Origin of the sequence: Halomicrobium mukohataei DSM 12286, assembly GCF_000023965.1 — an archaeon.
In the GTDB taxonomy this organism is placed as follows: Archaea; Halobacteriota; Halobacteria; order Halobacteriales; family Haloarculaceae; genus Halomicrobium; species Halomicrobium mukohataei.
Genome location: NC_013202.1, coordinates 2,774,090 through 2,886,538 on the forward strand (window position 1 = coordinate 2,774,090; position 112,449 = coordinate 2,886,538).

The following is a 112,449-nucleotide window of genomic DNA, read 5'->3' on the forward strand; positions in this document are numbered from 1 at the left end:
CGCGGTGGCGACCCACTACGACGTAGCCCACTACCACGTCGACCCGGAGACCGGCCGGCTCGACTACGAGGCCGTCACCGAGCGCGCTCGCGAGACGGACCCGGACCTGCTCGTCTCTGGCTACTCTGCGTATCCCCGGCAGATCGACTGGGAGCGTCTGCAAGCGATCGCCGAATCGGTCGACGCCGTCCACGTCGCCGACATCGCCCACCTCACCGGCCTCGTCGCCGCCGATCTCTACCCCTCTCCAGTCGGCGTCGCCGACGTGGTGACCTGTTCGACGCACAAGACGATCCGGTCGGGCCGGGGTGGCATGATCATGGCCAGCGAGGAGTACGCAAAGGCGGTCGACCGAGCGGTGTTCCCGGGCTGTCAGGGCGGCCCGCTGATGCACAACGTCGCGGGCAAGGCCGCAGGCTTCCACGAGGCTCTCCAGCCGGCGTTCGAGTCGTACGCGGACCAGATCGTCGAGAACGCGACCACCCTCGACGAGCAACTGTCCCAGCGCGACTTCGATCTGGTCTCGGGCGGCACCGACGTACACTTCGTCCTCGTGGACTTCCAGCAGAGCCATCCCGATCTCACCGGTCAGCGCGCCGAAGCAGCCCTCGAAGACGCCGGCATCGTCTGCAACAAGTCGACGGTCCCCGGCGACCGGCGCAAATCGACGGTCACCAGCGGCGTCCGCCTCGGCACGCCCGCGATCACGACGCGGGGCTTCGACGCCGACGCGACTCGGCGGCTCGCCGAGGCCATCGCGGACGTGCTCGACGCGCCCGATGACGAGACCGTCCGAGAGAACGCGGGCGAGGTCGTCACCGACCTCTGTGATCGGTTCCCAGTCTACGAATAGCGGCCCCGAACGAGCCGACTCTACCGCCCAGTGTCGTACTTGTAGGTCGCCTCGTCCGGATGTGGACCCGAACGAGCCGAATCTACCGCCCAGTGTCGTACTTGTAGGTCGCCTCGTCCGGATGTGGACCCGAACGAGCCGACTCTACCGCCCAGTGTCGTACTTGTAGGTCGCCTCGTCCGGATGTGGACCCGAACGAGCCGAATCTACCGCCCAGTGTCGTACTTGTAGGTCGCCTCGTCCGGGTCGATCCCGAAGTCCTCCGGCCCTTCCTCCGGCTCGGCTTCTTCGTCGGCACCAGGGGCGGCATCCTTGAACGCGTCACGGAAGCGCTGTGGCAACTCGAAGCGGTCGACGGCCAGCCGGACCGGCACCGCGTCGGGCTGGATGTTCTCCTGTTTGGTCGCCAGTCGCTCGCGGAGTTTCTCCGGCAGCTGAGCCACCTCAATCGGTTCGAACCCGAACTGTGTGAGGTACTCGGCTTCGTCGGTCAGCGAGTACACCTCGTCGAAGCCCTGATCCCCGGCGTACTCAACGAGTCGTTCGATGACGTGTGCGCCGACGCCCTGACCGCGCCAGCGGTCGAGGACGCCGATACTCGTCAGCTCGCAGATCTCCGCGTCGTCGGTCCTGTGGACCCGGATGCGGCCGAAGCCGGCCTTCTCGTTGTCCGCCTCGTCGATCGCGATGACGTAGTCGCGGGACCGAAACGCACTCGCGTCGAGCCCCATCTCCTCGATGTGATCCAGCAACCAGACCTCCTCTCGGTTTTTGGCGTCCCGGACGTACATGCTCGACTCTAGGCCGGCCCGAGTGAAAAGGATACGGTCACCCGCGTCGGAACGCCCGTCGGCTCACATGAACTGGCCGAGGCCGGTCTGTTCCTGGCCGGACTTGACCTCGTCCCACGAGATACCCATCGCTTCGAGGATCCTGGCGATCGGACCCTTCAGCGTCTTGTCGAGCATCTTCTCCCAGTCGACCTCGAACTCTTCGGGAATCTGGTCGGCGAACTCGAAACAGATCACGTCCGGGTCGCGGCGGAACTCGCCGTACAGCGGATCCTCGGCGGGATCGAGTCCCTTCTCGGCCTCGATCCGCTGGAAGAAGTCGTCATGGACTCGATCCAGGTAGAGCCGTTTGGGTTTCGAGCCGCTCTGGAAGTTCGTCCCCAGCAGCATGTTGGCGTACTTCGCCCCGCGCACCTGGGCCGTGTCGGTGTCGTAGCTGTCGAGTTTCTGGCCGATGCCGCCGGGGATACCCACGTCTTCGGGGTCGACGTTGCCGGCCTGGTAGTCCTCGATCACGTCGTGGACGTACTCCTTGATCGTGTCGGCGTCCTCGCCGTGGACGATCATGTCGATGACCTCCTTCTGGACGCGCTTGGTGATCGGTGCGATGTCCGAACGCTGGTACTCGAAGCCGGTGATGTCGATGTCGTCGACGTCTTTGCCCTCCTTCCAGACGATGTGGCCGGCGTAGCGCTTCTTCTTGCCCGCCTGGAAGAAGCGCCGATAGAGCTTCTCGAACTCGATCTGGAAGCGGTGAAACTGCGCGTTGAGTTCTTCGAGGGCAAAATCGTCGTAGGCCTCGTTGATCGTCTCTTCGAGTTCGAACCCCTTCTGGATCGTCGCCGCGACGGTTTCCAGTTCGCCGTCGTCCATCTCGGGGTGTTTTGCCCGCATCTCGTCGGTGACCACAACGTCGCCTTCGACGTCGTCCGGGCCGATGTCTCCGACCTGTAGCATGACGCTGTCAGTATCCCCGTAGACGACCTCGTACCCCTCTCTGGCGACGACTTCGTCGGTGTAATCGATCACCTTGCGACCGGTCGCCGTGACGGCCGCCCCCATCTCCTTGTCGTATAGACGGAACCGATCCCATCCGAGGACACCATAGAGCGACTGACCGACGAACTGGAATTTCCCGTTCCGCCCGGCGAGCAGAGTGTGGTTGTCCTCAACCGTGACACAGTGAACACCGTTTTCAGCCGTGCTTTCACCGCCACTCCGGTGCATCCGGAGCGTGTTCTTGCTGTCTTCGGTGACGTAGATGCGGTACGTTCCACTGTCTTCATTGTAGCTGGCGGTGAGTCCGAGATGAGCACAGAGTCGTAAGACATCGTCGCGGAGCCGTTCACTTGCAGTGCTGTAGCGCCAACTGTTGGTCTGCCAGTCCCCGTCGCCAGCGATAAGCGTATCAAGGAAGGTCCGTTTCTGTGCTTGGCTTGTTTCGAACACGAACTCGGGAATCCGCTTCTCGAAGCTGTCGCTACCACAGAGCCGTTCGAAGAGATCACCAAGCAGTTTCGAAGTGAACTGGTACCCTTTCTCGTCGACGTACGCATCGAACCCCATGCCGTCGAGGAGGCTGCCTATCCGTGTGTGGTCGTCACCAGATCCTCCGTCCGGGACCGCATCCTGTGCAATGTTCACTGTTGTTGAACTACCTCGGAAATGCTCACCAAACTGCTTATCCGCAGATGTGTAGATGCTTCCTTCGGTGATGTACCACGCCAGCAGTTCGAGGAAGTCGTCACCGTCGTAAAACCGTGGAATCCACTTGCGACCGCGCTCAGAGTGGACGTAAAACCCTGAACAGCTCTCATCAATATACGCACGGTGCTCCCGGAACGATTCGGCGTCAAACACGTAGCCAGTCCCGTCTTCACCCTGCTTTTGCATCTTGTCCGGACGGTACCCAACCTCTGCGGCAAGAGTGTGTCCGTGGTCGTCGTTGTCACACCATACCTCGAACGCACCCTCAAGGATGTCGACGAGATCCACCTCGTTGAGCCGCTCACCGTCGGGACCGTCCCAGTCGTGGGGCAGTTCGTAGTTCGTCGCTCGATCGAGTTCGCCCGCTTCGACGAACCCGTACTCGTCTTCGGTGATCCCGTTTGTCTCGTTCTTCCGGACGAGCATCCGGTGGTTCGGCGTCACTCGGAAGTCGATCTTACTCGTCTCGATGTCGACGAGGTCGCCCCGATAGTCGGGGTAGTCGTGGGTCTCGACGACCGGCTTGACCTCCATGCGCATCGTTTCCGGATCGAGAGAGTACACTTCGTCGCCGACTTCGAGATCCGTGATGTCGCGAACGCCCTCGGGCGTGACGACCTCGGTGTCCGGCGTAAAGCAGTTCATGATCACCTTCACCGCCGCTTGTTGCCGGTCGTAGCGCTCGTAGGCGTCCTCTTTCGGGTCGTGATCGTTCCGAAGCGACTTTTTCTCCTCGCGTTCTGATAGGAGTTCGTCGACCATCTCCCGGATCGCGCCGTCCGGTTCCTTCCGGAAGTGGGTCCCGTTGGGCGCGCGGTAGGTGTCGCCGTCGTAGGCCTCCGGGTCGACCTTCGTCTCGGGGCTCGCGTTGGTCGTCACCATGCACATCGGATAGAGGCTCTTCAGGTCCAGCACCGTCACGTTCTCCCTGACACCGGTGATGGGGTCGAACACGGCCCCGCCCTCGTAGTCCTCGCTCTCTTGCTGGCCCTTCGAGGGGAGTGCGAACTCGCCGTGGAGTTTGTGCAGGACGTACATGTCGACGGCGTCACCGGGCGTGGTGGCGTCTTCGAGCTTACAGCCGACGAAGGTGCGGACCTCGTCCCAGAAGGCGACGATGTCCTGATCGCGGTCGAGTTCGACGCAGAGCTCCACGTCCCGGAGGTTGTACTCCAGCAGGCGCTCGGGGTCGTCTTCCCAGAGGTCGCCGATGTCGCCGGGATAGCGTTCCTTGCCGACGCCCAGTTCGACCTCGCCGACCGCGTCGAGCCGGTAGGAGTCGAGTTCGCTGAACTGGGTGCGCTGGTAGGCGTACAGCAGGTCGAAGACGACTCGCCCCTTGATGTCGGGGCCGCCCCAGCCCGAGCGCCAGACCTCGTCCACCCGCGAGAGGCGGTCGACACTGAGGTCGTAGTCGTGGTGTGGGCCCTGCAGTTCTTCCAGTCGGTCGAGGAAGTACGGCGCGTCGAAGTCGTCGAAGTTCCACCCGCTGAGGATGTCCGGGTCCGTCTCGTCGATGTAGTCGACGAAGGCCTCCAGCATCGCCTCCTCCTCGGTGAATCTTCGAATCTCGGCGTCGATCTCGCCCTCGATAGGCTCGTAGTCGGGGAGATGGTCCGGCCCTTCGATCCCGTCGGGGGCCTCGTACAGCCAGAGGACGTACTCGTCGCGGTAGGAGTCGTGACTGGTCAGGCAGACGATCGGCTCCTCGCCGTCCTCGGGGAACCCCGAGCGGTCGTCGACCTCGATGTCGAAGACGTTCACCCGCGGTGTCGCCTGCACGTTCGCGGGCGCGACCTCCGCGTGATGGACCCGGAGACTGCCGTCGTCGTCCTCTCTGAGCGGGACTTCGACACCGCTGGTGAGTCCCTTGTCGATGAGAAATCGGTTGGGAAAGAGGATGTCGGCCTCGTAGTGGTCGAACTCGTCGCGGATCTGTCCCACGTCACGGGGCGTCCGACCGAAGATCTTGACGAGTCGCTCGCCTCGGATCGACTCGTAGGGATCGCCGTCTGCGTCGGTCTCCTCCCAGCCAGTGATGCTGTCGTAGCCTCGCAGTCGCTCCTCCGTGACGTTCTCTGCGGGCGCGTAGAAGTACGGTCGAAAGTCGTAGACGCGGGCGTGGACGGCGTCCTCGGACTCAGTTCGGCCGAAAACGTGGATGACTGGATACTCGTCGTCGCCGCGCCCCTCGATGGTGTAGTCGATCTGGGTGACGGCCATCGAAACCGTCTCCTCGACGTCCTCGAAGAGCCGGTCGCTGGCGTCGACCACGTCGGCGGTCGACGCGCTCGTGCCGGCGACCGCCGCTGCCTCTTGGGCAACGTCGCGCTCGTCGTCAGTGTCGTCGCTGTCGACGAACGCGCCGAGGTCCTGCTGGCCCTGCTCGCTCATGATGTGGCGTCGTTCGGGATGCCCGATAAAAACTACGGCGGTCGGCGATCCACGGCCCAACGTGTCGCTCGAATCGCAGGACGAAAGTATGGTCGCGGCCAGAAGGTATATGGTAACTCATGACATACCTACGTCTGAGTCCCAATGTCGGACAACGCACACGCAGACGAGCGGGACAGCGCGGAGGAACGACGCTCCAAACCCGGACTGCCGGCGGCAGTAGAGACGACCGAAACCTACGAGACCGACGAGGGGACAGTGTTTTACGACGCCGAGAACCCGCTCGCGTGGCTGCAGACGGATTCGGCCGTCACGCTGACCGAGCGCGTGTAGGCCAGGGCGAACTGCTTTTGCCCGGTGGGACGAAAGCCAGGACGTGAGCAGCGACGAGCCCGACGATAGCATTGCGGACGAGGGGCCGACGCCTCCCTCGGTCGACGGCCCCGACCCCGAGCAGATCGGTCCGGGAGTGCCGACCGCCCCCGGAACGGAAACCGATCCGGAATCGATGGGGCCGGAGATTCCCGACCCGCCGGAACCGGGCGCGGCCGACGCCGACGCCGAGAGCGTCCGCCTGTTCTGGAAACTCGTCCTGGTGTTCAACGTCGCCGTCTTCGGCCTCGCCGTCGGCCCGATGTTCGCGTACTTTCTGGGGGACTGGGACCGCGGCCTCCAGATTTTCGCCGTCGGTGCGCTGGCGCTCGTGTACGGGCTCGTCAGGTACTACGGCTTCCATCGAGACCGGCGGGAAGACGCTCGGTGAGACCGTCGCCATCAGCGGTGCTCGGTGCTCGCCCACGCGATATGCCGACGCCGCGTGCGGACTGCTCGTCCGCAGACAACACAACACCTACACGCGTTCCGGCCGAACGGCGACCGATGCGAACTGTGGAAGACCGTGAGGGTGATCGGTATCTGCTGGTCAAGCAATCCAGCGAGTCGAGTCTCGTCCGCGATCCGGCGACCGGCGAGGAGCGCCACCTCCCGAACGACGCTCTCGAACCGGTGACGGAGACGAGCCCGCTCTCGACGGCGGCAACTGCGGTGTCCGAGCCGCTCCGTCGAGTCGTGACCGCCACACACGACGACCGCGCGCTGGGACTGCTGGTGACACTCGAAGCGCGCGGCCCGACCGACGTACGCGTCCTCCTCGATCGGTACGAGCTGTGCGAGAGCGATCTCCACGGCCTGCTGGCGGAGTTTCGCGCTGCCGGGCTGGTCGCGGAAGCGGACGTGCCGGGCGGCCGCGGGTACGACACTACTGCGGTCGCCAGCGAGGCCCTGGCGACGCTGCGGGGCGACTAGTCCGCGGCGTCCGCGACGACGCCCGCCTCGACTCGCTGTGCCGTCGAGCGGTTGGTCGTCGAGTTCTTTTCGACGCGGACCAGCGCGTCGGCCGCACCCACGAGTTCCTCGTCGTGGCTGACGACGACGATCTGCTCGACGCCCACGTCGTCGCGCATGAACTCGATCAGGCCGAGCAGCCGTGAGACGTGCCCGGAGTCGAGAAAGACGGTCGGCTCGTCGAGGATCAGCGGCGGCATCGGTGCGGCCCCCTCGATCCCCTCGGCCAGCAGGCGGTAGATCGCACATCGGAGACTGAGGTTGAACAGCGCGCGCTCGCCCCCCGAGAGCTGCTCGGGATCGAGCGCCTCGCCGTCTTTCTGGTACACCGTCAGCTGGTACTCTCCGTCGAGTTCGATGTGCGAGTACGAGTCGTTCTGGTAGACCAGATCGAACACGTCGTTGAGCATCCGTTCGAGCGTCTCGACGTTGCGCTGGCGCAGCTCCGCTCGGACGGTGCCGTACATCGACTCCAGCTCCTCGGCTTCCTCGTACAGCGTCGCGAGCTTCTCGACGGTCGCCGCCAGTTCGTCGCGACGGTCACGGAGCTCCTCCAGGGCCTCGATCTCGTTTTCGACGGCCCCGGCACTCGCCTGTAAGTCGTCGCGTTCGGCCCGGAGTTCGTCGAGCTTATCGTCTGCCTGCTGGATGTACTCCGTCGCCCGCTCGCGTTCCGCGCGGGCCTCCTGGACGTTTGCGTCGTCGAACTCCGCTTCGAGGGCGGACGTGCGCTCTCGCTTGTCGGCGAGTCGCTCGCGGCGCTCGTCGTTGATCTCGCCTTTCTGCTGGCGCTGCTCGCGCAGTCGTTCGAGGTCGTCCTCACAGTCCTCGACCGCCGCGAGCAGCGTCTCGATGCGTTCGAGCCGTTCCAGCTCCGTCTTGCACTCCTGGCGCTGCTGATTGCAGTCTGCGACGACGTCGCGACACTCCTGGGCCGCTTGCTCGGCCTCGGTGGCCGCCTCGCGCTTCTCGTCGGCCTCCGAGGCCAACTCCTCGGCGTCGGCCCGGAGCTGTTCGATCCGGTCTTCCTCCTCGTCGAGTCCCGACTCGCGGTCCTCGATCAAGCGCGTAACGTCGTCGCGTCTCGTCTCCAGCGTCTCGATCTCGGCCGCCGTCTCGACGAGTTGCTCGGCTCGTTCGAGTCGCTCCTCGCGGGTCGTCACCGTCTCGCGAGCCGCTTCGAGTTCACGTTCGTGTTCCTCGATGCGGTCGCGCCGTTCGTCGATCTCCGCGACGTGAGGTGAGTCTCCCACGTCCTGTCCGCACTCGGGACACTTCCCGGCTTCGAGGAGCTGCTGGGCCTCGGCGACGCGCTCGCGTTCGGTTTCGAGCGTCGTCTCCAGTTCCGTGACCCGCTGGCGCGCGTCTTCGAGCGTCGACGCGACCTCGTCGCGGTGGTCTTCGACGCCGTCTCGATCCACCGGTGCCCCCTCGAAGCGGGCCGCGAGTGTCTCGATTCGCTCGTCGATCTCGTCGAGTTGGTCGCGCCGTTCCCGTACGTCCTCGCGGGTATCGGCCAACTCGGCTTCGAGCCGCTCGGCCTCCTCGCGTTTCTCCGTGGCTCGCTCGTCGAGAGTCGCGGCGCTCTCGCGCAGCGACTCGGCCTCGCTGCCGTGTTCCGAGGCCGCGACCCGCTGCTGTTCGATCCGGTCTCGCAGCTCGTCGTCGCGGGCAGTCAGTTCGTCGATCCGGTCCGAGACGGCCTCGGAGTCGGCGCTGTCGAGGGCGCTCTCGGCGACGGCCTCCCGGAGCTCCGTCTCGCGCTCGCTCAGCGTCTCCTTTCGGTCCCGAATTCGCTCGTCGATCTCGTCTCGCTCCCGTTCGGTTTCGGCGATCGTTTCGCGGAGCTCGTCGATCTCGGCTTCGAGTTCGTCGAGTTCGGCCTGTCTCTCCTCGTGGTCGTCGATGATCGACTGGGCGTCGTCTCGGGTCTCGACTGCCCGCTCGCGCTGGCCTTCGATGCGTTCGATCTCCTCGCTGGTCTGGGCGATCTGGCTCCGGAGTTCGTTGAGACGGTCGTAGAGGTCACGCTCCTCCTTCTCGGCGATCTGCTCTTCGAGCTGGCCCAGCGCGCCCTGTTTGTCGTCGCGAACGCGGCCGATGCCGACGCGGGCGTCGCTCGCCCGCTCGCGGTACTCCTCTAGCTTCCCGAGCTGGAGGAGGTCGTCGAGCATGTCCTGGCGCTGGCTCGGCGAAGCGTTGATCAGCTTGTTGACCTCGCCCTGCCTGACGTACGCACAGTTGACGAACGCCTCGCTGTCCATCCGGAGGAGTTCGGTGACGCGGCGGCGGACGGCGCGAGCCCCGTCGAAGCTCCCCTCCGGTGTTTCGAGGACGCACTTGGCGGTCGTCGCTCGCTCGCCCGTCGCCCGGACCCGGCGCTCGATGTGGAAGTCGCCGCCGCCGTGGCTGAACCACAGCTCGACGGTCGCGTCGTCGGCCCCGATCGAGACGATCTCGTCGAGGTTCTCGTCGAGGGCCTTGGTCCCGTAGAGCGCGAAGAAACAGGCCTCCAGCAGCGAGGACTTCCCGCTGCCGTTGAGGCCGTGGATGATCGTCACGCCGCGGTCGAGCCGCAGGTCGGCCTCGCCGTAACACTTGAAGTTCTCCATCCGGACCCGAGAGATCCTCATCGGATCACCTCTCGGGAGGCCGTGTCGTCTCTCACAGGTACTCCCCCATCGTCGACTGGTCGTCCGGGTCCGCCGACCCCGTCTCGCCAGCGGCGTCAGCTGTCTCGTCCGTCGCGGAACTTCGGTCGTCGGTCGGCGCGTGGCCGCCGTCGGCTTCGGTCTCCGGGTGCGCGCTCTCGGCGTCGGCACCGTCGAAGGCAGCCAGATCGCCCGCTTCGACGAGGTCGGCGACGCGCTCTTCGACGGTGTCGGCGACGTTCGAGTCGGGGACCTTCGAGGCGCGAATCGTCTCGTCGATGTCTCGGGCTGCCTCACTCAGACCGAGTTCTCGCACGCGCTCGTGGACGGCCTCGTCTGGGTCGGCGAAGCTCACCGCCACCTCGCGTTCGTCGGCGAACTCCCGGTGGTCGGTGACGCGCGCGACCAGCGCCCCCTGATCGAGTGCGAACTCCTCGATGCCGGCCGGCGTGATCGGCTCGCCCTCGCCGTCGACGTGAACGATCACGACCGCGTCGCTCAGATCGTACTCGCCGACGCGCTCGCGAACGTGTTCGAGCCCTTCGTCGCCGGCCAGTTCGACCTCGACGAAGACGAACTCGCGGGTGTCGAGTCCCCGGCGCGTGATGGTCACGTCGTCGTCGAACGTGACGATGTTGTACCCCCGGTCGTCGCGCTCGTCCGCACTGGCGCGCTCGGTCGATCCACAGTAGGTGAGCCACGCCTCGTCGACCTGCTTCGTGCCGGGCGCGTGCTCGTCGCCCAGCAAGAGCGCGTCGAAGTCGACGGTGGCCTCGTCGACGATCGCCGTGGCGTCCCAGGTGCCGTAGTCGAAGGGCTGGAACTGGCCGTGACTGACCAGCGCGGCGTGGTCGGCCCCGTGGGACGCGAACTCGTAGTCGAGCGCGTCGCGCTGTGAGCGCGGGACGTAGTCGAGGCCGTAGAAGGCCGTGTCACCGATCACGCGCGGTTCGTCGTCGAGACGAGTCGCCAGCCCCAGCGACTCGTAGAGGTCGAGCCACTGGGCGTCGCGCTTTGCCTCGTGGTTACCGACGACGGCCAGAAACGGGATGTCGGCGTCGTCGAGTCGCTCCAGTACGTCCAGCGTTCCGAGCACGTCCGTGAGCGTCGGTCGCCGGTCGTGAAACAGGTCGCCAGCGTGGACGACGGCGTCGGCCCCCGAACCGATCGCGTCGTCGACGACCTGTCGGAACGCATTCAGGAAGTCGTCCCGGCGCTCGGGCACGTGGTACTGCTGGTACCCGATGTGGGTGTCGCCGGTGTGTATGACCCGCGTCATCTGCTCTCGACTTTGGCACCGTCGCCTAAAGAGGTTCCGCGACCGGGGTGAAACTGATCGCCCGACGCAGCGGCCCGATACCGCCGATATGCGGTCAGCGTCTCGCGTCCGCGCTGGCTGGCGGCGCTGACAGACTCCTCGGCCGCCTCGACGGCTCGTTCGAGGTCCGTCAGTCCGCCCTCGTCGACGAAGGCCGCGGCCGCCGCCAGATCGTCGAGTGCGTCGGTCGCCCGTTCGATCGTCTCCCTGTGCTCGGCCTGGAGGGCGGTCGGCGTCGCGTCCGAGCGGTCGGTCTCGTCGGTGTCCGCGAGCGCACGCAGCCGCGCCTTGACTGTCGCTTCGTCGGTCACGAGGCGGGCTGTGGCGCGTTCACACAAAAGGCTGTGGCCCGTTACTGCTCGACGGTCAGGGTGTAGATGCGCTTTCGCGCGTCCGCGAAGGAGAACCGTGAATCGACGGCCCCCGCCTCTTCGAGGCGGTTGAGCGCGTAGCGGACGGTCCGTGCGGGCAACAGCGTCTCCTCGGAGAGCTGGCTCTGCGTGAGCGTTCCGTTGTACTCCAGGACCTTCGCGACGAGTTTGGCACTCGGTGGGAGTTCGCGGACCGCGTCCCACTCGACGGTCGTCGGCTCCGATGCACCACCGGGTCGATCGAGTTCTGACGTGCTCATGCTACTCCACCGTTGGAAATACAGAGTGATAATATTTCCTGTTCTATTTTATAATCTATAGTAATCAGGCGGTGGCGAAGGGGGAAACACCTGAGACGCCAGATATTCGGCGCGAGACGGTCCAGAAACGGTGGGGTCAGAACCTGACCCGACCCGAAGCCTCATAATGGCTGACCCGCTAGCGAGTGGTAATGACCGACACCGTCGACGAGGTCGATCTACCGTACGACGACGACGCGTCCCAGCAGGAGAAAATCGAGGCGTTACAGGAGCGTCTGGAAGTACTGGAGGATCAAAACGAGGAGATGCGCGACAAGCTGCTGGACGCCAACGCCGAGAACAACAAGTACCAGCAGAAGCTCGAACGGCTCACTCACGAGAACAAGAAGCTCAAGCAGTCGCCGCTGTTCGTCGCCACCGTCCAGGAGCTGACCGACGAGGGCGTCGTCATCAAGCAACACGGCAACAACCAGGAGGCCCTGACCGAGGTCACCGACGAGATGCGCGACGGTCTCGAACCGGACTCCCGTGTCGCCGTCAACAACTCCCTGTCGATCGTCAAGCGCCTCGACGACGAGACCGACGTGCGGGCTCGCGTGATGCAGGTCGACCAGAGCCCCGAGGTGACCTACGCAGACATCGGCGGGATCGAAGAGCAGATGGAGGAAGTCCGCGAGACGGTCGAACTTCCGCTCAAGTCCCCCGAGATGTTCGAGGACGTGGGGATCGATCCGCCCTCCGGCGTGCTCCTGCACGGCCCGCCCGGCACCGGGAAGACGATGCTGGCGAAGGCCGTCGCCAACCAGACCGACGCCACGTTCATCAAGATGGCCGGCTCCGAACTGGTCCACAAGTTCATCGGCGAGGGGTCGAAGCTGGTGCGGGACCTGTTCGAACTGGCCCGCAACGAGGAGCCCGCCGTCGTCTTCATCGACGAGATCGACGCCATCGCTGCCAAGCGGACGGACTCGAAGACCTCCGGCGACGCCGAGGTCCAGCGGACGATGATGCAGCTGCTCAGCGAGATGGACGGCTTCGACGAGCGCGGCGAGATCCGCCTCATCGCCGCGACCAACCGCTTCGACATGCTCGATCGGGCGATCCTCCGGCCCGGCCGCTTCGATCGGCTCATCGAAGTCCCCAAGCCCGACTACGAGGGTCGCAAACAGATCTTCCAGATCCACACCCGCGGCATGAACGTCGCCGACGACGTGGACTTCGAGCGACTCGCCGGTGACATCGACGAGGCGTCGGGTGCCGACGTGAAGGCGATCTGTACGGAAGCGGGGATGTTCGCCATCCGTGACGATCGCACCGAAGTCCGGATGCAGGACTTCACCGACGCCTGGGAGAAAATCGAGTCCGAAGAGAGCGACGCCCAGGACGTGTCGCCGACGTACGCCTGATACAGCCGGCCGTATGAGTTCCGGCAGAAGATCTTTTTTCTCCGACGACGAACCCCGACCATGGATTCACTCGACCGCTTCGAGGAGCCGCCATGGCTGGCGGCCGTCGCGACGACGATCAGCTACGGCCTCGTCTTGCTCGTGCTCTTTGTCTTGCTGTTCGTCGTTCCGTTCCTGCTGGTCTCCTAGCGCGACTCGGCCTCGTAGGTGATCGTCACGGACACCTCGACGCTGACCGGACCGCCGTCGATCGTCGTCTCGGAGCGGCTGTCGGCCGACTCGAAACTCGCTGTGGAACCGAAAAAGGGCTCGCCGGCCGAGACGGAGTCGACACCCGTGATCGTCAGTGACTCGGCCCCAGCGAGGGTCTGGGCCTGGGTCCGTGCACTCTCTGCCGCCCTCCCGAGCGCCGTCTGGCGGAGTTCGCTCCGGTTCTCGCTCGTGAGGCGGAACTCGACGCCCCGGACGGACGTGGCACCGTTCTGGACGGCGATGTCGACCAGTTCACCGGCGCGGTTCGTGTCGTTCGCCCGGATCTCGAAGCCCTGGCTGGCCCTGTAGGTTACGTCCTCGGCCCCTGGGTCTGGTGATCCCTGCGTGGGCGTTTCGAACCCCGGACGGACCGCCTCCAGAGAGTAGTCCGTGGTGGTGCGGTCGTCCGCCGCGACACCGGCCTCGGAGAGAGCCGACCGCAGCTGTGACGTGTTGGCTGCCAGCTGCTCCGTGGCCGCCGCGGGGCTGTCGGCGGTCACGACGGATGCGACGCGTACGACGACGACATCTGGTTGGGCACTGGCCTGACCCGTCGCCGAGACCGTGATGGTCGTCGGCTCCGACGCCGAATCCGTCGGTGTCTCGGTCGCTGTCGGTGTCTCGGTCGCTGTCGGGTCGTTACCTGCCTGTGCACCCACTGCACCGGGCAAAACACCCGCGACGGCGACGACGGTGAGAGTCGCCAGACCGACGGCGAGCACCGCGCGCTGTGTACTCATGTCGGGTGACTGGCGCTCCCCGGTCTTTGTTATAGGGCGCTCTGTTCGGGTTTTCTGGCATTATTCTACCATCAGTGCCGGTAACAGTGCCTTATCGGCCCCCGATCACATCCCCATGTCGGCGGCTGCATCCGGCACCGGGAGATCGTGGGGACCGACGCCGAGGAGTTCGGCAGCGTGGTCCAGCGCCATGTCGAAGCCGTAGTAGCGTTCGAGTTCGTCGCCGTCGGCGGTCGGTCTGACCTTGAGCATGGCGTACCCATCAGTGTTCTGAGCGATCGCGGCCGTCCGCCCGTCGCGATCGTATTCGAGGACGCGCTCGGTGTCGGTCTCGCGATACCGTGCCGTGATCCCGTCGGCTTCGGCCACGTCGTCTGTCATCGTCGGCTCTAGGGACGAGGGGTAGTCGAAACTGTCGGTCGGTGCGTGCCAGAACGGAACGCTTGTCAGCCAGAGCGCCGAGCCACTGCCTGTGAGCGTTCGCCTCGTCGCTCGTGCCGGCAGCGACGCCAGACAGTGGTTCGAGCGGCGATTTCGCGTCGACACGCGCGCGCTGGCAGCGCTGCGGGTCGCCCTGGGAACGATACTGCTCCTCGACGTGCTCCTGCGAGCGCGCCACCTCGCGGCCTTCTACACCGACGCCGGTGTCCTCCCCACGTCGACCCTGCGGAACGTCGTCGGGACGCCCGCTCTGCTGACGATCCACGCTCTCTCGGGGAGTGTCTGGCTACAGGTCTGTCTCTTCTTCGCGGCCGGTCTCGCGGCGCTGGCGCTGCTGATCGGGTACCGAACGCGACTCGCGACGCTGCTCTCGCTCGTCCTGTTGCTCTCGCTTCAGATCCGGAACCCGTTCGTGCTCAACGGCGGCGACACGCTCCTGCGGCGGCTGCTGTTCTGGGGCCTGTTCGTGCCGCTGGGTGAGCGGCTGTCTGTCGACGCGACCGAGGCGACCGATTCGACGCCGCAGACGGCGGTGAGCGGGCTCGCGACCGTCGGACTGCTCGGGCAGGTCGTCGCGGTCTATGCCGTCAACGCTGTCGTGAAACTCCGGGGCGACGCGTGGCTCTCCGGACGGGCGCTGGCGCTCGTCTTCGATCTCGATCACTACACCGTCCTCGCGGGCGATCTCCTGGCACCCGTCCCGCTGCTCCCGGCGCTGCTGGGCTGGAGTTGGCTGGCCCTCCTGGTGGCGTCGCCGCTGCTCGTCGGCCTCACCGGCAGAGCCCGCGGGGCGCTCGCCGGGCTGTTCGTCGCGGGCCACGCGGGCATGCTGGTGACGGTCTGGGTCGGCCTCTTTCCGCTGGTCTCGATCGCCGCGCTGCTCCCCTTCTTCCCGGCGTTCGTCTGGGACCGCGTGTGGGCTGTCGTCCCCGACGGATGGGATCGCTGGAGCGCGTCGCGTCTCGACGGTCACGCCGTCGGGACGATCCCGGCGTCAGTTCGGCGCGCACTCGGTGGGCTCCGACGGCCGCTACTGATCCTCGTGCTGGCGGCGATGCTCGTCTCGAACGCCGCCACGCTGGGGGTGGCTCCGGTCGCCGACGCCGACGTGCCCGAGCAGTCCTGGGACATGTTCGCTCCCGCGCCACCGGGCGTCGACGGGTGGTTCGTCGCACCGGGAACGACGACGGCCGGGCGAGAGGTCGACGCGCTCGCGACGGCACCGCTGAGCTGGGAGCGGCCGTCGAAGCTCGAACGCGCGTACCCGAGTACGCGCTGGCGAAAGTACCTGCTCCGACTCCGGAGCGGAGACACCGAACCGCGCCGGGCAGCGCTCGCGGGCTTCCTCTGTCAGCGCTGGAATCGCACTCACGAGCGGGGGCTCGAACGGGTCGGCCTCGTGTTCGTCGCCGAGCCGACGCGACCGAACGGGACGGACCCACAGCGCCGAGAGGCGCTGGGGACGTACTCGTGTCGGTCCGCGACCGAGAAAGGCAACAGTCGAGTGTCGCCCGTGCCTCGGTGAGCCCATGACGAAGTGGCTCCAGAGCGGTCGCCGCCGGGACATCTGTATCATCCTCGCTGGCGAAGACGGACTGAACGGCCAGACGCTCAAGACGCGACTCGAACGACACTACGACGAGCGGATCGACCCAAAGAGCTTCTACGGCGCACTGTCGGCGATGGTCGACAGTGGATTTCTGGAGAAAGAGACCGAAGGGATCGCCGACGAGTACTCGCTGACCGAGGCGGGTGCTGCTCGTCTCGACGAACAGTACGCGTGGATGCGCGAGCAACTGGACAGGACCGAGGGCGGGGACGGCTGAGCCGTTCGATTTGGAGGGCGACCGAGTCGGTGCGAGAGTGACCCTTAAGTGCGGTGCAGCGTATTCCCACAGTATGTTTCCGCCCCGTTCCGCCCTCTACGCGAGTCTCGACGCGCTCCCGTTTGCCGCCCTCGGGACGCTCGCAGTGTTCGTGTTCGGTACCGCTGGCGGTCTGTCGTCCGAAGCAGTCGGCGCGACCGCCGCGCTCGTCGGCGCTGCGCTCCTCCTCGGTCTGGGGACGATCAGCGCCAACCGACACCAGACAGAGGGGAAGCCGTTCTACTTCACGCGGGCCGTCGTCGTCGAGGGACTGCTCTCGTTCCCTTAGTCGAGCAACTGGTCCGCGATCGTGTTGCGCAGCACCTCGCTGGTGCCCTCGTAGATCTCGTTGAGCTTCGCGTCGCGGTAGAACCGCTCGACGGGGAAGTCCTTGGTGTAGCCGTAGCCGCCGTGGATCTGGATGCCCTCGTTGGCGACCTCGCGCGAGACCTCCGACGCGTACAGCTTCGCCTGTGCGGCCTCCTTGACGAAGTTCTCGCCGCGGATCTTCTTGTCCGCGGCCTTGTGCATCAGCATCCGGGCGGCCTCGGTCTTCGTGTCCATGTCCGCGAGCTTGTGCTGGATCGCCTGGAAGTCGCCGATGGGCTGGTCGAACTGCTCGCGCTCACCGGCATAGTCGAGCGCCTCGTCCAGTGCCGCCTGGGCGATCCCGACGCCGCGGGCGGCGATCGTGATCCGGCCGCCGTTGAGCGTCTTCAGCGCGTGGACGAACCCGCGTCCCGCCTCGCCCAGGCGGCGGTCTGCGGGCAGGTGCATGTCGTCGAACCGCAGTTCCGCCGTCGGACAGCCCTTGTCGCCGAGCTTGTGTTCGGTGCCCTCGACGTGGAACCCGTCGTCTTCTTCGGGCCGGACGACGAACGACGAGATTCCCTTGTTGCCCGCTTCCGGGTCGGTCTTGGCGAAGAGGACGACCGTATCTGCGACGGAACCGTTCGAGATCCACAGCTTGCCGCCGTCGACGACGTACTCGTCGGGTTCCTCGCCCTCGTGTGGATCGCCGCCGACCGGCTTCGCCGTCGTCTCCATGGCCGGCACGTCGCTGCCGGCACCGGCCTCCGACAGCGCGAACGCGCCGATCTCCTCGCCTTCCGCGAGCGGCGTGAGGTACGCCTCTTTCTGGGCCTCGTCGCCGAACTCGTAGATCATGTTGCAGGCCAGCGAGATGTGGGCCGCGACGACGGTTCCCAGCCCGCCACTGCCCCGAGCGATCTCTTCGAGGGCCATCGCGTAGGCGTGGTAGTCGAGGCCAGCGCCGCCGTACTCCTCGGGAATCGGCATCCCCATCAGACCGAGATCCGCCATCTGGTCGACGAGATCCTGCGGGAACTCGTCGGTCTCGTCGATCTCGGCGGCCCGCGGGACGACCTCCTCGTCGACGAACTCGGCGACCATCTCCTGGATCTGGCGCTGCTCCTGGGTGGGGGCGAAGTCCATACACCGATGTTGCGAGCCTCGGTGCTTCATACTACCGGCTGTAAATCTGTGAACGATTTCGCGACCTCGTGGTCGCGAATATCTTGAAACAGTGACAGTCGGCAGTCTCACTCGTACTCGTAGAACCCGTTCCCGCTCTTTTTGCCCAGATGACCGGCCTCGACTTTCCGGCGGAGGAGATAGGCTGGCTGGTAGCGGTCGCCGAGCTGCTCGTGTAGCGTCTCGGTGGCGTCCAGCACCACGTCCAGCCCGATGTGGTCGGCCAACTCCAGCGGGCCCATGGGCACGTTCGTCCCGAGTTTCATCCCCCGGTCGATGTCGTCCTTGGTGGCGACGCCCTCGTCGTACGCCCGGATGCCCTCGTTGAGCCACGGCATCAGGATCCGGTTGGTGACGAAGCCGGGTTTGTCGTCGGACTCCCAGGTCTCCTTGTCCAGCGAGGCGGCGAACTCGTGAGCGGCTTCGACCGTCGCCTCCGCGGTGCGCTCGCCGACGACGAGCTCGACCCCCTTCATCAGTGGCACGGGGTTCATGAAGTGGAGACCGACGACGTGCTCGGGGCGCGTCGTCGCGCTCGCGATGGTCGTGATCGAGATCGTGCTGGTGTTGGTCGCGAGCACGACCCCGGAGCGACACACCTCGTCGAGGTCCGAGAAGACCGACCGTTTTACCTCTACGTCTTCGACGACCGCCTCGACGACGAGGTCGGCGTCGGCGAGGTCGTCGAGGTCGGTCGTGCCGGTAATCCGCTCGCGAGCGGCGGTGCTCTCGGACTCGGTGAGCGTGTCGTTCGCGACGAGTCGCGAGAGGCTGTCGTCGATCGCCTCGAACCCCTCGGTGACCAGGTCCTCGGCGACGTCGCGCATCACCACGTCGTAGCCGTGGGTCGCAGCCACCTGTGCGATGCCGCTTCCCATCGTGCCAGCCCCGACAACGGCGACCGTCTGGATCTCTCCGATATCGGACATGCGCGACGGTTCGACCGCTATCGTGGTAAATATGGTGCCCCGTGACACGCCACACGTCCCCCTACGAAGCGGATAGTAGAGCCGCTTCTTGAGAATATTAACTCAGATCGTAGTAAATGTCAAGAACAATGTATATATGCCCTGCTCGTGAATCGACTGGTGATGCGTCCCATCGACGCGACTCCGCTTACGCGCGACGGCAACGTACTGATCCTGGCATACGATCACGGGCTCGAACACGGCCCAGTCGACTTTGCCGGCCGCCCCGAGAGTGCCGATCCCGAGTCGGTGTTTCGGGCCGCAACGCACGACGCCGTCACGTCGCTGGCAGTGCAGAAGGGAGTCGGCGAGGCGTACTACCCGTCCTACGAGGACGACGTGACGCTGCTCGCGAAGCTCAACGGCACCTCGAACATGTGGATAGGCGAACCCGACTCGTCGGTCAACTGCTCGGTCGAGTACGCCGCGACCCAGCTGGAGGCCGACGCCGTCGGATTCACGATCTATCCCGGCTCGAACAACGAGGTCGAGATGGTCGAGGAGTTCCGCGAGATCCAGGAGGAAGCTCGCGAGTACGACATGCCCGTCGTCCTGTGGTCCTACCCGCGCGGACAGGGACTCAAAAACGACACGAAGGAAGACATCATCGCATACGCCGCCCGGCTCGGACTGGAACTGGGCGCGGACGTGACGAAGGTGAAGTACCCCGGTAGCAAGGAGGGGATGGCCCACGCCGTCGAGATGGCCGGCAAGAGCAAGGTCGTGATGAGCGGCGGTTCGAAACGCTCCGACGAGGCGTTCCTCCAGAGCGTCCGCGCGGTCATGGACGCCGGCGGCGCGGGGCTCGCCGTCGGACGCAACGTCTGGCAACGAGAACAGCCCGAGCAGATCCTCGACGCGCTCGAACGCGTCATCCACGACGGGCAATCCGTCGACGCAGCACTTCAATGAGTAAATCAACCGACCTCACCCCGGGTATGACCGACACGACGACCGGGCGCATCGTCGGCGAGTTCGCCGACGCCGCGACCGAAATCCGCGAGGCGATCGCGACGGAGCGCCAGTTCGCCGACGAGGAGAACCCGAGCGGCGAGAGCCAGCTCGCTGCCGACCTGGTCGCCGACGAACTGCTCGAAGAGCGCCTCCTGGCACTCGACGGCGTCGGGAGCTACGCCAGCGAGGAACGCGAGTCAGTCACCGTCGACGAGGGCCACCGCCACGTCGCCGTCGACCCGCTCGACGGCTCCTCGAACCTCGAACCAAACAGCGGCATGGGGACGATCTTCGGCGTCTACGACACGCAGCCGCCGACGATCGGCCGGAACCTCGTGGCCGCCGGCTTCGTCATCTACGGCCCGACGACCTCGATGGTCGTGGCGCGCAACGACCGCGTCCGCGAGTACATCATCCACGACGGGGACGCTCGCGTCGTCGACGACGACGTGTCGGTCCCGACGGACCCGACAGTTTATGGCTTCGGGGGCGGTCGGGAGAACTGGAACGACGCGTTCGCCGACTACGCGACGGAGCTCCAGGAACGGCTCAAGCTCCGCTACGGCGGCGCGATGATCGCCGACGTGAGCCAGGTCCTCACCTACGGAGGGCTCTTCTCCTACCCCGCACTGGAGTACCGGCCGACGGGGAAACTGCGCCTCCAGTTCGAAGGGCAGCCGATGGGCTACATCGTGGAGGCCGCTGGCGGCAAGTCATCGGACGGACACCAGTCGCTCCTGGATCGGGAGATCGACGACATCCACGACCGAACGCCGCTGCACCTCGGCAACACGTCGCTGATCGAGCGCCTCGAAGAGCGATACGAACGCCACGAGTAGTCTGCGGAAATCGACGCTGGTTTTGCGGATCTCGGAACGGTCCAGAGGCGTCACTTGCCACGCCGACGGGGTCGGACTCGCCGGCAGTCTTGTAACAGTGCGGTGTGATGCGACAGACATGAAGGTGCGCATCGCCGCCGGTGCAACCCACGAAGAGGCGTCAGCAATTGCCGCTGCCATCGCCGAACACGTCGGCGAGGCCGTCCGCGTCTTCGTCGGTGACGACGAAGAGCCACGCGTGGTCCATCGGGTCGACGAGTCGGGCGACGACAGCGGGGACGACGAGACGGCCGACGACGACCTCGGCCCGACCGACCGCGAGCGTCGCCTGCGCGAGGAGATCGCCGACATCGAGGCCGGCGGTCCGGAGCGATACCGCGAGCGCCTCTCCGACCAGGGGAAGCTGTTCGTTCGGGACCGACTGGAGCTGTGGTTCGGCGATCTGACCTTCGAAGACGGCAAGTTCGCGAACTTCGACAGCTGGTCGCCGGATTCTCCCACCGTCGACGAGGCAGATCCCGACCGGCGACTGCCGGCCGACGGGCTGTTGACCGGAGCGGCGGAGTTCGAGGACCGCTCGGTTCACTTCATGGCCAACGACTTCACCGTCAAGGCCGGGTCGATGGCAGAGCGCGGGGTCGAGAAGTTCCTCCGGATGCAACAGCGTGCGCTGACGACCGGACGGCCGGTGTTGTACCTGATGGACTCGTCCGGGGGTCGAATCGACCAACAGCGGGGCTTTTTCGCCAACCGCGAGGGGATCGGGAAGTACTACTACAACCACTCGATGCTCTCCGGTCGCGTCCCACAGATCTGCGTGCTGTACGGCCCCTGTATCGCTGGCGCGGCCTACACGCCCGTGTTCGCCGACTTCACGGTCATGGTCGAAGGGATGAGTGCGATGGCCATCGCCAGCCCCCGAATGGTGGAGATGGTGACCGGCGAGGAGATCGATCTCGACGAACTCGGCGGCCCGGACGTCCACGCACGCCACTCCGGGAGCGCCGATCTCGTCGCCGAAGACGAAGAACACGCTCGGGACCTCGTCGCACAGCTGATCGGCTACCTGCCGGACAACGCCGACGAAGACCCGCCACGGACCGACGGCCACGAGCCCGCCAAGTCCCCAGCGGGGATCGACGGCGTCATTCCGCAGGCACCCAACCGGGGCTACGACGTGCGCCGCCTCGTCGAGCGGGTGATCGACGCCGACTCGTTGCTGGAGTTGCGCCCTCGCTACGGCCAGGAGATGCTCACGGCGTTCGCCCGGATCGACGGCCGCCCCGTCGGGATCGTCGCCAACGACCCGAGCCAGCGGGCCGGCGCGATCTTCCCCGACGCCGCCCGGAAGGCCGCCGAGTTCGTCTGGACCTGTGACGCGTACAACGTCCCGCTGCTGTACCTCTGTGACACGCCGGGGTTCATGGCCGGCTCGCAGGTCGAGAAAGAGGGGATCCTCGAAGCGGGCAAGAAGCTCATCTACGCGACCTCCTCGGCGACGGTGCCCAAACAGTGTGTCATCACCCGGAAGGCCTACGGTGCTGGCATCTACGCGATGTCCGGGCCGGCCTACGACCCGGAAGCGACCCTCGCCTTGCCGTCGGGCGAGATCGCGATCATGGGACCGGAGGCCGCGATCAACGCCGTCTACGCCAACGAACTGGCCGACATCGAGGACGAGGAGGAACGCGCCAGACGGGAGGCGGAGCTTCGCGAGCAGTTCCGCGAGGACATCGACGTCCACCGGATGGCCAGCGAGGTCGTCATCGACGAGATCGTCCCGCCGAGCGATCTGCGGACGGAGCTTGCCGCCCGCTTCGCGTTCTACGAGGACGTGGAGAAGGACCTCCCCTCGAAGAAACACGGGACCGTGCTGTGACGGTGCGTCGACCGCGAGTCGGGGCTCACCGTCGGGCGCGGCGCTCGCGATCGGTCTGCCAACACCGAACTATTTGAACCAGTAGCGCCACTGTCGACCTAGCTGCGAGGCGGTTCGCAGAGAGAACCCTGGGTGGGTGGACGAATGGATCAGTACATCGTACCGTCGACACGTGCGTGGCTGGAGCATCGCTATCTGGAACTGTCGACCGTCGAGCTCGAACTGTGGCTCGTCGCGCTGTCGACCCTGACCCTCGACGTGGTTCTGACGTACGTCGGACTGCAGTCGGGGTTCAGCGAGGGGAACCCGATCATGGGGTACGCGTTCGAACACGTCGGGTTCGCCGTTCTCGGTCTCGTGAAAGTGCTGGTACTCGGGACCGCGGGACTGGCACGCGAGTACCGCCCGGAGTACGGGCCGGTCATCCCGCTGGGACTCGCGCTCCCCTGGCTCGCGGCCTCCCTGGTCAACTACACGCTGCTCTTCTAGGGGCGCTGGTCGGGTCGCTTCTCGGCGAGGACCGTCCGTTCGAACGAGCAAACGAGCGTGTCGTCTTGCGTGAACACGTCGACGGACATCGTCACGACACCGCGGTCGCCGTCGCTGGTCTCGCGCTTGTCGGTCACGGTCGTTTCCGCTCGGATCGTGTCGCCGTGAAACACCGGCGCGGGGTGTTCGACCTCGTCGTAACCGAGGTTGGCGACGATGGTTCCGTCGGTCGTCTCCGGGATCGTCAGTCCGACCGCCAGCGAGAGCGTGTAGAGCCCGTTGACGACCCGTTCGCCGAAGTCGGTGTCGGCGGCGAACTCGGCGTCGAGGTGGAGGGGCTGCTGGTTCATCGTCATGTCGCAAAAGCGCTGGTTGTCGCTCTCCGAGACGGTTCGGCTGCGGGGGTGTGTGATCGTCTCGCCGACGGTGAACTCCTCGTAGTAGTTGCCAGCCATAGCGACTCGTCGTCGGCGTCGGTGAAAGTACTCGGGGGTGGGAGGAAGCGACTGATAATAGTTTACACAGTAAGGGGTAAGTATTTGGGACCCTCGAAACAAGTAGGTACCATTACATGAGTGGTTCGGCAGCCCGTGTCGACAGGTCGACGCTGACCGGCCTCCTGTCCGCGAAGACTCCCGACGACGTGTACGACCGAGTGGTCGACGCCTGTCTCGACCGGCTCGATGCAGATCGCTGTGTAATCTCGCTGGACACCGGTGACGGCCTGGAGCCGGTCGCAGTCAGCGACGACGGGGCCACTGTCGAGGATCTCCGAGGCCAGCCCGGCTGGGACTACCAGTCACTCGCCGTCCGAGACGAGGACTCCTATCTCGTCGGCGACCTCGCCGACGACGGGTCGACCACGAGAAGATCGATCGGGGGCGACGGGGAGAGCCCCAGAGACGCCACGCGATCAGTGCTCAGCGTCCCGATCGACGGCGTCGGCGTCGTCTTCGCGACCGCCACCGATCCGATGGCGTTCACCGAGTCGGATCGGGAGTGGCTCGAAGCGGTCGCCCTGTACGTCGGGTCTTCGCTGACGCGGTTTCACTCCCCGGAGCCGGTCTACTCGGTCGTCACGAGTAGTGGATCTACGACTCGCTGTGAGCAGACCGAAACGGACGGCGAAGCACCCGTCGCCCTGGAGGATCTCGACGAGCGTCTCTCGTTCGTGCTGGACGCGACCGATTCGGTGCTCTGGACGGTGAACGTCTCCGCTCGGACGCTCCGGCTGTTCGGACCGGTCGAACGGATCGTCGGTCTCGATCGAGACACCGAATATCCACTCTCGGAGTTCGTCGACGGGTTCGTCCATCCCGACGACAGAGAGCGCCTCGTCGAGCAGTTACAGGACGTCGCAGTCGGGCAACGAGACAGCGTCGAACTCGAGTACCGCCTGGAGCCGGCCGACAGCGACGAGAGCAGGTGGTTCAGAAACCGCTCCGGGCTGCTGGAAGACGAGAGAACGACGCTCATCGGTCTGTCGACGGACGTGAGCGAGCACGTCTCGCGAGAGCGACGGATCAAACGGCTTCAACAGCGGACGACGCGGTTGATCGGTGCACAGTCCCAGTCCCAGATCGCAAACGTCGCAGTGAACGCGGCCGAGGAAGCGCTCACGCTGCCACTCGCCGGCATTCACCTCCGGGACGGCGACGTGCTCGAACCGACGGCGGTCAACGAGCGCGTGTGGGAGGTGATCGGCGAAGTGCCGAGCTATCGGGCACACGACGACGATCCCATCGATACGTTCGTCTGGGAGACGTACGGCCGCGGCCGGCCGGCCGTCGTCGAGGACACGGCCGAGCACGATCAGTTGAGCGAGGCGACGAACGTCCGAAGCGTGATCATCTATCCGCTGGACGACTACGGCGTCTTCGTCGCGTCCGCACGCGAGCCGGATGCCTTCGACTCCGTCGACGTCGCACTGGGGGAGGTGCTCTCGATGGGGATCGTCGCGGCACTGGAGCGGACCGAACAGGAAGACCGCCTCAGAGAACAGGCCCGAGAGCTCGAACGGAAGAACGAGCGCCTCGAAGAGTTCACCAGCATCGTGAGCCACGACCTCCGCAACCCGCTCAACGTCGCGCTCGGACGCGTCGAGTACGTCCGGAACGACCGGGACGACGATCACCTCGCGACGGCCCAGCAGGCCCTCGAACGGATGGCCTCGATCATCGAGGAGACGCTGGCACTCGCCCGGCAGGGCCACTCGGTGAGCGACCGCGAACCGGTCTCGGTACCGGAGATCGCTCGCCGGTGCTGGCAGACGGTACAGACGGCGTCGGCGACGCTGGAGACGGCGTTCGAGGGAGCGTTCACCGTGCTGGCCGACAGAGAACGGCTCGCACACGTCCTGGAGAACCTGATCACGAACGCCGTCGAACACGGGGGCGAGAACGTCACCGTTCGGATCGGGCCACTCACGGACGAACCCGGATTCTACGTCGAAGACGACGGTCCGGGGATCCCCGAGACCGAACGGTCCGACGTGTTCGAGACGGGGTACACGACCGCACAGGACGGGACGGGATTCGGGCTCTCGCTGGTACGAGACATCGTCACGGCACACGGGTGGACGATCACCGCGACGACCGGGTCGAACGGCGGCGCACGGTTCGAGATCACCGACGTCGAACGGTCGTGAAAGTGTCGTAAGGGCTATGCCACCGAGTGTGCAAGGGCACATCGATGGCCGAGCAACGTCGACGCGAACTGGCGGCGTCCGCCCGACTCGCCGTCGAGACGGAGCGGTGGTTCTTCCTCGATTGCCTGCTCGCCGCGATCGGCTTCGTCGGGTGGGTCGCCGGCACGGCCGCGGCGGCCGCTCTAGGTGCCAGAGAAGCGGGCCTCACGCTCGCGCTCGGGACGGCCTCGACCCAGACGCTGGCGCTCCTCGCCGGGGCCGTCGTCGCCTGGATCGTGTTGCCCGCACTCGCGGCGACGCTGCGGCTCCGGAGTCGGGTCACGAACGTCTCCGGAAACGTCGAGAGTCACTACCGCTTCGACGCGCCGGGAACCCTGCTGTGGCCCCCGGTGGTCGTCCTGGCCGTTTCGCTGGCCGCCGCGATCGCCTCGCCGATCGCCTGGCCGGCGTACGCGGTCGCCTTCGTCGCTGGCGCACACCTGCTCGCACGCACTGGGGCGTTTAGCTACCGGGTCTTCTCGTTTTCCCGTCCCGGCCTGGTCCACGCCGCGTCGTTCCTGACGTTCTCGGTGTACGCTACGGCGGGCGTCGTCCAGCTCGGTGCCGTCGCCGGTGCCGGCGCGATGGTCCGGGACGCGATGGCCGTCCTCGGCGTGCCCACGGCGCTCTTCGGTGTCGTCGATCTCGGTCCCGTCAGCGTTCCGGCGCTCCTGGCGGCCGGAGCAGTGACGCCGGCCGTGCTCGTCGGCGCGTACCTCGTCTGTCAGTCGCTGGCGGCGGCGTACGTCAGGTGGTCCGAGCCGACCGTCGACCGCGGCTCGCTGCGTGCCGGCCAGCGCAACCCCTTCGGTCAGGTGGCCGCCAGCACCGCGGGAGGACGGGCGACCGCGACCAGCCAGACGCGATCCAGCACGACCGACAGCGGCGAGGAACGGAGCGTCCCCGTCCACATCCAGACGACGCGGGTCTACGATCCCGACGACGAGGTCTCGGACCCCGCCGGTATCGACACCGCACACGAGAGTCCCGTCGGTCAGCGGTGTCGCACCTGCAACGCGACGTTCTCGCCGGGGACGGAGATCAGATTCTGCCCGAACTGCGGGCAGCGCCTCGACGACGGATAACACGTCGTCCGGTCGAGGCGGTGTCCCGAGAACGACCGAGAATCACGGGACACTCCGTGTGAGAACGTTCCGCAACCGAGAAAAATATTTTTTGGATCTCGAAAGACAGTTCAGAGGATTGCGAAAGCATTATGAGCGTGACGACCATCTTTTCGGTTGACCTAAGTACATACTATGGCAGTACTCGAAATCAACAATCTCCACGCGAAAGTGGCAGAGGACGGCGGTGAACGGATCCTTCGCGGCGTCGACCTCGAAGTCGAGTCGGGCGAGATCCACGCGCTGATGGGCCCCAACGGGTCGGGCAAGTCGACGACGGCGAAGATCATCGCGGGCCACCCCGCATACGAGGTGACCGACGGTGAGGTGCTCATCCACCTCGAAGACGGCGACGTCGCCGAGGACATCGAGCTTACCGACGACAACCGCACCTGGGATCTGCTGGAGCTAGAGCCCAACGAGCGCGCGGCGCTCGGCATCTTCCTCGGCTTCCAGTACCCGGCCGAGATCGAGGGCGTCACGATGGTGAACTTCCTCCGGACGGCGCTCAACGCCAAGCTCGAAGAGCAAGAAGAGCTGTTCGAGGAGGAAGACGAGGAGAGCGAGGCCGACGAGGAAGCGACCAACGAGGACGCAGCGGGCTACGACAGCTCTCCGATGGAAGGCCCCGCCGACGAGGGCGAGGTCAGCGTCGCCGAGTTCCAGCAGCTCCTCAAGGAGAAGATGGAACAGCTCGACATGGACGAGAAGTTCGCCAACCGCTATCTCAACGCCGGCTTCTCCGGCGGCGAGAAGAAGCAAAACGAGGTCCTCCAGGCCGCGATCCTCGAACCGTCGATCGCCGTGCTGGACGAGATCGACTCTGGACTGGACATCGACCGCCTGCAGGACGTCTCCAACGGCATCAACGCGCTGCGCGACGAGCAGGGCACCGGTGTCCTCCAGATCACCCACTACCAGCGCATCCTCGACTACGTCGAGCCAGATCACGTCCACGTGATGATCGACGGCGAGATCGCCAAATCCGGCGGCGCGGAACTGGCCGAGAAGCTCGAAGACAAGGGGTACGACTGGGTCCGCGAGGAAGTCTACGAGGCCGCCTGAGACAGAACGACGACGTTCCGTCCACGGCACAACCCACATAACCCGCAAACCCTAAGCACGACTACAAAACATGAGTTCAGATCAAGACCACCTCAAAGAAACAGATACGGAGAAGCGCTTCGAGTTCAAGAAGGAGGAGAAGTCCGCCTTCGAAGCCGAGAAGGGCCTCACCGAGGAGACGATCCGCGTCATCTCGGAAGACAAAGACGAGCCCGAGTGGATGCTGGAGCGTCGGCTCCGGGCACTCGAACAGTGGCACGAACTTCCGATGCCGGACGACTGGCCGGGCGCGCCGGACATCTCGGAAGTCGACGTCGACGAGATCATTCCCTACATCCGCCCGGACATCGAGACCCGCGGCGGCGTCGACGACTGGAACGATCTCCCCGAAGAGATCCAGGACACCTTCGACAAGCTCGGCATCCCGGAAGCAGAGAAGAACGCGCTCTCGGGCGTCGGCGCGCAGTACGAGTCCGAGATCGTCTACCAGAACATGCAGGAGCAGTGGGAAGAGAAGGGCGTCGTCTTCTGTGACATGGACAAGGCCGTCCAAGAGCACGAAGAGATCGTCCGCGAGCACTTCATGACGAAGGCCGTTCCCCCGAGCGACAACAAGTTCGCTGCACTCCACGGCGCGATCTGGTCGGGCGGTTCGTTCGTCTACGTCCCGGAAGACACGTCGGTCGACATGCCGATTCAGGCGTACTTCCGGATGAACAGCGACGGGATGGGCCAGTTCGAGCACACGCTCATCATCGCCGAAGAGAGTTCCGAGGTCCACTACATCGAGGGCTGTTCGGCCCCGAAGTACTCGGAGTTCAACCTCCACAGCGGCGGCGTGGAGGTCTTCGTCGGCGAGAACGCTCACGTCCAGTACTCGACGGTCCAGAACTGGTCGAAAAACACCTACAACCTCAACACCAAACGCGCCATCTGCGAGGCCGACGGGACGATGGAGTGGGTGTCCGGTTCGATGGGGTCGAAGGCGACGATGCTGTACCCCTCGACCGTACTCAAGGGTCCCGGTGCGACGGACAACCACATCACGATCGCCATGGCTGGCGAGGGCCAGAACATCGACACCGGCGCGAAGGTATATCATAACGCACCCGACACGAAGTCGACCATCGAGTCGAAGTCTATCAGCAAGGACGGCGGCCGAACGAACTACCGCGGCCTCGTCCACATCGCGGACGGCGCGGAGGACGCGTCGACGAGCGTCGAGTGTGACGCGCTGATGTTCGACAACGAGTCCACGTCGGACACGATGCCGTACATGGAGATTCAGGAGTCGAAAGTCGACGTGGCCCACGAGGCGACGGTCGGCAAGATCGGCGACGAGGACGTGTTCTACCTCCAGAGCCGCGGTCTGGACGACGACGACGCCAAACAGATGATCGTCGCCGGCTTCATCGAACCGCTCACGGAGGAACTGCCCATCGAATACGCGGTCGAGATGAACCGCCTCATCGAACTCGAGATGGAGGGAAGCCTCGGGTAACTCCCGGATTCACAATGAGTACGCAGGTACACGCAAATCTCACGGCAGAACAGGTAACGCAGATCTCCGAGGAGCTCGACGAGCCCGAGTGGCTGCTCGAAACACGTCTCGACGCGTACGAGGCCCTCGACTCGCTGGACATGCCGGACGTGATCCGGACGCCGGGTCGAGACTGGACGAACCTCGACGCGCTCGACTACGAGACGCTCGTCGATCCCTTGGAGTGGGAACAGGAGAAAGACCGCGTCGACGCCGAGAGTGTCGACGTGCTCTCGTGGGCCGACGCGCTCGAACAGCACGGAGAGCTGATCGAAGCGCAGTTCGGCTCGATCGTCGACCCACAGCGGGACTACCTCACGGCACTCTCGACGGCGCTGTTTAGCGCCGGGACGGTCGTCTACGTCCCCGAGGGCGTCGACGCCGAAGACGTGAAGATCCGGACGACGATGAACAGCCGATCGCTGTTCAACTACACGCTGGTCGTCGCCGAGGAGTCCTCGTCCGTGACGATCCTCGAACGCCAGACCACCGGCACCAACGTCGACGGCGAGCAGTACTACTCCGGCGTCGTCGAAGTCGCCGCCGAGGAAAACAGCAGCGTCCAGTACGGCACGCTCCAGAACCTCGACGACGACAGCTACAACTTCCAGGTCAAGCGTGGCCACGCCGACACCTACGCCACGGTCGACTGGATCGAGGGCAACATCGGCTCTCGACTGACCAAGTCCAACGTCGAGACGCGCCTGCTTGGCGACGCCTCGGAGTCCCAGATCGTCGGGGCCTTCTTCGGCCACGAGGACCAGCACTTCGACATCGCGTCCCGAGTCTGGCACGAGGCCGAACACACCACGGCCGACCTCGTCACCCGCGGCGTCCTCGACGACGCCGCCCGCTCGGTGTACGAGGGCGTCCAGGACGTTGGCCGCGAGGCGTGGGACACCAACTCCTACCAGCGGGAGAACACCCTGATGCTCTCAGACGAGAGCGAGGCCGACGCGTCGCCGAAGCTGATCATCAACAACCACGACACAGAAGCCAGCCACTCGGCGACCGTCGGACAGGTCGACGAGGAGGACATGTTCTACATGACCTCTCGGAGTGTCGATCCCGAGAGCGCGGAGAACATGCTGGTGGAAGGCTTCTTCGTGCCCGTCTTCGAGGAGATCGCGGTCGACGAACTTCGCGACGATCTCGACGACCTCGTCGTCGAACGCCTCCGCGAGTAGTTCGTTCACCCACGAACGGCCCGGACAAGGAGTGCTGGCGACGACTTCGGTTCTGACGCTCTTTCGAGATTTCCACGGTTAGCCGTGTGCTGTGGCCGGCTTCGCCAGTCCGGGCGGCGAATCGCTGTACGAAGCCGACAGCGCACGGTGATCGTCGTCCCCGTCTCTGATACGGAAAGTTGTAGGTCTTTACCAGATCGACCGCACGCCGTCGTGCGGTCGACTGGATAAACGCCTACAACCGTCCGTATGAGGACTCCAACGGCGTCGTCGGAATCTGTGAGCGAGTGAGCCGCTATAGTAACAATTGAAACGATTTACACACCGATCGCACTGCCGTCGTGCGATCGAGTGTGCATTGATCTTCAATGGCTACTATATTACGAAACAGTGTGATCGTAGTTTGAACGACGTGACGATATTTCGCCAACGTAGACCCGAGTTTTCGTAACGATTTTGTGTGTGAAACGTGTGTGGTTGTGTGGCATCATTACACAGGGATGTGCCGAGAAACGCACTCGGCGCTCCGGGGGGTGCCACGAGTGGCGATACGGATCGGCGTATCGGCGACCGATCTGGCACGACGGCTGGGGGCGCGAAGCTGGGACGGCCACCAGACGCCGTGTCGGTCGGTCGTGGTAGCACGACGCGGCGCTGGTCGGCTCTGGCCCGCGTTCGAACCGACGACACGATCACACAACACATGAAAGAGACACGACGAAACTTCCTGCGAAACGCATCAGCACTCTCCGCGCTGGCGATCGGAGCCAGTGCGAGCGCATCGGCAGCAAACTGTAGCGGCGTCGCCGAGTGGGACGCGAGCGCCACCTACACCGGCGGCGACCAGGTCACCTTCGACGGCTCGCTGTGGACCGCCGAGTGGTGGACACAGGGGACCGAACCCGCCGAGAGCGAGGCCGTCTGGACCCTGGAAGGGGCCTGTGGCGACGACGGCGACAGCGGCGACAGCGGCGGCGTCGACTGTAGCGGCGTCCAGTCGTGGGCGTCGGACGTTGCCTACTCAGGTGGCGACCAGGTCACCTTCGACGGCTCGCTGTGGACCGCCGAGTGGTGGACCAAGGGCACCGAACCCGCCGAGAGCGAGGCCGTCTGGACCCTGGAAGGGACCTGCGGTAGCGACGACGGCGACGAGAACACCGCGCCGACGGCGTCGTTCTCGGCCGACGTGAGCACGCCCGAACCCGGTGATTCGATCTCCTTCGACGCGAGCGAGTCGAGCGATCCCGACGGCTCGATCGCCAGCTACGAGTGGGAGCTCGGTGACGGAACGACGGCGACCGGAGAGACGGTGAGTCACAGCTACGAGTCGGCCGGCGACTACACCGTGACCCTGACGGTCACCGACGACGCCGGTGGGACGGCGACGGACTCGACGACGATCTCGGTTTCGAGCGGCAACGCCGCGCCGGACGCCTCTTTCACCGTCTCCCCATCGAATCCGGCTCCCGACGAGTCGGTCACCTTCGACACGGCCGATTCGAGCGATTCCGACGGCACGATCGAGAGCTACGAGTGGGACCTGGGCGATGGGACGACGGCGACCGGAGAAACGGTCACCCACAGCTACGAGTCGGCCGGCGACTACACCGTATCGCTGACCGTCACCGACGACGCGGGCGCGAGCGACACCAACGAGACGGTCGTCTCGGTCGGCGACAGCTCCGGTGGCACCGAAGGAACGACCGAGTTCGCGCCGTACAACTACGTATTCACCGATCCCGAGACGACGCTGGTCGATCACGCAGAGCAGGCGGGCAACGACAGCGTCACCACCGCGTTCGTCCTCTCGGACGGAAACGGCAACGCCGCGTGGGGCGGTGAGGCCGACCAGCTCGTCGGCGAGGCCGGTCTCCAGTCGGAGTTCCAGGCATATCAGGACCAGGGCGGCACGATCATCATCTCCTTTGGCGGTGCAGTCGGGACGATGATCGCCCAGGACACGACTGACATCGACAAGATCAAATCGGAGTACCAGTCCGTGATCGACACGTACGGCGTCACGCACCTGGACTTCGACATCGAGTCCGTAGACGAGGCCGCCGTCGACCGACGCAATCAGGCACTGGCCGAACTCCAGTCCGAGAACCCGGACCTGAAAGTGTCGTACACGCTACGCTGTCGGACGACCGGTCTGACCGAGCACGGCACGTACGTCGTCGAGAACGCTCGCGACAACGGCGTCGACGTGCAGTACGTCAACGTGATGACGATGAACTACGGCTGGGTCCGTCCGAGTGCGAGCACCGTCAAAGACACCGCGAACGGCACCCACGAGGATCTGCTGTCGATCTTCTCGGACCTCTCCTCGGACGAGGCCTGGAGTATGGTCGGCATCACGCCGATGATCGGAGAGAACAACGTCGGCGGCCAGCACCGGCCCGAGGACGCCGAGGAAGTCGTCTCCTTCGTCGAGGACAAGGGGATCGGTCTCGTCTCGTTCTGGTCGCTGGATCGAGACAACGGCGACTGTCCCGACGGGACCGTCTCGGGCAAGTGCAGTGGCATCGAACAGAGCGCCTACGAGTTCGCAGGCATCTACAACCAGGTTCAGTGACGGCGACGAGGGTCGACCGCGAGGCCGTCACGAGACCACGACGCCGTTTTTTCGCCGCCGATCCGTGCCACGACGGCGACAGTGGCAACCAGGGCACATATCGTTGGCCGTAACTTCGTGCAGAGATACGCCGCCCGGGGCGGCGAAACCGATTACGTATTTACGGCCGACAGTACCGCTCCGTATCTGACCGCACGACGACGGTGCGAACGGGTGTGAATCGGTTCGGTCGGTACGGTGGTCGTACGAACGAGCTGTCGCGAGCGACGAAGTCGGTCGGTTCACGCCACGAAACAGCGTTTAGGCTCCGGTAGAGTGCTTGAAAGGACCCTCTCCGAACCATGGTATAGAAAGACACACAACCGGCCCCACCAGTGCGTTTTTCCTGGGCGAACAATCGTGTAAGACTTCGGCAACGACTCGGCACCGGCGTGGAGAGTAGATTGTACGCACGGGCCCTGATAGACCGACGAACGCGACGAGAAGAGTGTTGACAACTGCAGTAGTGGGTGAAAGTGTCACACACCACGTGTTAGTCGGAGGAGAGATCATTTATCATTATAAAATGACGCAGCTATTCGAATGATTGTGGACCACTGTTCCATGTATGGAAATATTAATTTTCGGAATTTTTTAGTGTATGGAGGTGCGTGGTACCCACAGCGGCTGGGTGAGAGAACGTTGGGTGCGGATTGGGGACTAGAACGTCGTCCCGGCAGTGGGGCGGACAGATCCAACGGTGGCACGCCAACGGTCGACACCGCCGCGACAATAACCATGCAACGTCGCAACTATCTACAATCGCTTTCGGCGCTGGCCGGTCTGGCCGGCGTCTCCGCGGTAACAGCACAGGAAGAGTATCCGGCGTACGATTCGAGCGCGACCTACAACGGTGGCGATCGAGTCGTCTACGAGGGATACATCTGGGAAGCACAGTGGTGGACCAAAGGAACGGCACCGAGCGCAGACAAGGCTGTCTGGGAGAAAGTCGGACCCGCTGACGGAGGCGGCGGGGACGACGGCGGCTCCGACGACGGCGGCAGCAGCGACATTCCTGCCTACGATTCGAGCGCCACCTACACCGGTGGCGACCAGGTCACCTACGACGGGTTCGTCTGGGAGGCCGAGTGGTGGACCAAGGGTACCGAACCCTCCGAGAGCGCGAACGTCTGGACGAAGGTCCGCGCCGTCGACGACGGCGACAACGGCGGCGACGACGGTGGATCCTCCGACCTCAACGCCGTCATCGACGCCAGCGCGACGCGCGTCGACGTCGGTGAGGACGTCACGCTGGACGCCAGCGGCTCCGAGGGCGACATCGAGTCCTACGAGTGGATGGTCGGCGACCAGGGTCCGATCTCCGGCGTCGAGAACACGGTCACGCTCGACGAGGAAGGCACCTACGAGGTCACGCTGACCGTCACCGACGCAGACGGCAACGAGGCGACCGCGACCCGATCCGTGTTCGTCGGCACCGCGGGCGGCACGCAGCCCGGCGACAAGCGAGTCGTCGCCTACTACCGACAGTGGGCACAGTACGACCGCGAGTACACCCCGTCCGACATGCCCCTGGACAACATCACGCACGTCCAGTACGCGTTCGCGCGCCCGGAGGAGGACGGCTCCGTCAACCTCGTCGGCGACAGTCACGGCCAGCAGGCGTTCTGGGACCAGAACACCGACTGGCGTGACGCACCCGGCGGAAAGAGCATCGCCGAGCTCGCAGAAGAGAACGAAGACACCAAGTTCACGCTCTCGATCGGTGGCTGGGGCGACTCCGAGTACTTCTCGTACGCCGCAGAAACCGAGGAGAACCGCCAGCGCTTCGCCGACCAGTGTGCCGAGTGGGTCGACCGAGGCAACCTCGACGGCATCGACATCGACTGGGAGTTCCCCCACGGCGGGGGCTGTCAGGGCGACGGCGGCGAGGCGTGTAACAAGGAGAACGTCGAACGTCCCGAAATCGACATTCCGAACTTCACGAAGCTGTGTCAGGCGGTCCGCGATCGCCTCGACGAGAAGGCGGCAGAGGAAGGTCGCGAAGAGCCCTACGAGGTCACCGCTGCGGTCAACGCGGACCCCGAGGCGATGGCCGACTACGAGCACGAGGCCCTGTCGGACATCCTCGACTTCATCCTCGTGATGACCTTCGACTACGCGGGTATCTGGAGCGAGTACACCCGCCATCACGCCCCGCTCAAGGAGAACCCGGACAACCCGTTCGAGAAGTCCGACAGCTGGAACGCCTCCTACGCTCTCAGCTGGTTCGAACAGCAGGGCTGGTCGCCGGACCAGCTCAACATGGCCGTCCCGTTCTACGGGCGTAGCTGGAGCAACGTCAACGACCCCGACGGCGAGGGCAACGGCGAGGACGACGGTCTCTTCCAGAAGTTCGACGGAGAGGACGGCAACGCCAGCGGCGACGGTAGCTTCGGTACTATCGGTGGTATCTACGAGTACTACGACCTCGCCGGTGGCTCCCGTGGCGGCTCCAGTATCATCGACGGCGACGACTACGAGACCTACATCGACGAGGACGCCATGACGGCCTACAGCTACAACCCCGACAAGGGCGGTGGCTACAACAAGGCCAGCGGCGAGATGATCTCCCACGACACCGTCGAGACCATGGAGATGAAAGCCCAGTGGCTCCGCGACTCGCCGTACGGCGGGACGATGCTGTGGGCCATCGGTGGCGACACGAAGGACGGCGAACTGATCAGCACGCTCTGGAACACGCTCAACGAATAGCGTCCGTTCCAGCAGCGCCTCATACGGAAAGTTGTAGGCGTTTACCCAGTCGACCGCACGACGGCGTGCGGTCGATCTGGTAAAGACATACAACTTTCCGTATCACGGCCTGTGCGGTGGCGTGCAATTACGGGGGTAACTGACGTTCACCCGCGGGCCGCTTTGCGAACCGACGGCGAAGGGGGCGACAGCGTGACTCGATAGCCCCGCCGCCGTCACACGGACCGATCAAACACAGACGACGCAGCGAAATCACGACACTATCTATGAGAGAAACACGACGCGACATGCTACAGAAGGCAACGGCCCTGTCGGCACTGGCAGTCGGAGCCAGTGCGACAGCAACAGCAGCAGACTGCAGTGGCGTCTCCGAGTGGGACGCGAGCGCCACCTACAACGGCGGCGATCAGGTCACCTACGACGGTGCGCTCTGGACCGCCGAGTGGTGGACCAGCGGCACTCAGCCGGCCGAGGACGCTTCGGTCTGGACCAAGGAGGGTGCCTGTGGTGACACTCCACCGGGCGACGGCGACGAAGGGACGGACTGCAGCGAAGTCTCCGCGTGGGAGTCCGACGTTGCCTACACCGGCGGCGACCAGGTCACCTACGACGACTCGCTGTGGACCGCCGAGTGGTGGACCAAGGGCACCGAACCCGCAGAGAGCGAGAACGTCTGGACCCTGGAGGGTCCCTGCGGTGACGGCGGCGGCGGTGGTGGCGGCGGTGGCGACGAGAACCAGTCGCCCGACGCCTCCTTTACCGTCTCGCCGTCTTCGCCCGAGCCGGATGAGGAAGTGACCCTCGACGCCAGCGGGTCCTCCGATCCCGACGGCGATTCCCTGAGCTACGAGTGGGAGATCGAGACCGTCGGCACCGTCGAGGGTGCGGAGAACTCGCTGACCTTCGACGAGGCCGGTGACTACGAGGTCACGCTGACCGTCACGGACGCCGAAGGCGCGTCCAGTTCGGTCACCGAGACCCTCAGCGTCGCCGAAGCACCCGATCCGCCGAGCGACGAGTTCAAAGTCATCGGTTACTACCCCGGCTGGAAGGCCACGCCGGAGTACGACTACTACCCCGAGGACATCCCCTTCGACAAGGTCACGCACGTCCAGTACGCGTTCCTCGGCGTCGACGCGGACGAGGCAGTGCCGACGATCATGAGCGACCAGGACCGCGAGAACCTCGAACGGTTCAAGGAGCTCAAGGACGGAGCGGCCTCCGACACCAAGATCACGCTCTCGATCGGTGGCTGGGCGGACTCGACCGGCTTCTCCGAGATCGCCGCGACCGAGAGCAATCGACAGTCCTTCGCCGACCGGTGTGTCGAGATCCTCCGGAAGTACAACCTCGACGGCATCGACATCGACTGGGAACACCCAGGTAGCTCCCAGGGCAAGTGCCAGTGTGGGAGCAACGAGGACTACGAGACTCACGTCGACCTCCTGCAGGCGCTTCGAGACACGCTCGACGCGGCCGCCGAGGAAGACGGCAAGTACTACGAGCTGTCCGTCGCGAACGGTGGCTCGGACTGGAACGCCGGTGGCCTCCGCCACGGCGACATCGGCGAGATCTGTGACTTCGCCTCCATCATGGCCTACGACTTCACGGGCTCGTGGATGGACGTAGTCGGTCAGAACGCGCCGCTGTACGGCGACTCTCACCCCACGGAGAACAGCCAGTACGGCGAGACCTACACCGCCCAGTACTTCGTCGAGTACTCGGTCGACAAGCTCTACGCTGGCGACCACGGCGAGACGGGCTACTGGCCCGGCCAGTGGGAGTACCCGCCGGCCGAGCCCGCAGAGTACGACGAACTGGTCCTCGGCCTGCCGTTCTACGGCCGCGGCTTCAACGGCACCGAGATGTACGGCAACTACAGCGGCCTCCCGGAGGGCACGTGGCACGACCAGCTCGAAGACGGAGCCGACCCGACCGGCGCGTTCGACTTCGGTGACCTCGAAGAGAACATCGAGGGCGCGGACGGCTGGACGAAGAAGCGCCACGACCCCGGTGCGGTCCCCTACATCGTCAACGAAGACGAAGAGACGATCATCAGCTACGACGACGAACAGGCCATCGAGGAGAAGGTCGAGTTCGCGAAGGAACGAGGCATGCAGGGCGTCATGTTCTGGGAACTCTCCCAGGACTGGAACCAGACGCTGCTCGACGCGATCAACCGGACCGCGTAGCGACAGTCGCCTCGCCTTTTTTCGACGCGTTGCATCGATCGCAGACGACCGACTCAGATTATCACACCAATGAAACAGACACGACGGAACATTCTACGCAAAGCATCGGCACTGACAGCACTCGGCATCGGAGCCAGCGGCATCGCGGCTGGCGCAGACTGCAGTAGCGTCCCGGAGTGGGACGCCGACGCCACCTACACCGGCGGCGACCAGGTCACCTACGACGGTGCGCTCTGGACCGCCGAGTGGTGGACGCAGGACGAGCCGTCCGAGAGCGCCAACGTCTGGACGCGGGAGGGCGCTTGTGGCGGGAACGGCGGCGACGACGGCGACGACGGCGACGACAGTGACAGCGCGAACTGCGACGACTACCCCGAGTACGATTCGGGGGCGACCTACACCGGCGGCGACCGAGTGATCTACGACGGTCGGCTCTGGGAAGCCGAGTGGTGGACCAAGGGCACCGAACCCGCCGAGAGCCAGAACGTCTGGACGCTGGTCGGCACGTGTGGGAACTTCGCACCCACTGCGGTCGCCTCGGCCTCGCCCTACTCGCCGGAGGTCGGCGAGACGGTCACCTTCGACGGCTCCGACTCTTCCGATCAGGACGGTTCGGTCACGAGCTACGAGTGGAGCTTCGACGACGGTACCACCGAGACGGGCGAGACCGTCACCAGAAGCTACGACGCGAACGGCGAGTACACGGCGACGCTGACCGTCACCGACGACGCTGGCGCGACCGCCAGCGACTCCGTGAGCGTCGCGGTCGGCGACACCAGTGGCGGCTCCGAGAAGGAAGACGACGTGTTCGCGCCCTACCAGGGCACGTGGGGAAGTCTCGTCGACGGGACGCTGAACGTCGACACCGATCGGGTCGTCGTTTCGTTCGTCGGCGACGCGACCGACGACGGCGAGATCAATCCCGGCTGGCTCACCTCCGGCGGCCAGCGTCCGCTCACCGACTACACCGACGAGATTCAGACGCTCCAGGACAACGGTATCGAGGTCTGGGTCGCCATCGGTGGCTGGGACGGCCGCACCGTCGCGCGGGACGCGACCGACGCGACGGAGCTCAAGAACGTCTACGCCGACATCCTCGATACGCTCGGGGTCACCCACCTCGACATCGACGACGAGAACGCCAACGAGGCGGGCCGTGACGGCAGCGTCTACGAGATCCGCAACGAAGCGCTCGCGATGCTGCAAGACGAGCGCCCCGAGGTGAAGATCTCCTACACCGTCCCGGCAGGACAGGGCGGCATCGAGAACCGCGACTATTCGCCCGCCAAGGACATGGTCAGCGATGCCGTCCAGCAGGGAATCGATCTGTCCTACGTCAACATCATGACTATGGGCTTCTCGGGCGATTACACCTCGATCATCCCCTCGGCCGGCCAGGGCACTGTCGACTGGCTGGCCAACGTCTACCCGGACAAATCCGAGCAGGAACGCTGGGAGATGCTGGGTGTGACGCCGAACGTCGGCGAGGACAACTTCACGACCGACGACGCCAGTGCCATCGTCGACTGGGCGGAAAACGAGGATCTCGGACTGCTGAGCTTCTGGGCGCTGTACAAGTCCAGTGCTGCCGAACAGGCGGAGATCTTCGCCACGTTCGAGTCCGACGAGGACTGATACGGACGGTTGTAGCCGTTTACCTAGTCGACCGCACGCCGTCGTGCGGTCGATCTGGTAAAGACCGACAACTTTCCGTATGATGCGGACGTAGCCGCGCAAAGAGGATCGCAACCCAGCGGGGATCGCGAGATGGTGTCCAGACGAACAGGCAGTGCGAAGGGGTCGGCCCGGCGCAGCCGTTTTTAGCTGCTCGGGGCAACGGAGCGTGATCCGCGAGGGAACCGCTTAAGTCGTCGCCTCCCCGAGAAACGAGCATGACTGTACAGACGCGTGACCGACGGGGGCAGGTACCGTGAGCCTCCAGCGGCCAGTCGGCTCCGATCACCAGCTCGCACGGCTGCTCCAGATCGGCGTCGTCCTCGAAGAGGTCGTCGAGGCCCGCGCCGACAAGCACGCCAGCGTCTCGGCGGATCTCGATCCCGCGGTCGAGGCACTGCTTGACCACGCTGCCAGCGAGTCCGAAGACCATCGGCGAGCACTCGAAGAGCTGATCGGCGAACTGGAGGCAGAGACGGTGCCGTTCGACGAGATCCAGACGCTCGTCGAGGCCCAGTACGAGAGCGACGACGAGTTCGACGGCATCCTCTACGATCAGCTGTGCAACGAGGAGACGGCGTACAAGTTCTACGACGACCTCATCGGAGCGATCGAGGCCTCCGAGACCGAGTTCAGTATCGACCGAAATCGGCTCCTCTCGACGCTCGAACGCATCCGCGACGAGGAAGCAGACGGCGTCGAGGAAGTGACCGAACTCATGGAGGAACGCGAATGAGCGCCGCCGCGACACAACGGAGGGATCCACGTGAACACCGCTAACCAGTATCTGAAAGCCATCTACCTCGTCCAGGAACAGGAGGACGGCCCAGCATCGACCGGTGACGTGGCCGACATGCTCGAAGTCAGCCCGGCCAGTGCCAACGAGATGATCGGCAAGCTCGAAGACCAGGGCCTCCTCGAACACGAGAAGTACAAGGGCGTCGACCTCACGGACGAGGGGATCCACCGCGCACGCGAGGCGCTCCAGAACTACTGCATCATCGAGCGGTTTCTCCTCGAAGTGCTCGAAGTCGAGGAGTTCCGCGGCGAGGCAAAGCAACTGGAGGGCGTCATCGACGAGACCGTCGCCGAGCGACTGGACACGATCATCGATCGGGAACCGCAGTGTCCGGACTGTTTCGACGCCGAAGACGACGTGTGCGGGCTGATCGAGCTGGAAGCCGAGGCGTCCGACTAGCGCCGTCGATCTGGACCGGAGAGGCGATCCGGCCCGGCTGCCCCGTCGCCAGTCTTGCGGTGGAGCGGACGGCGACTGCAAAGACAATTCTATTAAACACCGCCGAGCAATACCTGGATGAAGTCCCGTGGTGTAGTGGCCAATCATATGGGCCTTTGGAGCCCATGACGGCGGTTCGAATCCGCCCGGGACTATTCTGCGACGAACGGACGTGAGGAGCGAATAGTCCTGCGGATTCGGGCCCAGAGGACGAGAGGATTCGAGTCCTCGTGGTTCGAATCCGCCCGGGACTGTGCGAGAATCTCACATAGTTCGGACAGGCGAGAGAATTCGAGCCTTCGCGGTTCGAATCCGCCCGAGGCTACGTTCCGGAGTTGCGTCCCGGACCGCAAGGTAGATTCCCGCGCCCTGGTGAGTGAGACCATGACCGAGACGATCACGGGCGAGGTGATTCACGTCGTCGGCCCGGCGGAACTCGACGAGGCCGAACTGGTCGCAGAGCTGGCGGCGCTGGCGGAGTCGCGGTACGTCCTCGTCTGTCGCGAGGGCGGCAAGCCGGGCTGGCTCGAACGGCTCTGGTCGTTTCTCAGGCGCGACCCGATCGAGCCGGTGACGATCGTCGCCGACGACGCCGTCGAAGAGGGCGCGGAACTGACGGCGACGATCCGGAAGACCGACGTACCCGGGGTCTACGAGGCCGTCGACGTGCGGTGAGGGCGTCGGTCTAATAACACTCGCTCTCGACGCGTTCGTCGTAGAGCCGCTGGAGCAGTTTCGTCATCGGACCGGTTCCCACGTCGATACCGTCGACGGTGGCGACGGGCCGGATCTCCCACGTCGAGTTGGTCAGGAACGCCTCGTCTGCCTCGCGAACGTCGTCGACGGTGTACGTCCCGGTCTCGACGGGGAAGTCCTCGGACTCGGCGAGGTCCATCACGACCGAGCGGGTGACGCCCGGTAGCAGGTCCAGGTCGCTGGCGGGCGTTCGTAGACCGGCCTCGGTGACGAAAAAGAGGTTGCTGGTGGCACCCTCGACGACGCGGCCCTCGGTGTCGCGCAACAGCGCCTCGTCGGCCCGGAAGCGGTCGGTCGCGGCGCGGCGCAGTTCCAGCCGAGCGAGGATTCCGTTGAGGTAGTTGTGGGTCTTGGCGTCGGCCGGAAGCGCCGCGTCGGGCACCCGACGGGTCTTGACGGTCTGTACGTCCGCCGGGCCGTCCCAGACTGAGCGGCCCTCGGTCCCGCCGCGTGGAAGTTCGTCGACGACGACGACGACGGACGGATCGACGGTCTCGTCGGGCGTCAGCGTCCCGGGCTGGACGCCGCGGGTGACAGAGAGCTTGACGTAGGCGTCGTCGAGGTCGTTGGCGGCGAGAGTCTCGTCGACCCTGTCCCGGAGGCCGTCGGGCACTGCGTGGCCGAAGCCGAGCGTCTCGGCGGTCCGCTGGAGACGCTCGCGGTGGGCCGTCCACTCGAAGGGAACGCCGCCGTAGGCCCTGATCGTCTCGAAGGCCGCGTCACCGTACTGGAAGCCTCGGTCTCTGACGGAGACGGTCGCTTCACTCGCCGGGACGAGATCGCCGTTTACGTGGTATTGCATTGGAGGCAGAAGTTCTCGATCATCGTCTTGCCGCCGTCGGTGAGGATGCTCTCGGGGTGGAACTGGACGCCGACGTGGGGTCGCTCGCGGTGGCGCACGCCCATGACGATGCGGCGGTCGCCCGCAGCGTCGTCTCTGACATCCCCGTCGGTCCCAGACACCGTGGCCGCGGTCTCTTCGAGCACGTCGGGCAGTGCAGTTCGCTCGACGGCCAGGGAGTGGTAGCGACCGACCTCGAAGGGGTCGGGCAGGTCCGCGAACACGCCCGTCCCGTCGTGGGTGACCGTCGAGGACTTGCCGTGGACGACCGACTCCGCGTGCTCCACCTCGGCACCGTTGGCGCTACACAGCGCCTGGTGGCCCAGACAGACCCCGAGCGTCGGATACCGGAGTCGCGAGAAGATCGGCATCGAGACGCCGGCCGCCTCGGGGGTTCCGGGGCCGGGCGAGACCACGATCCCGTCCGGATCGAGGCGTTCGATCCCCGCGATCGAGACCGCGTCGTTGCGCCGGACGAGCACGTCTTCGGGACCGCCGCCGAGGCGCTCGACGACCTCGCCGACGTACTGGACGAGGTTGTAGGCGAAGGAGTCGTAGTTGTCGATCACCAGGATCGTCGGCGCGACGGTCATCGCTCGGCCTCCACAGTCATCTCGGCGTCGGCGTCGAGCGCCCCGTCGACGGCGTTGATCAGTGCCCGGCCCTTGGCGAGCGTCTCGTCGTACTCCCGGCGGGGAACGGAGTCGTGGACGATCCCCGCCCCGACTCGGAGGTAGTACCGGGATTCGTAGCGTACCAGCGTCCGGATGAGGATGTTCAGCGTCGCGCGGTCGTCGAACCCGAAGATGCCGACCGAGCCGGTGTAGGGGCCGCGTCGGGTCGCCTCCAGTTCGTCGATGAGCTCCATCGTCCGGGGCTTGGGGGCACCAGTGATCGTCCCGCCGGGGAAGACCGCGGCGACGGCGTCGGCGAGGTCCATGCCGTCGCGCAGACGACCCTCGACCTTCGAGACGAGGTGCATCACTTCGGAGTAGCGGTCGACCCGCCGGTAGTCGGTCACCTCGACGCTGCCGAACCGGCTGACCTTCCCGAGGTCGTTTCGTTCGAGATCGACCAACATCGCGTGTTCGGCCCGCTCTTTCTCGTCGTCGAGTAGCTCCGCTTCGAGGGCGTCGTCGTCTTCGGGCGTGTCACCTCGCGGGCGTGTGCCGGCAATCGGCTCCGTCTCGATCGCGTCTCCGTCACGGCGGAGCAACAGCTCGGGGCTGGCACTCACGAGATCGACGCCGGGGAACTCCACCAGCGCCGAGTAGGGGGCCGGATTGACCGTCCGGAGGGCGTCGAACGCCGCGACGGGGTGGACGGCCGCCGGAGCGACGAGGCGCTGTGAGACGTTTGCCTGAAACGTGTCGCCGTCGCGGACGGCGTCCTGGACGGCCCGCACGCGGTCGGCGTACCCCTCGGGCGTGCAGTCGCTCTCGAACCGTGCGTCGTCGGCCGCCGAGGGCGGGTCGCCGACCGACGGATCGCCGTCGACGGCCGCCTTGGCGAGTTCCAGGGCGTGCTGGCGGCCGAACTCGTAGGCCAGGGCCGGCCGTTCGAACTCGTCGAGGCGCGGACAGGCGGTCACGCGGAGCGTGACCTCGTCGCCGCGGGGCTCCTCCCAGGCGGCGATCCGGTCGTAGGTCGCGAGCTGGAGGCGCGGGAGCGCACGATCACGGAGCGCGTCGTCGGGAAGCGACTCCAGTTCGCGGGCCACGTCGTAGGAGAGCCAGCCGATCACCCCACACGGATACGGAACGTCGCAGTCGCCGCGAGCGAGGTCGTCGGCGTCGACGGCGTCGGCCAGAGCGGTCAGCGAGTCGGCCTCGCCGGGTCCGACCTCGCGGAAATCCGCGGGCATCGTCGCGAAGTAGCCCCAGCCGGACTGGCCCCCGGTCGTCCCGAGATAGACGCCACCGGCCCCGTCGCCGTCGCGTGCGCGTCGGTAGGCGACGAACGGGTCCGTGACCGTGACGCGAGCCTCGACGGGAACGCGGGCCGTGGGAGCGGCGTCGGCAGCGACCGACAGGAACGAGTCCCTGTCAGTGACGACAGTTGGCATTACCGAACAGAAGGTGAGCAGCGGATAATTCCCTTGCGGTCGACGATCAGAAGGCGTTCGCCTGTTCGATCCAGCCGGAGATCCTGTTGGGAGAGAGGTCGGTCACCTCCCCCAGTTCGTCGGCGTCGGCCGCCGCGAGTTCCGAGACGGTCGAGATCCCGGCGTTTTCGAGTCGCTCGGCGTAGGCCGGTCCGACACCCTTGATCTCGGTGACCGGTGCGTCGTTGTCGACCGAGGGCTCGTCGGTCGGTTCCGGGGTGGCCGCCGCTACCGTCGTCTCGGACTCGTCGTCTGTGTCCGCGTCGGCCTGCTCGCTCGCGGACTCGGATTCGGTCGCCGTGTCGGCATCGTACGTTGCTCCTGACGTGTCAGTCTCGGTCCCCTTGACGGCGTCCTCCGACTCCGTCGACGGCTCGCGCTCGACGGTCACGTCGACGTCCTGTGGAGTGTTTCCACCGGCGGACGGCGACCCCGAAGCGTCGAGCCCGAGTGCCGATTTCAGTTTCTGCAACAGACCCATGTGAGGTGCTACTGGTCGCCGACACTTAACACCTTCCGGCTTACTGGCAACGTTTTCACAGGCGATCGCGGAGCGCGTCGTTCATGTGATCGACCGGTGCATCCAGGCCGGTCCAGCGCTCGAAGGCTTCGACGCCCTGGAACAGGAGCATCCACGCGCCGTCGACGGTCGTCCCACCGGCGGCGGCGGCGTCCCGGAGCAGTCGCGTCTCGATCGGCGAGTAGACGGCGTCGAGGACGGACAGATCGCCGTGGAGGGCGTCGGCCGGCACCGGGGTCGCGTCCTCGTCCATCCCGACGCTGGTGCAGTTGACCAGCACGTCCGCGTCGGCGACGGTGTCGTGCAGTTCGTCGAGTCCGTGGCCGGTCGCCCCCGGCACGTCCGCGGCGAGGTCGTGAGCGCGCTCGACGGTCCGGTTGGCGATCCGGACGGACATCCCCTCGTCGGCCAGCCCGAACGCGACCGCCCGGCCGGCACCGCCCGCGCCGACCACGACTGCGGTGCCGTCGAGGGCCACGTCGTGACGGCGGAGCGCGCGCACGGCACCGACGGCGTCCGTGTTGTATCCCCGCGGCTCGTCGCCGGTCAGGTCGACCGTGTTGACCGCACCGATCCGCCGGGCCAGCGGATCCGGGTCGACGGCCTCGAAGGCCGCCTGCTTGAACGGGATCGTAACGTTCAGACCCGTGATTCCCAGCGTCCGGGCGCTCTCGATGGCGGCGGCGGCCGCGTCTTCGTCCGGTTCGAAGGTGACGTAGCGAGCGTCCATGTCGAGCTGTTCGTAGGCCGCTTCGTGCATCGGCGGCGACAGCGAGTGACCGACCGGGTTCCCGATCAGACCGAACACGTCCATATCTCCTGGGCACGCGCGGTGAATATCAAAGATACGGTCGCGACGACCGGCGACCACCCGCCGGCCGTTTCGCAAGCTTTTCGGACGGACCTGTCCAGGGATGTGGTAGTGAGCCGCCTTCGTCATCCACTGGTGCAGATCGGAGTCGCAGCCGGGCTGACAGCCCCCTGGATGGTGCTGTTCGTCTACAACACGCTGGTCGGGGTCGGTCTGCTCGCCGGCAGCGTCGTCCACTTCGGAACGCTTCCGGAGGTCGCCCTGACGGGGATCGCCGTCCTCGGTGCGTCCTTCCTGCTGGCGTGGGGTGCCGAGACGGCGGAGAAGGACGTGCCGCGTGCCTTCGCGATCGCCGTCCTCGCGGTGCTCGCCGTCGCACCGGAGTACGCCGTCGACGCGCTGTACGCCTGGAACGCCGGTGCCGGTGGCGCGACGACCGAAGCCTGTAACGCGCTCTCGCCGGCCGCTATCGAGGCCGGCGAGACGGCGCTTGCCGGGGCCTGCCACGACGCCAACCTCGCCGTGGCCAACATGACCGGCGCGAACCGCATCCTCATCGGGATCGGCTGGGCCGGTATCGCCGTGTTCACCGTCTGGCGGGCCTTCGAGACGAAAGATCCAGCCGTCCAGGACCGCGAGGGATGGCTCGGCGACTCGGTCCAGCTCGACACGGACATCGCGACCGAGATCACCTTCCTCTTTGCGGCGACGGCGTGGGCCTTCCTGGTGCCACTGGGCGGGGGCATCGACATCCTCGATACGGTCGTCCTCGTGGGGATCTACGTCGCCTACATCGCGTTGATCCTCAAATCCGACATCGAACAGGGCGAGGAACACGTCGGCGTCCCCAGATACCTCCAGCAGTGGCCGCTGCCGTGGCGACCCCTGTCCGTGATCGTGCTGTTCGTCTACTCCGGCGTCGTGATCTTCACGGCCGTCGAGCCGTTCGCCCACGGACTCGAACAGATCGGGATCGACAACGGGATCCCGCAGTTCTTCATGATCCAGTGGGTCGCGCCACTGGCCAGCGAGTCGCCGGAGCTGATCGTCGTCGCGGTGCTGGTCAACAAGGCCCGCTCGACGGCCGGTTTCAACGCTCTGATCTCCTCGAAGCTCAACCAGTGGACGCTGCTGATCGGGACCCTCTCGGTCGTGTTCTCGATTTCGTACGGTGCCTACGGCGTCCTGCCATTCGACGCCAAGCAGGCCGCCGAAATCTGGATCACCGCCGCCCAGTCGTACTTCGCGCTGGCGATCCTCAGTAACTTCGAGATCAGCATCCGAGAGGCGCTCGTCCTCTTTGGCCTGTTCATCTCGCAGGTGATCCTGGAGTTCGTCCTGATCCGCGAGTGGCTGGCCCTGCCTATCGACAGCTACGAACTCCTGTTGGCCTACACCGCGGTCTACCTGGTCGCCGGGACGGCGCTGCTGGTCAAGCGCCGCCAGTCGGTGCAGTTACTGTTCGGGTTGACCGCCGACGCGGTCCGTGACGCGACAGACCGTGAGACCGTCCACGAGGAGTTCGCGGACTGATGCTCGCCGTCGTCGTCTCGCGGTCGGACTCGGCCTCCGAACACGTGGGAGAACGACTGCTCGATCTTGTCGAGTGGACGGAGACCGTCGACGAGGAGCGGCCGGACGGCGACGGTGGCGGCACCGTCTACCGTCGGGACGAGATCGAACTCCGAACGTTCGACTCGATCCACCTCGACCTCGAATCGGTCGCGACGGCCTTCGACGACCCCGACCTGCTCGTCTTCGCGTCGCGCCACGCCGGTGAGACGGGGCCGCTCCTGACCGCACATCACACGGGAAACTTCGGGCCGGCGGAGTTCGGCGGCGCGGACGGCGTCCTCGCCCGTGCCTGTCCGAACGCACACCGCAGAGTCGTCGAGGCTCTCGAATCGTTCGCGCCCGAGGGCTACGAGGTTGGGATGGAGGCGACCCACCACGGCCCCAGCGTCGTCGGCGCTCCCTCGATGTTCGTCGAAGTCGGGAGCGACGAGCCCCAGTGGGACGACGCCGACGCCGCGCGGGCAGTCGCGCGAGCGATCCTCGCGCTCGAAGACACCGAGCCCGACGCGTCACGTGAGAACGGAACGCGTCGCCACCTCGTGGGCTTTGGCGGCGGCCACTACGCGCCCAGGTTCGAGCGCGTCCGCCGCGAGACCGACTGGGCGATCGGCCACGTCGGTGCCGACTGGGCGCTGGACGCGATGGGCGATCCCCGGGACAACCCGGACGTGATCGAGCGGGCCTTCGAGCAGAGCCGTGCCGACTACGCACTGCTAGAGGCCGAGCGGCCGGCACTGCGCGAGACGATCGAAGGACTGGGTTACCGCGTCGTCGACGAGACGTGGGTTCGCGAGACCAGCGGCGTCTCGCTGGGACTGGTCGATCAACTGGAAGCCGCGATCGGACCGATCGACGACGGCCTCCGGTGTGGCGAGCCCGCGAGAAACCACGACGGCGAGTTCGTCGTCTGGGACCCGTCTGGGGAGTTGCTGGCCAGGGCGAGCGGGATCGACCGGGAACGGACCCGAGCGGTCGTCGCTCGGACGGCGCTGGCGTTCGACACCGAACAGAACGGGACCGAAGTCGTCGGCCCCGTGGCGCTGCCAGCGCCCGACGACCGCGACCCCATCGTCGAGGGACTCACCGCGGTCCTGGCACCGTCGTACGACGAGGTCGTTCGGGACGGCGACTGTCTCCGGGCGCGCGAAACGGCCTTCGATCCGTCGCTGGCCCGCGAGCACGGCGTTCCGGAAGGCCCGAAGTTCGGACAGCTATCGGCCGGCCGCTCGGTCGAGGTCGACGGCGAGACCGTCGATCCCGCGGACGTCGTTCGAGAGCGCGTCGACGAGTTCGAACTCGCAGAAGTACGGTCTCCGTAACTGTTCGGCCCGGAATCGGCCGTCGCCGTCGAGATACGTCAGCCAGTCGTCAGACAGCAGGGGAACACTAATAAGCGCTCGTTTGTTATCGGCGTTCAAATTATGGACTCCATAATCGACGACGCAATCGACGAGGCCGAGGAGGAGCGGGAGGGAGGCGATCCCGCTTCCGAGGGGCCCGACCAGGACCAGAGTTCGACCACACCAGACGCCACGAACACGTCTGGGACGATGACGGACGAAGAGCTGGCCGACGTGGTCAAGGACCTCGAAACCAAGATCACCGTCGTCGGGTGTGGGGGCGCGGGCGGCAACACGGTCACCCGAATGATGGAGGAGGGGATCCACGGTGCGAAGCTCGTGGCCGCCAACACGGACGCCCAGCACCTCGCCGACGAGGTCAAGGCCGACACGAAGATCCTCATCGGCAAGAAGCGCACCGGCGGCCGCGGTGCCGGCTCGGTCCCGAAGATCGGCGAGGAGGCCGCCCAGGAGAACATCGAAGACATCCAGCAGTCCATCGACGGCTCCGACATGGTGTTCGTCACCGCTGGACTGGGTGGCGGGACCGGGACCGGTGCCGCCCCCGTCGTCGCACAGGCCGCACAGGAGTCCGACGCGCTGACGATCTCGATCGTCACCATCCCGTTCACCGCAGAGGGCGAGCGACGCCGCGCCAACGCCGACGCCGGCCTCGAACGCCTCCGTGCCGTCTCCGACACCGTCATCGTCGTCCCCAACGACCGCCTGCTCGACTACGCGCCCTCCATGCCGCTGCAGGACGCGTTCAAGATCTGTGACCGCGTGCTGATGCGTTCGGTCAAGGGGATGACCGAACTGATCACCAAGCCCGGCCTCGTCAACGTCGACTTCGCCGACGTTCGCACCATCATGGAGAACGGCGGCGTCGCGATGATCGGCCTCGGGGAGTCCGACAGCGAGAACAAGGCCCAGGACTCGATCCGCTCGGCCCTGCGCTCGCCGCTGCTCGACGTGGAGTTCGACGGTGCCAACAGCGCGCTGGTCAACGTCGTCGGTGGCCCCGACATGTCCATCGAGGAGGCAGAAGGCGTCGTCGAGGAGATCTACGACCGGATCGACCCCGACGCTCGCATCATCTGGGGCGCGAGCGTCAACCAGGAGTTCGAGGGGAAGATGGAGACCATGATCGTCGTCACCGGCGTCGAGAGCCCGCAGATCTACGGCCAGAGCGAGGCCGAACGCGAGAAGGCCGCCCAGCAACTCGGCGAAGATATCGACTACGTCGAGTAGTCGCCGACGAACGACTCGCCCGCTGTCGGTCGTTTCGCTTCCAGATCGGCGAAAAGTACTACTTCGACCGCTCGTAAAGACGACAGTATGGTGTCTGCACCGACGACACGGAGCGGCTGGGTGGCCTTCGCCGGTTCGATGATGGTGCTGTACGCGGCGATTCTCCTGCCGAGTTCGACGATAAATCTGGTCGACAGTCTCGTACTGGGCGCGTTCTACGGGCTATCTATGGCCGTATCTGTCGCGCTGCTGGTCGTCCTCTGGCGTGGGCTCCCAGATCTGCTCTACCGCCAGAGCGTCGCATAGACAAACGGGAACGACGGCGGACCGGAGGCGTCGTCCGTCACGCGGGCGACGCCGCGGCAAGATGCCGACCACAATATAGAAAAGCCCCCGGTGGCTACCGGTCGGCATGGACGTACCCTACGATCTCACCTCGTACGTGCGGGTGCTCAAACTCGCCAGCACGCCCTCCTGGGAGGAGTTCTCCAGGGTCGCCCTCATCGCGGGGGCTGGCATCGTACTCGTCGGACTCATCGGATTCGTCATCTTCGTGTTGATGTCGGTCGTCCCCGGCTCTACGCCAGCGTGATACTATGGGAATCTACGCAGTCAAAACCACGGCCAGTCAGGAGCGCACCGTCGCAGACATGATCATCAGCCGCGAGGAGGAGTCGATCCACGCCGCCCTCGCGCCGGACTCGCTGACCAGCTACGTCATGGTCGAGGCCGACGACGCCAGCGTCTTCGAGCGGATCTTAGACGAGATCCCCCACGCCAACGGCGTCGTCCCCGGCGAGTCCTCGATGTCGGAGGTCGAGCACTTCCTCTCGCCGAAACCCGACGTGGAAGGGATCGCCGAGGGCGACATCGTCGAACTCATCGCCGGCCCGTTCAAAGGCGAGAAGGCACAGGTCCAGCGCATCGACGAGGGCAAAGACCAGGTCACCGTCGAGCTGTACGAGGCGACGGTGCCGATCCCGGTCACCGTCCGTGGCGACCAGATTCGCGTGCTGGACAGCGAAGAGCGGTAACGTAGTCCACAGAGTGCGAGGCGCGCCGGAGGCGGGCCTCGAAATCCTTTTTCGCCCACGTTTTTGCCACGAGTGGTCAGCTGTGCTGACCCGAGTGGAAAAAAGGTGGAGGCCCGACGGTGCCGATCCCGGTCACCGTCCGTGGCGACCAGATTCGCGTGCTGGACAGCGAAGAGCGGTAACGTAGTCCACAGAGTGCGAGGCGCGCCGGAGGCGGGCCTCGAAATCCTTTTTCTCCCACGTTTTTGCCACGAGTGGTCAGCTGTGCTGACCCGAGTGGAAAAAAGGTGGAGGCCCGACGGTGCCGATCCCGGTCACCGTCCGTGGCGACCAGATTCGCGTGCTGGACAGCGAAGAGCGGTAACGTAGTCCACAGAGTGCGAGGCGCGCCGGAGGCGGGCCTCGAAATCCTTTTTCTCCCACGTTTTTGCCACGAGTGGTCAGCTGTGCTGACCCGAGTGGGAAAAAGGTGGAGGCCCGAAGGTCCCGATCAGGAGTGTTACGGTAGCAGCGACCGCTTCGAGAGGTCGACGGTCACGTCGAGATGGTACTGAGTCCATCCGTCGGCGTCGGGCTCGCGGTAAGAGAGGGGCACGGCGTCGAAATGGCCACGGAGCGTGTAGGTTCCGGTGTCGACGACTCGCTGGCCGTGGATCTCGTACTGTGCGCCGACCGACTCGCCGCCCTCCAGCGTGTTCGTGAGCGGGGTGTTGTCGAGGTGGGCGCTGTTGGTCGTGACTTCGACCCGATCGGTCTCCTCGTACTGGTCCGACAGCAGGAGGATCGCGTCGGGTCCGCGTTCGCCGGGTGGGGACAAGCCGAGCATGCCGAACGGCCAGACGCCCGTCGTCCGGATCTCGATTGGCTTCTCGCCGGTGTTCCGGAGCGTGAGCGCGAGCGTGCCGGGGCTGTCGACCGTCACGTTCCGGTCGACGGGAGTTACATCGAGTGCGAGTGGGGCAGCGATGTCGTCGACAGCGACGGCGCTCACGGTATACTCCGTGTCGGCCAGACAGCCCGCGAGCCCGCTCATAGCCGCGGTGGCGAGGCCCAGATAGCGGCGTCGGTTCATCGGTCCACCTCCTCCGTACGAACGGAGTCGCCGGTGAGTTGCATAAACACCGCTTCGATGGTCGCGTCGGCCGACAGATCACATCGGTCCCGGAGTTCGGCCAGCGAGCCCTCGGCGACGAGTCGGCCCCGGTGGAGAATGCCGACGCGATCACAGACCAGTTCGACCTGTCCGAGCACGTGACTGGAGAAAAACACCGTCGCACCGCGTTCGGATTCGACTTCGACGACCGCTCGAACGAGGGACGCCCCGTGGGGATCGAGCCCGGTAAAGGGTTCGTCGAGTACGAGGAGGTCGGGGTCACCGACGAGACTCATCGCGAGGGCCAGCCGCTGTTCCATCCCCTGTGAGAACTCACCGGCGGGCTTGTCGATCGCGTCGACCAGCCCGACGCGTTCGAGCAGCGATCGCGGCGTGTCGTCGGCGCGCTTCGTGTCGATGACGAGTTCGAGGTGGCGTCGCGCCGAGAGATCGTCGTAAGTGTCGAACCGGTCAGGGCAGATGCCGACCCGCTGGTGACAGGCGACCACGTCGTTCCACGGATCGTGGCCGAGGACTCGCGCCGTGCCGGCGGTGGGCTTGATGTAGTTCAACAGGAGGTTGATCGTCGTCGACTTGCCGGCACCGTTGGGCCCGAGGAAGCCGTACACCTCGCCTCGCTCGACGGTCAGGTCCAGCTCTGAGAGCGCCGTCGAGTCGCCGTACTGCTTCGTGAGGCCGTCCGTTTCGATGGCGGACGGCGTCACGCGAGATCACCCCGTTCGAAGCGATAGCGAGCCAGTGCCAACGGCAGGATACACCAGGCCACCAGCACGACGAGCCCGAGCGCTTCGTGGAGGTAAGCCGGTGCCGTGGTCTGGCCGAACGCCGCGTCGACGACGAACGCGTTCACGTTCGTTCCCGGCTGGAGCTTGGTCAGGACCACGCTGTAGCCCGCCCCGGAGTTTCCGACACCGAGGAGCCAGTTCGTCACGACGCCGTAGGCGCGTTCCGGAGTGAGACGGAGCAAGACGAACAGGAGTCCGTCGGCCGGCGCGGCGTACGGATCGGCGGCGCTGCCGGTGAGTGCCCCGTAGACGGGGCCACTCGCGAGGCGCTGCCAGAAGACCGTGAGCAGGAGATAGAAGCCGCCGAAGACCAGCGCTGTCGCGCGGACCGTGCTGGTCGTCACCGCCGACACCGCCGTGGCGACGGAGACGAGTGTGAGGACGTACAGCAGCGTGACGAGCGTGACTCCGAGAAAGAGCAGCGGCGAAAAGAGCCCGAAGCGAACGGCTCCGAGCAGCCCCAGGACGATCGCGGCCACGGTGACCGGGACCGCGAGGCCGACGCTCCGGCCGACAACCTTCCCGACGAGGATGTCGGTGCGGGTCACCGGGAGCCCCAACAGGAACTTCAGGCTGCCGGTGTCTCGTTCCTCGACGATCGCGCGGTAGCTCAGCAGCAACACGCCGAGTGGGAGGAGAACGCTCCCAGCCGACTGGAGGAAGGCGACCGTCATGTTCTGTCCGAGTTCGTCCCAGGCGAGGTACTGCGGGCGGTACGCCCAGCCGACGAGGAGGAGGGCCAATAACCAGGGACCTTTGGCGGTGAGAAGCGCGGACGCCTCGTTGCGAGCGATCGGAAACCATCGCGGGAGGGCCATACGATGGGGTCTGTCTCGCCATCTGATAATACTACCTATCATACGGAAAGTTGTAGGTCTTTACAAGATCGACCGCACGCCGTCGTGCGGTCGACTGGGTAAACGCCTACAACCGTCCGTATCAGTCACGAACTGCGAGAGCAGCGAGACGCAGCTACGGCGCACTCTCGTCGCCTTCGAGGCGGTCGATGACTTCTCTGATGTCGGCGCTCTCCTCGATGCTCTCCTTGACGTTCTCACGGCGGCGGACCTCGGAGGCGTCGGCGTCGTAGGCTCGGACGTACTCGGCGCGGCTGTGTTCGTCGAACGCGTGACGGATCGCGAAGTAGCCGTCGGGAAGCACCGCCCCACAGACCTTGCACGCGATCCGCTCGTGTTCGATAGACTGGTGGACGATGAGGTCCTCCACGCGTTCGAAAACTTCGCCGTCGGCGTCGATCGCACACTCCCAGCGTGGCATTATCCGAGGGGATGCGAGCCGAGCATAAAAACGTTCGTCACGGACGGCGTCGAGCGGGGCTCCAGACGGATCTGCCTCGCCGATCACGGCCCGTGTTCGAGCCGGTGTTCCCGGTAGAGGACGGCGGTAAAGAGGGCGAACGGGAGCAATCCGACGAGTGTCAGACCGAGACCTGCTGCGAGCAGCGGCGGCGGTGTCAGCGATTGGACGACCCAGAGTGTGACGACAGCGCCGGAGGCGATGAAAGACAGGACGCTGAGGATGACCAGCCCGAAACTCCACTTGCGGAGTTGCCAAGGGAGGTTCTGGGACTTGCGGAGCATCTGGATCAGGACGGCGATCGGCGGGATCACGAGTGCGACGAGCTGGAACAGCGCCAGTGCGACATCGAGGTCGGTCATCGCTCACCCTCCGCTCGGCGCTCAACGATGGTACCACCGTCGCCGACGGCCACGTCGGTCGGGCCGAGCGCGACCGAGCGAAGCACCCGCTCGGTCTCGGTGGCTTCGAGCGTCCATCGCTGGTCGCTGGTACAGCGCGTGATCCCACCGCCGTCGCCGACGGCGACGATCCGGTCCGTCTCGGCGTCGATGCCGCGGAGCGTCTGTGGCGCTGCTCTGACCGGCGTCCAGTTGCGACACGGGACATCGTACCGGTAGACGAGACCGCCGTCGCCGCTGACGAATAGTCCCGTCTGGGCGGCCGTGAGGTCTGTGAAGTTGACCTGTGCGTTCCTGATCCCGATACGCGTCCACTCGTCGTCGCGCAGAGCGTAGACGTTGCCGCTTGTGTCGGTGCCGTAGACGATGCTGTCGGCGGCGTCGAGTGCCGACAGCGTCGATCCCGAGCCGGGTTTGACGACGCCACCGAACGTCGGGCACTGATCGGCGTCGAGGTCCGCCCGAACCACTTCACCCGAGCTGTTGGCGACGACGAGTCGCTCCTCACCGGGCTCGCCGGAGATCGTAATAGCACACCAGGAACTCGTCTTCTCGTCGGGCGCGGAGAAGTCAGACTTGCGTTCGGAAGCGGTGTCCCACAGACCGAGGACACCGCTAGAGCCAGCGAACCAGCTCCGTTCGCCGTCGTCGGAGACGGTCGCGGCGTTCAGCGTCGCCGACCGTGCGTTGGGGCCACTGTCGATGACGACCCGCCAGTCGCCGTCCGGCGGTCGTCCGACGACAGTCCCTGCCTCTCCGACGGCGAGGGGACCGGCTGCCGTCCAGACGGCACTCGTCAGCGTCTTGCTCGTCGGGGAGCTGACGGTACGCCAGCGTGGCTGGGTCGACGACTCCGTCGTCACGGCTCGACACCTCGTGTGTGTCCCGCTCGAGGTCGACAGACGGCAGCAAGGCCGTTCAGACGGCCGCAAACAGGAGTGTCGAGAGCGCCCACGTCCCGAACCCGACGGCCAGACTCGCGGGCCAGGTGGTGTGGCAGAACCGTCGGACGACTGCACTCCAGACCAGCGGGGAGAGGACGACCCCGAGGACCGGAATCCAGCCGAGCAGGAAGTCGACCGTACCGGCGAGCAGGAGGCCGACGAGTGCCGTCGCCGTCGCTTCGGGGTAGGTGACCGCTTCCGCTTCGGGGATCACCTCGAGGCCGGCGTAGATCGCCGGGCCGAACAGGAAAAATCCCGCGAACAGTCCGACGACCGCATGGACGAGACTCATTCATCTGGCACCTCGCTCCGGCCGAGCGCTGTCGTTGCGGTCGGCTGGTTCCGTAGCGACGTGTTCGAGGGGCTGTCCGGGCTGCCGTTCGAACACGTAGACGACGGGTCGGTCTGGATCCGCAATCTGATAGCGCTCGCTGCGAGGGGTCGGTCCAGCGAGCGAGCGAAGTAGTTCGGTCAGTTCGGTCAGGTCGAGCTGTGCGTCCGTGTCGGTGTCATGTTTTTCGTGGATCATGTACTGTGTCGGTAGCGTCTGTGTCCGGCCGGCCACCTCGGACGGCCCGGACACGGTCGGTCGAAGAAACGTTGCGTGGTCGGCCTCGTGTGTCCGTAGAAGCGACGACGGTGCCAGGGAGGACCCGACATCCACAGCACCGCAGTGTCGCGTCGCCCGCCACTGGCTGTCAGGTGCCGCTGGCAGTGGCGTCGGCGTGGTCGTTCGACAGACACGACAGCATCCAGCGGCGGTAGGCGAGCATCGCGTTCTCGCCGTGGTCGGTCAGACTGTACCCCTTGGTTCGTCCGTCGATCGGGTAGGTCGTGACGAACCCCTGCTCCTGGAGCTTGTCCAGGTTCTGGTAGACACGGCTCCTGTTGATCTCCGTGTGCCAGATTCGCTCGAAAGAGCGCGTGATCGCCGCGCCACTTGGCCAGGTCTCGTCGCTGTCGACGATGACAAGCAACACGTCGCGCTGGAACCCGGTCAAGTCGAGGACTGATTCGAGACGGTGAGTCACGTCGCTCTCAGTCGCCGTTTGTCCGTGGCGTTCAGATTTATCTCTGGTCATCTTCGATACTGGCGGGACTGTCCCGCCACGATCGCGGCCGGGAGTCGAACCCGACACCTGGCCTGAGTACCGGGCGCGATCAACGGACGCAGCCACGACGTCGAGGGATCGACCGATCAGTCCCGAGACGTGTCGTCTCGTGTCCGCCACTCGTGGTCGATCGACCGAGGAACAGGACAGTTCTCGACCAGCTCGCCGTTCCGAACGGCCGTGACGACGTTCAACAGCCAGAGGAGCTGGCCGGTCGCGATTATGTACGCCCCGACAGTCGCTATTGTATGCCATACAGCAAAGTCGGCCGGATAGGTAGCCATCCGACGGGGTAGTCCGAGCGCGCCGGCCACGAGGAGCGGACAGAACGCGAGGACGGTTCCGACCGCAGTGAGCCAGAAGTGTGCTCGTGCGAGGCCGGGATCGTACCACCGACCGACGATCAGCGGGAACCAGTAGTAGCTCGCGGCGAACAGTGCCGTCGTGATTGTGCCGACCAGCAGGAGGTGGAAGTGGCCGACGACGAAGGCGGTGCCGTGCAAGACGAGGTCGACGGGGATCGAGGCGAGGAACACACCAGTGACACCACCGAGGACGAACAACGAGACCGCGGCGAGGCAAAACAGCATCGGCGCAGTCAGGCGGACCCTGCCGTTCCAGAGGGTCGTGATCCAGTTGAACGTCTTGACGGCGCTCGGGACGGCAATCGCCAGCGAGACAGCCATAAAACTCGCCTGCAACCGTGGATCGATGCCCGTCGTGAACATGTGGTGGGCCCAGACGCCAAACGAGAGCACGCCGATGGCCAGTGTCGAGTAGACCACGTACCGGAACCCGAACAGCCGGCGACCGGCGAACCGGGGGAGAATGTGACTGATGAGTCCCATCGCTGGGAGGATGAGGATGTACACCTCGGGGTGGCCGAAGAACCAGAACAGGTGCTGAAAGAGGATCGGTCCACCGCCGTCCGTCGCGAAGAACACCGTGCCGACGTGGCGATCGAGGAGCAACATCAACAGCGTGCTCCCGAGTACCGGGAACGCGAACAGCACCAGGCCGGCGGTCGTCAGCATCGACCAGCTGTAGATGTCGAGAGTCGCCCAGGTCACCGACTCCCGTTCCATCACGATGGTGACGATCAGGTTAACCGCGCTGAGGATCGTGCTGACGCCGGCCAGATGGAGACCGAGCAAGAGGAAGTCGAAGCCGAGTCCTGGACCCTCGACCGACAGCGGTGGGTACATGGTCCAGCCGGTCGCCGGTGGGGCGAGCCAGCCGACCCCCAGCAAGTGCCCGACCGTCCCCGCCCGAGCCAGTACGAGAGCCGGCGGCAAGAGCCAGAACGCCGTCGCGTTGACTCGCGGGAAGGCCATGTCGTCGGCACCGATCAACAGCGGGACGAGGTAGTTGGCGAAACCGAACGCGACCGGCGTCGCGAAGAAGAACAGCATCGTCACACCGTGTGTCGTGAAGAAGGCGTCGTATGTCCCGGGCGGCCAGAGGTCGACGGCCGGCGAGAGCAACTCCGTCCGCACTGCGAGCGCGTCCGTCCCACCCCAGACGCCAGAGAGGGCACCGAACAGCAGATAGTACCGCCCGATGTCGCGGTGATCGAGCGTCGTCAGCCACGGAGAGAGGACACCGGGCCGTCGGTCGGTCATCGGTCTCGCCACCCGGCTCCCGTGACGTGTGTCCGCGCGAGTTCCCAGACACCGACGGCACCGATCGCAGTCGCGGACCCGAACGCGAGGACGGGGTCGACGGCGAAGAGGACGCCACCAAGTAGCGGTCCAGCGGCGACGACGACGGTTCGACGACGGTCGCTGGCCGGTCGGCAAATGGCACCACCGGCACGACGGGCGACGCCCGCGAGGGAGCGAGTGCCGTAGATCGCGAAGAGACCGCCCACGGCCAGCGGGGTCGGTGGCACACTCACGAGGACGAGGGGGAACGCCGCGACGACGAGGCTCCCGTAGACGAGGAGTGGTCTCGACCCGATGGAACCGACGAGTCGGGGGCCAGCGGTGCGGGCCAGTGCTCCGGCGACGATCTCGACGAGCAAGAGGAGCCCGAAGGTCGCCGCCGATCCCAACTGGATGCCGAGAACGGCCAGCTCGACGTCGAGAACCCTCGTGACGACCAAGACGACGAACACGGAGACCACGCCCATCGCCACCTCCAGCAGGGAATCCCCGAGGTGGGGGACAGTGCGGACACGCCGTGACGAGGGCTGCGATCCGGTGTCGTCGAGCGACAGCCAGAGCGCGCCCGCCGTCCCACCCAGCGCGACAGTCAGTGCGAGGACGATGCGAAAGCCCGCGGAAAACGACGCCGAGAGCACTAACACGATGATCGAGAGCACGAGTGGGCCGAGCACCCAGACGGGTCCGCCGGGTCGACGAGTCGATCTCGACGCAGGTGGCCAGGCGTCCGCGAGCGGGACTCCGATCGCGGTGCGAGACCAGTACCAGGCCGCCGGACCGAGCCCACCGGCTGTGACGGCCACCCAGAGAGCTAGCGTACTGTCCGTGACCGTCGGAGCGACCAGCCAGGCCAGCACTCCGGCGGTCGCACCAGCCACGAGCACTGGAAGCCTACCGGTGTCTCGGCGATCCAACGCAGTGATCGCGAGCCAGAACGTGCCGAACGCACCGATCGCGACCGGACCGACGCCACGCACGCTGAGGTACTCCGGGAGAAATCGAACAACGACGTACAGTGCTCCGTCGAAGGTCGCCACCGATGCGACGGCCGCGAAGAGATCCGTCAGCGTGCGGTCGACGCGCACACCGTCGACGATCTCGAACTGCTGGTCGGTCTCGGGACGGTGTCGCTCCGACTCGGCGACTGGCGGGTCGTCCATCTTCAGGACCTCCGTTCGAGGGCGTTCCGGAATCGGTGTGTGAGCCACCGCCACCAGCGACCGAGACGTGCGGCGGCGGAGACGACGAGCAGCCACAGCCGGCGGGCGACCACCGTGAGTGGGACGATCGCACGCCGGAGGAGTGCCCAGCCTCGTTCGAGGTAGGCGGACAGTCGCGTCCAGCGGTCGTCGTCGTGGAGTGGGGTCGGAAGCGTCTCGAGGCCGGCGGTGTCTGCAGTGTCGGTGTGTGTCCGGACTCGTGTCCTCGCGGCCGAGAGCCACCCGCCGATCGCGAACAGTCCGAAGACGAAGGCGAGGTATGCCACGGAAAGTGCGACCGTGGCGAACTGGACGACAGATCGGATCGCGCTGACGCCGTCAGAGAGACGATCGGCGACAGTCTCTCGCCCGTAGGCACCGACGACTTCGGCCAGAAAGATCGGCGTGAACACGAGGTTCAGTATCGTCGTATACTCGCCCGAGAGGGTCCCGCCGACGGTCCCTTGCCGTGGGACGATTCCGAGACCGTTCAGCACGTAGTGACTAACGACTCCAGCGACGATCGCGGCGGTCGCCAGTGTCACGAACAGTGTCGCAGCCATACGCCAGCCGTAGTATCGCCGGTAGAGACTGAGCAGCGGCGGGATCAGGAGGTCGGCGTAGATGAACGACAAGACACCGCCGAAGGGGAGGCCGTTGCGCCACAGGACCAGTGCGAACGGGACGTTGCCGACCGAACACATGAACGTCAGGATACCGATCAGGACCGCGACGACGGTGTTAGTGAGGACACCGACGAACGTCGACTGACTGCCAAACAGCGCCGTCCACCACGCCTGGGGCACCGCCGCACCGACGACGCCGGCGATCACGAACCCCAAAACGAGATCGCGGCCAATCATCTCCCAATCTTTGATCGTAGCTCGCGCGACGCTGCGCAGACTCTGTACGGTCAGGACCGCCCCGCCCTCGTCGTCGCTCTGTGCCCGAGCGACTTGGAGGCAGCCGCCACAGCAGTAGGTCCCGAGATCGCCACCGACACGCTCTCTCGTTGCGTTTTCGGGATCGGTGATCGTCGCATCACAGGTCGGACAGGTCTCCTCGTCGTTGCGCCGAACGTGGGCTCGTGCGCGCTCGATCCACGCCTCCGGGACGACGTGCGTAAACGCCAGCACCATCACGACCACGGCAACGACGCCGCCGAGGTACTCGCCGACGACGAACTGCCAGCCCAGCAGGACCCACATGGCGAGGCCGAGTTCGATCACCAGATCCGTGCTGGCGAACATGAACGCGCCGAGCGAGGCCGGTGCCGAAGCGCCCTTCTTGAACAGGGTCTTTGTGGTCCCGACCGCCGAATACGAGCAACTCGACGACGCCGCTCCGAACAGTGCCCCCAGCGACACCTCGCGAACGCCGTCACCGCCGAGGACTGCCGTCATCGTCTGTCTGTCGACGAACACCTCGACAGCGCCCGACAGCGTCAATCCGAGGACGAGAGCCCACCAGGAGTCCCAGGCCATCTCGGCCGTGAGTGCAACCGCCGTCCGTAGTGTGTCGATGTACATCTTTGTCAAGCGAGAGTTGCGATCGGACCGAGCCAAACCGACCGCACTGCGGTCGTGCGGTCGGGGCACATCGGTCCCCGATAGCGCCGATACTACGATGGCCGAAAAAGGACCGTGTCAGTCCTCGACAGTGTAGCCGAGTGACTCGATCGTCTCGACGACCGATTCGATGGCACTGACCGGCCCCGCGACGGCCACCTCGTCGGCCGGTGCGTCGGCCGCGACCGTCTCGATACAGCACTGGTTAGCGATCTCTTCCTCGACCATTTCCTCACAGTTCCGACAGACCATTCCGTCGACGTCGATGATGAACTTCGACATCGACTGTCCATTCGATCCGTGGCACCCTAAAAATGTAACTTTGATTATATTTATTGGCTGTTCAGCCGAACCGTTCGAGGATCGTCCCGTCGCTTCCGACGGCCACGTCGGAGTAAGTGTCACGACCCAGCGCACAACCCTGTAAGGTCTTGGGAGTGTCCGTGGGCTCTTTGGTCCAGTTGTTCTCTTCGAGCGCGAAGATGTCGCCGCTGTTGCCCACGGCGAGGCCGCGACCGCCCATCCGATCGACGGCGTGGAGTGTCTTCTCGCTCGCGTGTAACTGGAGCCAGTTGTAGCCGTTGTAGACGAAGATGGAACCGTCGTCCGCAGTCGCGTCGGCGTGGTTCCCGTCGATGGCGGCAATATCAGTCAATCCACCTTCCGCACCACGAATGCCGATCGGTGTCCAGCGACTGCCGCTGTTGCGGACGACCGTGCCACCGGTGTCGACGACGTAGACGGTCCCGTCAGCTACGTCTACCGCCGACGCACTCTCGCCACCGGTCGGCTTCGTGACCGTCTCGCGCCAGCGGACCCGTCCGTTCGACCAGTGGCCGGTGAGCAGCTCGCCCGAACTGTTTATGAGATAGACGGTCTCGCCGTTGGCGCGACCGCTGACGGCTACGTCCGTCCAGCTACTGGTCTTTTGTCTCGGCGCACTGAGGTCGGTCACACTGCCGCCACGAACGTCGTACCGGCCGACCACGCCGCTGGAACCACAGAGCCAGAGATACCGACCGTCGTCGGTCGCGTCGACGGCAGCGAGTGGGTTTTCGCCGCCAGTCGGCCCGTCTGAGACGACCGCCTCCCACGCGTCGCCGTTCCGCGTCAGGACGAGTCCGCTCTCACCGACGGCGAAAGGACCGTCGACGCTCATCACAGCGTCCGTGAGCCCCATCCGCGTCGGTGTGTCGACGTCGATCCACCCGTGTGGTGTCTGTTGGGTCGTCTGACACCCAGCCAGTGTCGTGCCGGCAGCTCCGAGGCCGACCAGAAACTGTCGTCGGCCGACGTTGTGCTCGTCGATCATGGGAAGGGGAGTCCGATCGGCAACAACACGAGGACGCCAGCAACCGCCGAGAGCGTGCCGATCGCCGCGATCAGTTCCTCGTTCCACGGGGGCAACCGTTCGACCACGACGAATCCCGTCACCGTGACCATCCAGAACGGGTCCATCGTCCCGACCAGCACCAGGAGCAGGAAAAACGGCCAGGTCGTCGTGGCACAGTCGCGTCCGGCCACGAATCCGTCACGAATCGCCTGTTGTGGCTCTTTTGAACCCATCTGGGCCGGAGCACAGCAGTTCCCGAGAGCGCGCCGCTTGGCGTCGGTAAACTGGTACCCACCGATCAACAGCAGGGTACCCCCCACGACGAGGTTCGGAGCTCCAGTGACGACGGTGGCGATCCCGACCAGCGCCTCGAACAGCAGCGGAACAGTCCCGATGACCGTCCACACCACGCTGTAGCTCAAGAGGAAGCCCGAGAGTGCAATCGTCGGCCGCTCGGTCAGTTGACGGTCGTAGTGCCTGATCGCCGGCACCATCGCGGGATACATCATCGCCGCCATCATCACGCCCCACGAGAGCAGGTACGTGGCGACACCGATCGCCCCGTCGGCCAGCGCACCCGCTTCGAGTGCGCCCGGGTCGGTCATGCCACGGGTCGAGGGCGGTGTCGGCATCGGCACCCACCCGGCGAACAGGGCGACCCACAGGGCGACTGCGGCCGCGAGCGCGCCGGTCGTGGCGTGGCGTTGATCGTCGTCGATACGTGACAGGAACTCGGTGATTGTTCTGGTCATAGGTTGCAGTGTTGTCGAGGCGGGTGGTACGGAGCGAGGCCGACATCTGTGGAGCGGTGAATCCTCGGCGGCGGCCGATCACACTGGCGGGGTGGTTCGGGAGCGTCTGGGTCAGTCACGGCTATGTCGAGCGTAGCTCGGTGTCTCTCGAACGGGTGTGAACGGACCTGGAGCGGCCGTCCGCTCGCCTATCGTTGCGATCCGGACGACGAACGAGAGCAACACCGTGAACGGGAAGACTACGGCGGCGACCGCGAGACCGACGAGCAATTCGAGGACGAACGGGTGTGCCACCAGCGGTCGTCCGTTCGCGAAGACCAGAATCGTCAGGCCAGCGATCAGGAACGCCCCCAGCCCGGTGTAGCCGACGATCCGGGAGAGCCGCGAGAGCGCCTGCTTGATGTACAGCGCCTTGTAGTACTGTCTGAGCAGGTCGAGCGCAATCGAGAGCTGTTTCAGCTCTTCGATCAGAGTCCGGGCCGGCGGCGAGAGGTCGTCACCGTGGTCTTCGAGGAGCTTCCGGGCCGTCTGGACGTTGTACGGGTAGTTGTCGCCCATCATCGGGACGAGCAGTTCCTCGATCGGCTGGCGCTGGCCGGTGACCCGAGACTGGATGTGAGCGACCTGCGAGCGGAGGACGGCGACGAACGTCGCCCCGGTGTCGTGGGCTGGCCCCGTCGTCGCGTCGAGTTCGTCGGCCAGTCGTTCGACTCGTTCGTCGACCACCGCGACGAGGGCGGCCAGAAACGGTCCCGGATCGTTCGAGCTGACACCGGCGGCCGGGTCGACCGCTTCGATCTCGGCGCGGAACTGACGGACACTGTTCATCTGTTCTCGGATCTCGTCGAGCGATCCCACGACGCGGGCCACCGTCAACTGGTTCACGGAGACGACGATCGGCACGAACGAGAATAGCCCGGAGATGATCGCGGTGAACAGCCCGGTGACGAACCCGGCGTTGCTCATCCCTACGACATCGAGTCCGATCAAGGCGACGAGCGTCGCGTAGACGACACCGGTCAGCAACACCGCGATCGACCACCGGTTCCCGTCCAGCAGGAACCACCGCCGGACCGACCCCCAGCTGTGATCGTCTAGCAGGGACACGACCACGAGTACGCCCGTGACGACGACTAGGCGAGCGACGACGTAGAGGTAGTGTGCCCCCAGAGAAGTCGCCCGTACACTCAGCGTCCCGGCGACGGTAATCGCGCGGCGCACCCACTCACGCCGTGACTCGTCGCTCATATCACCGGCACCCCCTGAACGTTGCCCATCTCCACCTGCGCCAACACCAGTGCGAGCGCCACGACCGCGGCACAGAGTACTGCCAGTCGACGGAGCATCATACTCCGTGCACGGCGCATGTCGGCCATGCTCTCGGGGTGGTAGCCGAGGTACCAGAGGCTGATAATAGAAGCCAGGGTCATCGAGAGGATGTTGACCAGCACGACGGCCACTTCGCCGACGATCGCTGCGGGGCGAGCCCAGGCCACGCCGACACCGATCACGCCGATCGGTGGCATCACGGCCGCAGCGATCATCACGCCGACGAGGTCCATCGTCCCGCTCGTCGAGAGACTCAGCGCGCCCGCGAAACCGGCTCCCAGGGCCACGACGATCAAGAGGAAGTTGGGGGCCGTGTGGCTACTCACTTCCAGCAGCGTCCGGACCTCCGGGAAGTCGGAGACGATCGACGAGTACCGGACCAAGAAGGCAAAGCCAACGGCACTGATGAGCGCGACGACGGCACCGGTCAGCTGGTACCTGACACTCTTCGTGTAGAGTCGGGGTGCATCGAGGACCGTCGCAACACTCGTCGCCATCACCGGGCCGATCAGCGGGGCGATGACCATCGCGCCGACGAGCACCGGCAGGGAGTTCAGCAACACACCGGCCGTCGCGACGATGGCGCTGATCGCAGTCATCAACAGGTAGATTACCTGATCCGGGACCATGTTCGAGGCCTTCGAGACGAGTTCCCCCCGCGCGACTCCCTGATAGCCGAGCCCCTTGACCTCGTGGTACGGGTTCTCGCCCCGCCCGAGTCGGTCTGAGACCACTGCCTCGGGCTCGATCACGACGGTGTACAGCTCGTCGTCGATGTCGAGTTCCCTGAGCTTGGTCTGGATGTGTTCGACCGTCTGTGTCGGGAGTGGGAACTCGATGGCTGCGGTCTCCGTTCCGGCGTCGACCTCCTCGGTCAGCACGTAGTCGAGTTCGTTCTCTTCCAGTACCTCGGTGACGCGGTGGCGGGCGTTGTCCGTCAGGGTGAGAACCCGGACGACTCGCAAATCCTCTCGGGCCATCACTGGTCACCTGGCCGGGCGTCGCTCCACGCTCGTCGGTCTGTTCGTGTTTGTTGTCTCATGATAATCGGTAGCTGTGAGCTGGGACACTGCTGTGTGACCACTCGTACCGTCGACTGTGCCAGCCGTTCGCGCCGGTCGATACGGACGATTGACCGTGTCAGATCTGCAGGAACTGCTCTGGCGAAGGTGTTTCTTCGTCGAACGCAGCTGCATACAGCGACGCGAGCAACGACCTGATCGCCTCGAGGCGATCACCGCCCAGTCCGTCGCAATTCGTCCCACAGCGCCCAAGAACCGGGCCGTCTCGAATCGCCACGAACGCGAGGCGACCGTGACAGTCCGGACATCGGATCGTCACGTGGTCGTACATCCACGCGACCTCGTGGTCGTACTCGCGGAGGCGATGTGCGAGTGCCAGCCAGACGTGGCGATCTGCGGTCTGTCTCCCATCCGCGGCCCGTTTCAGGCGACGGAGCGCCAGTGCCCCACGCCGGTACAACACGTCGTCGTCCTCGTGGTGTCGTTGGTGACACCGCCTGAAGTGGGCGAGCAAACCCTCGTAGGAGGACTCGACTCGGCCGTTCGTCAGGAGACCGCCACGGTTGCCGGCCAACGAACCGTCCGTTACGGCCCGGTACCGGCGCCCGCGCTCGTCGTAGTGCTCTGAGTCAGTTAGCGGTGCTCCGGTGTCTGGACAAAATGCGTCGTTACCGATCATGGGTCGAGAGAACTGAAGACGGGACTGTTCGAGTCAGAGTGTCATCCACGCGGACCGTGTCCCTCTGACCGAGTGCGACCACACGTTCGGCCGTGATCGATAAATAGTGGTAACAATACCCAATTATCTATTGAGTGTCAGAGCGGGCAAGGGAGGCGTCCGGTCGGGCGGTCGGATCTGTTAGCTCACGCAGTAGGAGTCAGAGCGTCCGGGTGAGACCGTCCAGAAAGGAAATCACTATCAAGCGCGTTCGACTACCATCGCTCGTGAGCGGTTCCAGGGTGGACATGCACGTGAAAGTGCTCGACGAACGCGTCGTCGAGCGGGCGAAAGCGCGCGGACTGGACGTACTCGTCTACGCACCGCACTTCACACGACTCCCCGAGATCGAATCCCGAGCGGCGCAGTACTCCGACGACGAGCTGACGGTCGTCCCGGCAAGAGAGCTATTCACCGGCAACTGGCAACAGCGCCGCCACGTCCTCGCCGTCGGGCTCTCCGATCCGGTGCCCGACTTTCTCACGCTAGAGGGGACGATGGAGGAACTGAAGCGTCAGGATGCCGCCGCGCTCGTTCCCCATCCCGGCTTTCTCAACGTCAGTCTCACGCGCGAGGAGATCAGGGCACACCGCGACCGGATCGACGCCGTCGAGGTGTACAACCCGAAACACTGGCCCCACCACAACCGCCGGGCGAAGGCCCTGGCGAGTGACTTCGGTATCGAGCCGTTCACGTCGTCGTACGCCCACGTCAGGGGCACCGTCGGCGAGGCCTGGGTCGAATTCGACCGCGATATCGACGACGGCGCGGCGCTCGTCCGCGCGCTCAGAGCGGAGGCTCCCAGACGGGTGTTCCATCGAGACGGGCTCGCGCATCGGCTCCGCTGTGGCGTGGAGTTTTGCCACCTCGGCTACGAGAACAGCTGGTCGAAAGTCGATCGCCTCCTGTTGCAGGGGACGGAGCCGACTCACCCGAACCACGTCGCCTACGGCGGTCGGTTCGACGACGTGAAGGTGTACTAAGCGGCCGCCAGGCCGACGATCTGCATCGCCTCGGTCGGTACGTACTGCGGGAGGACGTGGACGAGGACGATCGCGACGACGACCTCGAAGGCGGTCACCACGACGGTGACGATCTCGGCGCGGTCGCTGGAGGTGGTGACGCCGGTGGGCGATCCGTACTCCTGGTCCGACAGCGGATAGAACAGCGCGATCCCCCGCCGAGAGCCGAAGTAGTCCAGCGCGTAGTGGGTGACGACGCCGAGCCAGACCCACTGGAGGTTCGAGAAGTAGATCGGGTACGCGAGGAAGACCGCGAGCACCGGGAGGTTGTGCAGCGTCTTGCGGTGGCGGCCGAAGGCGGTGTCCACGTCGGGAAAGAGCGCGCCGAGGACGATCGGCACGGACACCTCGGCGATCGTCACGAACGTCTCTACGTCGCCGGAGGGTTCGAGGACGTAGCCCAGACCGATACTCAACAGGGCCGCGTTCAACACGTGCCCGCGTTTGTTCATGCAGTGGTGGCTAGCTGGCGACCGGTATAATGGTCGGCGATTTCCACCGGCGTCCCGCGTCGGTGCCGGTCGGCGTGGACGAGACCGTCAGGCTCGTCTCTGGACCGCGTCCCTGAGGTCCGAGAGGGCCTGTCTGGCGATCTCGCGTTTGACCGTCGTCCGATCGCCGTCGAACTCGTAGCGCTCGACCGCTGTCGACGAGTCCCCCGTCCCCCACGGTGCGGCGTAGGCGACGCCGACGTAGGCGGTGCCGACCGGGGTCTCCTCGGTCCCGCCCGATGGACCGGCGACGCCGGTGGTCGCGACGCCCCACGTCGTGTCGGCGGTGTCTCTGACGCCGCGAGCCATCTGGCGGGCGACCGGCTCGCTGACCGCGCCGGCCGCGTCGAGGACCTCGCGGTCGACCGCCAGCAGGTCCCGCTTGGCGTCGTAGGAGTACGTGACGACCGAGCGATCGAAGTAGTCACTCGACCCCGGCACGTCGGTCAGCAGCGAGCCGATCAGGCCGCCGGTGCAGGACTCCGCGACGGCGACGGTCGCGTCGGTCTCGCGCAGTGTCTCGCCGACGCGGGCCTCGATCCCGCCGTCAGTGTCGTCTGGCATATCTGATCGTTGGGCGCACTCCGGTATAACGGTTCCAGCCAGATCGCACGGTCGGCAGACCGGTGGATAGTGGGTTTAAATATACGATGCGAACTAATTGAAATATACTCTGCGATTGGTACGGACCGCAGTGCTACTCAACAGTGACTACAGCACCAGCCCAAATGCTACCAATTGGCTGCTGCGCGTCGTTTGGGAACCCAGCCTGAATCTGAACGTCTCCAAAGCCGTCGCCCTCAAACGTCGCGTCCAGCTCTACGTTGACGTCTTCGTCTTCAGGTTGCAAGAACTGCTTGACAGCCTTAAATTTATACGCGTCATAGTCAACTGGCAGGCTTGATGAGTGGGTGTACTCGAAGTTCTTTTTAATATCGCTGGCAGTGAAGTCAGATGCTCTCAGTGTCGGCTGTTCTGCATTCTCCGCTTCTACTAAAACAACGAAACTATGCTTGGCAGCGAAAAGAGGGGTTGACACTTCCCAGCTGGCACTGATCGTGGTATCTTCACCATAATAAATAGTGTAGTCATCAGCTGAGAGGTCAACATTATTTGCCACCTGAGGACTCACCTGACCGCCTTGGGTAGAATCCTCTTTGCTACCAGTTTGATTGCGAGTCCCTTCTCTACGAGATCCCAAGGCAGACTGCGATACCGTTGACGCCAAACTGACACCAGCAATGGCAGTACCACTCTGTTTCAGGAACTCTCGTTTGGAAATGTTGGAGTTCATTTTTGAACACACTCACAAAATTATTTCTTATTATAATAGATCTAATTAAAAAAGAAGTAATTACCTAAGTCATAAAGTATAAATTACACTATTGTGTCTGTTGATGCTTGCTCTTTAATCACCATTAGTTTTGGAATATAACACCCTGATTATGATTTGCAGAAAGAATTTATTGGTCGGACGCCTGGATTTTCATATGATATCGGCACCGAACTCAAAAGAAGGATGGATCACATTCGGACTACTTGTCTCGTTCATGTATTCAGCCATTATAACTCTCAATACGAATACAGGGATACTAGACTCGGCTGTATTGGGACTATTTTATGGAGGGATGATGGCTTTCTGTGTTGTAATACTGGTTTTTATTTGGAGAGTGGGCCAATCATTTCTCATCGGCAGAGAAGAAGACTCTGTATAGGATTTCCGCCACGGAGCTGATGTATATCTCACATAAACCAGCCAACTACAAATTTTAATTGTGTAGAGTAGTTAGTCAGTCATAATTTCATTATGTCCTACAGAACGACGATCGGCTGGTCACTTCTCACTTCCGGACTCGTCACGCTCGTCCTCGGCTTTCTCCCCGGCAGCGACCTCTTCTGGGGGATCGCCCTGCTCGTGGTCGGCGTCGCCGCCCTCCTGGTCCGCCAGATGTGACGACCGCAGACAGAAAGAGAAAGGGGAGTCGACGTACACTGTCGATCATGGACTATCAAACGCCCCGGTTCTTCCGGGTGGTCCAGTACGCGCGGCGCGCCGATCGAGACGTGATCGACATGGTGTCCGGAAGCCCGGACTGGGACCCGCCCGCAGGTATTCGCGACGGCCTTCGGGAGTACGCCGACTTCCCGGCCGACGACTTCCAGTACCTGCCGAGCGACGGGCTCCCGGAGCTACGCGAGCACGTCGCCGCCCGGCGCGGAGTCGACCGCGACCGCGTCATCGTCACCAACGGAGCCGGCGAAGCCAACCACCTCGCGATGTTCGGCGGTCTCGAACGGTTCGGCGGCAACGAGATACTGCTGACCGATCCGGTCTTTCCCTACTACGCCGGGCGAGCGCACTTCCTCGACGCCGATGTCGGGTTCGTACCGGTCGAGGATCGAGGCCACCTCGATCCCGAGCGCGTCCGAGAACGGGCCAGCGAGGAGACGGCGGTGATCGTCGTCAACACGCCCAACAACCCGACGGGTGCGGTGTACGACGCCGACGTGATGGAACGGCTCGTCGAGATCGCCGAAGTGAACGACGCCCTGCTGGTCTCGGACGAGGTGTACGACCACTTCGACTACACCGGCCGGTTCAGTTCGGCCGTCGAAATCGACTCGCCCAACGTCGTCGCCACCAACTCCTTCTCGAAGGCGATGGCGATTACCGGCCTGCGGGTCGGGTACGCCATCTTCCCGCCAGAGGACGGGCCGACCGGCGACCTGCTCGAACGAGCGCGAACGCGACACATGCTCACGAACGTCACCGGCTCGCGCCCGGCACAGTACGCCGTCCTGCGGGCGCTCAAGACGACTGGGCCCGAGTACTACGCCGACATCCGAGATCGGCTCCGCGAGCGGATCGACACGTTCTGTGAGACACTGGAAGCTGCCGGAGCGGAGTACGACCGCCCCGAGGGCGGGTTCTACGTGATGGCCCGCTTCGAGGACTACGACGGAAGCTTCGACCACGCCTACGAACTGATCGACGAGGCCGGCGTCGCGGGAATGCCCGGCCAGGCCTTCGGCGACTCGCGCAGCGAGTGGTTCCGCTTCGCGCTGATGACACCCCGCGTCGACGAGGCGGCCGACCGACTCGCGGCGTTTTTCTCCCGATAGCTGACCGACAGTCAGCGTCTGATACACCGACCGTGAGCGTCGAGTAGCGACGGCACTGTCACCGGACGCGGCGTCGTCGCCCTCCTCGTCGGACTGTCCCGACGAGCGTCTTCCCCGTGGTGCGCAACGACGACGGTCCGTCTCATACTGCCGGCTGTAACTGTTGCAAGAGAGTCGCGATACGGAGTCGCGAAATTCGTCACAGACGTACAGCCGGTAGTATCACTCCCTGACGACGTTCGATTCGAGGTCCCGCGGGTAGTAGGTGAGTCGCTCGATCCCGTCTGCCGTGATCGCGACGGTGTCCGAGTGGCGGTAGCCGGCCTCGTCGGTGTAGAGGCCCGGCTCGATCGTGTAGACGTGGCCCGGCCGCATCTCGGCGTCGTTGCCCCGATCGATGTAGGGCGGTTCGTGGCCGTCCATCCCGATGTTGTGACCCACGTGGTGGCGCGCGAGGTCGGCGACGCCCTGCTCCTCGAAGTAGTCCCACACCGCCTGGTCGACGTGGCTGACCGAGACGCCGGGGCCCATCGCCTCGAAGGCCACGTCCTGGGCTTCGACCATCAGTTCGAAGTAGTGGGTCTGCTCGTCGCCGACTTCGCCGACGAACATCGTCCGTTCGAGTTCGGCGTAGTAGCCGTCGACGTTGGCCGTCGCGCCCGTGACGAGCACGTCTCCGGTCGCGAGCCGCTCGTTGGGCGTGTGGCCGTGCGGGAGCGCCGTCTCCGAGCCGCTGATGTAGCCGGCGTGGACCGGACCGTCGGCCCTGGTTCGGACGGCGTACTCGGAGCCGAGCGTGTCCAGCATGGCCCGTGACGCCTGAAGCGACGCCCGCTGGCTGACCGTCGCCGGATGCGCCCCCGGCTCGGTGAGGTCTGCGAGGTGGCGGTGCCCGAGGTTCGCCCACCGCGCGGACTCCTCGATGAGGGCGACTTCGGCGTCGCTCTTTGCCTCGCGCATCCCGGCCACCCAGCCGTCGTGTTCGGTCACGTCGAGGAACTCGCTCAGCGCCGGCCCCTCGTAGCCCATCACGCCCGGCGCGCCGTCGCTGTCTGTAAGGACCGTCTCGACGCCGAGTTCCGCGATCGCCTCGGCGACCGTCGCGATCGGCTCGCCGCCGGGGTAGTCGAAGTAGCTGTGGACGGCGTCGATCCGGGGGTTGGGCTCGACGCGCTCGACTTCGAGTCGGGGCACGGTGATCTCGACGCGCCCGTCGGTGACGACCAGCGCGACCGGGCGCTCGGTCTGGATGTGATGAAAGCCGGTCAGATACTCGATGCTCGTCGCGTCGAACCAGACGGCACCGTCGGCGTCGGCCGCCGCCAGCCGGTCGCGGACGTTCGCGAGGCGATCGCGGAACTCGCTCGCCGGAAGTGTTGTCGGCATACTCGCTCCAAGAGCCCGGCCAGAAAAAAGCCACCGCCGCCGGCACTCTCAGAGGCGGTCCCGCGCGGCTTCGAACGCCTCGCGCGTGTTGAGGTTCTCGAAGGTCGCCATCGTCGCGTGGCGTTCGATCTCGTCGCGGTCGATCACTGCGACGTCGAGCGCGTCCAGTGTGACGGCCACGCGACGCTGGCCGTCGTCGAGCGCCCGCCGGCAGGCGTCGGCCATCGCGTCGGCGTGATAGACCGCCTGTGTCGTCTGGAGCCACTCGTCGGGCTGTGGGACGGCACCGTCGTGGCCCGCCGCCCGTTCGAAGAGGTGTGCGACCAGAGCGGGCTCGACGAACGGCATATCGCAGGCGACGACGGCGGCGTACTCTCCCGCGACCGCGTCGAGTCCCGTCTCGATCCCGGCCAGCGGGCCGCGATCCGGGACGGGATCCAGCGCGAACGAGACCGGCACGTCGAGGCCGTCGAGGGCCGCCGCCACGTCCCGACGCTGGTCCGCGCGGCAGTTGACCACCAGCTCGTCGACGACCCGCGCGAGACGGTCGGCGACCCGTCGAACCATCGGTGTCCCCGCGAGGTCGGCCAGCGCCTTGTCTCCGTCGCCAAAGCGCGTCGAGCGCCCGCCAGCGACGACGACGCCACTCTGCATAGCTGGCCGTTCGCGGCGAGTCCTAAAGAGCGTTGGCCGCACGGTCGCGTCCAGTCACACAAGCACAACCCCTTTGCACCGGCCAGCCCAAGCAATCGCCAATGTCGAAGTGCGACGCGTGTGGTAAGACCGAGAACATGCCGTACCGGTGTCACCACTGCGGGGGGACCTACTGCTCGGAGCACCGGCTGCCGGAGGCACACGACTGTCCGGGGCTGGACGACTGGGGTGACCCCGACGGCGTGTTCGACAGCGGATTCGACGACAGTGTCGACGACGGCGGAGGCCGCGGACTCGGCGACCGGCTCTCGGTCGACACCGGGCCGGGCAGCATCCTCGGGTACTTCCGCGGGAACGCGACCTACACCATGCTGGGCCTGATGTGGGTCACGTTCCTCTTGCAGCATCTGGTGGTCCTCGTGGGCATCCCGATCGGCGGGCCGACCTGGAGCGCGATCTTCACACTCCAGCCCCAGCACCCAGAGTACGTCTGGACCTGGTTCACCTCCGTGTTCTCTCACGCGCCGCTGAGCCTCGGCCACATCGCGCTGAACAGCATCGTGATCTTCTTCTTCGGCCGGATCGTCGAGGACTACGTCGGATCGAAGAAGTTCACGATCCTGTTTCTCGTCTCCGGTGCGCTGGCCGGCCTCGGTCAGATCGGGCTCTCGCACCTGCTCGTCTTCCTCGGTTACCAGCCCGGCCTCGGTGCCGGCGTTCTGGGGGCCAGCGGTGCCGGACTGGCGATCATGGGCGTCCTGACGGTCCTCAACCCCGGCCTCCGGGTCTACCTCTACTTCCTGATTCCGGTGCCGATCTGGGCGATCACCGGCTTCTACGTGATCGTCAGCGTCGCCGGCATTCTCGGCGTCGGCGGCCCCTTCACCGGCGGCAACGTCGCCGACATGGCCCACCTCGTCGGCCTCGTGATCGGGCTGTGGTACGGCAGTCAGGTCAAAGGCCAGCGGCGAACGCCCGATCAGTTGCAGTTCGGCGGCGGCGGTCGCGGACCCGGCGGTCCCGGCGGACCGGGCGGTCCCGGCCGCGGTCGGTTCTGATGGAGCCCGCTCGACCCGAGTTCGTCCCCGATCCGGCGCTCTCGCGCGGCGAGATGGAGTCGCTCCAGCGAGAGATCGCCGCCGAGGCGACGTTCGCGGACGACCTCGGCTTCGATCCGGCGGCGCTCCGGTCCGACCCCGAGCAGCACAGACTGGGCGAGGATGTCGGGGACGGCTCTGACAGCGCGCCAGCGCAGCCGCTGGTCGCGGGCGTCGACCAGGCCTTCGTCGACGACGTGGCGGTCTCGGCGGTCGTCGTCAGCCGCGGCGACGAGGTCGTCGAACGCGTCCACGCCGCCGTCGAGACGGAAATCCCCTACATTCCGGGGCTGCTCTCCTTTCGCGAGGGCGGGGCGATCCTCGCGGCGCTCGGGGAACTACGACGGACGCCGGACCTGCTGGTCGTCGACGGCAGCGGCCGCATCCACTTTCGGGAAGCCGGGCTGGCGACCCACGTCGGCGTCCTGTTCGACGTGCCCGCGATCGGCGTCGCCAAGAGCCTCCTCTGTGGCCGGCCCCGAGAGTCGCTCGACGGGAAACTCTCGGTCGGAACGACCGTCGGAATCGAGGCCGACGACAGCGTCGAGACGGCCACGCCGGGGGCGCTGATCGGCCACGCCGTCCAGACCCGACAGTACGACTCGCCCAAGCGCCACGTCAATCCGCTGTACGTCAGCCCCGGCCACCGCGTCGGGGCCGAGACTGTCCCCGAGCTCGTGCTCGCGACCACGGCCGGCTACAAGCTCCCGGAGCCGACGCGGCTGGCCGACAGCGACGCCGACGAGGCGAAGGCCGCAGTGCGAGACGATCGGGCCTGACAGTCTTCACCGAATCCACGTGACTAATGTACCGGTCTGGTGAAGGGCCGGGCGTGTCCCTCCAACCAGTGTTTCTCGCCGCCGACGGCGGCCTCGACTACGATCGGATCGTCACCGAAGTGGTCCCCATCGCCAACCTGATCCTCCTGTTCGCTGCAGTCTCGCTGCCTGCATTCGTGCTCGGACTGTTGGTGGGTCCGGAACTTAGCGTACTGTTCTTTCTCGTCGGTCAGTTCGTCCTCGCAGTCGGGGTCGCCGTCGTCCTCATGTACGTGATCGTCCGGGCGCTCCAGCTCCACGAGGAACGCGAGTCGGCGGCGACCGACGGATCGGCCGACCGGTGACGGGAAGGTTAACTATCAGGGGGGCGAGGCTGCCGACATGACGAAGACGGCGCTGATAACGGGTGCCTCCTCTGGCATCGGGCGGGCGACGGCCGAGGCGTTTCTCGCGGACGACTGGCAGGTGTGGGCGACGGCCCGGAACGAGGCCGACGTGGCCGGTCTCGCCGACTCGGGTGCGAAGACGGCCGAACTCGACGTGACCAACGCTCGCGAGTGCGAGCGGGTCGTCGAGACGGTCGTCGGGGCCGAGGGACGCATCGACTGTCTGGTCAACAACGCGGGCTACGGCCAGTACGGCCCCCTCGAAGACGTGACGACGGCACAGCTCCACGAGCAGTTCGACGTGAACGTCTACGGCCCCCACCGACTCACGCGGGCGGTCCTGCCTCACATGCGGGACCGCGAGGACGGCACGATCGTCAACGTCTCCAGCGTCAACGGCCGGATCGCGACGCCGGGGGCCGGAGCCTACGCCGGCTCGAAGTTCGCCCTCGAAGCGATGAGCGACTCGCTGCGAGCCGAGGTCGCCGACTTCGGCGTCGACGTGGTCCTGGTCGAGCCCGGTCCCGTGGAGACGAACTTCGTCGACCGGGCGGGCGAGGCGATGGCCGACACGGACGCCTCCGGCGCGTACGGGTGGCTCTACGAGCTCTACGAGGACACCGCGCTGGTCAGCGAGAACGCGGTGTCGGTCTCGCCAGAAGCGGTCGCACACGCGATCCGTGACGCCGCCGTGACCACCGATCCACGGCCGCGATACCCCGTCGGCCAGTTCGCTCGCGTCGCCACCCTCGCCAGCCACCTCCCGGGTCGCTGGCGGGACCTGGCGGTCGCCGTCCTGCGGAAGCTCGTCTGACCGGCCCGGCGTTTTTGCGACTCGGGCACGTCGTGTCGGTATGCCCGACGCTGCCGTACTCCTGTTCGACGGGGTCGAATCGCTCGACGCCGTCGGCCCGTACGACGTGCTGGCGAGAGCGATAGAGAGCGACGGAGCCCTCGCCGACGTGGCGCTCGTGACCGCGACGCCGACCGAGAGCGTGACCGCGAGCAAGGGAACCGAGATCGTGCCACACGGTACGCTCGACGCCGAGGACCCGCCCGACTACCTGCTCGTGCCGGGCGGGCGCTGGGCCAGCGGGACCGACGGGGGCGTCAGAGCGGCCGTCGAACGCGGCGTCGTCCCGGACCTCGTCGCGGACTGTCACGCCGCCGGCTCGACGGTCGCCGCAGTCTGTACCGGTGCGATGGTACTCGCCCGCGCCGGACTCCTCGACGGCCGCCCGGCAGTGACCCACGCCAGCGCGCTGTCGGACCTCGCCGCCACGGACGCGACGGTCGTCGACGCGCGCGTCGTCGACGACGGCGACGTGCTCACTGCCGGCGGCGTCACCGCCGGCATCGATCTCGCGCTGTGGCTCGTCGAACGCGAGTGGGGCACGGGCGTCGCCGAACGCGTGCGAACGACGCTCGAATACGACCGTTCGGACGACATCTACCGGAGCGAGAGCGTCTAGTCCAGGCAGGCCGCGACGACTTCCAGCAGCTCCTCGCCCTGGACCTCCTCGGCCAGCAGCGGCACGCGCCGGACCTCGTGCCCCCGGAAGAGGTCCTGAGAGCGGGCCAGCGCGTCCTGCTGGACGGACCACCGACGGGCACAGAACTCGCAGTCGTCGTGGTTCGGACCGACGTAGTCGCCCGGTAGTTCCGCGTCGACGACGCTGTCGAGGTCCTGTAACACGCGGTTGACGACGAGGGTTCCGGCCGGGATACCGAAGGCCTCTAGCCGGTCCAGCAGCCGCTCGGACTCCATCACCGAGAGCTCTTCGGGCACCATCACGACCCGGAAGTCGGTCTTCTCGGGGTCGCGCAGGACCGCCCGGAGCTGTTCGATCTGCTCGCGCATCGCCTGGAGGTCGCGCTCCATCTCCTCTTGGTCCGCGTCGTCGCCGAACATCCCGCCGAGCCCCTCAAGCATGCCCGACATGCGATCTTTGAGCGTCAGCAGCTTTCCGAGCATCGAGTCCATCGCCTCGGGCAGTTCCAGCAGTCGGAGCGTGTGGCCGGTCGGCGCTGTGTCGACGACCACGCGCTCGAAGCGGTCGTCGTCCATGTACTGCAAGAGCAGTCGCATGGCCGCGGCCTCGTCCGATCCCGGCATCGATCCCGCGAGCGGGTTCGCGTCCTCGCCGCCGAGCAGCTGTTCGAGACCGCCGAGGTCGCCGTCCATCCCCAGCGGTCCCTCCCCGACGGCGGCCTCCGGGTCGATCTCGGCGGCGTACAGCGGGAGGTCCTCGCGGATCCGCGCGGGCTCGGCGGGGATCTCGGTCCCGAGCGTGTCTGACAGGGAGTGTGCCGGGTCGGTCGAGACGACCAGCGTCGCCGTGCCGTCGCGGGCGCTCGCAAGCGCCGTTGCCGCGGCACAGGTGGTCTTGCCGACGCCGCCCTTGCCGCCGTAGAGGACGTAGTCCGGCGCGTCGACACCGGTCGGCGCGTCGATCTCTTCGACCGTCTCGACGTCGAGTTCGCTCATACGTGGAGGTACGCCGTTCCGTCCTTGAGACTGTCGACTGGGTAGTGACTCGAACGACGGCTGTGACTCGCGGGGACCTGGAAAAACGGACCGGGCTACTGCCGAGAGGAGCGTGCTTCGCGCACGTCTGCGCCGTCACGAAGCTTGTCCTCGCAGTAGGGGCAGACCCGTGGCCCGTCGTGTCCTTCGGGCGTGAAGACCCGAACGTACTGCTCTGTTACGAACTCTCCGCAGTTCTGGCACTCGGGCATCTATTATTTCACTCACACGATTGCATATATGTTTTCCGCATCGCCACACTGTTGCCGGCAGTCGCCAGGCCGTGTGCGCGCCGAGCGGACGTCCGGCCAAGAGATATAGGCCACGGCTCCGACGCCCGTCCATGGACGATCTGACGCGACGGCGGCTACTCGGTGGGACCGCCGGGCTGGTGGCCGGGACGGCGGGCTGTGTCGGCGGTGACGCCAACACTGACGCCGACGCCACTCCGACCGACCGGGAGCTGATGACCAGCGGGAGCAGCGACGTGGACTTCGATCACCCGTCGGCGACGGGGATCAACGACCAGCCGACGCTCGGTGACCGGGGCCGGCAGGGCGTCATCGTCGCCTTCGAGGACCCCTCCTGTCCGACCTGCCGGCGGTTCCACCGGAACACGTTTCCACAGATCGAGTCCGAACTGCTCGCGCCTGGCGACGTGGCCTACGTCTTCCGGGGGTATCCCGTCGTCTACGAGTGGGGCGGCCCGGCGACGCGGGCGCTGGAGGCGACGTTCGCTCGCGACCCGGCGGCCGTCTGGGATCTAAAGGCTCACTACTTCGACCAGCAGGGGCAGTTCTCGACGGACAACGTCCTCGATCGCACCCGTTCGTACCTCGACGACGCGACCAACGTGGACGGATCGGCGGTCGTCACAGCGGTGAGCGAAGACGCCGCCGCCCAGGCGGTCCAGACCGACTACGACGCCGGACAGGCCGCTGGCGCGTCGGGGACGCCGACGTTCTACCTGTTCCGAGACGGCGAGTACCAGACGACGGTCAGCGGAGCCCAGGACTTCACGGTCTTCGAGAACGTCCTTCTGGGATGATGGTCTCGCTACCGACGCGCCGGGCCGACTGGCGACTGATGGGACGCACTGCCCGGCTCGTCGTGACGATCCCCGCCTACGCCGCGATCGCTGCCGTGGCCGCCGTGGCGGGACTCACTGCCTTCTCGCTGTCGCTGAACGTCTCGCTCGTCGTCGACACGCTCTCGCTGCCCATCTCTACGGTGTCGAAAGTCGAGCTTCTCGCGAGCCTCTATCCCTTCGTCGGCACCGCCTTCACGCCGCTGCAGGGCGGCCTGCTCGTGGTCGTCGCGGCCACGCTGGGCGTCAACGTCGCGATGGTGGCCTACCACTTCCGAGAACACGGCCTCTCGCTCCAGCAGGGCGGAACGAGCGTCCTCGGGGCGGTGTTGGGCGCGCTCGGGGCGGGCTGTGCGGCCTGTGGCTCGGCGATCCTGCTGGGACTGCTGTCGCTGGTCGGCGTCTCGACATCGCTGCTCTGGCTCCCGCTCGACGGCCTCGAATTCGCCGTGCTGGCCCTCGCCGTCGTCGTCCTGTCGACGTACTGGCTGGCCGACGGGATGCGCGGCGGGCAGATCAACGGCTGTCCGATCGACATCTGAGGTAGTTTGGGGATCGCCGCGTCAGCTCCGCCGGGCTCGCGCGTCGTAACGCGCTACCAGCACGCGCAGCCACCAGAGCTTCAGCGCGACACCGACCGCGGTTCCGATCGCGGCTCCCCGCGCGCGGCGTCGCCACGCGGCGTACAGCGCGTACCCGAACGCCGAGGCACCGACGGCGTTGCAGACGTTCGGGTAGTCCAGCCCGATCGTCGAGCGCTGCTCGTCGTCGATCCACCACCGTTCGGCGAGGACCGCACGGGTCATCCAGGCGTCGTCGGTCTCGGGCGGCGAGAACAGGATCGGGTTGACGGCCGTCCAGACCAGCGCCGCCGCGAGCAGCCGCCAGTCGCGCCGATAGATCGCGTAGACGATCACGGGGCCAGTGGGAACGCGCGACCAGCCGCTCCTGGGGTTCGCGTGGCGACGCCAGAACGCGGCCTCCAGCCGGTCCGCACACGAATCGCTCATGGCGACACTCTCTCGCCGACAGCACAAAGCCGTTCGCCCGCGGCTACGCCTGCTCCCAGAACCGATCGAGCTGGTCGGCCAGGAACTCCGGGGTCAACTGCGTGAACTCCGCGCGTTCGTTCTCCGGCAGGAACTCGTAGACGGAGTGGCGTGCCTCGGGACAGTAGCGCCGGCCGACGAACGCCCGAACGCCGACCTCCTCGGCCCCGCGGATCACCCGCCCGATGGCCTGGCGGGCGCGCCGGACTGCGGGCACGGTCAGGGCGTACTCGAAGGCCACGTCGTCGCCGAAGGCGTCGCCGTAGGCCCGCTTGACCCCCCGAACCCGCGGCGAGCCGATGTTGACCAGCGGGATGCCGACGACCGCGCAGGTCGAGAGCTTCTCGCCGTCGTAGTCGACGCCCTCGGTGAGCGTGCCCCGTGCGCTGGTGACGAGCACCTTGCCCGGCCCGTCGTAGAAGCGTTGCTTGAGGCGGTTCGTCGCGTCGTTGCTGGACGACTCGTCGACGAGGACCGGCTTGTCGACGGCGTCGTCGAGGTACGCGCCGGCCCACGCGGCCTCCCGGTAGTTCGGCATCGCCACGAGGACGTTGCCGGGCGAGCGCGCCAGCGATCGGAGGGCGTGGGCGTACTCGTCGCGGGTCGGGTTCCAGGCCTCGCCCAGCGGTCGCATCGTCTCGGGATCGCCGCGGTTGCGGGCCGTGAAGGGGCGACAGTCCACGAGATACGACGCGCGATTGTCCGCGGGAAAGGTCAGTCCGTAGGTCGCGGCCGTGACGAAGCGAGGGTCCCGGTCCGGGCCGCCGTCGCGGAGAAATGAGAGTCCGGAGACGTGCTGGAACACGTCCAGCGGTTCGAGCGTCGCACTCATCAGGACGCCCCCGCCCAGGTCGTCGAAGACGTTGCGAAGCGCCGTCGATGGCATACAGTTGTAACACAGGAGCCCGGCGGTGTACGCGACCTCGTAGTCGGCGTCGACGTGGCGCTCGTCGGCGGGTGCGTGTTCCAGTTCGATCTCTCTGAGGAAGCCGGCGTGGTCGCGTTCCCACCACTGGCCCGCGATCGTCCCGACGGCGGCACAGACCGGGGTCCGCGAGAGGCCGAGCGTGTCGATGGCCTCCTCGACCGCCGCGCCGATCTTCGGGAGCGAGCGCCACAGGCCGCCGTCGTACCCCTCGCGTTCGGCCCACTCGGTCAGGGCGTCCGGTTCGACGGTCTCCGGGTCTCGCAGCGGAATCTCGTGGTCGCGCTGGGGGAGCTGGTCGGGGTCGGTGCGCCACCCCTCGAACTCGCCGTCGAGGTAGGTCCGAACCCGGTCGTCGAGCCAGTCGAGTACGTCGTCGTAGAGCTGCTGGGCCTGCTCGACGGCCGCCAGCGGGACCTCGCGTGCGGCGAGCACCTCCTCGACCTGCTGTCGGTGGTCGTCGGTCTGACGAGCCCGCTGGAGCAGGAAGTTGAGGTCGTTTCTGGCCTGTGTGAGCGTCTGTCTCCCGACGCGATCCGAGAGGAGGTCGCGGACGCGCTCTTCGAGCCGGTGGGCCTCGTCGACGACCACGAACGTGTCCTCGTCGAGGATCGAGGCGAGGAGCGGACGGGTCTGTGGGTCGAACAGGTGGTTGTAGTTGCCGATCACCACGTCGGCAGCCTCCAGCAGGACGCTCATCGCGCGATGTGGACAGGTGCCGTACTCCACCGACGCGGGGAGGTACTCCTCGGCCGTGACGACGTTGTGTTCCCCGACGCCGAAGTCGATCGGCGAGCCGGTGTTGCGAGCGTACCAGTCGGCCTCGAACGGACAGTACAGCGGCGGATCGTCGCCGTCGGCGATCGATTCCGGGGCAGCGGGCTGGCTCGGTCGATACGGGGAGTCGGCACCGGCGGTCCCCAGCGTCCCCTCGCCCAAGCGCTGCTGGTCGCGGGCGTCCGGTCGGGCCGCCGCCGCGAGGTCGCTGGCGATCTGTGGGTCCCACCACTGCTCGTCGTCGCCGAGTTCCGCCTCGACGGCGGCGCTGGCCGGCGCGTGGTCGGTGCCGTCGCCCTCGGCCTCGACGAGCCGTGCCGTGTTCTCTCGCAGGTCTTCACAGCGGTCGTGGACGGAGCTGTCGTCGGGAAAGATATCTTCGCGCCCGTACGGACAGAGGTCGCGCTTGCCGACCAGTGAGATGCCGTTCAGTGGCTCGTCCAGTCCGGCGTTCATCGCGCGGAGGTCCGTGACGAACTGCTGGAGTTGCTGCTTGACCGGCGTCACGACGACGATCCGCTCGTAGTGGCCGGCGTCGAGCAGCTGTGCGCCGGCCGTCAGGGCCGCCATCGTCTTGCCAGTGCCACAGGGGCCCTCCATCGCGAGGTATCCCCGCGCCTCGCCGGCCTCGATCGCGCGCTCGATGGCGTCGCCCTGGTTCGCGTACGGCTCGTCGAACGCGAAGTACTCCTCCCAGCCACGTCCGTCGACCGCCGAGTCACCCATCACGTCGGCCTTCGTCGCCCCTCCGTTTGAACGTCCGGATCTTCCCGCGCCGAGGAGGACCCGCCGGTTTCGTTCGTGTGACAGATTTCCAGTAGTACACGAATCTTTATACTGTTGCAAGGACGCTACGGTAGTACTTAGGGATGCGAGGGTGACAGAAAGAATGGGGCACGAGCGGTCGACGCGAAGCGAGGGTGGGGAAACGCTCGACGGACGGATCGACGTGCTGTGTATCGGAGACAGATCGTCGTCCGGGGCGATCAGCGAAGCGGCCAAGGACGTCGACGCCCCGATCTCGGTCGCGTGGACGACCGACCACCGACGGATCCGGACGGTGGCCGAAGCCAGGACCATCGACTGCGTCGTGATCGACGGCTCGCTGAGCGAGCACACCCACGAACAGGTGCGCCAGATCGAGGCGTTACCCGTCGTCCTCTACACCGAGACGGACCCGGCGAACGTGTCCGACGAACTGCTCGCCGTCGTCGACACGCTGGTCGACAGAGGCGATCCGGACGACACCGCCCCGTTCCTGATCGAGAAGGTCGTCGGCCTCGTCAGCGAGCGAGAAGAGAAGAGCGAGTACGCCCTGGCACAGGCGCTCGCGCGGGTCGACGACGACGCCGCCTGCGAGGGACACCAGTTCCTCGTCGAGCCCGACGGGACGATCTGCTGGGCCAGCGATCCGTTCGAGACGGTCTTCCCCGTCGACGCCGCGGCGGACTCGGGTGGCTTCTACGAGCGACTCGTGGCGCTGCTGGGCGACAGACCGAGCGCCATACGGACCGTGACCAGAGCCCAGCGAGGGGTCGACGCGACGAGCGAGACCGTCGTGGAAGTGCCGGCAGACGACGAGACACGCCACTTCAGCCACTCTGCACACGAGCTGCCAGACAGCGTCGGCTCGTTGCGCCTCGAAGTGTTTCGCGACGTGACTCCACAGGTACAGCGCGAGGCGCGACTGGAGCTGCTGGACCTGCTGGTCGAGCAGGCACAGGACGGGCTCTACACGCTGGACGAGAACGGCGTGATCGACTTCTGCAACGAGTCGTTCGCCGAGATGCTGGGCTACGAGCGGACCGAGATCATCGGCCGGCACGCCTCGAAGACGCTGGCGGAGGGCGAGCTAGAGAAGGGCCAGCAGACGCTGCGCCACCTCGAACGCACCGACGAGGAGAGCGCCACCGTCGACATGACTTTCCTCGACCGGGAAGGCAACCGTCTGGAGGTGTCGATCCACTACACGCTGTTGCCGTCCGAAGACGGGAGTTACGCCGGGCTGATGGGTGTCGTCCGGGACATCACGGAACGCAAGGAGCGCGAGCGGGCACTGGAACAGTACCAGACGCTCGTCGAGAGCGCCGGTGATCCGATGTACGTCCTCGACGACGAGGGCCGGATCGAACTGCTCAACGAACCGATGGCGTCGTTCTTCGGCCGAGAGAAGGACGCCGTCGTCGGCGAGCGGATCAACGAACTGCTCCCGGAGGCCGGCGGCGAGCGCGGCGACAGGGCGCTCAAGTCGATTCTCGGGGACGAGAGCCGGACCTTCGAGAGCTTCGAGAGCTGGCTGGCCGACGCCAACGGGACCCAGCGTCTCTACGAGGTGACCGTCGGCGTGATCGAAGACGACGGGGAGTTCGTCGGCTCGGTCGGCACGCTCCGAGACATCACCGAACGCGAGCGTCGCCGCGAGGAGCTGGATCTCCTGCGACAGGTCTTCGCTCGCGTGTTGCGACACAACCTCCGCTCGGAGCTGTCGATCATCATGGGCAACACCGAGGTCGTGATGGAGGAACTGGACGGACCGAGCCGGGAGCTGGCCGGCACAGTGCTGGAACGCGGCAGGCGACTCGAAGAAACCGCGAGGAAGGCCAGAGCGATCGAGTCGGTGCTCGACAGCGAGGCGGTCCGGACGACCCAGTGCGTCGAGCAGGTCGTCGACCGCGCCGTCACGGCCGTCCGAGACGAGCACCCCGACGCAGTTATCGAGACCGACGGGTCGTCGTCACTGTCGGTGCGTGCCCACCCGAACCTGGTCGTCGCCGTCGAGAACCTCGTGGACAACGCCGTCGAGCACGGCGAGGCGCTGGCGACGTGTGATGCCCGCGTCGAGGTCGAACGCGACCGGGACGGCGTCTCGCTGTCGGTGGTCGACGGCGGACCGGGTCTGCCGGAGTGTGAGCGCAAGGCACTGAATCAGGAATCCGAGACGCCACTGGAACACGGGAGCGGACTGGGCCTGTGGCTGGTCAACTGGATCGTCGAGCGCTCCGGTGGGGCGCTGGGCTTCGACCACACCGACGGCCGGACGACCGTGAGGATCGAGCTAGACGGCGACGCCGAGAGCGGCCCCGACTGATACGGACGGTTGTCAGATTGATTCAGCAACACTAAGTACAACCGGTATTCTCCATTGTACTAATACGAATGCCGTTCCGCCACCAGGCGACCGTCGGCGCGTACGAGACGAACGGGGACCGGGCAGACGACTCGCCGCAGCTGACCACGCCGGTCGGCGTGTGCCAGGACCCGCGCGGGAACGTGTGGGTCGCGGACACCGCGAACAGTCGGCTCGTCGTCCTCGACAGCGCCCTGGAACAGCATCTGACGGCCGTCGGCGAACCGGGATCGGAACCGGGATCGTTCGAACTGCCCTTCCGGCTCGCCCACCACCCGAGCGATCGGGCGCTGTTCGTGACGGATCTGGCCAACGGCCGGGTCCAGCGGTTGTCCTACGAGTACGACGGTCGACGGCCGGCGGTCGTCGCCGTCGACACCTTCCGGCCGGACGACGGGGAGCGCTTTCACCCCAACGGCATCGCAGTCTACGAGTACGACGACGGGCTCCGGGTGTTCGTCGCCGACGAGTTCTACCACGACGGCGACGACCTCCGTTCGCGGATCGCGGTCTTCGACGACGAGGGGGCGCTCGTCGACACGATCCGGTCGGTCGACTCCGAGTTCGCCGGTGCGCTCCCGCTGTACTGGCCACAGGGGTTGGCCGTCGACACCGCGGGGAACCTCCTGATCGCGAACACGGGAGAGGGCGTGTTGCGCCGGACCGGCGCGTTCCCCTCGTACTTCGCGACGGTCCTTCGCTGTGACCGGGCCGGCGTTGGCGTCCCCTTCGAGGAGACGGGGCTGCCGATCGTTCCGCAGTCGTACGTCACGCCGCGGGGCGTCTCCGTGCTTGGCAGCGGGGACGACGAGCGCGTCGCCGTGCCGGACGTAGGCGGTGGCTTCGTCCACATGTACGACACCGCGCGGGGGCACACGAGCGAAGTCCCCTCGACGATCGCGCCGAGCTTAGACGACCGGCGGTTCGGGTCGCCGATGCAGGTCGCCCCCTACGACTCGCCGGACGGCACCGCGACCGACGACACGACCGAGCGGGTCCTGATCACCGAGGCGATGGACCACACCGTCGCCGCCTACGAGCTGGGGACCATCTCCGAGTCGAAGCGACGGCTGGCCGGCGTCGGCGGCGACCACACCGCGCCCGAGCGGCTGTCCTTCGCCAGCGCGGCCGTCGGCGTCCCCACGGTGGGCGGCGAGCGACTGCTCGTCGTCGACGCCGACAACGCTCGGCTCCAGGTGACCGACGCCGACGGCGGCGGACCACTGGTCCAGCGACCGCTCTCGCACAACCGTTTCCCGGTCGGAACGGCGTTCTGGTCGGTCGAGCCCGGCCGGGGATATCTCTTCGCGGCCGACTACTCGCTGACCTACGACACGGACAACGACGAGCCACAGATCGCCGTCTACCGGCTCGACTGCCGGGAAGGAGTTCGGATCGAACACGTCACGTCGGCCGCCACCTGGGGCATCTGGGGGAACAACTGCAAGCTGCCCCGAGGGCTGGCGACCGACGAGATCGACGGCGACCGGACCCGCCTGCTCGCGGTCGACTCCTTCAACGGCCGGCTGCTCCGGTGGACCTTCGACCGGACGACCGGTGAACTCGACTACGAGGCCGACGACGGTCGCTTCGGGCACGACCCCGGCGAGTTCTGGAACCCCAGCGACGTGGCCGTCGGCGAGCGCGCGACCTACGTCACCGACCGGAACAACAACCGACTCCAGTACCGCGACGACGACGGGTGGCACGTCTACGGCGGGGCCGGCTACGGCACCGACGGCGATCGATTCCTGTTACCCCAGAGCGTCGCCGCCGCCGACGGATACGTCTTCGTCGTCGATCTGGTCGATCGCGCGATCAAGGCCTACAGCGAGACCGACGCAGACGAGGACGAAGCGCTGGCGTTCGTGGACGCGATGCAGGCCTTCGGCGGTGACCGCGGCCGGGGCGACCTCTGGATGCCGTCCCTGCTGTCGGCGAGCGGGCGCGAGGACGGCGTCGAACTGGTCGTTCCCGATTCCGTGCTCGGCGTCGCCTACCGGTACCACTGGACGCCCCCGGCGTGACCTCGCAGGCAACTCGTCGTCGGGTAACCGACCGCTTCGGACAGGTAACTGACACGTAACTATCCGGGATCGGCGTCTCTCTGCCGTCGAGATGGACACCGCGACCGGCAGTCCCCCCCTCGACGTACTCGAACCGCCCGCCGGCCTGTGGCTGCTGGCACTGGTCTTCTTCGGAGTCGGCGACCTCCTCACGACCGGGGTCGGCCTGACGCTTGGCACCTCGACCGAGGCCAATCCCGTCGTCGCACCGCTCGTCGAACGGTACGGCGTCGCCGTCTTGCTCCCGATCAAAGCGGCGTTCTTCGTCGGGACCTACCTCGTGTGGCGAGCGTTGCCCCACCCGTACTCGACGACCGTCCCCGCGACGCTCGCGCTGGTGGGCGTCGTCGTCACCGCCTGGAACACCGGAATGTTGCTCACCGGAGCGTTCTCGTGACGCTGGCGGTCGGCGAGGACGTGACGCCGGTCAATCGTCGCTCCCGGCTCGCCGACCGTCTTCTGACTCGCTGCCGGCGGTTTCGAGTATCTCGTCGCGGTGTTCGTCGAGCAGTGGCGCGCGGCCACGCGGTCGCGGATCGGTCTCGGTCATCTTGATCGGGCTGCCGGCGATCGTCACCCGCTCGTCGGTGCCGGGCTGGTCGACCGTCGCCAGCATCTCGCGGGCCGCGACGTGTGGGTCTTCGAAGACGTCTGCAGTGTTCTGGACCGGCGCGGCGGGGACGCGGCCGTCGAGGGCGTCGACGACGGCGCTCGTCTCGCGGTCGCGCGTCCAGTCGGCGATAGCGGCCCGAAGCGCGTCCCGTGCGTCGCGTCGGCTGGCGGCGTCGGGATAGTCGGCCGCCAGATCCGGGCGGTCCATCGTCTCACAGAGCGTCCGCCAGTGCCCGTCCGAGAAGGCGGCGATCACGACGTGGCCGTCGGCCGCTTCGAAGGCGTCGTAGGGGAACAGCGTGGGGTGTGAGTTGCCCCGTCGAGTGGGCGCGTGGCCGTCGTAGGAGTACTGGTAGATCGTCCGCTCACACAGCGAGAGCATGGCGTCGTACATCGCCGTGTCGACGTACTGTCCCTCGCCGGTTCGCTCGCGGTGGTGGACGGCCGCGAGGATGCCGACGGCGTTGAGCGCCGCGGTAAAGAGGTCGCCGACGCCGGGGCCGACCTTCGTCGGCGGTCCGTCTTCGGGGCCGGTGATCTCCATGACCCCGCCCAGCGCCTGGGCGATGAGGTCGAACGATGGCTGGCCCTGGCGGTGCGTCTCGCCGGTCCGCGGGTCGCCGAAGCCACGAATCGAAGAGTAGACCAGCGACGGATTGCGCTCGCGGAGCCGCTCGTAGCCCAGATCGAACCGTTCCATCGTTCCGGCCTTGAAGTTCTCGACGACGACGTCCGCGCGCTCGACCAGCGAGAGAAACGCCTCGCGGTCGGCCTCGTCGCCGAAGTCCAGTTCCAGCGATCGCTTGCCGCGGTTGACGCTCTGGAAGTAGCCGCCGTAGGGCTCGTCCTCGCTTTCGAGGTACGGGGGGTTCGACCGGATCAGGTCCCCGCCGGGGCGCTCGATCTTTACCACGTCCGCGCCCATGTCCGCGAGCAACATCGTGCAGTACGGGCCGGCCAACACCTGTGTCAGGTCCAGGACCCGAAGGTCCGAGAGGGCACCCATGCGTCGTGGCTCGGTCGGCACGGCCATGAATCTTTGTGATTAATCATTATGTATTCCTTAAGGACGTATTATCATGAAAGATCATTACATTTATTGTGGGGAGCCTCGTCTGCACTATCACATGCCCCGGACGGTCATCCTCGGCGTCATCGGCTCCGACGCTCACGTCGTCGGTATCACGATTCTCGAACAGGCGCTGTCGGCCGCAGGCTTCGACGTCGTCAATCTCGGCGTCAAGACCTCGCAGGCGGACTTCGTCGACGCGGCACAGTCCCACGACGCCGAGGCGGTACTGGTCTCGTCCCTGTACGGCCACGCCCGGCAGGACTGTGAGGGCTTTCACGACCGGATCGCAGACGCCGGCCTCGACGTGTGCACCTACGTCGGCGGCAACCTCGCGGTCGGTCAAGACGAGTTCGAGCAGACCCGCGAGCGCTTCCGCGAGATGGGTTTCGACCGCGTCTTCGACGCGGAGACCGACCCACAGGAGGCGATCGCGGCGCTGCGCCAGGACCTCCAGCTGACGGCCCGCGAGGCCGAGCGAGCGAGGGTCGACAGCTGACCATGCCCCGCGACCAGCGGCTCGCTGGCGAGGAGCTACAGCGACTCGCCAACGGACTCCGCGACGAGTGGCACACCGGCCGCGAGGTCGACTTCGAGGAGGCGATCGCCTTCCACGAGTCGCTCCCGCCCGGCAAACAGTTCGCCCCGGTTCTGGAGTCGGCCGATCGACCCCTGCTCCAGCCACGCGCGGGCGTCCCCTGCCTCGAAGCGCAGATCGATCTGCTCCGGTATCTCGAACAGCAGGGCGGGGCGGACCTGCTCCCGACGACGATCGACTCCTACACCCGCGACAACGAGTACGAGAAGGCAGAGGAAGGGCTGGCGGCCTCGCGCAACAGCGACGAGGACGCGCTGAACGGGTTCCCAGCGGTCAACCACGGCGTCGAGGACTGCCGCCGACTCGTGCGGGCGCTGGACACGCCCATCGAGGTGCGCCACGGCACGCCCGACGCGCGCCTGCTGGCGATGGTGACGCTGGCGGGTGGCTTTCAGAGCTTCGAGGGCGGCCCCATCTCGTACAACATCCCCTACACGAAAGGCCACAGCCTAGAGGAGACGATCACACACTGGCAGTTCGTCGACCGGCTCTGTGGGGCCTACGCGGAGCGAGGCGTCGTCGTCAACCGCGAGCCGTTCGGCCCGCTGACCGGGACGCTGGTCCCGCCGGCCATCGCCATCGCCGTGATGCTGGTCGAGGGGCTGCTCGCGGCCACGCAGGGCGTGCGCTCGCTGACGCTTGGCTACGGCCAGGTCGGCAACGTCGTCCAGGACGTGGCCGCGCTGCGCGCGCTGGGCGCGCTGGGCGAGGAGTACCTGCCCGACGACGTGACGGTCACCACCGTCTTCCACGAGTGGATGGGCGGGTTCCCACCCGACGAGGCCCGTGCCAGCGGCGTCATCGGCCTCGGCGGCGTCACGGCGGCGGTCGCCAGGCCCGACAAGGTCATCACCAAGTCCCCACAGGAGTTCCAGGGCGTCCCGACCAAGGAGGCCAACGCCGCCGGCCTGCGGACGACGAGACAGCTCATAGATATGACCATCGAACAGGACATCGACCTCGCCGGTATCGACGAGGAACAGCGACTGATCGAACAGACGACACGCGCGCTGATGGACGCGATCGACCGCCACGGCGACGGCGACGTGGCCCAGGGGGTGATCCGTGCCTTCGAGTCGGGCGCGATGGACGTTCCCTTCGCCCCCAGCGACGCCGCGGCGGGCGCGGTGTTGCCGGCCCGCGACGACGACGGCCGCGTCCGGATGTTCGAGTTCGGCGATCTCGCAGTGCCCGACGAGATCCGCGAGATTCACGAGAACAAGCTCGGCAAGCGCGCCGAGCGAGAGGGCCGAGCCCAGTCGTTCCAGATGGTCGCCGACGACGTGGACGCCATCAGCGACGGCAAGCTCATCGGCCGCCGGGGTGAGACGGATGCGGATTGAGGCCGTCCGGGCGACCCCCGGCGTCGCGGGCTTTTTCTTCGACGACCAGCGGGCGATCAAGCAGGGGGCCAGCCGCGACGGGTTCACCTACGAGGGCGAGCCGGTGACCGACGGCTTCGACCGGATCCGAGAGGCCGGCGAGAGCCTGCTGGTCGAACTCCGGCTCGGCGACGGCCGGTGGGTGCGGGGAGACTGTGCCGCCGTCCAGTACTCCGGGGCCGGCGGTCGCGACCCCCGGTTTCGGGCCGACGAGTTCGTGTCGGTCCTCGAGGGGCAGGTCGCCGACGTGCTGCGCGGACGGGACGCGACCCACTTCGACGAGAACGTCACGGCCATCGAAGCGCTGCCCTCGCGCGAGGGGGGACGACTCCACACGGCCGTCCGCTACGGCGTCTCGCAGGCGCTGCTGAACGCCGCCGCCCACGCGACTCGGGGCACGCCCACCGACGTGCTCGCGACGGCGCTGGGAACGGAACCGGCCACGGAGCCCGTCCCGGTGTTCGGCCAGTCCGGCGACGAGCGATACACCAACGCCGAGAAGATGCTCGTCAAGGGCGTCCCAGTCCTGCCCCACGGACTGTTCAACTCCGCGGACGCGATGGGCGCGGACGGCGACGGCCTGCTCGACTACCTCGACTGGCTGTCGACACGCACCGACGACCTCGGACGCCCGGAGTACGAGCCCCGGTTTCACGTCGACGTGTACGGCATGGTCGGCGAACTCTTCGGGCCGCCCTACGACCGCCCCGAAGTCACCGACTACTTCGCGGCGCTCGAACGGGCGGCGGCCCCCTACCCGCTGCAGGTCGAGGGACCGATGGACGCCGCTGGGCGGGCCGACCAGATCCACGCGATGGCCGAACTCCGCGAGGCGCTCGCCGACGCGGGCGTCGCCGTGGACGTCGTCGCCGACGAGTGGTGCAACACGTTCGACGACGTTCGCCGCTTCGTCGACCACGAGGCCGCTGACGTGGTCCAGATCAAGACGCCGGACCTGGGCGGCGTCCAGCGGTCGGCCCGCGCGGTCCGCTACTGCGAGGGCACCGACACCCGGGCGTACCTCGGTGGCACCTGCAACGAGACGGCGACCTCCGCGCGGGCCTGTGCCCACGTCGCGCTGGCGACCGACGCCGCGCAGGTGCTGGCAAAGCCCGGCATGGGCTTCGACGAGGGGTACATGATCGTCACCAACGAGATGCGCCGGACGGTGGCACGGATGGACGGGCGAGCGACCGGGGCCGACGCCGCCGAGCGACGGGACGCCGTGCGTCGCGATCCAGACCCCGGCCGGGCGGGCGGTGGTCGGCGATGAGCGACTGGACCGACCCGGACGCCTTCGCCTCGGCGCTCGATCGCGCGGAGACCCGAGAGAAGGGCCACTACTTCGAGCGCTTCGCGGTCGGCGAGACCATCGAGCACGAGCCCGGCCTGGCGCTCGATCGGCCCGGCAACGAGCGGTGGATGGGCCAGACGCTGAACCACGATCCCGCCTACTGGCGGACCGACACCGCCCGCGAGCGGGACTTCCCCGAGCCACCGATCCACCCGGACTACCTGCTCGCCTGCGTCATGGGCGCGACCGTCGAGGACCTCTCGGAGAAGGGCGGGTACTTCCTCGGCCGGACCGACCTCCGGTTCCACGAGCCCGTCCTGCCGGGGACCGAGATCAGAGCCCGGTCGACCGTCGAGTCGACGGCCACCTCGAACTCCCGGCCCGACTACGGGATCGTCACCTGGCAGACGGCGGGCTACGACGCCGAGACGGACTCGGTGCTGGTCAGCTACGAGCGGACGAACATGGTCCCGCGGCGGACCGCGACAGCGGCCGACGGTGGGCAGGTGACCGACGACGAACAGACGGCCGAGGAGGGAGCGTCCACCCGCACCCTGCCGGACACGCTGATCGCCCCCGACGGCCCCCACTTCGAGGACTTTCGGGCGGCGCTCGATCGCGTCGGGGACGATCCGGACGCGGCCGTCGCCTACCGCCACGAGCGCGGTCGGACGATGGACGACCAGCTCGTGGCCGGGCTCCCCCTGGCGACGCTGAACACGGCGCGCCAGCACCACAACCGCGACGCGATGGCCGACTCGCCGTCCGGAGACATCGTGGCCTACGGCGACGTGACCCGCTCGGTCGCGCTGGCCCACGCCCGATCGGACGAGGCGACGTACCGGGAACGCGCCTATCACGACGAATCGTTCCACGACTTCGTGACGCTGGGCGACACGATCTACGGCTTCACGCGCGTCCTCGAAGCCGATCCCGACCCCGGCCCGCCGCGAGCCGGCGAAGTGACCTTCGAACACGTCGCGTTCGACCAGGACCGCCGTCCGGTCTACTCCGGCCGGCGAACCGCACTCGTCGACAGCCGACACCCCGACCAATGACACGACTCTGTCGCACCTTCCAGACCGCACCGGCCGCCGTCCCGCGCGAGAACTCGGCGAAGTACCTCGACTCCGGGCTCACCGCCGAGGGGTTCGAGGCACCGGACTGGCTCGCGCCCGACATCGAGGACGGCACCGCGCCGTCGATGAAAGCCGAGGCGCTCGAAAACACGATCGACCGGCTCCCCGAATACGGCCCCGACTTCGGCGGGGAGATCTGGCCCCGCGTCGAGTGGAGTTACGCCGACCCGAGCTTCCGGGAGCGAGGCGTCGACCAGATCGACCGCCTCGTCGGCGAGGCCGGCGACCACCTCGACGGCGTCGTCGTCCCGAAGGTCGGCCGGCGAACAGATGTCGAGCGGGCCCGCTCGGCCGTCGCGGAGGCCGAACGCGAGCACGGGTACGACGACGGCTCGATCGGTCTCTCCGTGATCGTCGAGACGGCGCGGGCGTTCTCGGACCTGCGAGAGATCGCGCGGCTGGGCGAGGACTCGCGTCTGACCGGCCTGATCTTCGGACCGGTGGACTACACCGCAGAGCTGGGCGGGCGCGCGATGGACGGCGAGCGCCCCCAGTGGGCCGCGATGCTCGAACGGCTCTCGAACGAGGCCAGCGCCGCCGGTCTCCTCGCCGTCGGCGGCCCCTTCGACCAGCTCTTTCACGAGCGGGCAGGGGTGACCTACTACAACGCACCGGGCTACGCCGACCAGGTGACCCGCGAGGCGACCATCGGCATCGACGGCTCGTGGTCGCTCCATCCCAAACAGACCGTCCAGGCCAACCGCATTCACATGCCGACCGCCGAGGAACTGGAGCGCGACGTGGGCAAGATCGAGCGCTTCGTCGAAGCCAAGGCAGAGGGGTCGGGCGCGGTCGTGCTGGACGGCCAGATGGTCGACGAGGCCACGTACAAGAACTTCGCCAACACGGTCGCGACGGTCCGTGCCATCGACGAGGCCCACCCCGAGCAGACGGCCGACCGCTACGACGGCGACCTCGTCGAGCGTGCGCGCGCCGTCGAACTGGGGTTCGAGGGCTCGACGTAAGCGGTCAGATATCCACGCCGAACTCGACTGTAGCCGGAAGCTGCCACAAAAATTTGTCCACAGTATGCTACAGTATGCCTCAAGTCGTTTGATTTATCCTCTATGCCGGTGAGCTGAGCCCGCTGCTCCCGGAGGCCGTCGATTCCGCCGCCGGTGCCCGAGCCCGGCACGAGGGCGGTCCGCGTAGCGGCGGGCGAAGCGAGTAAGACCCTCCCGACCGAAGACGATCACGTGAAAGACTTCGAGCGCGAGCAGTTGCTCGAACGCATCGGCCGGGAGAGCGCGACGATCGGCGTGGACATCCCCGAGGAGATCGAGGTGCAAGGCGAGACGATCGAACTCCAGTCGTTCGTCTTCGAGATCAAGCGCCGGGACACGATCCCCTCCGGCGAACGCGACCGCGTCGAGAACGCCAAGCGCAACCTCCGACGCGAACGCCGCCAGCGCAAGCAGCGCATCGAGGACGACGACATCACGTTCGCGCAGGGAGAGCGCCTCGCGAACTCGATCATCGGGATCGACCGGGCGCTGAACGCCCTCGAACAGCTCGGCCCGGCCGACATCGAGCAGGAGGCCCAGGCCAAGGAAGCCGCCGACAAGAAACGCTGGATGACGTTCCTCAAGAAGGCGCTGGGCCACGAGGACGCCGACTCCGGTACCGGGAGGGCGAGTCGCGGACGATGAGTCGTAACGACGAGATCGCCCGGCAGTTCGAGGCCTTCGCCGACCTGCTGGACGCGAAGGGCGTCGACTACAAGCCACGCGCGTACCGCCGCGCCGCGGAGAACATCCGCGAGTACCCACAGGCAGTGGAGGGCCTCGCCCAAGAGGGCGAGGACGCCGTCGGCGAGATCGACGGCGTCGGCGACGCCATCGCGAGCAAGGTCGTCGAGTACGTCGACACCGGCCACATCGAGGAACTGGAGGCGCTGCGCGAGGAGTACCCCCTCGACATGGCGGCGATCACCAGCGTCGAGGGCGTCGGCCCCAAGACCGCCGGGACGCTGTACGAGGAACTGGGGATCGAGACGCTCGACGACCTCGAATCGGCCGCCGAGGCCGGCGACATCCAGACGGTGAAGGGGTTCGGAGCCAAGACCGAGCAGAACATCCTCGACGGGATCGACTTCGCCCGCGAGGCCCACGAACGGCAGTTGCTCGGGGACGCCCGCCCCAACGGCGAGCGCGTCGTCGAGTACCTCGACACCGTCGACGCAATCGCGTCGGTCGAGCTCGCGGGCTCGCTGCGACGCTGGCGGGCGACGATCGGCGACGTGGACGTGCTGGTCGGCAGCGACGACGCCGAGCGGGTCGTCGCGGCGTTCGCCGACTGGCCCGAGGCCGACAGCGTCATCGAGGCCGGCGACACGAAGGCCAGCCTGCGGGCCGACGGCGTCCGGATCGATCTGCGCGTCGTCGTCCCCGAGGAGTTCGGGGCCGCCCTCCAGTATTTCACCGGGAGCAAGGCCCACAACGTCGCCGTCCGGAACCGCGCGATCGAACGGGACCTGAAGGTCAACGAGTACGGCATCTTCGACGTGGCCGGCGTCGAAGACGACGACCAGCGGGCCGGCGAGCGGATCGGCGGCGAGACCGAGGCGTCGGTGTACGAGCCGCTGGAGATGGACTGGGTTCCCCCGGAACTGCGAGAGAACCGCGGCGAGATCGAGGCCGCCGTCGAAGGGGACCTGCCGGACCTCGTCGAGACGAGCGATATTCGCGGGGACCTCCACACGCACACGTCCTGGTCGGACGGCCGCGCCACCATCGTGGAGATGATCGAGGGGGCGGCCGCCTTCGGCCACGACTACCTCGCGATCACGGACCACGCCACCGGGCCGGGGATGGTCGGCGGCGTCGGCCTCGACGACGAGCAACTGCGCGACCAGCTCGCCGAGATCCGGGCGGCGGCCGACGAGGCGGGGATCGACGTGTTCGCGGGCGTCGAGGCCAACGTCGCGGCCGACGGCCAGGTGTCGGTCGCCGACGACCTGCTGTCCGACCTCGACCTCGTGGTTGCCTCGCCCCACGCCGCGCTCGACGGCGACGGCACCGAGCGGTTGATCGCGGCGGCAAAACACCCAGCCGTCGACATCGTCGGCCACCCGACCGGTCGCTACCTCAACCGCCGTCCGGGCCTCGACGTGGACGTATCCCGGCTGGCGACGGTCGCCGCCGACCACGGCACGGCACTGGAGATCAACGCCGACCCGGCGCGACTGGACCTCGCTGGCAGCGCCGTCAAGACGGCGATCGAAGTCGGCGCGACCATCGCTATCGACACCGACGCACACTCGCCGGCCGGCTTCGACAGCCTCAGGTACGGCGTCCACACCGGCCGGCGGGGCTGGGCCGAGCCCGTTGACGTACTCAACGCCTGGAACGTCGACGACGTGCGGTCGTTCCTCCACTGACCGATGACCGACCTCCTGCTCGACGTGATGTGCGGGACGCTCGCGACGTACCTGCGCATGTGTGGCTACGACGCCGCCTACGCGCTCGACCGGGACATCGCCCCGGACGCGCCGGACGAGGCGCTCCTCGTCCTGGCCCGACGCGAAGGGCGACGGATCGTCACCAGGGATCGCGACCTCGCGAGCCGGAGTCCCGACGCGATCTTGCTCGACGGCCGGGCGATCGAGACACAGCTCTCGGAGCTGTCGGACGCGGGCTTCGAACTCGCCGTCGACGACGAACCCGCGTACTGTGGCGACTGCAACGGCCGACTGGACGCCGTCGACGCCGACCGCTCGACGCCCGACTACGCACCGAAGCCCGACGAGACGGACGTGTGGCGCTGTCGAGCCTGCGGACAGCACTTCTGGCGAGGGAGCCACTGGGACGACGTGGCCGAGACGATCGCCGAGATCGAGGACTAACTGCCGTCACTGATTGACGGGCGTCGCCGCCAAGCGTGTCGACCACACGACTGGCGGACGGCTGGCAGCGTGCCCACACCGGCCACTCGCCACGGGCCGGTATGTGGGTGTTACCCACCCGTACCAACCGCCCCACTTAGAGCGGAGTGAGCACGGACCGGCCGACCGAGCCGACGCAAAAACCGCAGGACGGCAGCGGTTTAACCGACCGTACCAAACCCCCTAAGAGTATCTGATCCGAACGGTGGTGTATGAGCACGACAGCGACGACGGCCGACACGCGCCTCTCGGAGAAACAGCGCCGCATCCTCGAGTTCCTGCGAGACAACGCCGACACACAGACGTACTTCAAGTCCCGGCTCATCGGCAACGAACTCGGTCTCTCCGCGAAAGAAGTCGGGACGAACATGACGGCCATCGAAGACGGCGAGTTCGACATCGACATCGAGAAGTGGGGCTACTCCTCGGCGACGACGTGGAAGGTCACCTGCTGACCGCTCGTCGAACTCTCTCGTCGCTTCTCGTAGTACCGGCAGCAGTGCCCGAAGCGACGGCCGACCGTCGGTCACGCCCCCCAGCAGCGACCTGTGCTCGACCGGAAAAGCGACGACAGTCCTCCGTCACTCCGGATCGTACGAGACGAGATCCGCCGCCTCGGTGGCGAGCGTGGCCGCGTGCTCACCGAAGGAGTCCGCGTAGCGAACGAGCAGCGTCAGGACGGTCTCTGGCTCTTCGACCGCGTAGCCGTCGTCTCGCGAGAGCAGTCCCACACTCTCCAGTTCGCTCGCGTACTTGCTGACGGTCGGCCGAGACACGTCCAGCGTCGCCGCCAGGTCCCCGCCCGTGGCCGACGGATCTCTCAGCAGCGCGACGAGCATCCCACGCGGCGTCTCGCGGCGGAGATAGCTCAACACGACCATCTCCCGCTCGGAGAACTGTCCGGCCGCGAAAAACCGCCGGTAGTCGCCGTCGCGGTAGCTGTCGATCCGTCCGTCCTCGGCCAGTTGCCGGAGGTGATGCTGGCTCTCGCCGGTCCCGAGCTGGAGGTCGTCTCTGATCTTCGAGAAGTGCGCGCCGGGCGTCGTCGAAACGTAGCCCGCGATCGCTTCACGGGCGTCGCTCTCGGAGTCCCCGTCGCTGTCAGAGAAGCGCGCCAGCGGACCCGCCGCACCGAGCGCGGCGAACCGGCGCAGCGTCGCACGCTTCGATTCGTCGACCGGACCATCCCCACCCATGTCTGGTTCAGCTACGCACACCAGTAATAAAACGGCTTCGACTGTAGTGACTATAGTAACAATTGAAACGATTTACACACCGATCGCGCTTCCGTCGTGCGATCGGGTGTGCATTGATTTTCAATGGCTACTATACCTGGCCTACAGGTCGTCTTCGTCGGTGCTACCGTCGCCAGGGGCGTTGCCACCGTCACCGAACTCCTGGTCCATCTCCTCGATAGCCTCGTTGGCGTCGACGATACCCGAGTCTTCGCCGTGTTTGATCTTCTGGGCCTGCTGTTCCATCTCCTCGACGTCGACGTCGGCCTCCGCGTCGATCTGACCGAGGATCTTCTCGATGTCGTCGAGGCCGAGCATCTCGCGGGCCTCCTCGTCGAACTCCAGACCCTCCAGCACGTGGCCGTTCTCCTTCACGTCCGAGCCGGTGAGGTGCTTGCCGTACCGGCCCACCAGTGACGTGAGCTCCTGGGGCAGGATGAAGGTCGTCGACTCGCTGCCGCCGATCCCTTCCAGCGTCTCCATGCCCTTGTCGATAATCGCGCGTTCGCCCATCGACTCGGCGGATTTCGCGCGTAGCACCGTCGAAATCGCGTCACCCTGCGCCTCGAGGATCTGGCTCTGCTTCTCACCCTGTGCGCGGATGATGTTGGACTGCTTGTCACCTTCCGCCGTCTCGACGGCGGAGCGCCGTTCACCCTGGGCTTCCAGGATCATGGCACGGCGTTTCCGCTCCGCGGAGGTCTGTTGCTCCATGGCCCGCTGGACGTCCTTCGAGGGGTTGACCTCGCGGACCTCGACAGACTCGACGCGGATCCCCCACTCGTCGGTGGGTTCGTCCAGTTCCTGGCGGATGCGGGAGTTGATCTCGCCGCGCTTGTTCAGCGTGTCGTCCAGTTCCATGTCACCCAGTACGGCCCGCAGCGTCGTCTGGGCGAGGTTCGACGTGGCTCGCTCGTAGTTCTCGACCTCGAGGAACGCCTTCTTCGGGTCCATCACCTTGATGTAGACGACGGCGTCGGCGGTCACCGGGGAGTTGTCCCGGGTGATCGCTTCCTGCCGGGGCACGTCGAGTGTCTGGGTTCGCATGTCGAACCGCGTCACGTCCGACACGAACGGGTAGATGAAGTGGATCCCCTGATCGAGGAGGCCACGATACGAACCGAGGACCGTGTACGCACCCTGCTGGTACGGGCGGATGATGACGATGCTCGAATACACCAGTGCGACGGCGAGCAGGAGGAAGACCACTGCGACGAACAGGAGTCCCCCTCCTTGGAGGACGACACTTGGAAGCATATCGTCCCAACCTCGGGGTGGCTAAAAGAAAAGCCTTCGGTCGTCGTGACAGGTAGTTTCCGCTTACAGATCGCACACGGTGACCGTTCAGGCGGCGTCGGACTCGGCGTCTGGGTCGAACTCGCGTTCCGGTTCGGCGTCGGTCACTGACTGTTCGCGGTCGGTTTCGAGCTGTCGGTCGATCGCGTCACCGCCCGAGACGGCCTCGACGGTGACGACGTTGCCGCCGCCGGGATCGACGACCATCACTTCCGCGCCCTCTTCGATCTCACCGTCGACGCTGCGAGCCTGGTAGTAGGGGTTGAAGCCGGCGTCCTGAAGCTTCACTTCCCCGTCGGTCTGGGTGACTCGCTCGGTGACGCGGCCGAACTTGCCCCGCAGCGAGTTCGAGTCGAGCGTCTGTGCAGAGCCTTCGCCGTCGTAGATGTCGAGGCGACGGTACCCCCACAGGGTCAGACCGGTGGCCACGAGGACGGCGGCGGCGAGCACGAGAATCCCGAGCGCCCCCCCGACCGGCGAGAAGAGCCCGACGACGCCCGCCGTCAGGAGCGCGACGCCCAGAACGAAGAAGTGTGCGCCCGGAGCGACCGCTTCGGCGACGAGCAACAGGGCCCCTCCGACGAAGAGGAGCGTCGAGAGCGATTCGCTGAGCAGAGACATACGCGACCTACGGCCTCCGGCGGATTAAGTCTCCGGGGTCAGGAGTCCGAAGAAGCCGAAAGACAGCAGAGCGACGGCGAGGAGTCCGCCGCCGAGTACGAGCACGTTCTGGAGCGACGAGACGAAGCCGGGTGAGAGCATGGCCGCGAACCCGAACACCGCGAGGTAGACGCCGAGAACGACGAAGAGAGCGTTCTCGCGGCTCGCCGCCTCGGGTTCGATCGGCCCGGCCGACAGCAGACTCCCGGCGACGTTGCCGCCAGCGTCGGACTCGCTCTCGTCGACCAGCGGTTCCGGTACGTCCTCACTCGACAGCTCGACCGCCTCGTCGTGGCCGTTCGTCGCGGTCTCCGCGTCGGGGCCGACCTCGTCGACCGAGAACTTCCAGTCGTCGGAGTCGGCGTCGTTTGCCATACGCCGTCATTACAGGTGGTGGTACAAAAGCTCCCTGCGTCCGATCAGTGGATACGGGTGCCCAGTGGCGAGTCCTCGTGAGTCGTCAGCAGGTCGGCGTCGTCGCCGGCCGCGAGGATCATCCCGTTGGATTCGCGCCCGAACAGCTCCGCTTTCTCCATGTTGGCGAGGAGGACGACCCGCGTTCCGGGGAGCTCGTCCACGTCGTGGAGCCCCTTCAGGCCGGCCACGACCTGGCGGGTCTCGATCCCGATGTCGACCTCGAGTTCGAGGAGGTTGTCGGAGTCGGCGATGTCCTCGGCGGCGACGATCTGGCCGACGCGCATGTCGACGCCCTCGAACGCCTCGAAGCCGATGCGCTCGTCTTCGAGCGGTTCGAGTTCGACCGTCTCGTCGCCCTCGTCGTCCTCGTCGCCCTCGTCGTCACTGGCCGCCTCGACGCGGCGCTGGAGCTGATCGTTCAGCCCCTCGATGTGGTCGTCCTCGACCTGACTGAACAGCTCCGTCGGCTCGTCGAAGTCGGCGGGCGGCGTCGCCAGTGCGGCGTCGAGCGGGACATCAGCCACGGAGCCCTGTTCGCCGAGCTGTCCCCAGATGCGTTCGGCCTTCTCCGGCAGCACCGGCTGGAGCAGAACTGCGACGGCCTTCGAGAGCTGGACGCAGTCCCGGATCACCTGCTGGGCCCGCTCCGGATCGTCGTCGACGAGGTTCCAGGGCTCGTTGCGCTGGATGTACTCGTTGCCGAAGTCGGCGAGTTCGACGCCCACGTCGGCGAGGGCTCGCAGTTCGTAGTCGTCGACCGCGTCCTCGAAGGTCTCGATGGCGTCCTCGATGCGCTCGCGCACGTCGTCGCTGATCTCGGTGTCGGGCGTGCCGCCGTAGTTGCGCTTCGCGAACAGCAGCGACCGGTAGAGGAAGTTCCCGACGTTGCCGACGAGTTCGCCGTTGACTCGCTCGGCGAAGCGGTCCCACGAGAAGTCCACGTCGGTCTCGATGCCCGACCCGGAGACGATGTAGTAGCGGAACAGGTCGGGGTGAAAGCCCGCGTCGAGGTACTCGTCGGCCCACACCGCGCGGTTCCGGGAGGTCGAGAGGGAGTTGCCGTCGATGTTGACGAACCCGGTCGCGAGGATCGCGCGGGGTTCGTTGTAGCCCGCACCCCGGAGCATGGCCGGCCAGAAGACGGCATGGTGCTGGATGATGTCCCGGCCGATCACGTGGACGATCTCGCCGGCCTCGTCGGTCCAGTCGTCGTCCCAGTCGGTGCCGTGACGTTCCTCGCCGCCGAGCTTCCAGACGGACTCCCAGTCGTAGGTGTCCTCGCCGACCCGCTCGGTGTACTGCTTCGTGGAGGCGACGTACTCGATCGGGGCGTCGACCCAGACGTACAGCACGAGGTCCTCCTCGGTCTCCTCGTCGTCTGCGTCTGTCGGATAGTCGACCCCCCAGTCGATGTCCCGCGTGATACAGAGGTCCTGCAGGTCGCCCTCGACCCACTCGCGGGGCTGGTTCTGTGCGTTGTCGGTGCCGTCGAGGCGGTCGAGAAAGCCCTGGAGGTACTCCTGGAAGTCGTTCAGGCGCAGGAACTTGTGTTCGCGGGTGCGGTACTCGGCGGGGTTGCCCGTCCGCGTCGAGACGGGGTCCTCGATCTCGCCGGGTTCGAGGTGGCGCTGACACCCCTCGTCGCACTCGTCGCCACGCGCCCGTTCGCCGCAGTACGGGCAGGTGCCCTCGACGAGGCGGTCCGGGAGCCACTGGTCGGCTTCGGGGTCGTAGCCCACCTGGATCTCCTTCTCGTAGACGTGGTCCTGCTCGACCCACGAGCGGACGAACTCCTGTGTGAGTTCCTGGTTCGTGTCGTCGTGGGTGTGACCGTAGTTGTCGAACTCGACGTTGAACTGCGGGAAGGTCTCGGCGTAGGTCTCGTGGTACTCCAGCGCGTACGCCTCGGGATCGACGCCCTCCTCGCCCGCGTTGACGACGATCGGCGTGCCGTGCATGTCCGAGCCACAGACGAACGCGGTCTGTTGGCCGACGCGCCGGAGCGCGCGAGCGTACACGTCGCCGTTGACGTAGCCACGCAGGTGGCCGACGTGCAGGTCGCCGTTCGCGTAGGGCAACCCGACCGTCACCACTGCGGGATTGTCGGTGGGGAACTGCTGGTCGCTCATATCGGTTCGATACCGCCGTGGCTGTGGAAAGTGTGCCGATTTGCAGCCGCGCGTTCGCCGCCGTCGGTGCCAGCGGAAAACGCCCCGCGGCCGGCGGTGTCAGAAGATCGTGAAAAAGCCCGCGGCGAGCCCGATCGTCACGACCAGCCGACCGGCGCTACCGAAGAAGGTGGCAGTCGCGAACTTGAGGTAGTCGTCTTCGAGGATCGAGAACGCGTAGATCGAGATCGTGTCGGGGAAGAAAGGCACACACAGCGCCAGCGCGAGGCCGGCGTAGCCGTACTTCTTGGCGATCGAGACCGTCTTGCGTTCGGACCAGCCCAGAATGTCGAACCGGGACCGCTCCAGCAGAGAGAGCAGTGGCCCGTACTCTTTGGTCTCTTGGCCGATGTGGAAAGCAAAGATACTACCCAGCGCCTTGCCCGCCCCGCTGACGACGATGATGACGGCGATCGTCGCCGGTTCCGAGAGGCCGAGGCGCAGCGTCCCGCTGGGAGCCAGGACGACCTCGCTCGGGAACGGCAACAGGAACGCGATCAGGAACGAGTAGACGGCGATGATCAGCAGTCCGAACGGCCCGGTCGCCGTACAGACCGCCTCTTCGAGTCCCGTCGGATCTGTCGCTGTTCCGCATTCAGACAGAAACAGTACGAACCCATCGAACACCACTGACAGGGCCTAACGTGAGGGGCGTAGTAAGTGTTGATATGTCGCGTCGGTATCGCTCTATACTCTCGGTCGCCGTCGTACGCTGTAACGTCGTGGCGAGATCCGCAACTCGGGTGGCGAAATCGGTCACAGATGTCCGTCGACGGTGTCAGTACCAGTCCAGATCGGCGACGAAAGAGCGCAGCATCGAGCGGGTGACATGGGGCATACAGACGACGCGCATCTCGCCGCTGCCGGTCTTGGAGACCCGCCAGCCGCGGTCGCGTAGCTCCGTCGTCATCGGGATCGAGAGGTCCGCCGCGACGAGTGGCAGTTCGGGACCGATCACGTCGTGGCCCCGCACGTCGAGTTGTTCGGCGAGCCACTCGGCGTTGCCCATCGCCCGCTCGTAGGTCTCGCGGTAGCCATCCCGCCAGAGGGCGTCCATGGCGGCGACGGCGCTGGCGACGCCGGCCCCGGAGCGCGTCCCGGTCAGCGTGACCTGACTCCGCGATTCAAGATACGGCGTATCGATCGCCAGCTCGTCGAGGAGATCGGGCGAGCGCGCGAGCAGTCCGCCCGCCGGCACTGCGGCCTGCCCCACCTTGTGTGGGTCGATCGTCAGCGTGTCGACGTCGGCGTGTCCGAAGTGCCAGTCGTGGTCGGTAAAGGGGAGGTAGAAGCCGCCCCACGCCGCGTCGACGTGACAGAGCGCGCCGACCGCGTCTGCGAGGTCGGCGACCGCCGGGATCGGATCGACGTAGCCGTACTCGGTGGTGCCGGCCACGCCGACGACGGCGACAGTGTCGTCGTCCGCGAGGTGGGTCATGGCGTCCATGTCCGCCCGGTAGTCGGTCGCGGGCGCGGTCCGAAGCTCGACGCCGAGCAGCTCCGCGGCCTTGGTAAACGAGAAGTGAGCGTGTTCCGGCGCGACGACGTTGGGGTCGTCGGTGTCGCCGCGGTTGCGCGCGATCCGGATCGCCTGCACGTTCGCCTCGGTGCCGCCGCTGGTGACGTAGCCCGCGGGATCGCCGAGGCCGGCGATCGTTCCCAGTCGCTCGACGGCCTCGCGTTCGAGGTCGGCGACCGTCTCGTAGGTGCCCGGATCGCCGGGATTCGTCGCGAGGAACCGCTCGGCCGCCTTCCGAGCCGTCGGATGAGGTTCGGTACACATCGACGAGAGGACACGTTCGAACGACTGGGGCTCGGCCCGCTGCATCAGTTACGGACACGGACTTGACGACTTTAGGCGTTGTGTTCCTACCAGTTCGACGGGCCGATCTTCTTGGTCGCCTTCGCCCGGAGGCCGGCCGGACCGACCGAACTCTCGAAGACCGTCTGGCGTTCGGTGTCCAGCGCGCCGCCGAAAGAGCCGACGCGCATGGTCCGATACGTGTCGTGACCCTGGTCGTTCGAGTAGAAGAAGACCGAGCCGTGGAGCAGTCCGTGGATGTCGGGATCGCTCCGCACGTCGGCGGCCCGGCGTTCGTAGACCACGTAGGCGATCCCGTCCCAGCCGACGACCGCTTCGCGCAACCCCAGCAGGAAGCCGAGCACGGCGCTGCGATCGAGCCCGAAGTTCGTCGCCAGGAGGAGGTCCGAGAGCCCGTCGATCACGAGGATCGCGTCGTCGCCGCTGTCGGCGACGTACTCGCTGATCTCGTCGAGCAAGGCGGACACGTCGTCGGCGTCGTCGGTCTCCGTCGAGCGCTCGTCCGGCAGCGTCACGTCGTCGAGCAGCCCGGCGACCCCGCTGTCGTCGTCTTCGGTCGGCGCGGGCACGTCCTCGCGGCGCTGGTCGTACAGCGACGCGGGCACGTCGACGGCCGAGAGGAACTGCTGGGAGAAGTCGGCGACGGTGAGGTGGTCGGTCAGGATCTCGAACTGCTCGGAGTCGAGGACGGCGTCGAGTTCGCTGTAGATGTGTTCCCGGTCGTGAGTCAACGAGACGTAGCTGACGCGCTCGGGGATCGCCTCGCGCGCGTCGCCGAGCCGTCGGGGGTACAGCGCCGGCTCGTGTTTCGCGAGCGCGAGCGAGGCGAGGCTCGTGTACAGGAAGGCGTGGCTGCCGGCGTCGGGTGCGCCCGCGAGCAGCACTGCGCTACCGGTCGGGATACCTCTGACGGCACCGTCCAGTCCCGGGATGCCGAACGGGACGTACTCGACTCCCGCACTGACGCTCTTGGCCTCGGGTGGCGAGAGGTCGTCCATACGACCACTCCACCGCGCCGGCTGAAAACAGTATCCCCGAAACGCGGTCGGAAAGCCGACTCGGGTCGCTACGACTCGCGGACCGACTCGAGCAGGAGGCGCTGTTCGACCCGCTTGACCTCCTGTTGCACGTCGCGGACGGCGTCGACGTTGGCGCTGATCGAGGTGACGCCCTCGTTGACGAGGTAGCGGACCATCTCGGGCTTGGAGCCGGCCTGCCCGCAGATGCTCGTCGCCACGTCGTGCTCGCGGCAGGTCTCGATCGTGCGGCCGATCAGTTCGAGCACCGCCGGGTGAAGCTCGTCGAAGCGTCCCGCGACGGCCTCGTTGTTCCGGTCGACCGCGAGCGTGTACTGGGTGAGATCGTTCGTCCCGAACGAGGCGAAGTCGATCCCCGTCTCGCACAGTTGCTCGATGCCCAGCGCGCTGGCCGGCGTCTCGACCATCACCCCCCACGTTCGCTTGTCGGGGTCGATACCCGCCGCTTCGAGCAGCTGGCGGGCCTGCAACACGTCCTCGGCGTCGTTGACCAGCGGGAGCATGACCTCGACGTTGTCGTAGCCCAGATCGTACAGGCGAGCGATCGCGTCCAGCTCCAGCCGGAACGTCTCCGGCCGGTCGAGGCTCCGGCGGATCCCCCGATAGCCGAGCATCGGATTGTGCTCGGCGGGCTCGTTCTCGCCGCCGTCGAGCTGCCGGAACTCGTCGGTCGGGGCGTCCAGCGTGCGGACCCGGACCGGACGCGGGTAGAACGCCTCGGCGACGGTCCGAACGCCGTCGACGATCTCGTCGACGTAGGCCCGTTCGCCGTGGTCTTCGACGTAGCGTTCGGGCGTCTTGCTCGTCGAGAGGATCATGTGCTCGATCCGCAACAGGCCGACGCCGTCGGCACCGGTCGCGGCGGCCCGCTCTGCGGCCGCGGGGATCGAGACGTTGACCTTGATCTCGGTGCCCGTCATCGGCTTGGCAGCGAGGCCGGCGTCGGTGCCGTCGCCGACCGACGACGGCTCGGGCTCGTCGGCGGCAGCGGTCGCGCCGGGCTCGACGATCCCCTTGTCGCCGTCGATCGTCACGTCCTGGCCGTCCTGTAGCCGGTCGGTCCCGGCGTCGGTACCGACCACCGCGGGGACGCCAAGCTCGCGCGAGACGATCGCCGCGTGGCTGGTCATCCCGCCCTGGTCCGTGACGATCCCGGCGGCCCGCTCCATCGCCGGCACCATGTCCGGCGTCGTCATCTCCGTGACGATGATGTCGCCCGGTTCGACCTTGTCCAGCTGGTCGAGCTTGGAGACCAGCCGGACCGATCCGGCGACCTGGCCCGGACTCGCCCCCAGCCCGGAGACGAGGACGCCGTCCTGCTGGCCGGTCATCGCGCCGCCGTCGGCGACCCCGGCGTCGGTCCCGTCGGCAGCCCCGCCCTCGTCGATCGTCGTGATCGGCCGGGACTGGAGGAGATACAGCGTGTCGTCGGCGATCGCCCACTCGACGTCCTGGGGCGTCCCGTAGTGGTCTTCGACCCGCTCGCCCATCTCGACGAGCTGATCGAGCGTCTCGGTCCCCAGGACGCGCTGCTCGCGCTTGTCGTCCGGGACCGCTCGCTCGACGGTGTCGTCGCCGTCCCGGACGTGCATCACCTTCTTCTCGGCGACGGTGACTTCCTCGACCCGACCGCTCTCGCGGTCGACGACGTAGTTGTCCGGCGAGACCGCACCGGAGACGACCGCCTCGCCGAGTCCCCACGCGGCCTCGACGATGGCTCGCTCGGCTCCCGTCGAGGGGTGGCTCGTGAACAGCACGCCGCTCTCGTCGGCGTCGACCATCGCCTGGACGACGACCGCGATGTCGACCGCGTCGTGAGAGAAGCCCTGTTCCTGGCGGTAGTAGATCGCTCGCTGGGTGAACAGCGACGCCCAGCACTCCCGGACACGGTCGAGCAGGTCCGCCCGGCCGACGTTGAGAAACGTCTCCTGCTGGCCGGCGAAGGAGGCGTCCGGGAGGTCCTCCGCCGTCGCCGAGGAGCGGACCGCGACGACATCGTGGCCGAGGTCGTCGAACGCCACCAGCAGCTCGTCCCGGACCGAGTCTGGGACGGGGGTCTCCAGAATCAGCTCCTGTGCGTGCTCCGCTGCGGCCGCCAGTGCCTGAGAGTCGTCCGTGTCCACGTCGACAGTCTCGGACAGCGCCGCCTCGATACCGGTGTCCTGTACGAACGAGCGATACGTGTCGGCCGTAACGACGAACGCGGGCGGAACCGGGAGGCCAGCGCCCGCGAGTTCACCGAGAGATGCCGCCTTGCCGCCGACGCTGTCTACGTCGTCGGCCGTGATGTCGTCGAGCCAGCGTAGTGCCATGTGCGCGTTCGTACCATCATGAACGACCATTATGGTATTGCCGGTTCCGGCACGTTTCAGCGGGAGTCACTCGGATCCGAAGGAAGGTTTCGAGCCCGTCGAGAATGGGTCTCTGGACGCCCAAGCGGCGATCAGACCTCGATGATGTCGTCGTCCTCGCTGTCGGGAACGGTCAGCTCCCCGTCGAGCGTCGTCACCGCCCGCCCGCCGACACGCACGTCGTGGCCGTCGGTCACGACGCGGACGCGGCCGGGCCGATCGAGGAAGTGACCCTGTTCGACGACGATCTCCTCGCGCTCGCCGTCCAGCGCGTTGTGCCGGCGCAGATAGGCACACGCGGCCCCGGCGGCGGTCCCCGTGACGGGGTCCTCGGGGACGCCGGCCAGCGGGACGAACGCCCGCGCGTGGATCGTCGCGTCGCCGTCCAGCGTGTCGAAGGTAAAAGCGTAGAGCCCCTCGGCACCGACGGATTCACAGAGCGACTCGATCGCCGCCATGTCCGGCTGAGCGTCCCGCAGGTGCTCGAAGTAGTTCACCGGAGCGACGAGGAAGGGGAGGCCGCTCGAAGCGACCGAGAGCGGGAAGTCCGCGCCAACGTCCCGCAGCGTCGCCACGTCGATCCCCAGCGCGTCGGCCACGTCCTCGTCGGCCACGTCGGCGGGTCTCACCGTGGCGGTCGCCTGTTCCATCCAGACGGTGCCGTCGTCGTCGATCTCGATCTCGAACGTGCCCGCGGCCGTCGCCAGCGTGTGGGTCCCGGCGTCGAGCCGGTCGTGCTCGTAGAGGAGCGCGTGGGCGGCGACGGTCGCGTGTCCACAGAGGTCGACCTCACGTTCGGGCGTGAAGTACCGCAGCCGCCGGTCCGCCTCGTCGTCCGGCAGCACGAAGGCCGTCTCGCTGGCACCCAGCTCCGAAGCGATCTTGCCGAACTGCTCGTCGTCCAGTCCGTCCGCGTCCGGCACGACGCCCGCCGGATTGCCCGCCATCGGCTCGTCGGTGAAGGCGTCGACGAGCAGCGCCTGTCGCGTGTCCATGCCCGCTCAGACTCGCCGCCGGCAGTAAGGCTTGGTGGTCGACGGCCCGCCAGTCGCCGACGCCGATCGTGGGGCGGCAGTCGAACCGACGTTCGACGACGAGACCGACAGCGTTGTGTCCCTGCTGGACAGACTCCCGACCGTGTCGCTGCTCTCGATTTTCGCGACGGCGATCCTGCCGGTCGTCGCCGTCGCCGGTGCTGGCTATCTGCTGGGTCGGTTTCGGGACGTGGATCCCGGCGCGCTCAACACGGTCACCGTCTACGTGCTCGCGCCGGCACTCGTCGTCTACAGCTTCGCGACGACTCCGTTCCCCGCTGCGACGCTCGCACGCGTCGTCGTCGCAGTCACCGCCTTCTCGGCGGCGATGATCGCCGTCGCCGAGTCCGTCGGCCGACTCCAGGGCCAGACCGAGCCGCTGTTGGGTGCGTTCGTCCTCGTCGTCGCCTTCCCCAACGTCGGCAACTTCGGCATCCCGCTCTCGGAGTTCGCCTTCGGCGCGACCGGTCGCAGCACTGCGATTCTCGTCACGGCACTGCAGGGCGTCCTGCTGTACACCGTCGGCGTCTACATCGCCGCTCGTGGCGACGACGGGAGCCCGCTGAGCAGCATGAAGCGCGTCTTCTCGATCCCGCTGGTCTACGCCGTCGTCGGGACGCTCGCGGCCCGGTGGATCGGGGTCGTCCCGCCCGAGTCAAGCGCCGCGATGCAGACCATCGAGATGCTGGGCAACGCCTCGATCCCGGTCATGCTGCTCATCCTCGGAATCCGCCTGTCGAACGTCCGCGTCGACGAGACCGTGCGGCGGGTCGGCGTCGCCAGCGTGGCGAAACTCGCCCTCGCGCCGCTCGTCGGCGTCGGGATCGCACTCGCAGTCGGCTTTCGCGATCCCGTCGTCGCGCGGACGTTCGTCCTGCTCGCTGCCGCGCCGACGGCGGTGACCCCCGTCATCCTCGTCGGAGCGTTCAGCGGCGAGAGCGACGGCCTGTCGGCCGGTCAGTTCGTCAGCACGTCCGTGCTCGTGACGACGCTGGGCAGCGTCGTGACTGTCACGCTGCTGGTGGCCCTCCTCCAGTCCGGGGCGATCGTCTGACCGAGACTGGGGCTGACCGACCGCGCGGTCGTGTGCCGTCGACGGAGAAACGTCTGCAGTCGTCACGTGTGGACAGAGTGGCCACTGGAGCGGGCGTCGACGGCCCGCCGCAGGATCAGTGCCGGCCGTCGTCGCGGACGTAGGTGAGCGCGTCGAGGAACTGCTCGGTGTCGATGCGATCCTCGCGCTCTCGGAGGCGTTCGCGGAGCTTCGTCGGCGTCATGCGTGTTAACACCATACACAATACAGCTATTTAACACTTCCCGCGCCGCCGACTTCTCGATCGGGGCCCAGTCACGAGCGCGCAGCTATAGTAGCCATTGAAAATCAATGCACACCCGATCGCACGACGGCAGTGCGGTCGGTGTGTAAATCGTTTCAATTGTTACTATAGCGAGGTGGACTCGTCGAACGAGATCGACGCCGCGACGCGGGCGAGAAGCGCTAGTCGGCCAGTGCCTCTTCGGAGCCGGTCACGGCGCTCGGGTCCTGTATCCAGAGGTCCCCGAACAGTTCGTCTTGCTGGAGGCGGACCTGCCCGCGATGAGAGAGAAAGAGCAGTCCCAGGAACGTCTCGACCCGGGAGCCGCCGATCTGGTGAACCTCCCGAAACAGGACCTCCTCGCGGCCGGCGTCGTACTGCTCGCGCACCGCCTCGTACACCTCGTCGACGATCGCGTCGATGTCCTCGCCGTGGGTGTTGGCCGTCACCTCGTCGGCGGTCGGCTCGTCGTCCATCCGCACGTCTTCGGCCCCGCGGTAGTCCAGTTCCTGGGTCCCGCGCTGGAACCCCGACGGCGAGTCGCTCGTGTCGTAGCTGCGTGATTCTTTCCACCAGGAATCGCGCTCGGCCTCCCGGAGGTCTCGCACCAGTTCGTCCAGCGTCTGGGGCATCCCCCGTGCCCGACGGCGCTCCAGTCGGCGGTCCATCTCCTGCTCCAGCGAGGCGAAGGGGTCCGGCTCGTCGATGGGATCGTCGCCGGCCATCGCCGCCTCCCAGGGCTCGGCCGGCGGTTCTTCCTCGTCCTCGTCGGACAGCATCGCGTCGCTCTTCATGCGAATCAGCACCGACGCGTAGAACAGCGCCCGCCCGGAGGTCCGCAAGTCCGCCTCGTCGATCACTTCGAGGAACTTGTCGGTCACCCGCACCACGTCGATGTCCCACGGGTCGATTTCCCCCGCGTCAGCGAGCTGGACCAGCACCTCGACGGGCTCGACTTCCTCCTCGTCGTCTTCGTCGTCGGCCTCGCCGGCTTCGGCCGCCCCCGACTCGCCGTCCGAGTCGTCGCCTCCCGTGTCGAAGGGGTCTTCGGAGGTCCCAGACGGAGCCTCCCGATCTTCGTGTCCGGCGATGTTCAGGGGAATGTCGTCGTCACCGCCACTCCGCTCACGGGTCGCGTCGCTCCCCGTTCGCGTATCCGAGGACCGCTCCTCACTTCGTTCGTCGCGCCCCTCGCTGTCTCGCGGGTCGCGTCGTTCCCCGCTCAACGTTTTCGAGTCCCCCTCGTCCCGTCGGTCCTCGGGCGACTCGCTAGTCATCCGCCGGCACCTCCCCGATCTCCCCGGTGAGATCGATTCCGGTCACCGCGCTCACGTTGTCGTCTTGCATCGTCACGCCGATGGCCCGCTCGGAGCGGTCGAGCAGCGCCGAGCGGTGGGAGACGACGACGAACTGGGCGTCACCGGCGAGTTCGTCGACCATCTCGCCGACCAGTTCGGCGTTGGCGGCGTCGAGGAAGGCGTCGACCTCGTCCAGCGCGTAGAACGGCGCGGGGTTGTGCCGCTGGATCGCGAAGATAAAGGCCAGCGCCGTCAGGGACTTCTCGCCCCCGGACATGGCGTTGAGCCGCTGGATCGGCTTGTCGCCCGGCTGGGCCTTCATCGTCAGGCCGCCCTCGAAGGGGTCGGCCTCGTCTTCGAGGTGGAGGTGGCCCGTCCCGTTCGAGAGCCGTTCGAAAATGTCCTCGAACTGCTCGTTGATCTCGTCGAAGGCGTCCATGAACGTCGCCTTCTTGCGCTGCTCGTAGGTCTCGATCCGGTCGCGGATGCCGTCGGCCTCCTCGACGAGCGTCTCTTTCTTGTCTTCCAGCTCGTCTAAGTCCGCCTCGACGGCGTCGTACTCGTCGATCGCGCGCATGTTGACCGGCTCCAGTTCCTCCATCCGGGATTCGAGCCGACCGATCTGGGATTCGACGACGTGGTGATCCGGGATCTCGTCCGGATCGTAGTCGCCGACCTCGGCTTCGAGCTCGTCGATCTCCCAGTCGAGGCGCTCGCGCTCCTCGGTGGCGTCGTCGAGATCGCGTTCGAGTTCGCTGACCTTCGACTGCTGTTCGTCGCGTCGCTCTTTGGCGTCCTGTAGCTC

110 protein-coding genes, 1 tRNA gene and 1 pseudogene (2 of these 112 only partly in view) are annotated in these 112,449 nt (G+C 66.3%); 56 read left to right on the plus strand and 56 right to left on the minus strand.

Annotated features, from left to right (window positions below; genetic code table 11):
• Positions 1–853: the 3' portion of a serine hydroxymethyltransferase gene (glyA, locus tag HMUK_RS14015; protein ID WP_015763839.1), read on the plus strand. 392 nt of this gene lie to the left of the window's left edge; 853 of the gene's 1,245 nt are visible here — the last part of the coding sequence; the start codon falls outside the window, past its left edge; the stop codon is at positions 851–853.
• Between the two features lie 206 nt (positions 854–1,059).
• Here the strand turns inward: glyA and HMUK_RS14020 are convergent, their stop codons facing one another.
• Together HMUK_RS14020 and HMUK_RS14025 are read right to left on the minus strand one after the other, a co-directional pair.
• The gene (locus HMUK_RS14020; RefSeq protein ID WP_015763840.1) at positions 1,060–1,644 is read right to left on the minus strand and encodes a GNAT family N-acetyltransferase; all 585 of its coding nucleotides are present in this window, start codon (positions 1,642–1,644) and stop codon (positions 1,060–1,062) included.
• Between the two features lie 63 nt (positions 1,645–1,707).
• Positions 1,708–5,745 (minus strand): DNA polymerase domain-containing protein, encoded by a 4,038-nt coding sequence (locus HMUK_RS14025; RefSeq protein ID WP_015763841.1) that lies wholly within the window; start codon positions 5,743–5,745, stop codon positions 1,708–1,710.
• 144 nt (positions 5,746–5,889) lie between these two features.
• Here HMUK_RS14025 and HMUK_RS14030 point away from each other — a divergent pair, with 144 nt between their 5' ends.
• From HMUK_RS14030 to HMUK_RS14040, 3 genes are all read left to right on the plus strand, one after another.
• A complete protein-coding gene (locus HMUK_RS14030; RefSeq protein ID WP_015763842.1) occupies positions 5,890–6,078 on the plus strand; it encodes a DUF7331 family protein in 189 nt (62 codons plus the stop codon).
• A gap of 43 nt (positions 6,079–6,121) precedes the next feature.
• Entirely contained in the window at positions 6,122–6,508 is a 387-nt protein-coding gene (locus HMUK_RS14035) for a DUF7322 domain-containing protein (protein ID WP_015763843.1), read from the plus strand.
• Between the two features lie 116 nt (positions 6,509–6,624).
• Positions 6,625–7,050, plus strand: coding sequence for a DUF7346 family protein (locus HMUK_RS14040; RefSeq protein ID WP_015763844.1), 426 nt, complete (start codon positions 6,625–6,627; stop codon positions 7,048–7,050).
• Here the strand turns inward: HMUK_RS14040 and rad50 are convergent.
• The 4 genes from rad50 to HMUK_RS14060 are packed head-to-tail and all read right to left on the minus strand — an operon-like array spanning position 7,047 to position 11,689.
• Positions 7,047–9,722, minus strand: coding sequence for a DNA double-strand break repair ATPase Rad50 (gene rad50 / locus HMUK_RS14045; RefSeq protein ID WP_015763845.1), 2,676 nt, complete (start codon positions 9,720–9,722; stop codon positions 7,047–7,049). The genes HMUK_RS14040 and rad50 overlap by 4 nt on opposite strands.
• Positions 9,723–9,753: 31 nt before the next feature.
• On the minus strand, positions 9,754–11,019 hold the full coding sequence (gene mre11 / locus HMUK_RS14050; RefSeq protein WP_015763846.1) for a DNA double-strand break repair protein Mre11: 1,266 nt from the start codon (positions 11,017–11,019) through the stop codon (positions 9,754–9,756).
• The gene (locus tag HMUK_RS14055; protein WP_015763847.1) at positions 11,016–11,369 is read right to left on the minus strand and encodes a hypothetical protein; all 354 of its coding nucleotides are present in this window, start codon (positions 11,367–11,369) and stop codon (positions 11,016–11,018) included. Before HMUK_RS14055 ends, mre11 begins: the two co-directional genes overlap by 4 nt.
• A 41-nt stretch (positions 11,370–11,410) precedes the next feature.
• Positions 11,411–11,689, minus strand: a complete 279-nt coding sequence (locus HMUK_RS14060) for a MarR family transcriptional regulator (RefSeq protein WP_015763848.1) — start codon at positions 11,687–11,689, stop codon at positions 11,411–11,413.
• Positions 11,690–11,880: 191 nt separating this feature from the next.
• Between HMUK_RS14060 and pan1 the strand changes: the two genes are divergently transcribed.
• Positions 11,881–13,095, plus strand: coding sequence for a proteasome-activating nucleotidase Pan1 (gene pan1, locus HMUK_RS14065; RefSeq protein ID WP_015763849.1), 1,215 nt, complete (start codon positions 11,881–11,883; stop codon positions 13,093–13,095).
• A 60-nt stretch (positions 13,096–13,155) separates the two neighbouring features.
• Entirely contained in the window at positions 13,156–13,284 is a 129-nt protein-coding gene (locus HMUK_RS18060; RefSeq protein WP_015763850.1) for a hypothetical protein, read from the plus strand.
• Here HMUK_RS18060 and HMUK_RS14070 read toward each other — a convergent pair.
• Together HMUK_RS14070 and HMUK_RS14075 are read right to left on the minus strand one after the other, a co-directional pair.
• A complete protein-coding gene (locus tag HMUK_RS14070) occupies positions 13,281–14,087 on the minus strand; it encodes an SIMPL domain-containing protein (protein WP_015763851.1) in 807 nt (268 codons plus the stop codon). The genes HMUK_RS18060 and HMUK_RS14070 overlap by 4 nt on opposite strands.
• 105 nt (positions 14,088–14,192) lie before the next feature.
• Positions 14,193–14,468 carry a DUF7111 family protein gene (locus HMUK_RS14075; RefSeq protein ID WP_015763852.1) on the minus strand — a complete coding sequence of 92 codons (276 nt, stop codon included), beginning with the start codon at positions 14,466–14,468 and terminating at the stop codon, positions 14,193–14,195.
• A 91-nt stretch (positions 14,469–14,559) separates the two neighbouring features.
• Between HMUK_RS14075 and HMUK_RS14080 the strand changes: the two genes are divergently transcribed.
• The 3 genes from HMUK_RS14080 to HMUK_RS14090 all read left to right on the plus strand — a co-directional run bounded on the left by HMUK_RS14080 (position 14,560) and on the right by HMUK_RS14090 (position 16,682).
• The gene (locus tag HMUK_RS14080; protein WP_015763853.1) at positions 14,560–16,053 is read left to right on the plus strand and encodes an HTTM domain-containing protein; all 1,494 of its coding nucleotides are present in this window, start codon (positions 14,560–14,562) and stop codon (positions 16,051–16,053) included.
• 4 nt (positions 16,054–16,057) lie between these two features.
• Positions 16,058–16,354, plus strand: coding sequence for a PadR family transcriptional regulator (locus HMUK_RS14085; protein WP_015763854.1), 297 nt, complete (start codon positions 16,058–16,060; stop codon positions 16,352–16,354).
• Positions 16,355–16,427: 73 nt separating this feature from the next.
• Positions 16,428–16,682 (plus strand): hypothetical protein, encoded by a 255-nt coding sequence (locus HMUK_RS14090; RefSeq protein ID WP_015763855.1) that lies wholly within the window; start codon positions 16,428–16,430, stop codon positions 16,680–16,682.
• On the opposite strand, the gene HMUK_RS14095 is transcribed toward HMUK_RS14090, so the two are convergent.
• Positions 16,679–17,848 carry an acyl-CoA dehydrogenase gene (locus HMUK_RS14095; RefSeq protein ID WP_015763856.1) on the minus strand — a complete coding sequence of 390 codons (1,170 nt, stop codon included), beginning with the start codon at positions 17,846–17,848 and terminating at the stop codon, positions 16,679–16,681. The two genes, HMUK_RS14090 and HMUK_RS14095, sit on opposite strands and share 4 nt — an antisense overlap.
• A gap of 107 nt (positions 17,849–17,955) precedes the next feature.
• Positions 17,956–18,816, minus strand: a complete 861-nt coding sequence (locus HMUK_RS14100) for a 3-hydroxyacyl-CoA dehydrogenase family protein (RefSeq protein ID WP_015763857.1) — start codon at positions 18,814–18,816, stop codon at positions 17,956–17,958.
• Positions 18,817–18,978: 162 nt separating this feature from the next.
• Here HMUK_RS14100 and HMUK_RS14105 point away from each other — a divergent pair, with 162 nt between their 5' ends.
• The 4 genes from HMUK_RS14105 (at position 18,979) to HMUK_RS14120 (ending at position 23,016) form a co-directional block, all read left to right on the plus strand.
• Positions 18,979–19,767: a class I fructose-bisphosphate aldolase gene (locus HMUK_RS14105; RefSeq protein ID WP_015763858.1), complete on the plus strand. Its 789-nt coding sequence runs from the start codon at positions 18,979–18,981 to the stop codon at positions 19,765–19,767.
• Entirely contained in the window at positions 19,764–20,648 is an 885-nt protein-coding gene (locus HMUK_RS14110; protein WP_015763859.1) for a class 1 fructose-bisphosphatase, read from the plus strand. Before HMUK_RS14105 ends, HMUK_RS14110 begins: the two co-directional genes overlap by 4 nt.
• A 118-nt stretch (positions 20,649–20,766) precedes the next feature.
• The gene (locus tag HMUK_RS14115; RefSeq protein ID WP_015763860.1) at positions 20,767–22,527 is read left to right on the plus strand and encodes an acyl-CoA carboxylase subunit beta; all 1,761 of its coding nucleotides are present in this window, start codon (positions 20,767–20,769) and stop codon (positions 22,525–22,527) included.
• 144 nt (positions 22,528–22,671) lie between these two features.
• Positions 22,672–23,016: a DUF5658 family protein gene (locus tag HMUK_RS14120; RefSeq protein WP_015763861.1), complete on the plus strand. Its 345-nt coding sequence runs from the start codon at positions 22,672–22,674 to the stop codon at positions 23,014–23,016.
• Here HMUK_RS14120 and HMUK_RS14125 read toward each other — a convergent pair.
• Positions 23,013–23,471 (minus strand): MaoC family dehydratase, encoded by a 459-nt coding sequence (locus HMUK_RS14125; protein WP_015763862.1) that lies wholly within the window; start codon positions 23,469–23,471, stop codon positions 23,013–23,015. The genes HMUK_RS14120 and HMUK_RS14125 overlap by 4 nt on opposite strands.
• Before the next feature lie 116 nt (positions 23,472–23,587).
• Between HMUK_RS14125 and HMUK_RS14130 the strand changes: the two genes are divergently transcribed.
• From HMUK_RS14130 to HMUK_RS14190, 13 genes are all read left to right on the plus strand, one after another.
• Positions 23,588–25,663: a GAF domain-containing sensor histidine kinase gene (locus tag HMUK_RS14130; RefSeq protein ID WP_015763863.1), complete on the plus strand. Its 2,076-nt coding sequence runs from the start codon at positions 23,588–23,590 to the stop codon at positions 25,661–25,663.
• 44 nt (positions 25,664–25,707) lie between these two features.
• Positions 25,708–26,787 carry a hypothetical protein gene (locus HMUK_RS14135; protein WP_015763864.1) on the plus strand — a complete coding sequence of 360 codons (1,080 nt, stop codon included), beginning with the start codon at positions 25,708–25,710 and terminating at the stop codon, positions 26,785–26,787.
• Positions 26,788–26,961: 174 nt separating this feature from the next.
• Positions 26,962–27,891 (plus strand): ABC transporter ATP-binding protein, encoded by a 930-nt coding sequence (locus HMUK_RS14140; protein ID WP_015763865.1) that lies wholly within the window; start codon positions 26,962–26,964, stop codon positions 27,889–27,891.
• Positions 27,892–27,961: 70 nt separating this feature from the next.
• A complete protein-coding gene (sufB, locus tag HMUK_RS14145; protein ID WP_015763866.1) occupies positions 27,962–29,392 on the plus strand; it encodes a Fe-S cluster assembly protein SufB in 1,431 nt (476 codons plus the stop codon).
• Between the two features lie 14 nt (positions 29,393–29,406).
• Positions 29,407–30,618, plus strand: coding sequence for a Fe-S cluster assembly protein SufD (gene sufD, locus HMUK_RS14150; protein ID WP_015763867.1), 1,212 nt, complete (start codon positions 29,407–29,409; stop codon positions 30,616–30,618).
• 703 nt (positions 30,619–31,321) lie between these two features.
• On the plus strand, positions 31,322–33,193 hold the full coding sequence (locus tag HMUK_RS14155) for a PKD domain-containing protein (protein WP_015763868.1): 1,872 nt from the start codon (positions 31,322–31,324) through the stop codon (positions 33,191–33,193).
• Positions 33,194–33,970: 777 nt separating this feature from the next.
• The gene (locus HMUK_RS14160) at positions 33,971–35,944 is read left to right on the plus strand and encodes a glycosyl hydrolase family 18 protein (protein WP_015763869.1); all 1,974 of its coding nucleotides are present in this window, start codon (positions 33,971–33,973) and stop codon (positions 35,942–35,944) included.
• A gap of 266 nt (positions 35,945–36,210) precedes the next feature.
• Positions 36,211–38,136 (plus strand): glycosyl hydrolase family 18 protein, encoded by a 1,926-nt coding sequence (locus HMUK_RS14165; RefSeq protein WP_164731971.1) that lies wholly within the window; start codon positions 36,211–36,213, stop codon positions 38,134–38,136.
• A 69-nt stretch (positions 38,137–38,205) separates the two neighbouring features.
• Positions 38,206–39,771, plus strand: a complete 1,566-nt coding sequence (locus HMUK_RS14170; protein WP_015763871.1) for a PKD domain-containing protein — start codon at positions 38,206–38,208, stop codon at positions 39,769–39,771.
• A gap of 295 nt (positions 39,772–40,066) precedes the next feature.
• Positions 40,067–40,546, plus strand: a complete 480-nt coding sequence (locus HMUK_RS14175; protein ID WP_015763872.1) for a hypothetical protein — start codon at positions 40,067–40,069, stop codon at positions 40,544–40,546.
• 30 nt (positions 40,547–40,576) lie between these two features.
• Entirely contained in the window at positions 40,577–41,008 is a 432-nt protein-coding gene (locus HMUK_RS14180) for a metal-dependent transcriptional regulator (protein WP_015763873.1), read from the plus strand.
• A gap of 121 nt (positions 41,009–41,129) precedes the next feature.
• Positions 41,130–41,202: transfer RNA gene (locus HMUK_RS14185), tRNA-Gln, on the plus strand.
• Positions 41,203–41,431: 229 nt separating this feature from the next.
• Positions 41,432–41,722 carry a DUF7526 family protein gene (locus HMUK_RS14190; RefSeq protein WP_015763874.1) on the plus strand — a complete coding sequence of 97 codons (291 nt, stop codon included), beginning with the start codon at positions 41,432–41,434 and terminating at the stop codon, positions 41,720–41,722.
• Between the two features lie 10 nt (positions 41,723–41,732).
• Here the strand turns inward: HMUK_RS14190 and HMUK_RS14195 are convergent, their stop codons facing one another.
• The 5 genes from HMUK_RS14195 to HMUK_RS14215 are packed head-to-tail and all read right to left on the minus strand — an operon-like array spanning position 41,733 to position 46,082.
• The gene (locus tag HMUK_RS14195; protein ID WP_015763875.1) at positions 41,733–42,605 is read right to left on the minus strand and encodes an aminotransferase class IV; all 873 of its coding nucleotides are present in this window, start codon (positions 42,603–42,605) and stop codon (positions 41,733–41,735) included.
• Entirely contained in the window at positions 42,590–43,237 is a 648-nt protein-coding gene (locus HMUK_RS14200; RefSeq protein WP_015763876.1) for an anthranilate synthase component II, read from the minus strand. The genes HMUK_RS14195 and HMUK_RS14200 overlap by 16 nt, the downstream gene beginning before the upstream one ends.
• Complete coding sequence (pabB, locus tag HMUK_RS14205; RefSeq protein ID WP_015763877.1) at positions 43,234–44,709, minus strand: aminodeoxychorismate synthase, component I; 1,476 nt, start codon at positions 44,707–44,709, stop codon at positions 43,234–43,236. Before pabB ends, HMUK_RS14200 begins: the two co-directional genes overlap by 4 nt.
• Positions 44,710–44,755: 46 nt before the next feature.
• Entirely contained in the window at positions 44,756–45,229 is a 474-nt protein-coding gene (locus tag HMUK_RS14210) for a helix-hairpin-helix domain-containing protein (RefSeq protein WP_015763878.1), read from the minus strand.
• Between the two features lie 55 nt (positions 45,230–45,284).
• Complete coding sequence (locus HMUK_RS14215; RefSeq protein WP_015763879.1) at positions 45,285–46,082, minus strand: shikimate dehydrogenase; 798 nt, start codon at positions 46,080–46,082, stop codon at positions 45,285–45,287.
• A gap of 171 nt (positions 46,083–46,253) precedes the next feature.
• On the opposite strand from HMUK_RS14215, the gene HMUK_RS14220 reads away from it, so the two are divergent.
• From HMUK_RS14220 to HMUK_RS17285, 7 genes and pseudogenes are all read left to right on the plus strand, one after another.
• Positions 46,254–47,612 carry a sodium:calcium antiporter gene (locus HMUK_RS14220; protein WP_015763880.1) on the plus strand — a complete coding sequence of 453 codons (1,359 nt, stop codon included), beginning with the start codon at positions 46,254–46,256 and terminating at the stop codon, positions 47,610–47,612.
• Positions 47,612–48,973, plus strand: coding sequence for a D-aminoacyl-tRNA deacylase (locus HMUK_RS14225; protein WP_015763881.1), 1,362 nt, complete (start codon positions 47,612–47,614; stop codon positions 48,971–48,973). Before HMUK_RS14220 ends, HMUK_RS14225 begins: the two co-directional genes overlap by 1 nt.
• Positions 48,974–49,075: 102 nt before the next feature.
• Positions 49,076–50,245, plus strand: a complete 1,170-nt coding sequence (gene ftsZ, locus HMUK_RS14230) for a cell division protein FtsZ (protein WP_015763882.1) — start codon at positions 49,076–49,078, stop codon at positions 50,243–50,245.
• A gap of 87 nt (positions 50,246–50,332) precedes the next feature.
• Positions 50,333–50,551: a hypothetical protein gene (locus HMUK_RS14235; RefSeq protein ID WP_015763883.1), complete on the plus strand. Its 219-nt coding sequence runs from the start codon at positions 50,333–50,335 to the stop codon at positions 50,549–50,551.
• Positions 50,552–50,657: 106 nt separating this feature from the next.
• Entirely contained in the window at positions 50,658–50,837 is a 180-nt protein-coding gene (locus HMUK_RS14240) for a protein translocase SEC61 complex subunit gamma (RefSeq protein ID WP_015763884.1), read from the plus strand.
• A gap of 4 nt (positions 50,838–50,841) precedes the next feature.
• Positions 50,842–51,279: a transcription elongation factor Spt5 gene (locus HMUK_RS14245; RefSeq protein WP_015763885.1), complete on the plus strand. Its 438-nt coding sequence runs from the start codon at positions 50,842–50,844 to the stop codon at positions 51,277–51,279.
• 116 nt (positions 51,280–51,395) lie between these two features.
• Positions 51,396–51,461: pseudogene (locus HMUK_RS17285) on the plus strand (transcription elongation factor Spt5); the annotation flags it as partial.
• Positions 51,462–51,778: 317 nt separating this feature from the next.
• On the opposite strand, the gene HMUK_RS14250 reads toward HMUK_RS17285, so the two are convergent.
• From HMUK_RS14250 to HMUK_RS14335, 18 genes are all read right to left on the minus strand, one after another.
• Entirely contained in the window at positions 51,779–52,351 is a 573-nt protein-coding gene (locus HMUK_RS14250) for a hypothetical protein (protein ID WP_015763886.1), read from the minus strand.
• Positions 52,348–53,097 (minus strand): ABC transporter ATP-binding protein, encoded by a 750-nt coding sequence (locus HMUK_RS14255; protein ID WP_015763887.1) that lies wholly within the window; start codon positions 53,095–53,097, stop codon positions 52,348–52,350. Before HMUK_RS14255 ends, HMUK_RS14250 begins: the two co-directional genes overlap by 4 nt.
• Positions 53,094–53,996 carry an ABC transporter permease subunit gene (locus HMUK_RS14260; protein WP_015763888.1) on the minus strand — a complete coding sequence of 301 codons (903 nt, stop codon included), beginning with the start codon at positions 53,994–53,996 and terminating at the stop codon, positions 53,094–53,096. The genes HMUK_RS14255 and HMUK_RS14260 overlap by 4 nt, the downstream gene beginning before the upstream one ends.
• Before the next feature lie 154 nt (positions 53,997–54,150).
• On the minus strand, positions 54,151–54,456 hold the full coding sequence (locus HMUK_RS14265; protein WP_015763889.1) for a DUF7565 family protein: 306 nt from the start codon (positions 54,454–54,456) through the stop codon (positions 54,151–54,153).
• Between the two features lie 83 nt (positions 54,457–54,539).
• The gene (locus HMUK_RS14270; protein WP_015763890.1) at positions 54,540–54,857 is read right to left on the minus strand and encodes a hypothetical protein; all 318 of its coding nucleotides are present in this window, start codon (positions 54,855–54,857) and stop codon (positions 54,540–54,542) included.
• Positions 54,854–55,759, minus strand: a complete 906-nt coding sequence (locus tag HMUK_RS14275) for a hypothetical protein (protein ID WP_015763891.1) — start codon at positions 55,757–55,759, stop codon at positions 54,854–54,856. Before HMUK_RS14275 ends, HMUK_RS14270 begins: the two co-directional genes overlap by 4 nt.
• Before the next feature lie 55 nt (positions 55,760–55,814).
• Entirely contained in the window at positions 55,815–56,132 is a 318-nt protein-coding gene (locus HMUK_RS14280) for a hypothetical protein (protein ID WP_015763892.1), read from the minus strand.
• Complete coding sequence (locus tag HMUK_RS14285; protein WP_049940847.1) at positions 56,133–56,405, minus strand: hypothetical protein; 273 nt, start codon at positions 56,403–56,405, stop codon at positions 56,133–56,135.
• A 133-nt stretch (positions 56,406–56,538) separates the two neighbouring features.
• Positions 56,539–56,922, minus strand: a complete 384-nt coding sequence (locus HMUK_RS14290) for a PadR family transcriptional regulator (protein WP_015763894.1) — start codon at positions 56,920–56,922, stop codon at positions 56,539–56,541.
• Between the two features lie 116 nt (positions 56,923–57,038).
• Positions 57,039–58,574: a cbb3-type cytochrome c oxidase subunit I gene (locus HMUK_RS14295; protein WP_015763895.1), complete on the minus strand. Its 1,536-nt coding sequence runs from the start codon at positions 58,572–58,574 to the stop codon at positions 57,039–57,041.
• Entirely contained in the window at positions 58,571–59,776 is a 1,206-nt protein-coding gene (locus HMUK_RS14300) for a hypothetical protein (protein WP_015763896.1), read from the minus strand. The genes HMUK_RS14295 and HMUK_RS14300 overlap by 4 nt, the downstream gene beginning before the upstream one ends.
• Positions 59,777–59,778: 2 nt before the next feature.
• Complete coding sequence (locus HMUK_RS14305; protein ID WP_015763897.1) at positions 59,779–61,344, minus strand: permease; 1,566 nt, start codon at positions 61,342–61,344, stop codon at positions 59,779–59,781.
• 117 nt (positions 61,345–61,461) lie between these two features.
• Complete coding sequence (locus tag HMUK_RS14310) at positions 61,462–61,665, minus strand: heavy-metal-associated domain-containing protein (protein ID WP_015763898.1); 204 nt, start codon at positions 61,663–61,665, stop codon at positions 61,462–61,464.
• A 61-nt stretch (positions 61,666–61,726) separates the two neighbouring features.
• Complete coding sequence (locus HMUK_RS14315) at positions 61,727–62,695, minus strand: beta propeller repeat protein (RefSeq protein WP_015763899.1); 969 nt, start codon at positions 62,693–62,695, stop codon at positions 61,727–61,729.
• Complete coding sequence (locus HMUK_RS14320; protein ID WP_015763900.1) at positions 62,692–63,468, minus strand: DUF2182 domain-containing protein; 777 nt, start codon at positions 63,466–63,468, stop codon at positions 62,692–62,694. The genes HMUK_RS14315 and HMUK_RS14320 overlap by 4 nt, the downstream gene beginning before the upstream one ends.
• A gap of 111 nt (positions 63,469–63,579) precedes the next feature.
• A complete protein-coding gene (locus tag HMUK_RS14325; RefSeq protein ID WP_015763901.1) occupies positions 63,580–64,716 on the minus strand; it encodes a hypothetical protein in 1,137 nt (378 codons plus the stop codon).
• On the minus strand, positions 64,713–65,777 hold the full coding sequence (locus tag HMUK_RS14330; protein ID WP_015763902.1) for a TIGR00341 family protein: 1,065 nt from the start codon (positions 65,775–65,777) through the stop codon (positions 64,713–64,715). The genes HMUK_RS14325 and HMUK_RS14330 overlap by 4 nt, the downstream gene beginning before the upstream one ends.
• Positions 65,778–65,937: 160 nt before the next feature.
• On the minus strand, positions 65,938–66,393 hold the full coding sequence (locus HMUK_RS14335) for a hypothetical protein (RefSeq protein WP_223270958.1): 456 nt from the start codon (positions 66,391–66,393) through the stop codon (positions 65,938–65,940).
• Between the two features lie 392 nt (positions 66,394–66,785).
• Here HMUK_RS14335 and HMUK_RS14340 point away from each other — a divergent pair, with 392 nt between their 5' ends.
• On the plus strand, positions 66,786–67,520 hold the full coding sequence (locus HMUK_RS14340; protein WP_015763904.1) for a PHP-associated domain-containing protein: 735 nt from the start codon (positions 66,786–66,788) through the stop codon (positions 67,518–67,520).
• On the opposite strand, the gene HMUK_RS14345 is transcribed toward HMUK_RS14340, so the two are convergent.
• The 3 genes from HMUK_RS14345 to HMUK_RS14355 all read right to left on the minus strand — a co-directional run bounded on the left by HMUK_RS14345 (position 67,517) and on the right by HMUK_RS14355 (position 69,344).
• The gene (locus HMUK_RS14345; RefSeq protein ID WP_015763905.1) at positions 67,517–68,011 is read right to left on the minus strand and encodes a metal-dependent hydrolase; all 495 of its coding nucleotides are present in this window, start codon (positions 68,009–68,011) and stop codon (positions 67,517–67,519) included. The two genes, HMUK_RS14340 and HMUK_RS14345, sit on opposite strands and share 4 nt — an antisense overlap.
• A gap of 87 nt (positions 68,012–68,098) precedes the next feature.
• Entirely contained in the window at positions 68,099–68,614 is a 516-nt protein-coding gene (locus HMUK_RS14350; protein ID WP_015763906.1) for a CinA family protein, read from the minus strand.
• A gap of 133 nt (positions 68,615–68,747) precedes the next feature.
• Complete coding sequence (locus HMUK_RS14355; protein ID WP_126967065.1) at positions 68,748–69,344, minus strand: hypothetical protein; 597 nt, start codon at positions 69,342–69,344, stop codon at positions 68,748–68,750.
• 513 nt (positions 69,345–69,857) lie between these two features.
• Between HMUK_RS14355 and HMUK_RS17675 the strand changes: the two genes are divergently transcribed.
• Together HMUK_RS17675 and HMUK_RS14360 are read left to right on the plus strand one after the other, a co-directional pair.
• A complete protein-coding gene (locus tag HMUK_RS17675) occupies positions 69,858–70,004 on the plus strand; it encodes a hypothetical protein (protein WP_015763908.1) in 147 nt (48 codons plus the stop codon).
• A gap of 47 nt (positions 70,005–70,051) precedes the next feature.
• Positions 70,052–71,173 carry a pyridoxal phosphate-dependent aminotransferase gene (locus HMUK_RS14360; RefSeq protein WP_015763909.1) on the plus strand — a complete coding sequence of 374 codons (1,122 nt, stop codon included), beginning with the start codon at positions 70,052–70,054 and terminating at the stop codon, positions 71,171–71,173.
• A 222-nt stretch (positions 71,174–71,395) separates the two neighbouring features.
• On the opposite strand, the gene HMUK_RS14365 is transcribed toward HMUK_RS14360, so the two are convergent.
• Positions 71,396–72,559, minus strand: a complete 1,164-nt coding sequence (locus HMUK_RS14365; RefSeq protein WP_015763910.1) for a M24 family metallopeptidase — start codon at positions 72,557–72,559, stop codon at positions 71,396–71,398.
• Positions 72,560–72,607: 48 nt separating this feature from the next.
• Positions 72,608–73,213, minus strand: coding sequence for a molybdenum cofactor guanylyltransferase (mobA, locus tag HMUK_RS14370; protein WP_015763911.1), 606 nt, complete (start codon positions 73,211–73,213; stop codon positions 72,608–72,610).
• A gap of 101 nt (positions 73,214–73,314) precedes the next feature.
• On the opposite strand from mobA, the gene HMUK_RS14375 reads away from it, so the two are divergent.
• Genes HMUK_RS14375 through HMUK_RS14395 form a run of 5 tightly spaced genes read left to right on the plus strand, consistent with a single transcriptional unit; the run spans position 73,315 to position 76,947 of the window.
• On the plus strand, positions 73,315–74,271 hold the full coding sequence (locus HMUK_RS14375; RefSeq protein ID WP_015763912.1) for a rhomboid family intramembrane serine protease: 957 nt from the start codon (positions 73,315–73,317) through the stop codon (positions 74,269–74,271).
• A complete protein-coding gene (locus HMUK_RS14380; RefSeq protein WP_015763913.1) occupies positions 74,271–75,089 on the plus strand; it encodes an endonuclease V in 819 nt (272 codons plus the stop codon). Before HMUK_RS14375 ends, HMUK_RS14380 begins: the two co-directional genes overlap by 1 nt.
• 53 nt (positions 75,090–75,142) lie before the next feature.
• On the plus strand, positions 75,143–75,433 hold the full coding sequence (locus HMUK_RS14385; protein ID WP_126967064.1) for a hypothetical protein: 291 nt from the start codon (positions 75,143–75,145) through the stop codon (positions 75,431–75,433).
• A 37-nt stretch (positions 75,434–75,470) separates the two neighbouring features.
• Positions 75,471–76,289 carry an SDR family oxidoreductase gene (locus HMUK_RS14390; RefSeq protein ID WP_015763915.1) on the plus strand — a complete coding sequence of 273 codons (819 nt, stop codon included), beginning with the start codon at positions 75,471–75,473 and terminating at the stop codon, positions 76,287–76,289.
• 40 nt (positions 76,290–76,329) lie between these two features.
• Entirely contained in the window at positions 76,330–76,947 is a 618-nt protein-coding gene (locus HMUK_RS14395; RefSeq protein ID WP_015763916.1) for a DJ-1/PfpI family protein, read from the plus strand.
• Here HMUK_RS14395 and HMUK_RS14400 read toward each other — a convergent pair.
• Together HMUK_RS14400 and HMUK_RS17680 are read right to left on the minus strand one after the other, a co-directional pair.
• Positions 76,944–77,963: an ArsA family ATPase gene (locus HMUK_RS14400; protein ID WP_015763917.1), complete on the minus strand. Its 1,020-nt coding sequence runs from the start codon at positions 77,961–77,963 to the stop codon at positions 76,944–76,946. The genes HMUK_RS14395 and HMUK_RS14400 overlap by 4 nt on opposite strands.
• Before the next feature lie 95 nt (positions 77,964–78,058).
• Positions 78,059–78,214: a DUF7563 family protein gene (locus HMUK_RS17680; RefSeq protein ID WP_015763918.1), complete on the minus strand. Its 156-nt coding sequence runs from the start codon at positions 78,212–78,214 to the stop codon at positions 78,059–78,061.
• Between the two features lie 131 nt (positions 78,215–78,345).
• Here HMUK_RS17680 and HMUK_RS14405 point away from each other — a divergent pair, with 131 nt between their 5' ends.
• The gene (locus tag HMUK_RS14405; RefSeq protein ID WP_015763919.1) at positions 78,346–79,050 is read left to right on the plus strand and encodes a DsbA family protein; all 705 of its coding nucleotides are present in this window, start codon (positions 78,346–78,348) and stop codon (positions 79,048–79,050) included.
• Positions 79,047–79,631 carry a hypothetical protein gene (locus HMUK_RS14410; RefSeq protein WP_015763920.1) on the plus strand — a complete coding sequence of 195 codons (585 nt, stop codon included), beginning with the start codon at positions 79,047–79,049 and terminating at the stop codon, positions 79,629–79,631. Before HMUK_RS14405 ends, HMUK_RS14410 begins: the two co-directional genes overlap by 4 nt.
• Positions 79,632–79,652: 21 nt before the next feature.
• On the opposite strand, the gene HMUK_RS14415 is transcribed toward HMUK_RS14410, so the two are convergent.
• Entirely contained in the window at positions 79,653–80,099 is a 447-nt protein-coding gene (locus HMUK_RS14415) for a DUF6653 family protein (RefSeq protein WP_015763921.1), read from the minus strand.
• A gap of 43 nt (positions 80,100–80,142) precedes the next feature.
• The gene (locus HMUK_RS14420) at positions 80,143–82,566 is read right to left on the minus strand and encodes an ATP-dependent DNA helicase (protein WP_015763922.1); all 2,424 of its coding nucleotides are present in this window, start codon (positions 82,564–82,566) and stop codon (positions 80,143–80,145) included.
• Positions 82,567–82,729: 163 nt separating this feature from the next.
• Between HMUK_RS14420 and HMUK_RS14425 the strand changes: the two genes are divergently transcribed.
• From HMUK_RS14425 to HMUK_RS14435, 3 genes are all read left to right on the plus strand, one after another.
• On the plus strand, positions 82,730–84,928 hold the full coding sequence (locus tag HMUK_RS14425; protein WP_015763923.1) for a PAS domain-containing protein: 2,199 nt from the start codon (positions 82,730–82,732) through the stop codon (positions 84,926–84,928).
• A 68-nt stretch (positions 84,929–84,996) separates the two neighbouring features.
• On the plus strand, positions 84,997–86,994 hold the full coding sequence (locus HMUK_RS14430) for an NHL repeat-containing protein (protein WP_015763924.1): 1,998 nt from the start codon (positions 84,997–84,999) through the stop codon (positions 86,992–86,994).
• Between the two features lie 91 nt (positions 86,995–87,085).
• Complete coding sequence (locus HMUK_RS14435) at positions 87,086–87,430, plus strand: DUF5658 family protein (protein ID WP_015763925.1); 345 nt, start codon at positions 87,086–87,088, stop codon at positions 87,428–87,430.
• Between the two features lie 30 nt (positions 87,431–87,460).
• On the opposite strand, the gene mct is transcribed toward HMUK_RS14435, so the two are convergent.
• Entirely contained in the window at positions 87,461–88,651 is a 1,191-nt protein-coding gene (gene mct / locus HMUK_RS14440; RefSeq protein ID WP_015763926.1) for a succinyl-CoA:mesaconate CoA-transferase, read from the minus strand.
• A 121-nt stretch (positions 88,652–88,772) separates the two neighbouring features.
• Here mct and glmS point away from each other — a divergent pair, with 121 nt between their 5' ends.
• The 9 genes from glmS (at position 88,773) to HMUK_RS14485 (ending at position 97,465) form a co-directional block, all read left to right on the plus strand.
• Positions 88,773–89,213, plus strand: a complete 441-nt coding sequence (gene glmS, locus HMUK_RS14445; RefSeq protein ID WP_015763927.1) for a methylaspartate mutase subunit S — start codon at positions 88,773–88,775, stop codon at positions 89,211–89,213.
• A gap of 2 nt (positions 89,214–89,215) precedes the next feature.
• Positions 89,216–90,655, plus strand: a complete 1,440-nt coding sequence (locus HMUK_RS14450) for a methylaspartate mutase subunit E (RefSeq protein ID WP_015763928.1) — start codon at positions 89,216–89,218, stop codon at positions 90,653–90,655.
• A complete protein-coding gene (locus tag HMUK_RS14455; RefSeq protein WP_015763929.1) occupies positions 90,645–91,967 on the plus strand; it encodes a methylaspartate ammonia-lyase in 1,323 nt (440 codons plus the stop codon). The genes HMUK_RS14450 and HMUK_RS14455 overlap by 11 nt, the downstream gene beginning before the upstream one ends.
• Entirely contained in the window at positions 91,964–93,046 is a 1,083-nt protein-coding gene (gene mch, locus HMUK_RS14460) for a 2-methylfumaryl-CoA hydratase (protein ID WP_015763930.1), read from the plus strand. Before HMUK_RS14455 ends, mch begins: the two co-directional genes overlap by 4 nt.
• Positions 93,043–94,092 (plus strand): L-malyl-CoA/beta-methylmalyl-CoA lyase, encoded by a 1,050-nt coding sequence (gene citE, locus HMUK_RS14465; RefSeq protein WP_015763931.1) that lies wholly within the window; start codon positions 93,043–93,045, stop codon positions 94,090–94,092. Before mch ends, citE begins: the two co-directional genes overlap by 4 nt.
• 231 nt (positions 94,093–94,323) lie before the next feature.
• Entirely contained in the window at positions 94,324–94,776 is a 453-nt protein-coding gene (locus tag HMUK_RS14470) for a DUF5788 family protein (protein WP_049940904.1), read from the plus strand.
• Positions 94,773–96,506: a DNA polymerase/3'-5' exonuclease PolX gene (gene polX, locus HMUK_RS14475; RefSeq protein ID WP_015763933.1), complete on the plus strand. Its 1,734-nt coding sequence runs from the start codon at positions 94,773–94,775 to the stop codon at positions 96,504–96,506. The genes HMUK_RS14470 and polX overlap by 4 nt, the downstream gene beginning before the upstream one ends.
• A 3-nt stretch (positions 96,507–96,509) precedes the next feature.
• Positions 96,510–96,971: a Mut7-C RNAse domain-containing protein gene (locus HMUK_RS14480; RefSeq protein ID WP_015763934.1), complete on the plus strand. Its 462-nt coding sequence runs from the start codon at positions 96,510–96,512 to the stop codon at positions 96,969–96,971.
• A 251-nt stretch (positions 96,972–97,222) separates the two neighbouring features.
• Positions 97,223–97,465: a DUF7123 family protein gene (locus HMUK_RS14485; protein ID WP_015763935.1), complete on the plus strand. Its 243-nt coding sequence runs from the start codon at positions 97,223–97,225 to the stop codon at positions 97,463–97,465.
• A gap of 126 nt (positions 97,466–97,591) precedes the next feature.
• Here the strand turns inward: HMUK_RS14485 and HMUK_RS14490 are convergent, their stop codons facing one another.
• The 10 genes from HMUK_RS14490 to HMUK_RS14535 form a co-directional block, all read right to left on the minus strand.
• Positions 97,592–98,206 carry a winged helix-turn-helix transcriptional regulator gene (locus HMUK_RS14490; protein WP_015763936.1) on the minus strand — a complete coding sequence of 205 codons (615 nt, stop codon included), beginning with the start codon at positions 98,204–98,206 and terminating at the stop codon, positions 97,592–97,594.
• Positions 98,207–98,347: 141 nt separating this feature from the next.
• Positions 98,348–99,502: an SPFH domain-containing protein gene (locus HMUK_RS14495; protein WP_015763937.1), complete on the minus strand. Its 1,155-nt coding sequence runs from the start codon at positions 99,500–99,502 to the stop codon at positions 98,348–98,350.
• A gap of 87 nt (positions 99,503–99,589) precedes the next feature.
• Positions 99,590–100,162 (minus strand): NfeD family protein, encoded by a 573-nt coding sequence (locus HMUK_RS14500; RefSeq protein WP_015763938.1) that lies wholly within the window; start codon positions 100,160–100,162, stop codon positions 99,590–99,592.
• 24 nt (positions 100,163–100,186) lie between these two features.
• Positions 100,187–100,576, minus strand: coding sequence for a DUF7312 domain-containing protein (locus tag HMUK_RS14505; protein WP_015763939.1), 390 nt, complete (start codon positions 100,574–100,576; stop codon positions 100,187–100,189).
• A 44-nt stretch (positions 100,577–100,620) separates the two neighbouring features.
• Entirely contained in the window at positions 100,621–102,747 is a 2,127-nt protein-coding gene (gene metG, locus HMUK_RS14510; protein ID WP_015763940.1) for a methionine--tRNA ligase, read from the minus strand.
• 99 nt (positions 102,748–102,846) lie between these two features.
• The gene (locus tag HMUK_RS14515) at positions 102,847–103,416 is read right to left on the minus strand and encodes a YqaA family protein (RefSeq protein ID WP_015763941.1); all 570 of its coding nucleotides are present in this window, start codon (positions 103,414–103,416) and stop codon (positions 102,847–102,849) included.
• A gap of 148 nt (positions 103,417–103,564) precedes the next feature.
• Entirely contained in the window at positions 103,565–104,614 is a 1,050-nt protein-coding gene (mfnA, locus tag HMUK_RS14520) for a tyrosine decarboxylase MfnA (protein WP_015763942.1), read from the minus strand.
• 41 nt (positions 104,615–104,655) lie between these two features.
• Positions 104,656–105,606: an RAD55 family ATPase gene (locus HMUK_RS14525; RefSeq protein ID WP_015763943.1), complete on the minus strand. Its 951-nt coding sequence runs from the start codon at positions 105,604–105,606 to the stop codon at positions 104,656–104,658.
• A 68-nt stretch (positions 105,607–105,674) separates the two neighbouring features.
• Positions 105,675–107,957, minus strand: a complete 2,283-nt coding sequence (gene ppsA / locus HMUK_RS14530; protein ID WP_015763944.1) for a phosphoenolpyruvate synthase — start codon at positions 107,955–107,957, stop codon at positions 105,675–105,677.
• Between the two features lie 131 nt (positions 107,958–108,088).
• Positions 108,089–108,991 (minus strand): PhzF family phenazine biosynthesis protein, encoded by a 903-nt coding sequence (locus HMUK_RS14535; protein WP_015763945.1) that lies wholly within the window; start codon positions 108,989–108,991, stop codon positions 108,089–108,091.
• Positions 108,992–109,133: 142 nt separating this feature from the next.
• Here HMUK_RS14535 and HMUK_RS14540 point away from each other — a divergent pair, with 142 nt between their 5' ends.
• Positions 109,134–110,084 (plus strand): AEC family transporter, encoded by a 951-nt coding sequence (locus HMUK_RS14540; RefSeq protein ID WP_049940905.1) that lies wholly within the window; start codon positions 109,134–109,136, stop codon positions 110,082–110,084.
• A gap of 444 nt (positions 110,085–110,528) precedes the next feature.
• On the opposite strand, the gene HMUK_RS14545 is transcribed toward HMUK_RS14540, so the two are convergent.
• Entirely contained in the window at positions 110,529–111,623 is a 1,095-nt protein-coding gene (locus tag HMUK_RS14545; RefSeq protein WP_015763948.1) for a segregation/condensation protein A, read from the minus strand.
• Positions 111,616–112,449: the 3' end of a chromosome segregation protein SMC gene (gene smc / locus HMUK_RS14550; RefSeq protein ID WP_015763949.1), read on the minus strand. 2,745 nt of this gene lie beyond the right edge of the window; the window shows 834 of its 3,579 coding nt (coding positions 2,746–3,579); its start codon lies off the right edge, out of view; its stop codon occupies positions 111,616–111,618. The genes HMUK_RS14545 and smc overlap by 8 nt, the downstream gene beginning before the upstream one ends.

Bases quoted from the DNA above. Each gene is read 5' to 3' on its own strand.
- HMUK_RS14020 (WP_015763840.1), bottom strand. From the start codon at position 1,644: ATGTACGTCCGGGACGCCAAAAACCGAGAGGAGGTCTGGTTGCTGGAT.
- HMUK_RS14025 (WP_015763841.1), bottom strand. From the start codon at position 5,745: ATGAGCGAGCAGGGCCAGCAGGACCTCGGCGCGTTCGTCGACAGCGAC.
- HMUK_RS14030 (WP_015763842.1), top strand. From the start codon at position 5,890: ATGTCGGACAACGCACACGCAGACGAGCGGGACAGCGCGGAGGAACGA.
- HMUK_RS14040 (WP_015763844.1), top strand. From the start codon at position 6,625: ATGCGAACTGTGGAAGACCGTGAGGGTGATCGGTATCTGCTGGTCAAG.
- rad50 (WP_015763845.1), bottom strand. From the start codon at position 9,722: ATGAGGATCTCTCGGGTCCGGATGGAGAACTTCAAGTGTTACGGCGAG.
- mre11 (WP_015763846.1), bottom strand. From the start codon at position 11,019: ATGACGCGGGTCATACACACCGGCGACACCCACATCGGGTACCAGCAG.
- HMUK_RS14060 (WP_015763848.1), bottom strand. From the start codon at position 11,689: ATGAGCACGTCAGAACTCGATCGACCCGGTGGTGCATCGGAGCCGACG.
- pan1 (WP_015763849.1), top strand. From the start codon at position 11,881: ATGACCGACACCGTCGACGAGGTCGATCTACCGTACGACGACGACGCG.
- HMUK_RS18060 (WP_015763850.1), top strand. From the start codon at position 13,156: ATGGATTCACTCGACCGCTTCGAGGAGCCGCCATGGCTGGCGGCCGTC.
- HMUK_RS14070 (WP_015763851.1), bottom strand. From the start codon at position 14,087: ATGAGTACACAGCGCGCGGTGCTCGCCGTCGGTCTGGCGACTCTCACC.
- HMUK_RS14075 (WP_015763852.1), bottom strand. From the start codon at position 14,468: ATGACAGACGACGTGGCCGAAGCCGACGGGATCACGGCACGGTATCGC.
- HMUK_RS14085 (WP_015763854.1), top strand. From the start codon at position 16,058: ATGACGAAGTGGCTCCAGAGCGGTCGCCGCCGGGACATCTGTATCATC.
- HMUK_RS14090 (WP_015763855.1), top strand. From the start codon at position 16,428: ATGTTTCCGCCCCGTTCCGCCCTCTACGCGAGTCTCGACGCGCTCCCG.
- HMUK_RS14095 (WP_015763856.1), bottom strand. From the start codon at position 17,848: ATGGACTTCGCCCCCACCCAGGAGCAGCGCCAGATCCAGGAGATGGTC.
- HMUK_RS14100 (WP_015763857.1), bottom strand. From the start codon at position 18,816: ATGTCCGATATCGGAGAGATCCAGACGGTCGCCGTTGTCGGGGCTGGC.
- HMUK_RS14105 (WP_015763858.1), top strand. From the start codon at position 18,979: ATGCGTCCCATCGACGCGACTCCGCTTACGCGCGACGGCAACGTACTG.
- HMUK_RS14110 (WP_015763859.1), top strand. From the start codon at position 19,764: ATGAGTAAATCAACCGACCTCACCCCGGGTATGACCGACACGACGACC.
- HMUK_RS14115 (WP_015763860.1), top strand. From the start codon at position 20,767: ATGAAGGTGCGCATCGCCGCCGGTGCAACCCACGAAGAGGCGTCAGCA.
- HMUK_RS14120 (WP_015763861.1), top strand. From the start codon at position 22,672: ATGGATCAGTACATCGTACCGTCGACACGTGCGTGGCTGGAGCATCGC.
- HMUK_RS14125 (WP_015763862.1), bottom strand. From the start codon at position 23,471: ATGGCTGGCAACTACTACGAGGAGTTCACCGTCGGCGAGACGATCACA.
- HMUK_RS14130 (WP_015763863.1), top strand. From the start codon at position 23,588: ATGAGTGGTTCGGCAGCCCGTGTCGACAGGTCGACGCTGACCGGCCTC.
- HMUK_RS14135 (WP_015763864.1), top strand. From the start codon at position 25,708: ATGGCCGAGCAACGTCGACGCGAACTGGCGGCGTCCGCCCGACTCGCC.
- HMUK_RS14140 (WP_015763865.1), top strand. From the start codon at position 26,962: ATGGCAGTACTCGAAATCAACAATCTCCACGCGAAAGTGGCAGAGGAC.
- sufB (WP_015763866.1), top strand. From the start codon at position 27,962: ATGAGTTCAGATCAAGACCACCTCAAAGAAACAGATACGGAGAAGCGC.
- sufD (WP_015763867.1), top strand. From the start codon at position 29,407: ATGAGTACGCAGGTACACGCAAATCTCACGGCAGAACAGGTAACGCAG.
- HMUK_RS14155 (WP_015763868.1), top strand. From the start codon at position 31,322: ATGAAAGAGACACGACGAAACTTCCTGCGAAACGCATCAGCACTCTCC.
- HMUK_RS14160 (WP_015763869.1), top strand. From the start codon at position 33,971: ATGCAACGTCGCAACTATCTACAATCGCTTTCGGCGCTGGCCGGTCTG.
- HMUK_RS14165 (WP_164731971.1), top strand. From the start codon at position 36,211: ATGAGAGAAACACGACGCGACATGCTACAGAAGGCAACGGCCCTGTCG.
- HMUK_RS14170 (WP_015763871.1), top strand. From the start codon at position 38,206: ATGAAACAGACACGACGGAACATTCTACGCAAAGCATCGGCACTGACA.
- HMUK_RS14190 (WP_015763874.1), top strand. From the start codon at position 41,432: ATGACCGAGACGATCACGGGCGAGGTGATTCACGTCGTCGGCCCGGCG.
- HMUK_RS14195 (WP_015763875.1), bottom strand. From the start codon at position 42,605: ATGCAATACCACGTAAACGGCGATCTCGTCCCGGCGAGTGAAGCGACC.
- HMUK_RS14200 (WP_015763876.1), bottom strand. From the start codon at position 43,237: ATGACCGTCGCGCCGACGATCCTGGTGATCGACAACTACGACTCCTTC.
- pabB (WP_015763877.1), bottom strand. From the start codon at position 44,709: ATGCCAACTGTCGTCACTGACAGGGACTCGTTCCTGTCGGTCGCTGCC.
- HMUK_RS14210 (WP_015763878.1), bottom strand. From the start codon at position 45,229: ATGGGTCTGTTGCAGAAACTGAAATCGGCACTCGGGCTCGACGCTTCG.
- HMUK_RS14215 (WP_015763879.1), bottom strand. From the start codon at position 46,082: ATGGACGTGTTCGGTCTGATCGGGAACCCGGTCGGTCACTCGCTGTCG.
- HMUK_RS14220 (WP_015763880.1), top strand. From the start codon at position 46,254: ATGGTGCTGTTCGTCTACAACACGCTGGTCGGGGTCGGTCTGCTCGCC.
- HMUK_RS14225 (WP_015763881.1), top strand. From the start codon at position 47,612: ATGCTCGCCGTCGTCGTCTCGCGGTCGGACTCGGCCTCCGAACACGTG.
- ftsZ (WP_015763882.1), top strand. From the start codon at position 49,076: ATGGACTCCATAATCGACGACGCAATCGACGAGGCCGAGGAGGAGCGG.
- HMUK_RS14235 (WP_015763883.1), top strand. From the start codon at position 50,333: ATGGTGTCTGCACCGACGACACGGAGCGGCTGGGTGGCCTTCGCCGGT.
- HMUK_RS14240 (WP_015763884.1), top strand. From the start codon at position 50,658: ATGGACGTACCCTACGATCTCACCTCGTACGTGCGGGTGCTCAAACTC.
- HMUK_RS14245 (WP_015763885.1), top strand. From the start codon at position 50,842: ATGGGAATCTACGCAGTCAAAACCACGGCCAGTCAGGAGCGCACCGTC.
- HMUK_RS14250 (WP_015763886.1), bottom strand. From the start codon at position 52,351: ATGAACCGACGCCGCTATCTGGGCCTCGCCACCGCGGCTATGAGCGGG.
- HMUK_RS14260 (WP_015763888.1), bottom strand. From the start codon at position 53,996: ATGGCCCTCCCGCGATGGTTTCCGATCGCTCGCAACGAGGCGTCCGCG.
- HMUK_RS14265 (WP_015763889.1), bottom strand. From the start codon at position 54,456: ATGCCACGCTGGGAGTGTGCGATCGACGCCGACGGCGAAGTTTTCGAA.
- HMUK_RS14270 (WP_015763890.1), bottom strand. From the start codon at position 54,857: ATGACCGACCTCGATGTCGCACTGGCGCTGTTCCAGCTCGTCGCACTC.
- HMUK_RS14280 (WP_015763892.1), bottom strand. From the start codon at position 56,132: ATGAGTCTCGTCCATGCGGTCGTCGGACTGTTCGCGGGATTTTTCCTG.
- HMUK_RS14290 (WP_015763894.1), bottom strand. From the start codon at position 56,922: ATGACCAGAGATAAATCTGAACGCCACGGACAAACGGCGACTGAGAGC.
- HMUK_RS14295 (WP_015763895.1), bottom strand. From the start codon at position 58,574: ATGACCGACCGACGGCCCGGTGTCCTCTCTCCGTGGCTGACGACGCTC.
- HMUK_RS14300 (WP_015763896.1), bottom strand. From the start codon at position 59,776: ATGGACGACCCGCCAGTCGCCGAGTCGGAGCGACACCGTCCCGAGACC.
- HMUK_RS14305 (WP_015763897.1), bottom strand. From the start codon at position 61,344: ATGTACATCGACACACTACGGACGGCGGTTGCACTCACGGCCGAGATG.
- HMUK_RS14310 (WP_015763898.1), bottom strand. From the start codon at position 61,665: ATGTCGAAGTTCATCATCGACGTCGACGGAATGGTCTGTCGGAACTGT.
- HMUK_RS14315 (WP_015763899.1), bottom strand. From the start codon at position 62,695: ATGATCGACGAGCACAACGTCGGCCGACGACAGTTTCTGGTCGGCCTC.
- HMUK_RS14320 (WP_015763900.1), bottom strand. From the start codon at position 63,468: ATGACCAGAACAATCACCGAGTTCCTGTCACGTATCGACGACGATCAA.
- HMUK_RS14325 (WP_015763901.1), bottom strand. From the start codon at position 64,716: ATGAGCGACGAGTCACGGCGTGAGTGGGTGCGCCGCGCGATTACCGTC.
- HMUK_RS14330 (WP_015763902.1), bottom strand. From the start codon at position 65,777: ATGGCCCGAGAGGATTTGCGAGTCGTCCGGGTTCTCACCCTGACGGAC.
- HMUK_RS14340 (WP_015763904.1), top strand. From the start codon at position 66,786: ATGCACGTGAAAGTGCTCGACGAACGCGTCGTCGAGCGGGCGAAAGCG.
- HMUK_RS14345 (WP_015763905.1), bottom strand. From the start codon at position 68,011: ATGAACAAACGCGGGCACGTGTTGAACGCGGCCCTGTTGAGTATCGGT.
- HMUK_RS14350 (WP_015763906.1), bottom strand. From the start codon at position 68,614: ATGCCAGACGACACTGACGGCGGGATCGAGGCCCGCGTCGGCGAGACA.
- HMUK_RS14355 (WP_126967065.1), bottom strand. From the start codon at position 69,344: ATGAACTCCAACATTTCCAAACGAGAGTTCCTGAAACAGAGTGGTACT.
- HMUK_RS17675 (WP_015763908.1), top strand. From the start codon at position 69,858: ATGTCCTACAGAACGACGATCGGCTGGTCACTTCTCACTTCCGGACTC.
- HMUK_RS14360 (WP_015763909.1), top strand. From the start codon at position 70,052: ATGGACTATCAAACGCCCCGGTTCTTCCGGGTGGTCCAGTACGCGCGG.
- HMUK_RS14365 (WP_015763910.1), bottom strand. From the start codon at position 72,559: ATGCCGACAACACTTCCGGCGAGCGAGTTCCGCGATCGCCTCGCGAAC.
- mobA (WP_015763911.1), bottom strand. From the start codon at position 73,213: ATGCAGAGTGGCGTCGTCGTCGCTGGCGGGCGCTCGACGCGCTTTGGC.
- HMUK_RS14375 (WP_015763912.1), top strand. From the start codon at position 73,315: ATGTCGAAGTGCGACGCGTGTGGTAAGACCGAGAACATGCCGTACCGG.
- HMUK_RS14380 (WP_015763913.1), top strand. From the start codon at position 74,271: ATGGAGCCCGCTCGACCCGAGTTCGTCCCCGATCCGGCGCTCTCGCGC.
- HMUK_RS14390 (WP_015763915.1), top strand. From the start codon at position 75,471: ATGACGAAGACGGCGCTGATAACGGGTGCCTCCTCTGGCATCGGGCGG.
- HMUK_RS14395 (WP_015763916.1), top strand. From the start codon at position 76,330: ATGCCCGACGCTGCCGTACTCCTGTTCGACGGGGTCGAATCGCTCGAC.
- HMUK_RS14400 (WP_015763917.1), bottom strand. From the start codon at position 77,963: ATGAGCGAACTCGACGTCGAGACGGTCGAAGAGATCGACGCGCCGACC.
- HMUK_RS17680 (WP_015763918.1), bottom strand. From the start codon at position 78,214: ATGCCCGAGTGCCAGAACTGCGGAGAGTTCGTAACAGAGCAGTACGTT.
- HMUK_RS14405 (WP_015763919.1), top strand. From the start codon at position 78,346: ATGGACGATCTGACGCGACGGCGGCTACTCGGTGGGACCGCCGGGCTG.
- HMUK_RS14410 (WP_015763920.1), top strand. From the start codon at position 79,047: ATGATGGTCTCGCTACCGACGCGCCGGGCCGACTGGCGACTGATGGGA.
- HMUK_RS14415 (WP_015763921.1), bottom strand. From the start codon at position 80,099: ATGAGCGATTCGTGTGCGGACCGGCTGGAGGCCGCGTTCTGGCGTCGC.
- HMUK_RS14420 (WP_015763922.1), bottom strand. From the start codon at position 82,566: ATGGGTGACTCGGCGGTCGACGGACGTGGCTGGGAGGAGTACTTCGCG.
- HMUK_RS14425 (WP_015763923.1), top strand. From the start codon at position 82,730: ATGGGGCACGAGCGGTCGACGCGAAGCGAGGGTGGGGAAACGCTCGAC.
- HMUK_RS14430 (WP_015763924.1), top strand. From the start codon at position 84,997: ATGCCGTTCCGCCACCAGGCGACCGTCGGCGCGTACGAGACGAACGGG.
- HMUK_RS14435 (WP_015763925.1), top strand. From the start codon at position 87,086: ATGGACACCGCGACCGGCAGTCCCCCCCTCGACGTACTCGAACCGCCC.
- mct (WP_015763926.1), bottom strand. From the start codon at position 88,651: ATGGGTGCCCTCTCGGACCTTCGGGTCCTGGACCTGACACAGGTGTTG.
- glmS (WP_015763927.1), top strand. From the start codon at position 88,773: ATGCCCCGGACGGTCATCCTCGGCGTCATCGGCTCCGACGCTCACGTC.
- HMUK_RS14450 (WP_015763928.1), top strand. From the start codon at position 89,216: ATGCCCCGCGACCAGCGGCTCGCTGGCGAGGAGCTACAGCGACTCGCC.
- HMUK_RS14455 (WP_015763929.1), top strand. From the start codon at position 90,645: ATGCGGATTGAGGCCGTCCGGGCGACCCCCGGCGTCGCGGGCTTTTTC.
- mch (WP_015763930.1), top strand. From the start codon at position 91,964: ATGAGCGACTGGACCGACCCGGACGCCTTCGCCTCGGCGCTCGATCGC.
- citE (WP_015763931.1), top strand. From the start codon at position 93,043: ATGACACGACTCTGTCGCACCTTCCAGACCGCACCGGCCGCCGTCCCG.
- polX (WP_015763933.1), top strand. From the start codon at position 94,773: ATGAGTCGTAACGACGAGATCGCCCGGCAGTTCGAGGCCTTCGCCGAC.
- HMUK_RS14480 (WP_015763934.1), top strand. From the start codon at position 96,510: ATGACCGACCTCCTGCTCGACGTGATGTGCGGGACGCTCGCGACGTAC.
- HMUK_RS14485 (WP_015763935.1), top strand. From the start codon at position 97,223: ATGAGCACGACAGCGACGACGGCCGACACGCGCCTCTCGGAGAAACAG.
- HMUK_RS14490 (WP_015763936.1), bottom strand. From the start codon at position 98,206: ATGGGTGGGGATGGTCCGGTCGACGAATCGAAGCGTGCGACGCTGCGC.
- HMUK_RS14495 (WP_015763937.1), bottom strand. From the start codon at position 99,502: ATGCTTCCAAGTGTCGTCCTCCAAGGAGGGGGACTCCTGTTCGTCGCA.
- HMUK_RS14500 (WP_015763938.1), bottom strand. From the start codon at position 100,162: ATGTCTCTGCTCAGCGAATCGCTCTCGACGCTCCTCTTCGTCGGAGGG.
- HMUK_RS14505 (WP_015763939.1), bottom strand. From the start codon at position 100,576: ATGGCAAACGACGCCGACTCCGACGACTGGAAGTTCTCGGTCGACGAG.
- metG (WP_015763940.1), bottom strand. From the start codon at position 102,747: ATGAGCGACCAGCAGTTCCCCACCGACAATCCCGCAGTGGTGACGGTC.
- mfnA (WP_015763942.1), bottom strand. From the start codon at position 104,614: ATGCAGCGGGCCGAGCCCCAGTCGTTCGAACGTGTCCTCTCGTCGATG.
- HMUK_RS14525 (WP_015763943.1), bottom strand. From the start codon at position 105,606: ATGGACGACCTCTCGCCACCCGAGGCCAAGAGCGTCAGTGCGGGAGTC.
- ppsA (WP_015763944.1), bottom strand. From the start codon at position 107,957: ATGGCACTACGCTGGCTCGACGACATCACGGCCGACGACGTAGACAGC.
- HMUK_RS14535 (WP_015763945.1), bottom strand. From the start codon at position 108,991: ATGGACACGCGACAGGCGCTGCTCGTCGACGCCTTCACCGACGAGCCG.
- HMUK_RS14545 (WP_015763948.1), bottom strand. From the start codon at position 111,623: ATGACTAGCGAGTCGCCCGAGGACCGACGGGACGAGGGGGACTCGAAA.